This is a genomic window from Candidatus Bathyarchaeota archaeon (assembly GCA_018396705.1).
Taxonomy (GTDB): domain Archaea; phylum Thermoproteota; class Bathyarchaeia; order Bathyarchaeales; family Bathycorpusculaceae; genus DRVP01.
The window spans coordinates 115,143-230,485 of sequence record JAGTQZ010000002.1 but is presented as its reverse complement, the minus strand read 5'-3'; the positions used below and the strand labels follow the sequence as shown (position 1 = coordinate 230,485).

Here is a 115,343-nt window from a genome sequence, read left to right as displayed (position 1 = left end):
CAGTACCAAGAGGAGTTAAATCTTTTTCCGGACCTCTGAAGTTTGTAGTTATAAATTCTAGACTTTCTAGGTCACTTACAAGTTTTCCTTGTGGACGAAATCCGTATTTGCCTTTTCCAATTGCTACGTTCGGATTTTGTTCCATATATGAAGCTTGTTTTTTCACGAAATCTCTAGTTAGAATCATGTCACCATCGACCCAGATGATATACTTGCCTTTAGCATTTTTTACAACCAGGTTTCTACTATATCCCAAACCTTTCCAGTCATGGTGAAAAATTTTAATTTCAAATCCTTGAGCTTGAGCTTTTAATGCAAGATCTTTAATAATGTTTAGTGTCTCGTCAACGCTTCCATCGTCAACAAAAATTATTTCCATAAGTTTATGAGGGTAGGTTTGCTCCAAGATACTGGTTATAGCTTCATGTAATGTTTCTGCGCAATTTCTCACGCAGACGCCAACCGTAACCTTTGGGTATGAATGTTGCATATTGGACAAACCGATGCGATCATAAAACGTCAAGTACACATAGAAAAACTATGTAGTAAATAGCCACTCCACCACGCACTCATTTTAAATAAATACAGAAAAGGCAGTAAAAAGCACTTTTTCTTATTTGCCACTTTGTAGATTTTTATTGCGTCCAAAAGGCCTGCAATTACGGCTATCATGGGTATTGTCTTGTATAGCTTAACTGCACTTCTATGCTTTTGGAGGAATAAGCGTGAATAATAGCCTCGAAGCCTATATCTTTTCCACAACTCCCTCCAAGTTAAATTAGATCTTTCATAATCAGAAAAGTAAGCATCAACAACCGCTAAAGTCCAACCTGCATCTTTTACCCTCAACTCGACGTCAAAATCTTCCCCATATCCTCTCAACCGTTCATCAAAACCTCCAACTTTTTTAATCGCTTCAATTCGATAAATTGCGCCTCCAGTACCAAGGGATTTGAATTTTGATTTTTCAGATTGATAATTCACCATCCTACTAGCCGCTCGCGAATATGTTTCAAGCGTGCCTACAAATGATGATTCAGTTTGAATAGATTGTTTTCCTTTTGCTATCCCAACTTTTGGATGATTTTCCATAAATTCAACAAGCTTTCTTACATAATTTGGTGGAATTGTCATGTCACCATCAACCCAAACGATATACTCACCGGTCGCATTTTTTACGACAACATTTCGCGAATAACCTATCCCCCTCCATTTATGATGAAAAACCTTCACACTCAGGTCGATCTTGGAAACGTAATCCATAATTATTGAAAGAGTATCATCGCTGCTTCCATCGTCAACAAAAATTATTTCCATAAAATCGTGGGGATAATCTTGATTTATAATGCTTTCAATAGCCTTTCCGATAGTATTTTCGCAATTTCTCACGCAGACGCCAACCGTAACCTTGGGTCTATGCAATTTTTACCAACGCACTTAAGCTTGATTTTCATAGCGCGTCGTTTAAATTAATAACACCTCTATTTGAGACTTGCCTTTTCCAGGCAATGTAGCGCCGCCCAAATAGATAGGACAACAAGCCACATGCCAAAATAACATTATCAACGAGAAATTCAACAAAAACACGCCTAGCCAAAACCAGCAAACCCAAAACCGAAAAAACAATAGCCAAACTAAACGGGGACAACGAATTCATGATTACTAGGGCTATGCCGCTTGCCGTCAATATCAAGAAAACGACAGGGTTGAAAATGAACAAGAAAGTTTCCGGCAACGCTATCCTTTTCGGAAGAGAGAGTTTTCCCTTGACCATGAGTCTTAGACATTTAATCCATAAACCAATCAACTGGTTGGCCCGTCGAAGCTTAATCTTAAACTTCACGGATAAGCTTGACGGAAAACTAGTATAGAAAACTGCCTCGGGGACCAATATGCTCCGATAACCGTTCAAAACAACTTTCAAAGCAGTCCCAGAATCATCAGAACCCGTCTCACAGTCAAAAGCGTCAAAGGCATCCCGCTTGTAGGCGCAAAAACCACCCTCAAATCTAATCGTTGAATGAATTTTCGATTCGCCAAGTCTAACGAAGTTGGCAAGCTTCAAATAAGATTCCTCAGCTTTAGTCACCCAAGACTCCCCAACATTCACGTTTGCCCCCCTACCAGTAACAGCGCCAACCTTAGGATCAGCCAGAAAGGGCAGGGCCTTCCGCAAAATGTCCGGAGGCCACCGAGTGTCAGCATCAGAAACCACAACAATAGGTTTTGTGGACACCTGCAACGCTTTATTCAAAGCCGCCGACTTCCCAGCACGCGGATTTTGCCTCACCAACTTAATATGCATGTCAGGGCGTTTCTCAATAAAACCTTCAACCTTATCCACGGTGCTATCCTCTGAAGCATCGTCAGCAACGATTATCTCCATTTTCTTCTTTGGATACGAGACGTTTCCAAGGTTTTCTAATTTAGCTTCAATATTCGCCTCTTCATTGTGAACTGGAACCAAAATAGATATTTCAGGCTCAAAACCCTCATCCACTCGAATATTCCAAGGCTTCCCAACATATTTCCTAATATAAAAGCAGTAGACTAGATAGGTTCCCAAGAAAATCAATAAAGAACATAAGAATACGAACTGTAACATTCAAATCGCTCTTTTAAAATCAGATTTCACGACTCATGCGAACCGATGCATAATTGAACATTGGAAACAAACCTAATTTTCTAAATAATCCTTTCTTCTAAAGGTGTGAGAAACGTTCTTTTATATCCCGCTTTACCGCTTGTAGGTTTAGGGTTCAATTCTCTTAAATCTTTCAATTTTATCAAAATCAGGGTCATAGCTTACAACTTCTGTTACATTATTTTCTAAGGCTACTGCAACGTGAATTGCATCCCTAGGCTTGATTGAATATTTTTCCATAATTTCCTGCGCTTTGAAAACTGTGCTTTTTTAACTCCTAAAAGTTTCAAATTAGGAAAAGCAAGGAACTTCTTACCTTCCTCCACGGAAAGTTCAAAACCAAAAATTTTGCGGACAACCCAGACAATTTCATCCCAAGTGACTGTTGCTGTGCAAGCTTCAACGCTTCCTTGAGCGATTTTCAAAGGAAAATCCTTAGACTTTTTGCCTCTACTATAATTTCAGAATCGTAAACACTAGGATACAGAAATACATTGGAGTCAACGTAAAGCAAACCTTTCCTCAGCCTCCCGTTCCGACAACCCTTTCAAGTCAATTTTTTTAGTTAATTTTTTCCCGGGAACCAAACAGAAACTTTCAATAAATTCTTTAGGATCTACGCCTGACCGAATTATTACTTCCCCCTCTCTAACCTCCATTATAACCTCATCGCCAGCCTTAATGCCCGCATACTCCCTTATAACTTTAGGAATCACGATTTGCCCCTTCTGCCCAATCTTCCTAATCCTCATATAAACCACAAAGAAAGAAAAGTTAAACATATACTAAACTTTTCCTACATCCAATCCCAACTTTAACATTCTAAATAAGCGCATAAACCTTCAAAGAAGTCTCATTCTACACAACTTAAAAGTTTCTGTTGCATGCTTCTCTTTCGATACGCCCACAGCGACACCTTTAATGTTTGGCAAACCCGCAATGTAGTCTACAGCTTCTTCAGGCTTCAAATAACCGGCAGCCAAAATACTTATAGCCACAACACTAGGTTTAGTCAGGCTCTCCAAGGCCTTTTCACATTCTTCCCTCGACGGAACCATTTGAAAACCAACTTTGTTAAACGGTGCTGCAATCACGACGTCTTCTAGGCTTATGTTCCATTCTCTAAACTTTTCCACTAAAAAGGCGAAGTTTCCAGTGTTAAAGCCTGGAATTATGCCAGCTTTCGACAAAAACTCTGTGTAAAGCCTAAAAACCCAGTCTAGGCCTAAACTGAGACATAAATCGGTTATAAGCTGATGCAGCAACACGGATTCAAGCTTGGCCTTTCCGCCGGCTGAACGCTTAACCCTAGAAATTTCGTAGAGCAGATAAGTTTTGACAAGTGAAGCTGGATCCGACCTAAAAACTCCATTTAGGCCAGAGGTGGCGGCGCGCAGGTTTCCGGAAAAAACAATTTCTTTAATCAGTTTTTTGGCTAAGCCCGGGATTCCTCCGGCTGCGCACGCCAGCCTAACATATTCATAGGCGTATGGCACAATGACATAAAGGCGTAACCCGTTGTTTTCACCGTTTTTTCGCAAAAAATCCAAAATCGTTAGAGTTTTCTCGCTTACAGAAAACATGAAACCATTGGCGCCGTTCTCAACAGCCAGCCCTATAAGCCTAGCCGCATACGTAGGGTTTGTTGGCGTTTCCCCTCTGGTGCGGCTTCTTTCCTGCGAAAGATGGCTAATGCCATGGAACGGGTTATCGCCAACAAGCAAAACCTTATCTTGGCTATTCAATTCGATCAGCCTTAGCTAGAACCTCATCTATTAAGCGGTCAACCTTAGCCGCAGTCTCAAAACAGGGCTCTGCAGTTTTGCCTTGCAAAATAGCATTCACGAAGCTTTCATTTTCACGGTAGTATTCAGGGCTTCCAAGCCAGAAACCAACCTGTTCGCCAAGATCATGCCTAAACCATCTTTGCCTTCTTCCGTTTTTCAAAGTTATCGCCAACTCATCATCGTTCACGCTTAAACAGCCATTAGAACCCTCAACTAAAAAGCCAACTTCAGGCATGCGATAGCCGTCAACACACCATGAAACATCAAATTCGCCGAGAATATCGTCAGAAGCCTTAACCTCAAAGTGGGCTGAATCCACAGAACCATCATTTACAACCGACTTAACCTCTGCATTTTCAACCTGTAAATCTCCAAAAAACCATAAGGCCAAATCCAACGCATGGCATCCTAAATCCCTGACAACTCCAACCTTCGGCGTTCGAACCTTAGCGGTTCCGTCAATCCCGAAAAAATCGGAGGAGTAGGCATAAGCCCTGAAAGACACAGGTTTGCCGATAACACCCTCATCTAACAAACCCTTAGCCTTCCTAAAAGTAACGGAAAAACGCCTCAAATATCCAACCATGTTGGCTCCGCCAAATTTCCCAGCTAAACTGCAAAGCTCTTGGGCTTCTTTGAAATTTGAAGCAAGAGTCTTCTCAACAAAAAGATTGCAGTAGATGCCGTGTTCATAGAGGCTTTTAACAACTTGGAAATGCGACTCTATCGGCGTAGTCACATAAACAGCATCCAAACCAAGCTCTGAAAATGCCTCAACACAGTCAGCAACCCTAACATCCCTAACAGCCTTTCTCAAAAACTTCCGAATCAACCCACTTTTCTCACATATGGCGACAAGCTTCACCCTTGGCAAAACGTTCAAAATTCCAGCATGTAGCATGCCCATCTTGCCGAAGCCGACAACAGCGACCCTCAATTCCCGTTCCGTCATATGATCACCGGTGGAATTGTGGTTGCAAAAGGAGCAAAGTATTTTAAGAGAGATTTACACTTTTCTATTGGTGGAAAAGTGTCTGTAACAATAAAGATGGAACAGGAGAAAAAAGAAAAACTGGACAGGTTCGTTGCATCTCTACTGCTTAGGGAAGGTCTAAAAGTAACTCTTCAAGAAGCTTTAAGCCTAATGATCGATTACGCTTTGGAAAATGAAGAAGAAATTATCAAACGGTTAAAGGCGCTTCCACCTCTTGAAGACGACCCTGCTTGGAAAGCTCTTGAAAACCCAACTCATTGGGGAGTGAGGGATTCCTCAAAGCGTATAGACGAGGTTTTGTATGGCGGTGGGCATTCATGACTATATTCATTGACACCGGAGTTTTTGTGGCTTTAAGAAACGCAGATGATGAGCAGCACCAAAGAAGCAAAGAACTAATGAGGAAGGCTTTAAAAGCGGAGTTCGGAGCCATATACACATCTGACTACATAATAGGCGAAGCCATAACCACAGCCCTAATAAGAACGAGAAGGCATGACTTAGCCATTGACATAGGAAAGTACATTATTGAATCGCCTAGAATAATCAAGCTCTGGACAACGAAGGAAATCTTCGAACTGGCATGGCAAAAATTCAAAACCCTTAAGGATAAGCCCTTAAGCTTCACAGACTGCATAACACTTGCCCACATAGAAAGAAACAAAATCAAACAAATATTAAGCTTTGATTCAGGTTTCGACGGCCTAATCCAAAGAATTTATTGAACTGTCATATTAAACCATAATCCAACAAAACGCCCATGATACTGGAAACTGCCAGCTGAATTATTATATAGCCACAGCTCAAAGAACAGAAACCCCCGAAACCCTTGCTTTTCTGTATTCCAAGATATCGTATAGTCACTCATGTTCAGCCACATACCATTAAACATCAAACTTGAAAGTTCAACTTTTGAAGGCGGTTGATCCCAAGTATAATTGAAGGAGAATGTTACTGGAGTTTCATAAACTTGCTCGTCAGCTACAAAGGCTGTGAAATTGAAAAGTGATGGTAAACTGCTTGGAAGACGTTTTTCGATAGGACCAAAACGAGTCGGCATCAGCTCTAGCTGCGACCAGTTTAAAAATTTTACCTGAACCATATAATAGGCGCAGTAGCCTAAATGGTTTCCAATGCTCAGGTAAATGGTGTAGTTTTGGCCGCGTGTAATGTTGGACGGATAATTTTCAGCCTTGTGGTCTGCGTCTAAGATCCAGAGTTCTGTGAAAAATTCTGTCCGCGGATATATGAGGACTCTGCTTAGGAATGGAGAAGCCGCAAGAAGAGCTAAAACGCCTACAACCGTCCAGTAAAAGAGGCCATACTCGACAATTTTCAATCTGAAGCCCGCCTATTACAAGTTAAGGATTTTCACGCCGCTTTAAGAGGATCCAAACTGCATAGCCGCCGACAGCAACCGCCAAGGAGCCAACGGCAGAGCCAACATAGTTGATTAAAAAGTCCATTCGGCCAGCATGTTCCGCCTCTAGCCTTAGGTTATCGGCTTGGCTTGCTATTCCCTCAAGCTTTTGACTGCAGTTTAAGGCATATTCATAAGCCAGGTTCAGATCGCCGTTGCTGTAGGCAAGTTTAGCCCTAGACAAAAGCCAGCCAGCCTCATTTAAAACCTTAAGCAAACCACTCACGTTGGCGCCAGCCTTTTCAGCCTCATAAACCACTCTATAACAGTCTAAAAGCTTGCTTTCAGCAAATTGAACTGCCACCTCAGCGTCTTTTTGACTAAGGCAAAGGGCATGTGATGCCCAAAAAATTGAAATAAGCATGGAAAATGTTAGTATGCAGATGACATTGCTTAAGGTTTTATGCAGAGCAAAGTCCCTCCAAAATCTTTCGTTTCGCGTTCACCGTTTCCAGTTGGCGTTCAACATGCTTGTTTCGCCTAGAATATTCGCGATAGTATTGCAGAAACTTTTTGCCTTTCTCAGTAAGCACATAATGGCGTTTGTTGCTTTCAAATTTTAAGAGACAAGCGTTTAAAAGTTCATCCAAATACTTGGATAGAACGGTATAGCTTAAATTCGCCCCATACATGATTTGGGTTTTCTTTGCACTGCCATTTCCCTTAACAACTGAAAGAATGTCAGCTATAATGTCTAGTCGACTTCTATAGCTGCCCAAAAAATCACCCTTGAAGTGGCATAACCCGGAAAAACACAGCGGAAGGAAGTCAAAAATGCAGAAAAATGCAAAGTAGGGAAGGTTAGCCTTTTAGACTATGTGAAGCCAGCCTCTTCCACCCTTTTTCAGCTGTTGCTGCCTTTCCCTTTTATCTTCAACATATTGCTGCGCTCTTTTGCTACGCCTTAAATTTTGTTGATTAGCTATGAATGTTTTAACAAATTTTCTCCATCCGCCGACTGCGGGATCAGGAGAATAAACAAGCCCTTGGGAAGCCCAGAACTCTTTAATTTCCGAGAAGCTTGGTGTTTTAGCGTCTCTGCTTGCAAAAATTACGAAGCCTCTATCCATAAACAGCAGTGGATAGTCTCGGGCTGCGACACCTTCAGCTCTAAGCTTGTCGTCGTAGCGTTCCATCCACATGAGTTTCCATTCTTCTTTGAGTTTGCGGAGAAACTCTTCGCGTTCTTCCCTACCTTTGACAGTTAACAATATACATGTCCCTCCCACTGGAGCGGACTTGAACGACAATAGTCCATATTAGCCTTCAATGTTTAACCGCTTCTCCCTCCCCCTAAGCTGAGGGTATTTGCCACATTTCTCCTTATAAATTAGTATGAATGAATAATCTAGGATAATTGTCTAGACGAATCTTCTATTTTTTCTACAAAATTTGCAGGCTTAAATAGACGAAAAATTCCTAAACACTTAATAAAGGTTGCGGAAAAATTACAAGTATGCTAACAATTGTGGATCTTCTAACACTTATCGAGGAACAGAAAACAAAAAACGTCCAAAGTTTAGCCAAAGAAACAGATATTCCAAAAGAAAAGCTCCACACAATTTTAACAGACTTAAGCCAGCATAACCTCATAAAATACAACGAGAAAACCGGAGAGGTAAAGCTGTCTAAATGGCTTTTAAGCATAAGTCAAAAGATTGAGGAGGGCAGGCCGCCCACTGGAGAGATAGTTCTTCCAAGGTTTGGGGAGATAAAGATTCAGGATATGGTTATTGGAAATTACACTTCTAAAGACTTGGAGTTGAAAGTTCGGCTGAGGGCTAAACAGAAAGAAATAGCCATATGCGAGTTAACTTAACCTTCCGTTTTAAGGTTGCAGGACGTACCTGACATCTTTAAGTTTTTCTAAAAGCAGTTTGCCCTTTTCCGTGATGCAATAAACAACGGAGCCGTCATCTTTGCAAACCTTACTAATCAAGTCCTGTTTTAATGCAAAGTTGAGATATCTGTGAAGAGTCGAGTAACTTAAATTAGCCTTATACATCAAATGGGTCATCTTCACCCCCACCCCCTTCGAGCACAATGTTAGAATATCTATCAGAATTTGAACCTCTCCTCTTCGTCCCCTTCCCATATGAACTTCAATCCTTGCAGACTAAGAAGTTATGTGAACTTAGTCGATAAGCATTATTAAAAATTTAATTGAAATTAGCCTCAGTCAAGGTTTGTCAGCTTATGCTATTTTAGATTTAAAAGTGAAAGCCAGCGATTGCCATATTAATGGGCCTTATATGTAATATGCCTAAAATGATTGAAAGCTTGGCTGGAGTTGAGTTGTACGCTGTAGGCCACTTCGCATTAGGGTATCTGACTGCAAAATTGACAGGACGCTTCACGAAGACGCAAATTAGTATACCGATTGTTTTAACCCTTTCCGTAATTCCAGACATTGACCTTTTGGTTCCGTTTCTCGATCACCGCGGTCCATCACACTCACTTTTAGTGGCCATCGTCATTTTTATTCCTGTCATTGTTTTGTTCGGGAAAAATGGATTTCCATACTTAGTGGCTTTAGTTCAGCATTCATTGTTGGGAGATTTCTTTACAGGAAACGTGCAGCTTTTTTGGCCCATAACCAGCTATACATATGGAATTGCTTTGGACATCAGAAGTCCAGTCAACGTAGCCCTTGAGTGGACGGCTTTTCTGGTAATGTTTGCTGAAATGCTGCGAAGCAAAGATTTACAGTTGCTAATTAAACCCGGACGCTTGAATATAGTTTTAGCCATTCCAACATTTACTGTTCTCCTGCCGACGTTTCTAGCTTTTCCGTTAAGAGTGCCAGCCGCGCTTATGGCTCCGCACATAGTAATGCTGATTTTATTTTCAATTTCAATGCTGGCGGATGTAAAGAAAGCGTTCCAAAACCTTAAGCGGGCTAAATCCGCTGTCCCGCATTAAGTCTCATCTAAACCTTATTGTAGCTAGAATCGACAGCGTTTATGTGTAGGCTGCGCGTACGCCAAAACGTATTGACCCCTACCTTTTTATGGTAATGTAGAGCAAGTATGAGAATTATGCGACAAAAGATAAGGTTCGGCTTTGGTGGCCTTAAACACGCTTGGGGGACGTGGAGGAGAATGAGGCTGAAGGTTTTGATGCTTATGCGCGGGCGCTGCTCAACTGGTATAGAAGCGGCATGAAATGGGTTTACGTTACTGACGAAAATGAGACGCCCATGGGATACTTGCTCTTAGAAACCTTGAAAAAGGTTAGGGATGAGACGCTTTGCAAAAATCGAAGAAGCCTTGAAAGCCGGAAATGAAATGGAACAAGGAAATTGTGAAGAAAAAGAGAGGTAGAGTTATTACCAAAAAATGGGTGGAAGTAGGGTGGAGTATATGATGGTGGTCGTTTAGCCTAAGTCTACGAAAGATTTTGATGCTAGGCCGCCGGGGGCTGTGCGAACCACTGTAAGGGCAGCGCCTTTCGCCGTTCTAACCTCAATCTTTATGGTCTGATATTCTCCAAGCATATAATTGGTATCTGTTGCGTTTAGGCGGATTAATAGGAAGGCCTTTTCATTTGATTCCAGTAGAGTGTCACCGTCATCGTTGTATATCGCAAATTTAGCTTGATTATTTTCAAGCTTCAAAGTGCCATTTAGTTTGTCCCATGTAACATCTGTCGTTCCCGGATTTGCGCCTTGATATATATTCATCAATGTGGCGTTTGGCAAATATACTGAAACTACCACTGAGCTACTACTGAGATCCACTGCTCCTCTGCCCGCAGATAGTTTAACCGGTACCAGTATGTAGAGGATGTGATTTGACGAATCGTTAGTTCTTGCCGTAACTACGCCGTCCAGTTGCAGAGCGGTCAATGATTCTTCCAATCCTGTTTGCATGGTTTCCTTCGTTTTCTGGGTTGTGTAGAAGCCCATGTTTATGACAACATAGCTGAGAGCCGCCGCGATTATCAGGAAGGCTATGAGCACGATAGCAGCCTCAACACCCACAATGCCCTTTTTATTCCTAAACAGTTTTTTGCCGAACATTTAGCCCGCCACCGTCACCCAGCTTGTTGTTTGACCTTCTGGAATTGGCAAAGATTCTGGAACATAGAAGTCAATTGTAAGCGGCGCAGCTTTTTCAGGTTTGATTTCGACAACTATGTGGGCTCTTGCAGATGCGGTGTTGCTTAATGATAAAACTAAGAAGCCTTTTTCGTTTGAATCCAAGGATTCGTCGCCATTACTGTTTTGGATAAACAATGCAGCATGACCCGAAGTTACGTTTTGAACTAGGTCGTCAAAGTTGTCACTTGTGGTGAATGTTCCATTTATCCCTTCATATACATTGGGCCAAGCACTGCCGGCTACTTGAAGGGTTACAGAGGTTTCTTCTTTTCCAAGTGCTACGTACTTGACACCATAAGCCCTCAGTGGGATTACTATAGCGTCTATTGTTGTTGGAGAGCTGGCTCTTAGACATATGCTTCCGTCCACTATCAATGGTGTGCTTGATTGTCTTAGGCTGTCCTGGACTACTGTTTTGCCTCTTTCTGTTGCGAATAGGCCTTGGTTTATGACCATGAAGCTGAAGGCTCCGGCTATGATGACGAAGGCTATGAGGATTATGGCGGCTTCTAAGCCTATCATGGCGCGTTTCTGTTTTGCTATTTTCACCAGCACTTTTTTCCAATTCATTTTTCATTCACCGTTTTGCGTTTTCAGTTTTTATTGGAACTTATATTAAGGATTATGAAATGGCGATATGAATTTGTAGAATTTACAATTTCGATTCTAAATATTGAATAAATTACAAAATCCGATTCAAAATCAGACTAGAAAGAAGGTTATGTGCTAACGTAAATCCACATACGAGTTTTCAAGCAATCCGCCGGGGATTGTGCGCACAACTGTCAAAACTGCGCCTCTAGCGCCTCTAACTTCTATGGTTACGGTTTCATAAGCGACTAGGGTGTGGCGTATTCTCGGAAAGCCGGCCACTGTGCTGTTCAAGTGGATTATTATGAAGGCTTTCTCCGTGGATTCAAGAACAGTATTGCCGTTGCCGTTGTAAATTATGGACATAGCCATGTCTGTTTCGTTCATTTTATAGAGTCTGCTGAGGTTTGCTATTAGCACGTCGCAGTCTGTTTCAGTCTGTGTTCCGTTCATGTAAACCCCATTATAAATGTTCAACAATGTTGCGTTTGGCAAGTACACCGAAATCACAATGGCTTCTTTCTTGAAGTCGAGAGCAGCTTTGCCAACAGACAACTTAACTGGCAAAATCAGCCACTCCACTTGACGCTCGTTATTTGTCTTTCCAACTATTATGCCGTCCAGCTGTAGTGCACTCTGGGATTCGTCCACACCCTCCTGCATTGTATCTTTAGTTTTCTGCGTTATGAAGAGGCCCATGTTAACGACGACATAGCTCAATGCAGCTGCGACGATAATGAAGGCGATAAGAACTATGGCGGCCTCAATGCCCACAACGCCTTTTCTATCTTTCCGCATTTTAGTCATGCTTTTGTTTCCTCCTAGATTATTGGTACGTAGGTGTTGGCTGGCATGGACTCTGGAATGGTAATTTCAATTGAAAGAGTGGCGCTTTTGTCCAGCCTTATCTCAATATTTATTGCAGTTCTGGCTGAGGCAACGTCCTCCCTTGCAAGGGTTATCAGCAGATATCCCTTCTCACCAGTATCTAAGGCCTCGTCACCATTGCTGTTTGCAATGGCGAGCACAGCTCCAGTAATTAGGTCTTCATTATATGTTCCATTTACATAAACTCCTGCAGTGGTGTTATATCGAAAACCAACAAAATCGTCAAATTTCACGGAGTGTGTGCCATTTCCATATCGCAGTGAAGGATCATAAGTCTTGCTTGTGTCGGTGCTATTATAGAGCACTCCGCAGTATACGTTAGCCCACGCTTTTTCACCTACTCTTAGGGTTATAACTGTTTGATTTCTTCCAAAAGCAACAAACTTCACCCCAAAGGCCTTCACTGGGACTATGATTACATTTACAGTTCTGCCGTCGGGCGTTGTTCTCACAAAGGTTGTTCCATCTATGGTTAACGGTGTGCTAGCCTGTTTTAGGCCTTCTTGTATGACTACTTTGCCTCTTTCAGTGGCATATAAGCCTTGGTTGACCACCATGAAGCTGAAGGCTGCTGCTATAATGACAAATGCGATTAGCACTATGGCTGCTTCTAGGCCGATGATTGCTTGTCTGCTTTGTGCAAGAGCCTTGATTACCCGTCGGCGAGGATGTAACGTGATGTTTGGAGTTTTCTGGTTGCATGATGGGCATGTCACCATTTTAAGCCTAGACTTGGTGTGCCATTCGTGTCCGCATTTTTGGCATTTAATGTTTGGTTTTTCTCTCATATTTTCTACCACCTACTCTACTTACTCCACCACTACCTCCACCAAGTGAATAGCGTATATTAAGATATAATAAACATTATTTAAAATCACGAATCAGAATACGAACTCAGAATATGAACTCATAATACATATCTCGCGTCAAAAAGAAAACCACTATAATCTGTTTAAAAGCGATGGCGGCAAAACCTTGCCTAACAAGACTTTTACTTACACGGGCAGTTCTAGGCTTGGCATGGAACCCAAGGCAAATTCTATAAACATGTGGGCTGCCATCCAAGTTAAACCGCTGACTGTCAAAAGTATGCCCAAGTTTAATAGAAAAGTGCCCCAGTGGCCACCTGAAACCTCTTTTATTGTTAATGCGTTTACTATTGCCATTATGAAAATTAGGGCTATGTTGCCCACTTCGATCACTGGAATTGGAATGGCGTTGAAACCAAAGTATGGCAGATTCACTAAATACTTTGACATAAAGTCTGCAAGCACCTGCATAACAATTAACAGCATAACAGTTAAAGGCTGCATAACCATCACTATCATTTGAAAACCCTTAGCCGCAACGTCTCTTGACTTCCGAAACTCAATAAACCTCACAACACGATTTCCAAGAGCGTTGCCAATCTCAAGCGGATTAGCACCCCGGCTTAAGGCATCCAAAAAAATTCTGTTACTGATGTGAACCTGATAGGACGCCGCCTCAGAAGCAAGCGTCTCTAAAGTCTGTTCATGGCCTATTCCAAGCCTCAACCTAGCCAAGGCTTCTCTGACAAGCTTTTTGAAAGGACCAAGCTCCATCTGAATAATATATGAGAAGGCGGCCTTCAAATCTGAAGTTGAGGCCAAGTTCTCGCCGAGAGCCTTAAGAAAAGTTGGGTAATGCCTATCAATCTTGCTTACCTGTTTTTCCAGCATGTACCCAAAAATTCCAGGGACAATTATGCCTAAGCCTAATGTCGTAAAAGCCAAAGGCGGGCCCTTTGAAAAATACAGTAAAATGGCAAGAGTTGTCGAGGACGCTCCAGTTGCAATTAAGCCCCACTTCATGGCAAGATAAAGTTTTGGAGGATACCTTCCTATATATACAAGTCGCTCTCTCGGCGAAGAGGCCCTAAAAAGAACATACATCATTATGACGGAAAATGCGGCAATTATATAGCCAAATACTATAGCGCTTGGGTCAATCATGAAAATTGCCATAATCACAATAGTCATTATTAGGAAGACGGTCACGCTTTGGAAAGAAGTGAATATTCCTCCAAGAGTTTTTAATGTTTCAATTGCCCGCGTGTAATATCCAGAATACTCTTCAATCAACATTGAAGATTCCATTTCCAAATAGCCGCGGGGTTCGACGCTTGAAAACACGTTGGTAAGCCTTACAAGTATATCCTTTAGGGGAGGCTTCACAGCCTCAGCTACATGCGCCGTGGCCTTTGTAATACCGTATCCAAAATCTTTTGCGAGACTGCGGATTTTTCTAAACACTTGGCTGTAAAAGCCATATTCCTTGTTTTCAGCTATTGTGCCAACCAAGTCATCTGGAGAGGTTTCTCCCAGAGACAAACTATACATGTGAAAAATAGTAGTGGTTAAGCTAAAATCCACTCTTCTTGGAAGGCGCCGCCTGCCCATATGTTTTAAGATTAGTAAAATGCCTAAACCCATTGGCAAAACGAGGACGGCCTCTAAAATTTTTCCAGTAAACATGTAATAAATCGCAAATAGTAAGGACGGGAACAGCAGTAAAATGGATAAAAGAATTTCCCTTGACGTTTTTGCCGCTTTTTTAGTTATTCCCAAGGAACCTTCATCTCTTTAACTCTTCGATAAACTTCCCAGACGCCTTTTTCCCGAACAGCAATACATGTTTTCCAAACGTCTGTGTACCGCGGAAAGTTCTCTGCCAGAAAGCTTAAGATTTCAGCTCTAGCCCTTAACTCGTCGTAAAGTTCCCTCAGCCTCTCTTTACCCCAGCCTCTGAAAGCCAAAACCTTGGTTTCAAGGTGATAGCTTGAACCCATAAACCTTATTTTGTCCAAGTCTGGGTCATAGAGGAATGTTGGCAAATAGTTTAACCGTCCTTCGTCGGGCTCGTATCCTATTATCTCGTTTACAGATGTAACCCTCCGTATGAACCGTTTACCCCGCTCCATCCTTGCCTGAAAAATTGCTAGGTTCAACCCATCAATGTGAGTTTTAGGGACGTCTATTGGATGGGATGTAAGCCTCTGGAAGAGTTGGCCTAAGGTTCCAGCATGCATGGTGGAAATAACTGGGTGGCCTGTTTCAATGGCTTGAAATGCCACTCGGCCTTCCTCGCCTCGAATTTCGCCTACGATAATGTAGTCTGGCCTCTGGCGGAGGGCTGCCTTCAAAAGGTCGAACATTGTTACCGGTGCACCTGTATGAAGCCTTGTAACCTCTCTAATCCAGTTTTTATGGAAAAGATTGACTTCCGGGGTTTCTTCTATACTTATGATTTTGGAGTCCGAGTTTATAAAACCCATTAAAGCGTTCAATGTTGTTGTTTTACCGGACGCTGTTTCTCCGCAAACCATTGCGGATATTCCAATCTCAAAAAGCATCCAAAGGTAGGCGCCTAACTCGGGGGACATTGTTTTCCATCGTATAAGCTGGGCAACTGAAATCGGTTCTTTTGGGAACTTTCTTATGGTAAAGTTGCTTCCTCTTAGGCTTATGTCCTCGCCGTAGACAATGTTGAACCTTGAGCCATCAGGCAGGTGTATGTCGATTATTGGATGCGTGTAGCTTAGGACTTTTCCATACCTTTCAGATATGTTTTTTAAAAGGCGGTTAATCTCATCCTTTGAGACATCAACATTAGTCTCAAGATGCCCAAACATTTTATGGTAAACGAAAACTTTACCTTCTCCGGGTATGCTGACATCCTCTAACCATGGATCTGCTAAAAAACCGTCAATGAAACCATGTCCAATTTTTTCTCTCAAAAAATGGTAGAGAATCGCATTTTCATCTTTTTCTTTTGGAATTTTAACCATTTTCTTTTTAATAGCTTGTTTAAAAAGCGAGGCTAGTACGTGTTCTTTTTGCCCTTTATACTCTTTGTCGCCAATGAGCACGGCGACGGCTTCTTCAATTTCATCGAGAAGTTTGCGGTCTGGTTTTTCAGGCTCCACCATATTGTATTTTCCGATTTCCCCGCCGATGTCTATGTGGGCGTATATGCCTAAACCTAAAGGATAGACTATGTTGTCGTCTTTTCCGTACTCTTCTAGCTCGAGGTTTAAAACGTACTTGGGTTTTTCTGGTAAACTTTCTAAGTATTTCTTTAAATATGGATGTTCAGTCATGGCTTCCTCTAATGTTTCACAGACGGTTCTTTTGAACGGCCAAGCATCCTCCTCTGTCATCTCCTTTTTTGAGGAGAGCGACAGTTTGAAACCGGAGAATTTTGGTAGGCTTAGTTTAAGTTTTTTCGACATGATCCCACTTCCTAAACTTTTACGCCGCTGAGGGGCATAACTCTCAAACCTATTTGAGGGTTGATTTCGAGGGTTATGGCGCTTTTTCTTTCACCGCTAACCCCCCAAAGTTTTACAACTCGGAGTACTTTCACGTCGAGTCCTGAAATGCTGGCGTTTTTTAACATTAGGTATACGTCTGAGCTTGCCCTCAACTTCATAATGTTTTCTTCCGAAAGAAAATCCGGATGGAATGTTGTAACCACCGTTTTATCGTCTGAAACAAGGTTTTTCATTCTTGTGATGAAAGTTAGAAATTCTGAAGGCGGCGTGTTCACAGTTAAAACGCTAAGGCTGTCGATGATTACAGCATCATACAAAGCTTTTTTCAGTTCAAGGAAATTCGCCGTCACTTTGAGAAAGAAAGAGCTTAAGAAATCGTTCCATCTTCCCCCCTCGATATGTAATGGATATATGTTGAGTTGACCAGAAAGGTAATGGTCATCAGCGTCAAGCCTTACCGACCTCATCATGGATAAGTATTCTTTGACTGTCGCCTCGCTTGATATAATGTATACTCGAAGCCCAACGTTCAGCATTGCTTTTGCTATTTGCTGGACGAAAATAGTTTTGCCTGAGCCATATTCTCCTTCAATGGATATAAGACTTGGATGAGGAAGCCCGCCGCCAAGATCTCGGTCAAGCTCGGCTATTCCCAAACTTATAACCTTCATTGTTTTCTTACCGCCTCTGCTTTGGCTATAGCTCCATAATGGGAGACAAAAACCACAGAAACTAAACCGTTAATTGGGATTTCCGGAGCACCTTCTGGAATGTTAAACACAATGTAGGCTTCCTCTCCAGCTTCTATATAGGGATGACTTCTCGGCGTAAAACTGTAGTCCGTTCCAGAAACCCTAACCTCAGATATGACGTAATCTTCAATCTGATAAGTTGTCCAGAATGAACTGTTTCCATAGGAGACAATTATAGTGTTCCATTTGAAGCCTGATTGATCTTCAAAGAACACTGTTTGAGAGCCTATGTTTCTTACCGTTACGTTACACGCTGTAGCGTTTATGGGGTAGACTTCCAATTGTAAGGCAACATTGAGTTTTTCCTTTTCTCGGCTTATGTATTCTTCAGCAACATGCGACATGTCTCTTAGTCCTTGGAATGTTGTTATTAAAAGAGACACTGCCAATGCGAAGATAGCTATTAGGACGATTGAGGAAGTTATGGTCACGGAAAAACCCATGTAGGCTTCCGCCTCCTCATGATGGCGGTGCAGGGAAGAGGTAGCTGCTACCTATACCTTTTGACGGCACAATTTTAGCCTCAAAGATCACGCCTTCAATATCGCTTGTGGGATAAGCTATTATAACTGCGGTTTCCCGTGGCTCCCAATAGTTGTCTCCATCAGCGGTTAACAGCTTGAACTGTCCACTTCCAGGTCCTGCTGTAGCGTTGTATTTGAAGAACTGGGCTTTTCCATACCCTCCTACATAGACATCTAGAAAAGTGAAGTCGCTCATGGGCAGATTTCCAGTGTTTTTTGCGTATATAACAAAGTGTGATGGTGTCGTAGTGGTGTTTACGGTGGCGTAGACTATTTCCAGTTTAATGTTGACCATGGCTTTATAGTTGTTAACGTTCTGTGCCAACTCGTTTTGAACAAGGTTTCCAGTATAGAACGCGTAGGCAGAAAAAACACTTGCCAAACATACAGAAGCAATAACCATTATGATATGGGAAAGCGTCAGAGAGAAACCCATCACTCAACCCTTTTATCCATTTTTGCTTTGATTTTTCTTCCTTCAGCCATAGCTATGAGCCGTTTTATGTCTTCCACATCTATGCTTAGTCCAGAAAGTATGGACGCTTTATACATGTTGAGAAGTAATTCCTTTTTGGTTAGACCTTTAGACTTGGCTTTTTCAGCGGCAATGGCTAAAGAATAAATTTGTTCACTTCGGCCTTCTGGCAGAAAGCCTAAATGTTCATAAGACTGCGAGAGCTGCCTTACATCTTCTGGCGTGAACCCAACATCCAAAAGGGACCAAACCCAACTTAGATAGGCTGTTCCACGCGGGAAACGCTCCGCTTTTAAGCGACGCTCTTCTACTTCCGTCTCTCTTTCGGCTTTAGGTTCTTCCTTTACCTCTTCAACTTTTGACATTTCAGTTTTGGGAGTAGGGATGGCTGTCGATAGAGAAACTTTTTCTTCTTCCCCTTTCTCCTCAAGCTTCTCTTTTGGTTTCCCGATTACCAGCGACTTAACGCCTGGAGGGAGTCTCTCATGGTTTAGTTTTTTCAAATCTTTCTCGCTTGTGACTACCCGCAGAAGGTTGAAGGGATTCTCGATTTCACTCACAGCCGACCTTATGTCAATTATTGACCTTTTAAGCTCAGCCACAGCGGTATTAAGCTCTTCAGAAAGCTTTTCAACGTTAAGTTTTAACTTTTCGATCTCTTCCTTCTCTTTGCTCTCTTCTATTTTCTCTTCTTCCCATTCCGGTTTTGCTATTTCAGATGTTTCTTTTCTGTTATTGTCTGTCTTAGCCATAATGAACATCCTAACGTGCTGATTCACTATTCAAATCTGTGATTTACATTTAAACTCTATGAATTCAGAATAAATATTTGTAAAATTTTTAGTTTAAAGTCAAAATTTTATAAAAATTATGAATTAGAATCGGAATCAAAATCAACACCATAAGATTTGAGCCCGCAACTTCCTGGTGCATGATGGATGTTCTGGTTATGTTGATTGAGATTGTTTTGAAAAGTGGTTGTTGCAGAGATAAGCGGTAGCTATGCGCGGATTTGTTTAGAAAAAGGTAAATGAATAGACGCGGTAAACGTTGAAATGGAAACATCATCTTCAAATCTATCTCAAAATTTTTGGCATTCAATGAACATATATAATGATAAGAAATAAATCCTAAGAGTAACGCAATAAACGATGCGCTCATTATACCGTAATAGCCTGCTTTTTGAATGGAAACCTCGAGAAAAAGAATTAAGAGATTTGTTAGATATCCAACTAGGAATATTATTGCAATTTTTGTTTTATGAGTAGACTTTGAAGTCATCAAACAATGCGCCCTCATAGGTTATGCTAAAGTCACTTGTGAATCTAAAGCGAAATTCCACTATTTTACCGTTTAGGGACATGGCAAGTAAACTGTGTATTTTGTCCAATCGATATGTCCGCTTCTGCTTCTGTAAATCAGAAAATAGCTTTAAATCAAACCGGAAAAGAGAAAGGGGGAAGCGCGGAAACCCCCTCGGGGTTTTCGCAGTGGACCGGGCGGGATTTGAACCCGCGACCTCCCGAGTGCGAGTCGGGCGTTCATGCCAGCTGAACTACCGGCCCATCCGCCTTTAATAGGGAATTCTGCTTTGGATTTAGGCTTTCTGGTGTCATGTTGGCTCGGGAGTATGCCCCTTATCATCTTTGTCGGCGAAGAGGAGGGTTCCTTTATCACCGTCCATTTTTGGATGGACTATTTTTAAGCCTTTACTGTGTTAAGTGCTTAAAGAACATGCGAAAAGCTTTTATAGAAGTGAAATTCAATGCTGTGATGCTTAATGCTATTATAAAATCATAATCTAGTTATTGGGGGTTTTTGGATGAGTGACCGTGTTGATGTTGGGATTCCCGGAATGAACGAGATATTGAATGGAGGCTTGCCTAGGAGAAACGTTGTCCTTTTGTCTGGCGGTCCAGGCACTGGCAAATCCATTTTTGGCCAGCAGTTTCTATACGCTGGGTTTAGGCTTGGGGAGCCCGGCGTATTGGTGACTTTGGAGGAGCATCCTGTCCAAGTTAGGATTAACATGGACCGTTTCGGATGGGATCCTAGGAAGTACGAGCAGGAGGGCAAGTTTGCCATTGTAGACGCTTTCACTTCGGGCATTGGTGAAGCGGCAAAAAGAGAACGTTATGTTGCTAAGGATCCCGATGATGTTCCAAGTTTTTTGGATATTATTCGACAGGCGATCACCGACTTGAACGCCCAACGGGTTGTCATAGACTCTGTCTCAACGCTTTACATGACTAAACCGGCGCTGGCAAGATCCACTATCATGCTGATAAAGAAGGTTTTGGCTGGTTTAGGCTGCACAAGCTTCCTTATCTCTCAAGTTAGCGTTACAGATCGAGGTTTTGGCGGTCCGGGTGTTGAGCATGCCGCCGATGGCATTATCCGACTTGACTTAGACGAGTTTCAAGGGGAACTCAAACGCTCGATAATTATTTGGAAGATGCGCGGCACAAGCCATTCTATGAGGAGGCATCCCTTCGACATAACAAGCAAGGGCATAACAGTTTACCCGGATAGAGTTATCAGGATAACCCCAAGAGGTTTTTTCGAGGGAGGATGTGAAAGCTCATGAGTGAAGTTGAGATTCCCCTAAAACCCTTGGGCAGAGAGGACATTCAAAAACTCGAGGCAGTCCTTCTGCTTGGAACGGTTTCTAGGCAGGATGTTATCGAGAAAATGCGTAGCGCAGACTCTAAAGACAGAATAACATGGATAGATTCGCTGGCTGTGGCGGCTGGAGCCATTGCTAGAGAGAAGGCTGGCATGACGGTTCCAAGGATAGCTGACGAACTTGGAAGAGGCGAACAGACAATACGCTCTCATTTAATCGGGAAAACCGAGGCTGGAAAACTTGTAAGGGAAACCTATGAAATGCTGGTGCGCGGCGAGAAAGTTTTATCTTTCATTGCTGAGGAAGCTGAAGCCCCTCTAAAAGGGGAAGTGGAGAAGCTTAAACTTGAACTGGAAAAAGAACGGAAAGAGAAGGCTGAACTTCAAGAAAAACTCGCAAGGCTTCAAAGCAAGATTGAGAATGTGGCAAAAGCCTTGGAGACGGTCATAAAACAGTTAAAAGCATAAATGCATCTAAGCATTTTCTACTTTTAGTTTTTCGCCTTCTTCCACTTTTTCAAGGATTTTCGGATCTTCAAGGATCTTGCCTATCACGTTCACCGGGCTATAAGGCTTTATTATGTTTGGATTTGGACTCGACAGAGTTGGTCCGAAGAAAAGGCATAGGGCCGGTCCTTCAGGCCAGTAGGCTACGTCACCATAGTCCACAATTTCCTTAGCCTTTTCTAAGCCAACTTTGAATGGCGCAGCGAAGTAGATTTCTTTGCCCCAGAACTCGGCTCTTGCCTCGAAAGGTAAAGCTCTTATTAAGGCTTCAGCTGTTTTCGGGTTTTCATTGAAGCGTATTTCACATGTTATGGTTATACCAGATTTAAATGTGATTTTAATTTTTTCTTTTCGCTCCAACGTGCTTACCTCCAGATATTCTTTATTATTTTCAGAGCTTAAGATATGGCAATGTAAACTTTCTTGTCATCTAAGGGATATTCATGCCATTTGGCTTCGACATTGTTTTGGTTTGTATAAAGTTGAACTTTTTTGGCGCGGACGAGTTCTCTCATTTCGTTAACGTAAGGCTTCAGAAGCCTTATGCTTTCTTCGTCTAATCCAGCTACGTGGACGGTTTCAAGGATGTCTGTTGGCACATAGCCTAACTCCTTTCTTAGGGATTGGACTCTTCTGGCTATGTCGCGCATGAGGCCTTCACCTAGAAGCATCTCGTCCCTGTAAACGTCCAAGTACACGTTTATACCTTTTTCAGAGGCTTCAATAAATCTTCCCGCGTCAACTTCAGCTTTAACGCTTTCCGGGAGTTCCTGCGCGCATTCTGCTTCTTTCACGTTGGTAAGCTCCAGCAAGATATCGTTTAGGCTTTTGAGGGCTTTAAAGACTTTTTCACTGGCGACGATCAACATTTTCCTCAAGGGCCATCTCCGCTTGATTTTAGCTGATTGACGTGCGGAATAGACCAGTGAAACACATTCCAACATTATCTCGAACTCTTCTTCTAAGGCCTTGTTGCGGAGGCTTTTGCTGGGCTCCGGCCAGCTTTCGAAGTTTACGGATTCTGGCAATGTTGGGTCGAGGCGCCTGTAGATTTTCTGGTATAGCGCCTCGCATAGGAATGGTGTCACCGGGTTGAACATTAGTATTGTTGTTTTTAGCACGTGCCATAAAGTTGCGTATATGGCCAATCTGCGGTTTAGAGTTTCAGGATCATCTGTCCAAAGCTCCTTTCTTATCATTGGCACGTATAGGCGGCTCACAGTTTCCACAACAAATTCTTCGAGTTTCGCAAGCGCTGTATTAAATTCGCATTTCTCCAAATTCGCCGTGTAGTCACTTATAATTTCCTGAAGTTTCGAGAGCAGCCAGAAATCTGGTTTTTTAAGTAAGTCATTGGTTTTCGCCCAGTCCAACGTGTGATTTTGCGGGTTGAAGTTGTCATATTCAGCGTTTTGCACAAAGAACCTGTTCAAGTGGTATAGGGTTGCAAGCACTTGGTAGGGGCGGCGGTTCATCTCATTTAGGTCGAAGTTCATGAAGTCTATAGGCGAGCATTTCCTTAGCATGTAGAACCTGCAGACATCAGCTGAAGCCTTCTCCAGAAGCTTGTTCACCTCTATTATGTTACCTAAGCTTTTGCTCATCTTCCTACCCCTAGCGTCTTGAGTTAACCCTTGGAAAAGGAAAGCCTTGTAGGGAGCTTCCGCCCTTCCAGTCAATATAACATGCTCCAGCAGCAGCGAGTTTGCCCACCCTCGAGTTTGATCTATACCCTCTGTGAGGAAGGCCACTGGCACGTATTTGGCGAACTCTTCATCCGTGAACCTTGCATAGGGTGATGCGCCGCTATTGTGCCACGTGTCTAGGACGAAGGGCTCACGGTGCATGATGCCTCCACATTTTTCGCACTTTATCTTTATACGGTCTATCCATGGTTTGTGGAGCTCAAAGTTTGGCGGAGGCTTTTCCAAGGCCTTTTCAACAAGCTCCTTTTTGCTTGCTACGAACGTTTTTGCTCCACATTTTTCGCAAACCCATATGGGCAATGGGGCGCCCCAAACACGTTCTCTCGAAATGCACCATGGTTTTCCTTCCTTTAGGAAGGAGAGGAAGCGGTTTTTCGGGGCTTCGAAGAAGTATTCGACTTTCTCCGCTGCGGCCACAACCTTGTCGTTTATGCGGTCTGTTCTTAAGAAGTATTCACGTCTGGCAAGCCAAACCAGCTTGTGGTGGGATCGCCAGCAGGTTGGATATTCATGCCTTATCTTGTCGGCTTTAACGAGCAGTCCTCTTTTGCGCAGTTCCTCAATAACCATGCCATCAGCGTCTCTTGCAAAAACGCCTTGGAAGAAGCCTGCTTCGCTGGTGAACTTTACCTCGTCATCAAAGGGGGCGAAAACTGGAACACCCCGCTTTTGAGCGGCGACGAAATCCTCTTCACCGTTGCCAGGCGAAAGGTGCACAACGCCAGTAGCGGTGTTTATATCCACGAATTCTTCGCAGACAATCCGATGCACTAGCGGATGCCTATCCAGCTCCGCTTGCTTCGGAATCAAATCCTTAAATGGATAATCATATTTTACACCTTCAAGGCTTTTACCCGGAACTATTTCGACTATGCTGTAGTCTTTTATGCCAAGCTCCTGCATCACAGGTTCAACGCGCTGCCTCGCCATTATCCATTTCTCGCTGTCAACCTGAACTTTGGCGTATTCAGCTTCAGGATGCACCGCCAACATTAAGTCCGTTACAACTGTGAAGGGCATCGTTGTCCAAGCTAGGAAATACTCGTCTGGTTTGTCGGCTACTCTAAATTTGAAGTATAGAGATGGATCTTCCACCTCCACATATGAGCCTTCATACCCAACTTCGGCGCTGCTTAGGCTTGTCTGGCAGCCGGGACAATAAGCCACCACGTAGTAGCCTTCTTCTAGGAGGCCTTGCTCCCAGGCGCGTTTGAGGTACTGCCATTCTCGCTCTATATAATTGTCTAAATAGGTCCAGTAAGCTTTTTTCTGGTCTATAAACATGCCGAGTTTGCGGTCGGCTTCCACCCACTCTTTATGGTAACGCATAATGGTTTTCTTGCATTCTTCTACGAAGCGTTCTTCGCCAACCCGCTCTAGCAGTTCCTTTTTTGTGCGTACGCCCAGCAGCTTTTCTACTTCAAGCTCCACCGGTAAGCCTTGACAGTCCCAGCCCGCCCAGAAAGGCACGAAGAAGCCCTGCATAGTCTTCCATCGGAACCATAAGTCTTTCATTACACGGCCTCTAGCGTGACCCACGTGGGGTATGCCGTTCAACGTTGGCGGGCCCTCAACCCATCCTAAGACACCCACGTTGCTTTTTTCACGATGTTCAGTTAGCTTCTCCTGTATGCGATTTTTCTCCCAGAACTCACGGATTTCTTTTTCAATTTCAAGCGGGCGGTAATCCATGCCTAGCAGCGTATTAAGATTAGCTTCTAATTTGGCGGTCACCTTTCATCACAACACACCCGCAAACACAACAAAATAACCCAAGCAAAATATAACCTTTTTGAAATTAACACAGCCCATAAACAGTAAAAATCTACGGGTTTTGCGACGGTTAAAATCGGATGCCCCTCTCTAGTTTTTTAGCCAACACCTCAACGAGTATAAAGAAAGCACTACTACTGCAACTTCTACAATTATGGATGCTTGCCACAAGTAGAATGGGTTTCCATTGGCGAAGGGGTATAACACCCAAAGCATTTCCGGATGTGTGAACATGTCTAGAAATATGTGGCTGAAACCGCCGAAAAGACTTAACAAGTATATGGTTCCTAGCGGGTACCGTGCTTTAACCGGTTTAAGCCTTAACCAAGTATATATGCCCCATAACTTTTTCTCGAAAAGTCTCTCAACCATGTAGACTACGATGGTGACAAGGATTGGGTATAGAGTTAAGGCGAGGGTGAACCCGTGCAAAATTCTATGATCTAAGGGTTCGCCTAAAATAGCATAGTAGAGTGGTTCAAGGTCTACGAAGGTTGTTGAAACCGCTAGAGCCAAAGGATCTATTCGTTGTTTATCCTTAAAGTATAGGAAAATGAAAGCCGACGCATGAAGAGGTGTTATAGGCACCCAGCTAATGCTCCTTTTATATTTAATGCCTTAAACTGGTGTCCTTTTTCCGTTGAAGTCTCGTTTCCAGACGCCGAATTCGCTTTTAACAGTTTTCAACTGGTTTATGTTGAAAACCGGGCCATCTCTGCAGACGCGGAAACTACCTATGACACAGCTTCCGCAAATGCCAATGGCGCACCGTATAAGCCTTTCAAGGCTTGCCTCAGCATAAACGCCAAACCTTTCAGCAAGGTCTAAAACTGCCCGCGTCATCAGCTCCGGACCACAAGCATAAACCACATTAAACTTTTCTCTTTCCATCATCGACTTCGCAAGATCTGAAGCCAAGCCTTTCACACCATAGCTTCCATCCTCAGTGGCTGCTAGAACGTTTTCTTCTCCGCAAAGCTCCCTCAACCTATCTAGGAAAATAAGCTCTTCTTTTGTCTTGGCGCCTACAATCGCCACAGTTTTTGAAGTTTTTTGGTTAATTAACTCTTTGGCTAGAAAAGTTAGCGGAGCTATGCCGACACCGCCTCCAACCAGTAGGGTTTCACCCTTTTTATGCGTGAAACTGTTCCCAAAGGGTCCACGCACCCCTATCCAGCCGCCTACTTTCATACTGTGCAACGCTTGAGTTGCCTCGCCAACCCGTTTAACAGCAACTGAAACTATCGCCTTTTCACGGTCTGCATCAAAAATGCTTAGTGGAATTTCATCCACTCCAGGAACCCATAGCATTAAAAATTGTCCGGGTTTTGCTTTGGCGCACAATCTATCCATGAAAGTAAAGGTTTTCACTGTTGGGCTGACGTTTTCCACGTTTAGTATGCGGGTTATCCTGTGCTTGTTAATTGCGGTGAGCCAAGCCGACAATTTCTTTCACGCTCTGTAAACTTTTCCTTTTTAGGTAGGCGTTTATCCCCGAGGCTATGGACTTGAAAATTTTTGGTCCTTTTAGAGCTATGGCTGTTCCAATTTGGACGGCTGAGGCTCCGGCAAGTATGAACTCCACAGCGTCCCGCCAGCTGGTTATGCCGCCGCATCCAATTATGGGAACTTTCACTCTTTCATAGATGTCGTAGACGCATCGAACTGCGATGGGTTTTATAGCTGGACCCGACAAGCCGCCCCTCTTGTTTCCAAGCATAGGTTTTGCTGTTTCAGCGTCTATAGCCATAGCCTTAACCGTGTTTATGGCAGTTATCGCGTCCGCCCCGGCTTTAACAGCGGCTTCAGCTATTTCTGCTATGTCCGTAACGTTGGGTGAAAGTTTAGCAATAACAGGCTTATTCACAGCGCTCTTAACTTTTCTCACAACTTCAGCTAAAACTCCGGGATTTTGTCCAATTTCTGCACCGGTCTCCCTGACATGAGGGCATGAAACGTTAAGCTCTATGGCGTCTGCTCCGGCTTTCACCGCTTTTTCAGCTACAACCGCATATTCTTCAGCCGTGAATCCATAAACGCTCACTATTAGGGGGACTTTTAAGACAGCTTTGGCTTCCCTAATGTCTTGTGTAAACTCATCTATCCCGGGGTTTGGAAGCCCCATGGCATTTATCAAGCCGTATGTAACTTGAACCACTGTTGGATTCGCGTAGCCACTTCTAGGCTTTAAGCCAACAGACTTTGTTACCACGGCTCCTGCACCGCCTTCAACAATGCCTTTAAGAGTTTCAGCTGAATACCCTAAAATTCCAGAAGCCAGCATGATGGGGTTTTTAAGGCTTAAACCCGCCAATTCAACTCTCAAACGTCCGCTTTTCAAAGGCTTTTCCACACCATAACTTTCTGTTATGGTTATCTTTTTCAAAAGATAAACTTTCGTTTAAGTTTCATGGGTAGCCGAGAAAGTTCTATAAACGTTTAGTCACCTATAGGAAGTGGGGCGTGTTTAATGTCTGTTGTAGAGGTTACTGTAAAAAGTCAAACTGGGAAATGTGCTTTTGGGCACAAAGTGGGCGACAAAATAATCTTTGACGGGAGATCCGTTAAAGGTGACGTGTGTTATGGTGCGCTTCTAATTTTGTTTCCAAGAGTTTACGCCATGCGCTATGGTGCAGAGTTTCCATGGATAAAAGACAGAGATATACTTTACACTGCATGTCCAGACCCTGAAAACCCTGTGGTCTTCGAGATCCGCCGGATAAGGAAATAGGTTACGTCTGCAATATTAATATGTTCAGAATTCTTTATTTATGCAAGCCTAGTAGATACTATCACAAGAAATTGAGGAGAATGTGATGAAAGCAACGGTAATTCCAACCTTGTTCGGAGTTTTGGCTTTCAATGAGGAAAACAAGCTTGTAGCCCATTCTGTTTTTCCTAAAAAACCTGAAGAAGCGGCTAAAGTCCTCTTGGAGATCGAATCTGGAAAAGTTGTTAAAGAGATTGCAGATTTGATAACCCACTTGAAAAGCGGTGGGTATGACGCCTTTGTTTTTGAAAACTCTGCTTTGGCAGCTGAAGTTAAGGAGAAATTTGCGGTTTCAACAGAGTTTTCAAAAGTTTCGGATGCTGGCCAGCTTTTACGTTCAAACATTGAAGGCTTCGCGATTGAAATAGGCTTCGTTAAGGATTATGATGAGTTTCAGCGTTGGATGCACAGTGTCTCTATGGAACTTGCAAAACTAAAAGTTAAAGGAGCTGTTGAAAAAAGGGATTTGCTGATCGCTCAAGCCATTCAAACATTAGATGACTTGGATAAGACTATAAACCTTTTCATGAGTCGTGTCCGAGAATGGTATGGCATCCATTTCCCAGAGCTTGACCGTCTTCTAGAGAAACACGAAACATACGCCCGTCTAGTCGTAAACATTGGAAAACGCGAGGGCTTCACCATAGAAAAACTTGAAAAAGAGGGTTTGCCAAAGCAGAAAGTTGAACAAATAGCTAATGTAGCCAAATCTTCAATGGGCGCAGACCTTTCAGAAGAGGATCTGGCCCAAGTACAAGCTTTAAGCCGGACAGTGCTAGGCTTATATAATTTAAGAGAGGCTATGGAAAAATACATCGACACCGCCATGGAGGAGGTTGCTCCAAACATAAAAGCTTTGACGGGAGCGCTTCTAGGTGCACGGCTCATAGCTTTGGCTGGTGGCCTGATAAATCTGGCTAAAATGCCGGCCAGCACACTTCAAGTGCTTGGCGCGGAAAAAGCCCTGTTCCGCTCGCTTAAAACTGGAACAAAGCCGCCTAAGCATGGGATAATCTTTCAGCATCCATATTTGCATGAGGCGAAAAAGTGGCAGAGGGGCAAAATTGCAAGGGCTCTGGCTGGAAAACTTGCTATAGCCGCTCGGACAGACGTTTTCGGAGGAAGATACATTGGAGAAGAGTTGAAAGCTGACCTTGAAAAGCGAGTTGAGGAGATTCGCCAAAAGTACGCTGAGCCGCCGCCAAAGGCCCCAGAGAAGCCTAAACCTAAACATGAGAAGAAACGGTGGAAGCGGAGACATGCAGGTTAAACCTCACCCTAGTTTCTCGCAAATATATGTTGTCGCTTTGGACGATGGAACCGAAAGACTTGCTACTCGAAATCTTGCACCCGGCCGAACAGTTTACGGCGAAAAGCTTGTACGCTTTGAAGGCGTTGAATATCGTCTCTGGGATCCGTTTAGAAGCAAGTTGGCAGCCGCCATTCTAAAAGGCGTTAAAGCAGTTCCCATAAAGCCAGACCATCAAGTGCTTTATTTAGGTGCGGCTTCAGGCACAACAGCCAGCCATATCTCTGATATAGTGGGCGAAAAGGGCCACGTTTACTGTGTAGAGTTTGCAGCTAGAGCCCTAAGAGAGCTCATCAACAATGTTTGCCCATATCGACCAAATATGACGCCCATACTGGAGGATGCCCGTTTCCCAGAGAGATATGCCCTTTTTATTCGCGGCAAAGTGGATGACATTTACTGTGACATAGCCCAGCCTGAACAAGCGAAAATTCTAGCGGACAACGCTGATATACATCTCAAGAGCGGCGGCTGGATAATGTTGGCTGTGAAAGCCCAAAGCATAGACGTGACAAAGGAGCCGTCTGAAGTTTACAAGAGGGAGCTGAAGATTTTGGAAACTAGGGGCTTCACGATAGAAGACATCGTTCACCTAGAACCCTTCGACAAGGCCCACGCCATGATAGTGGCAAAATATAGAAACTAAGCCTTAAATGTATATGCTTATATCCAAGGCTGCCTTTGAATATTTTTGTGAAATTTCCGATGACTTATAGGGAGACGGAGGAAATAAAGGCGGCGGAAGCCATACTGAAGGATGGCGGTTTCACCGTCTCTCAGAGATGTTGCTCTAGGCCAAGCTGTTTTGACATAGCTGCCAGAAAAAGGGAATCCCTAGTTTTCGTGAAAGTGCAGCAGGACATTGGATGTATTTCGCTGTATGATTCTTTGGAGTTGCGGATGATAGCAGAACATGTTTCGGCGACGTCGCTTTTTATAAGCGAGAAAACTCGTGACAAACCGTTAGAAGATGACACTGTTTATTCACGATACAATGTTTTGGCTGTGACGCCTAAAACCTTTGAAAATATTGTTTTACGGGGCATATACCCACTAATTCAAGCTGGGCCGGGTGGATACTATGTAGAAATAGACGGTGAAGCCATTAAAAGGCGGAGGCAGGAGTTAGGCTTGTCCGTCGGCGAGATAGCTGAAAAAATAGGAATTTCAAGAAGGACACTTTATGGTTACGAGAGAGGCATGGCAAAGGCCTCTGTGACGGCAGCCTACAATCTGCTCCGCACTTTAGGGGTTCCCATAGCGAAACCAGTCAACATTTTTGAGGCTCCTAAAAACCACCAGAAGCCTTTTAAAACGAGGGCTAAGCAAATATTCACGCGGAACAAACTCGTCCAAAGAATTTTCAAGAAACTTGCTGGCTGCAATATTGTGGCCGTCAAGAGGGCACCCTTTGACTTTGTGGTTACGGTTCCGGAGGAAAATGTGAAAATAATCGGCGGAGTAGCGGACTGCCAAGACACAAAGTTAACCCGTAGGGTTGAAGAAATTTTAAGCCTGAGCAAGGTTGTTCAAGCTCATCCCGTTCTTGTAACCAACGGACAGAAACCACAGCTAGACAAGGATATTCCATGTGTCGACAGCAAGGAAATATCAAAAATAAAAAGCCCAGAAGAATTGTGTAACCTTTAAAAAAGTCTTGCCTGCTTTGAGTTGCTTTCGCTTTTTACCTTTTTAGCCGGTTTCCAGCTTTTTCTAACAAAATCCGGATACTCTTTAAAGGTTTTGAGGCAGCGGTGTAGAAACTCGATTGTCTTGGGGTCTGTGGGATAGCCGCATCCAAAATCGCCATATTTAGCTTTCAACTCAACTATTTCGCGGTCACGTTCCACCTTGGCTATTATAGAGGCAGCTGAAACCACCGGGTATTTGCGGTCCGCCTTATGCTCTGAAATAATTTCAATCTTAAAGGGCAGAAACTCCATGATTTGCTGTTTAAAGCGTTCCTCCAAAACGTCTGAAGCATCCACGTAGGCTACGTCCGGTTGGAGAAGCTCTATTACTTTAGCCATGGCCTGCGCTTCCAACCAGTTAAGCCTATGAAGCTTTCTGCCTCTTTCAACAACTTTGTCAATTTCCGCCGGGGAAAGCTTTACAATAACGTGTTTTTTGGCTATACGCTTTATCTCGACGGCTAGAGTTTCCCTTCTGCCCGGCGAAAGAAGCTTCGAGTCTTTCACACCTAATTGGACAAGTTTGGGCATGTCTCCGTTGTCTATTAGGATTCCAGCAATAACTAGCGACCCTATAACAGAGCCACGTCCAGCATCATCAACACCAGCAACCATCATCTACGAAACCTTCGTCTACCTATATAACCATGGGCTAAGACATGCTGTTAAACGTTGCTAAACGGTAGAAAACCAACTTTAAGTATGTTGTTATTCTTCTAGGGGCTTATATGGATATTTTTCTATTGGAACAGGCTCAGTATAAAGTTTCATCGCTTCTCCTTCTTTTTTGATGACTATCCATTTTAGCCAGTTCTTATTATCTGATTTTGGATAGTCTTCCCGATAATGAAATCCTCTGCTTTCTGTTCTCATTAATGAAGCTCTGTAGAACATTTCTGCGCATAAAACCATACTTTCAGCAAACATACAATTACAAAGTTCATGGTAATCTTCGGCTTTCATTCGGTCTAACTCTTCGCGTATGACAATGACCTTGTCTAATGCCTCCTTTAACCTATCCCCGCTTTTTATAATACTGTAGTCAAGCGGATAGATAACCTCCTGAACCTTATATATAACCTCAAACGGTGGTATTCCATTTTCTCTGCTCAATGGTGTGAGAATTCTATCCTTAAGTTCCTTAACTTGTGAATAATTGACTTCAGGCTCAATTTTAGCAGCTTTTAAGGCTGCAGCGTAAACTGCTGCTGATGATCCCCCCTTCACCCCTGAAAAAACTGCATTCATTAGGCCGCTACCCTTAATTCGACCTGGTGGTGACGGAACGGCCCCGTATAACGCCGAACCTCCAAAACTTATATCGCCAACCGCGAAAAGCCCCGGGAGGTTCGTACTGTAGTAAGTATTCACTTTAAGGCAAGAAATCTCCCCTTGAAATGCGTGCACCACTCTGACAAGTTTCGCCTGAGGATCCTTTCTTACAACCATGGTTTTCATGATCAGGTTTTTCCAGAATGCATCTGCCAAGGGACGTGCCCCAGGTAACGCGAAGAAAAATTTTCTTTGATTATCTGATATAGAGGTTAATACGTCTACATATATTGGACCATTTCCAGCTGTTGTTTCTCTATACCAAGCAAGATATGCTTCTGGATCGGAGTCTGGACGTGGGCCAGGTCGATATTTTGGTGTTAAATATTCCCCTTTAGCATTATATAGGAAATCCTGCCCCGTGACGAGCCAATCACCTGATTGAGGCATATCAGCGTTTAGAAACCCTCCACCATAATTTCCAAACTCAGCATTTCTCATCTCCACGCCAACTTTATACGCCGCAAGTATGCCGATTCCCTTACCATTCCACAGAGGCATCAATCCATAATTTTGATTTCCGCAAGCTAGAACCGTCGCTCTTGCCCTAAAAACATAGAATGTTCCGTCAAGTAAGCTAAAGCCTACAGCGCCTGTAACATGCCCATCACTGCTGATAAGATCTGCAACAAAAACTTTGTCAAGGAACTTAATACCTAACCTCTTTGCATAAGCAGCCATTCGGGCGCACATGTCGAGGTCTGCTAGAGTTGTTCCCCATGGAAATGGGCCTATCTTATTATACTGAACTTTACCGTCAGGTCTTCTAATGATTGTTACACCCCATAAATCAAGTTGCTCTATAAGCTTTCTAGTGGCGTACGCGTACTCTCGGAGCAATATCTGGTCGTTTAGAAAGCAACCTATGTTACATACTATGTATTTAATGAAATCCTCAGGATCGTCTTCAGGTGTTACAAATGTGAAGTGACCTGCCGTGCGTGGAGCTTTACCAGCCCATCCCGCACTTCCAGTTGCTCTATCTACTACAAGCACATCGAGTTCAGGTGCTGTCTCTTTAGCTGCAATGGCAGCAGTTAGCCCAGCTATTCCACCTCCTACGACAAGGACGTCTGTGGAAATAGTCTTCTCAAAAGGTTCGGTGAAACTCAATTTCACTCACCATTGACTATAGTTAGGATGTTACACCACTGGATAATTCTTTAGGCCACTTTTTACTTTGCCAATCGGGGACAACTTCTATACATTTTGATGGGCAAAGAACTTCGCATAAACCGCATACGAGGCAGTCTTCTGGATACATAACAACAGGAACCTTTCTTAGTTCATCCCATCTAATAACATCTTCCCAACATGCCTTCACACATATTTGACAAGATATACATTTATCAAGATCAATTTTTATTATGTGTGACATTGAAATTACCGATGGGAAATTTATTATCTTTCCCCTAATAAATTTTTGGCAATATTGTTATTTTGTAAAGTTCATATGGGAATAGCCACAACAACGGTTGTTATAGCAATTTTTATAAAATAAGATTTTTGGTTATGTCCTCTTGTTAATGTTATAGGGGGTGAGTGTATGATAGTATGGACAGATGATGAATGCCGTGTTCATGTGGACTGGAGTCTAGATGGAGTAACATCAAAAATGTTGAATTGGTGGTGGTGTAATATGGAAAAAGGTTTCGCTCTTTGGCACCCTGAAGAGCATAAGGAGTTTTACTGGGTTAAGAAACCTAAGCATAACGCGGCAATTGGTGCTATACATGTGGCACCACAGGTTTGGTCGGATGGAACGCTGATTAGACCCTGCATTAGATGGGAGGATGTGAAAAATCTCCCAGAACACATAAAATCAATAATAGTATTTGATCATGTTGTAGTCGCCGCTGCAATAAGTATTACAGGAGAGAAAGTTGAGGAGGATGCTCCACCTGTGGGTTATAGGGTTCACCAATGGGAAAAAACAGACTTTGGTGTAAGAGGAAGGTCTACAGCGTTTCCTACAGAGGCAGAATCGAAAGAAAGACTACTTAACGTATGGGCTCCTCACTGTCAAAAGGAGATCATGAACTTCCAGATATTCCTTCCACAGCTTTACAGGTTATGGAGTGTTGTCAAAGATCCAGAGGTTAACCCATACTTCTCTTTTAAGATAGTGAGAGAGGACGGTAAGATAAGATATGAATTCAAGACAAATGAAACTAGCTCAAAATAGGTAATAGGTGACTTATGCTTACACTGTGTACATAAAGCGAAGTTAGATCCTGATCTACAATTTTTGCAACTTTACGTGAACTCTTTTAAATTTTTCGAAAATTTTTTAAAAAATGGGGAAATTACAACAAATCTAGGTATTACCATGAGTGGTAAAAGCTTTTCTTACAAGCGGCTTGCAGTGGTTGGCGGATTGGGTAGTTGGTCGGATGCTATGGACGAGATGGTCATTGCTATAACAATGCCTTTACTGATCGCTTTCTGGAAAATCTCCATGCCTGAAGTCGGCTTTCTTATAAGCGGTATCTACCTTGGAATGTTCGTTTCTGCCTTCATTTCAGGGCCTCTTATAGATTACATAGGTCGAAAAAAGGGGTTCGTTCTTGGAAACTTTCTCGCTGCACTTGCATATTTATTATATCTTGTCGCGCCTAACTTTCAATGGTTTTACGCGGCTAGAATTCTCTCAGGCTTCTTTGCGTGTCTATCCACAGTAGCATTTTATACATGGTTACCAGAAGAGGTGCCTCCGGAGAGGAGACAAACAATAGTGGGTCGAGCGTCGGCGATGTCGGTGATCGGTACTTTAAACATAAGTATAATGCTTATACTAGCCGGAATCTACGGATTTACTTGGCATGTTTTCTTTGCTTACGTGTGCATCTTCGATCTAGTAGTCGCAATTTTGGGCGTCCTTCTTCTAAGGGAATCGTCTCTTTGGCAAGAGCGACAAAAACTTATTGCGGAAGGAAAAGTAAAAAGGGAGGAGAGAGTTCCTCTTAAAAAGTTTTTAAGTCCTGAAGTTCGCGCAAAGTTTGTACTGGCGCTTTTGCTCTCGATTAGTGGATGGTTTGGGCTAATGTTTATAGTGCTTCCATTTCTTGCGACTTTTCAAAGTACAGTGCTAGCATTTAGTACAGCCTTAATCGGGATTGTAGAAGTAACATGCACTATCAACGGCGTAATAGCACGTGCGGTCTTAGGAATGGTGTCCGACCGTGTTGGTAGGTTAAACACTTTAATCCTATGTGCTGTGTTATGCATTATTGGCGGATCGCTAAGTTGGCGAACACCATCGATTCTAGGAGTTGGAGAAAAATTACCCATAATAGTATTTTTTGCGGTAACTTTCTGGATATACCTGTGGGGACTGAACGGAATATGTGACACTTCACGTACGTGGTATGCTGAACTTATTCCAACAAGCATAAGAGGATCAATGGAAAGTTTCATGCAAATTTTAGCGAGTCTCATAGCCTTCTTTGGTACAATAATCGTTGGGGTTATAGCAGGCTATGTAGGCCTAGGCGAAGCTCTAGCCATAATGCCTCTGATAGCTGGGATAATCATAATCATAGTTTCTGTAATTGCCAAAAAACTTAACCTTGAAACCAAAGGAAAACGCCTGGACATTTAACTTCTCCTTTTTTACAACCTAAGAAGATATTAGGTAGCTTTAAGCCTATTGTATAAATTAACTGTTAGCATACAAAAAGCAAAGAGGCAAGCAAACAAAAAGATGCAAGTTCTTAAGTATAACTAACTGCCAAAAACTGTAAAGCCTTGTCTACAACCTTTTGATGCAGTTTATCGCGATTCTCGAAAGTAACTGTGAATATCTCTGTATCTTGACGTGCTTTTATAGTTTCAACGAGTTTGTCTCGGGCTTTCCAGTGAATCACTCCGGCCACAAGTTTGCCGCTTTCAACAGCTTCTTGAACTGCTTTTCTAAATTTTTCTGAGAAAAGCTCCATAGGCCCGATTTCATCTATGGCGATGATGTTACATTCCCTTACAGCCTTTAAAATAGCCTCAACGCCCACACTGTCCAGATCGGCAATGTTTACGCGGTACCTGCTCACTTGAGGGCCTGTTTTCTGGTTTACATGAGCAAGCCATCCCCGTCTGCTACTAGCCAAATCTAGGATTTCAAAGCCTATGCGGGTTCCAGCTTTTCGAACTTCACGACTTATCATTCCGCCGACACTGTAGCCTCTGGATTTCAATATGTCGATAACTTTCAGCATTAGTGTTGTTTTTCCAACACCTGGCCTGCCTGTTAATAGAAGCACACGTTTCTGCAAATTTTTCGCCTCTTTTGCTCGTATTATGGCCAAAGAGACTTAAAGCTTAAGAATCTTTTAGGGCACCTCTCGTTGTAAATGCACTCTTTAAGAATTTTTTAACGATGCTAGAATTTTGTAATGGTGCAGCTGAACCAGAAGTCTAATATCTACACTTTCGGAAACATTTAACAGCTGAGCTATGCTGGTGGTTGGGTTTAAAGCATAATGAGTGGCGAAAGGGAACATGAGGGTTTGGTTTCATCCTTTGAAAGACAGCTGAGCGAGTGGATAGCCCGCAAGCATGGCAAAGTCTTTAGGCTAGCCTTGATGCTTATTTTAGTTTTGCTTGTTTTTCTAACTTCTTTCCGCCTTACCGTTGGCGGATTGAAGGAATGGATTCAAATAGACCCGGCTGGAATCTTAAATGTGTCTATTCAACTTTTTACAATAATGAACCCGATAAGTGCAGTTCCAACATTTCTCATTTATACAGGCAGACTTAGGCATGATGAAAGGCTCAAAATAATAGGCACAACAACAATGATTGTCATAGCATTGCTGTTAACCTTCACATTATTTGGGCCTCTCATATTGAACGCCCTCGAAATTTCCGTTACAAACTTCCGGTTCGGCGGCGGGATACTGTTGCTTATTCTCGCTATAGACATGCTTGGCGGAATGTCAAGGTCAAAAGCCATAGACATAAGGCAGGTGGCGGTTGTACCGTTGGCTACACCGCTTCTCGTCGGACCAGGAACAATGACTACTTTAATTGTTTTGTCAAGCACTTATGCCATAATCAACGTTCTGATAGGCGGCCTAATTGCAGCTGTTGGTGTTTACTTGACGCTGCGTTTTGCGCCTCTGCTTGTTTCAGCAATAGGTAACAATGGCGTTCAAGCTGCAAGTCGCATAATGTCAGTTATATTGGCGGCTATAGCCTCCCAGATGATTCACTCCGCCCTAATGGAATGGGGCATAGCAAAGACATGAAAAACCGGAAAAACGAAATAGACTTTCCAACTGAAATCGTAAAAGAAGGCCAGGTTCAAGTGCGTGTTCCAAAACTTTCTGCTTTCGTGGAAGAACCCGGTGAATATGCTCCCTCAAAGGCTCCGGTCTTCTACAATCCGGTTATGGAGTTGAACCGTGACATCGCAGTTCTAGCCCTACAAGCATACCAGCAAACTGTTGGCAGGAAAATCTTTGTATGTGAGCCTTTGGCAGGCTGCGGCGTGAGGGGCATACGCTTCGCCCTGGAAGTTGAAGGAGTAAGGAAAGTTTTGATAAATGATATAAACAAAAAGGCTTACTTGCTGGCAAAATACAATGTGGAACTGAATAGGCTTGGCGAACGTGTAACCGTCACAAACATGGATGCAAACCTTCTTCTAGCTAAGCACAGCGCACCATATAAAAGGTTTGACGTCGTAGACGTGGACCCCTTCGGCTCTCCGACACCTTTCATGGATTCCGCTGTCAGAGCAACCCGCAACGGCGGGATGTTGGCCTTAACAGCAACGGACATGGCACCTCTATGCGGTGTACATCCTAAAGCATGCATACGCAAGTATGACGGTAAACCTCTCCGTACAGAATACTGTCACGAAATAGCTTTAAGACTTGTCTTGGGAAATGCTGCAATCATAGCGGCGAAACATGAAATTGGCGTGACACCGCTTTTCAGCTACAGTACAGACCATTATGTACGCGTTTACGTCGCCTTAACGCATGGAGCGCAAAAGGCAGATGAAAGCCTAAAAAAGCTGGGTTACATTCTCCATTGTTTCAACTGTTTCCATAGAGAAACCATATACAAAAACACTTTGTTAGGATGTAATGATGAATGCCCAAACTGCGGTTCAGAAATGGACTATGCTGGGCCTATGTGGCTTGGAGAAATAGCTGACGAAAACTTTTGTAGTTTGATGGAATTAGAGGTTGATAAAAGATTTTTCAAGTCGAAAAAGCGAATCAAAAAAATTCTGGCGCTCGTGAAAGGTGAATGCTATGCCCCGCCAACTTATTACGTCTTAGATCGAATATGTGACAAAATGCGCTTACCAGTGCCCTCGGTTAAAGCTGTTGTTGAAGCTTTGAGAAAGGAAGGCTTTGAATCTCTGTTAACCCATTTTACTCCAAAAGGCTTTAGAACCAGCGCTTCAATAGAAGCTGTAACAAGGATTTTGCGTGAAATTATACTGTCTGATCTTAGACGCAACAACTCTTAAATAAAATGGTGTTGAAACATTATGGGTTAGTGATCATAATGAAGAATGCAATTTTGCTTGCGGCAGCCTTAACGATGATGTTGATGATCTTCTCCTCCGCATCAACCTACGCGCAGCCGACAACAGTCAACATTTACGCTTGGACAGACAAGTCATTCTATGATCCAGGAGAAAACGGTAAACTTACAATCGTCGTTCGAAACGACAGGGCTGATGTGGACCTAATCTTGTACAATATAACCGTTGAATACCCATGGTTCGCCTATACCGGCGAAAAATGGGAAGGCAATGACACCATCATTATTGGTGAAACTCTCCTCAAAAATGGCGGAGTTAAAATCTACAGCAGGCCGTTCAACGTGCCTAGCGATGGCAGAGCTGCAATTTCCATGTATGGAGCACAAATTTATATAACCGTCAATGTGGATAAGCCGCCTTACCACTACTCGCGTCAAGTGCCAATCTATATTAGAAGTGTTGCCCAACCCATGGCCATCAGCGATTGGGATAAGATGCTGACTCTTCTAACGATTCAAGTGGTGCTTGTGATTGTTTGTACAATAATTCTGGCGGCAACCATATTCCTTTCTGTGCGGAGACCAAGGGTGGTTTTTGAAGAGGCGTTAGAGAAAACAGGGTAAATAATCCTTAATTTTCCCCATTTAATTTTTAAGCATGTTCTGCAAATTCTTCCTATTGGGTTTATCAGCCTCTTAAAGCTGGGGGTGTGTGGCGCTCGGAAAAGTTTTAGTTACGTCTGCCTGGCCATACATAAACGTGACCCCACATATCGGTAACCTAGTTGGTTCTGTACTATCAGCGGATGCTGTCGCCCGCTACTATCGATTGAAGGGCGAAGATGTTGTAATGGTAAGCGGTTCTGATGAGCATGGAACACCCATCGAAGTTGAAGCCATAAGGCTTGGTGTGAAACCAAAAGACTTAACGGACAAAAACCACGCGCGAGTAGTGGAGCTTTTTAAGAAGTGGGGTATATCCTTCGACAACTACACGCGCACCGAAAGCCCGGTGCACAAGGAATTTGTTCAGCAGCATTTGATGAAGATTTACAATAACGGTTACATCTTTACCCAGGAAACTGAGATGCTTTACTGCGAGAAATGCAAGCGTTTTCTACCTGACCGATTTGTCGAAGGCAAATGTCCCTACTGTGGACATACACCGGCACGTGGAGACCAATGTGATGCTTGTGGAAGACTGCTTGAACCTACAATTCTTGTAGAGCCTTATTGCGTGATCTGCAAGGGCAAACCTGTTGTCAAAAAAACGAAACACTGGTATTTTGACCTTGCCAAGTTCACGGACAAACTAGCGCGATATTTAAGCGAGAACAAGCAATTGCCAGCCAACGCCAAAAACTTTAGCCTAAACGTTATAAAGGAAGGCTTAAAGCCGAGGGCTGTCACTCGTGATGTCAACTGGGGAATTCCAGCCCCGTTTCCCGGTGCCGAGGGCAAGACAATTTATGTCTGGGTTGAAGCGGTTTTGGGCTATATTTCCGCCACTATAGAATACTTCAGAAAACGCGGAGATCCAGAGGGTTGGAAAGCTTACTGGTTTGACAAGAACGCGAAAACCCTCTACTTCATTGGGAAAGACAATATACCCTTTCACACCATAATTTTGCCAGCCTTGCTAATGGCTTCCCATGAAGACTATAATTTACCATGGAACATTTCTGCCACTGAGTTTCTTCAGTTCAAAGGCGAAAAAGCATCAAAAAGCCTAAGGATTGGCATATGGATAGATGAAGCCTTGGAACTTTTCCCGCCAGATTACTGGCGCTACTTCTTGATTGCTACACGTCCAGAAACAAAAGACTCAAATTTTTCATGGGAAATTTTCGCGGAAAAAATCAATGCAGATCTAAACGACACTCTCGGAAACTTTGTCCACCGCACGCTATCATTCATAAACAAGCACTTCAACAGTCAAATCCCGGAACACGGTGCGTTGGGTGCGGAGGACGAGCAAGCGCTCAAAAGCCTTAAAGAACTTGTAAACGAGATCGCAGGCGATTTTGAAGCTTGTAAGCTTCAGTCCGCGGCAAACGGAGTTATCAGCATAGGAAGGCTTGGAAATCAATACCTCAACGAAAAGGAGCCTTGGAACCTAATAAAACGCGATAAAGCCAAGGCCGCGACAACCATGTACGTGGCTGCCCAGTTTGTTAAAGCTTTAGCAATAGTTTCATCTCCAATAATTCCATTTACAGCTGACAAGCTTTGGAAAACCCTAAACTTGCCGGGCAGTGTCCACCAACAAAAGTGGGAGGAAGCTCTTAAACCTTTGCCAATAGGCCACAAAATAGCCGAAGCTAAACCACTGTTCCGCAAGATCGAGTCTGACGAGAAAAAGCTTAATGAAATGCTTGAAAAAGTTAGAAAAGCCATGGCGAAGTGAAACTTAGAGACTTTGTTTAGTTTTTAGTTTTTTAAATGTGATGGCCGTCAGAGTTAAACCTAATGCGAGTGCAAGTATTCCCGCTACTGGATATGCTAACCACAGTCCGTTTAGGCCAAACGTGTAGGGCAGTATGATAAGGCATGGTGTCAGAAAGATGAATTGGCGAGCTGACGCTACAATTAGAGCTGAAGTTGCCTTGCCTATTCCCTGGAAAAAGGCGCTTATTATTATTTCTGACATTGTTAGAAAGGATATTCCGAAAATTTGTAGCGCTGATACCCCTATACCGAGGAATTTGATGTCCGTGGTGAAGAGCAACAACGTTTGAACCGGGAAAAGCGTGACTACAACATACCATATTATCCCCCATACAACGCCGGATAATACAGCTTTAACCACGATTTCGCGAACACGCTCCAGCTTTTGTGCTCCATAATTGTAACCCACAAGCGGCACGACAGCTTGACTTAAACCTATGCAAAATGCAAAGTTTAGTCTGTTAATTCTGAAAAGGACGCCAAGAACAGCCAACGGAACGGTTCCGAAAGAGGACGCTGCAATATTCGCCAACATTTGAGATATAGAAATGGCGATCATTCTTAAAATGCTGGATACCCCAACACTGTAAATATCTGCAACAGTCCTGTAATGGAGCCTGAAATAGGCGAGCTTAAACTTGTATATAGATTTAAACGCCAAATAAGGAGTTAGAAGGGCCAATCCTATTGCACGTCCTATAAGTGTTCCAAGCGCCGCGCCTGCAATTCCCAAAGCTGGGAAAGGCCTAACCCCAAAAACTAGGATCGGGCTCCAAATGAGGTCAGCTATGTTTGCCAAAATCAACCCTCCACTTGCAATGGTTGGGCTTCCCTGTGCCCTCACAAGTTCCGCAACAACAACCAAAAAGAAGTCCACAGGCATGGAACATGTTTCAATAAACATGTAACTGTAAGCGTAGGGGAAAACAGCTTCTGTCGCACCGAAAAGCCTTATCAAGAACCCTAAACTCGCTAAACAGATGATGGTTGCCAAACCGCTTACAATAAAAAAGAGGGTTATGCTGTTACATACAGCCTCGTCAACTTCGTTCTTTTTTCCAGCTCCAAGACGTCGAGCAACTAAGGAAGCGCTTCCAATGGCTATTCCAGTGCCTATTGCCCTATATATCATCATCAATGGCCCAGCAACCGTCAAAGCGGCAAGCGCTTCCGTGCCGATACGCCCACACCAGACTGCATCAAACAACTCATAAAAGGCTTCGCCCTCGCTGGCAATTATGGCAGGCACTGAGAAACGCATTAAAAGCCTCGAGATTTTCTCCCTCCCCATAGCCTCAGCTCTCTGATAATTCAAAGAAGTGCTTTTGTAGCCCACAACACTCACCAACCCAAGCCGCATTTAGGGAAAGAAAACAAATCCCGCAGCCTTGCATTAAAGACTTTTGCCCTAACACGGGTTGGTTCTCGACACACATATACAAAAATACGAAATATGCGGGCTACTTTCCCGCAAACGTAAATAGGATCAATAACCAACCGAAAATTGAGGTTATCCGAAACAATGAGAGTAAAAGTGGACCTTCATGTACACACATGTTACTCCTACGACGGGTTAATCAGATTAGACGAGCTTGTTTTATATGCGAAAAAGGCGGGTTTAAATGGTGTCGCCATAACAGACCACGATAAAATCGACGGCGCACTAAAAGTGGCTAAGGAAACAAAAGATTTCCTCATAATACCTGGCATAGAAGTTTCAAGCCTAAATGGCCACATAATTGGGCTTAACCTTCAAGAACCAGTGCCAAAAAACCTGAGCATAGAAGAAACCGTCGACAAAATCCATGAACTCGGCGGCTTAGCTATAGCATGTCACCCAGGAGCCTCTCTGAAGGCGAGTTTAGGACAGAGGATCAGCCAAAAATTTGACGCAGTTGAAGTGGTAAATGCTTCAGCTTTTCCCTTCAAACGTTCCATTAAAAAAGCTTTGGAAATCGCCTCCAAACTTGGACTACCTAGGGTGGCGGGTAGCGACGCCCACTATGCCCCTGAAGTGGGCGCAGCGTACACGGTTATAGAGGCAGAGCCCAGCTTGGAGGATGTGGCTAAAGCCATAAGCAAGGGGCTTTGCGAGCCCTTAGGCAATGCTATACCTCTTAAACTGAGGCTTAAAAGGAAAGTTTTATCGCTAAAATTAAATCGTTTTAAGCGAAATTGCAGTTCATGTTCCAATAACAATGGGTTCCGTGATCCTCTTTAATGTTGCGATGGCTGAAAGAGCTGCCAAATAACTTGTCTTGGGATTTTCGGCTGTCGGAACATTTTCCACATGAATCCTTAACTCGCCAAATTCGCCCTTGACTTCAATTTCATGAACATTTCTTTTCAGTGTTGGGTCCGCTACCACTTTTACTGTTGTTTTTTCTACGCCTACGCCTGCCAAACTCAAAGTTGCCGCTACGTTAACATTTACGGGAAAAAGCTTGCATGCCTCCATCGCTGGCCCCTCGTATATGATGGTTGGCTCTTTGATTTTTCCGCCAAACCTATCTTTGAAGTAGGTGTTATCCTTCAACGCTTCCACAGGTTTTCTTGTGGTTAAGACAACTTTTTCTATTTTACCCATGGCTGATGCTTTCACGCCGTCTAGCCCTGCAATGGCGCCCGACGGGACGTAAACCTTTCTACCTCTTTCTTTGGCGGCAAAGCTGATTTTGCTTGTCAACTCTGGATCTACTAAGGCGCCGACGCTCATAACCATCAAGTCCTTCCCGGCCTCTAACACTTTAAAGGCATAAGTTCTCACGGCCTCTTGGGAAGCAGCCTCCACGACAAGCTCCACGTCCCCACATTCAAGCAGCTCTTCAAATTTTCCAGCGACATTGGGTTTGTTTCTCAGCTTATGCGCTAAGGCTTTGGCTTTTTCAACATTTTTATCAAAAACCATGATTAGACAAGTGTTCCCAGCTTGTCCTTTGTCTATTGCTTGTGCCAGCATTGTCCCTATGGCACCACATCCAATAAGGCCTATACCCAATGGAAATTTTCCTTTCTCTTTCATTTTGTTGGCCTAGTTAAAATGCGTGCAATTTTTCGCCTATAAACTATTCCGTTAGAAACAGCGAATCTAGCGACGATATTTATTCATTAAGTAAAAAAGAGTTTAGATGGTGTCTTTCTCTAATTGGTAGAGGTTTAGGTCTATGTTTAACGGTTTTTCCGGTTCAGCGTATGGTTCAAGGTTAAACAATTGCGGTGCTATGGTTCCAAAACCGCTTAAAATGTACGGCGAATTTACACCGGTCAAGACTAAAGTTACTTTTATTTTTCCGTCCAACTCTGGGCTAACTCTGGCTCCCCAAATGACTAGCGAATCCTCATCCATCAATTCTGTGACTATTTCGCCTACGCGGTTTGCTTCTTCAATAGTCATGTGAGCATCGCCGGAAACATGTATCAATGCGCCTTTTGCGCCCATATAGTCCACGTCTAGAAGCGGGTTTCTCAAAGCTTTTCTTACAGCGTCCTCAGCTCGATTTGGTGCGTCTGACTCACCTATGCCTATTACGGCTAGTCCGCCGCGTTTAACGATAGTTTTGAAGTCTGCAAAGTCGAGGTTAATGAGGCTTGGCGCTGAAATGGTTTCAACTATCCCTTTAATCATGTTCGCCAAAACTTGATCTGCAAGTTTAAAAGCTTCATTTATGGGCAGATTAGGCGCAATCTGAAGGAGTTTGTTGTTATCAATAACAACCACAGTATCGCAGTGTCTTCGCATCTCGTTCAAGGCGTAGGCCGCGTACTCTATACGGCCTTTCTCGATTTTGAAAGGTGTTGTTACAACTCCAACCGTTAATGCGCCCTTTCTTTTGGCGATTTCAGCGATAACCGGTGCTGCGCCAGTACCTGTCCCCCCTCCCAGTCCAGCTGTTACGAAGACTATATCCGCATTTGTAAGCAGATCTTCTATGCGCTTTCTAGACTCCTCTATAGCTGCTCTTCCAAGTTTTGGATCTCCACCAACTCCCAAGCCCTTGGTTAGTTTTTCGCCTATCAGGATTTTCTTATGCGCCTTTGAAATGTTTAGGTGAAGGGCATCAGTGTTTACTGCTATGCATTCTGCTCCAACAACACCCATTTCCATAAGCCTTGTCACGGTGTTGTTTCCAGCACCGCCCACGCCAAACACGAGCATGCGACAAAAGCTGGGCGGACGGATTTCTTCTGTAACCATGCCGTGCCATGAATAGCGGAAGGTCTGTCCAATCGTTGACTGCATTTAGCCAACCCTCTTTCTACGCCAAATCTCATTGTTTATCAAGTCACGGATAGCCACACGAATAGCTTCAGCCCTGTTTGGATACAACCTTTCGTTTACTAATTGATCCAACGCCTCAATATATGGTTCAGGAAGATAAAGCGTAATCAACTTCATTTTCAACTTCCCCCTACCGGTAAGCGAGAAACTGCAATCTAAAGCTATACTTGTATATAATATGCTTTAAATATGATTCAAACATGTTGGTTCTTTATTTTTTAAAGCTTATTATTGAATGCTTTCAAAAATTTGTAAAAGTGATTGTAAGAGCACCTCTAGGTTTTTATTTCTTTTTGGAGCATTTAATGTACAAGTCATGAACATTCCACGAGTGTTCCTTAAAAGCTTTGGGTGTTCGACAAATTTGGCTGACGGGGAGGTTATGGCAGGATGCCTAGCGGCAGCTGGGTTCCAACTTGCGCATGGCTTGAAAGATGCTGACATAATTGTTTACAATACTTGCGCTGTTAAGGGGCCTACGGAAAATCGCATGATAAACCTTTTGAAGAATGTTCCTAAAGGCAAAAAGCTTATTGTTGTTGGATGCTTGCCTCTCATAAACTTTGAAAGGTTGCAGCGAGAGGTAACCTTTGACGGGGCAGCTGGCCCAGCTTTAGGCGAAAAAATCGTTGACATTGTTGGGGCAGTGTTTCAGGGCGAAAAGATTTTAGCGTTGGAAGACGCGGAGAAGGCTAAGCCGAGTCTTAATCTTCCGCGAAGACGTGTGAACCCTGTTATTGGAATTATACCAATAAGTTATGGGTGTCTAGGTTCATGCGCTTATTGTTGTGTTGTTTTTGCCAGAGGACGCTTAAGAAGCTACACGATAAGTGAGATAATAGAGAGAGTTAAGACGGACTTGGCTGAAGGGGTGCGGGAGTTTTGGCTTACCTCTCAGGATACGGCGTGTTATGGATTGGATATTGGTGCAAGCCTTCCAGAACTTTTGAGGGCTGTTTGCAGCCTTGAAGGTGATTTCAGAATTCGGGTTGGAATGATGACCCCAAACATGGCGCTGAAAATTTTGGACAAACTTGTTGAAGCTTACAGAGACGAGAAAATCTTCAAGTTCCTTCACCTCCCAGTTCAAAGCGGAGACAACCAGATACTGGAGCGAATGCGGAGATTCTATACTGTTGAAGATTTCAAGCAAATAGTAAACATCTTCCGCGAAGCTTTTCCTAAGATAACTATAGCCACCGACGTTATCTGTGGTTTTCCTGGCGAAACATGGGAAGCATTTGAAAAAACCATGCGCTTGCTAGAAGAGGTTAAGCCGGACATAGTTAATACGTCAAAATTTTTCGCAAGACCTAGAACCCCAGCCGCTAAGATGGATGGCTTTGTACCATTTCCTGAGATTAAAAAAAGAAGCTCTGTTTTAAGTCGCTTGGCGTCAAGAATAGCCCTTGAAAGAAACAAGACGTGGGTCGGTTGGGAAGGCGAAGCTTTGATTGATGAACAAGGTGCTGTCCAAGGTTCATGGATTGGCCGAAACCAAGCCTACAAGCCGATAGTTGTGAAAAATGGGGAAAACGTGCTTGGCAAAGTTGTACATGTTAGAATTTATAACGCTTCAGCGACATATCTTGAAGGCATATTTTCTAATTAAAACAAGATTTATTGTAATTTTTATAATAAAAATTCGGAAAGGTTGGCTGATTCTGTTTTTCTTACAGTTAAAGCTTCTGAAAGCTTATATGGGACTCTGTTTAATCCGCTAGGGAATTAGAAATGCTGCAAACCAACGAGATAAGTTGCTGTCTTCAAGCGATAAGGCATAAGCTGGACAGAGAGGATTATGATAAGCTCCACCTCATAAAAATTCCAAGAGTTCACCAGTTCATTGTTGAGTGTGCAATGCTTTGCAATCCTGAAGGAATTTTTGTCTCTGACGATTCGCCTGACGATATAGCTTACATCAGGCGGATGGCAATAAAGACAGGGGAAGAGAAACCCCTTGCGACACCCGGGCACACGGTCCATTTTGACGGTCCCTATGATCAAGGCAGGGACCGTGAAGCCACAAAATATCTTGTGCCAAAGGGAGACTACCTAAGTAAGGCGCTGAATCAAATTGACAGAGATGAAGGGCTGGCAGAAGTGAAAAGCCTACTCAGGGATTCGATGAAAGGACGTACGATGATTGTCCGTTTCGTATGTCTAGGCCCCCTCAATTCCGTCTTTTCAATTCTAGGCGTACAATGTACAGATTCGTGGTATGTTGCCCATTCAGAGTACTTGCTTTTCAGACCGGGATACGAAGCATTTGTTAAGGCACCTTCTGACACAAATTTCCTAAAGGTGCTGCACTCTAGCGGAAGAGTTAATGAAAACATGGTTAGCATAGACCATGACAAGAAAAGAATCTACATAGACTATACTGGGGGTACAATCTATAGTGTCAACACGCAGTATGCCGGCAACTCTGTGGGATTTAAAAAGCTCGCATTTAGGCTTGCCATAAGAAAGGCAAATCAAGAGGGTTGGCTCGCGGAGCACATGATGATTATGGGAGTGCACGGACCTGGCGGCAGAAAAACATATTTTGCCGGAGCCTTTCCAAGCGCTTGCGGCAAAACTTCAACCGCCATGCTTCCTGGAGAAACTATACTTGGCGATGATATTGCCTATATTCGCAACATTAACTCTGTAGCAAGGGCTGCAAACGCCGAATGCGGTATTTTCGGCATCCTTCAAGGCATAAACCCTAAAGATGATCCAATACTTTACAAGGTGCTTACAAGCCCTGGTGAAGTAATTTTTTCAAATGTTCTGGTGAAAGATGGAAAACCCTACTGGCTTGGAATGGGTTGCGAGTTGCCTAAAGAAGGAGTCAACTACACTGGACATTGGTGGAATGGCAAAACAGACGAAAATGGTGAACCTATACCACCCGCCCACAAAAACGCCCGCTACACAGTATCATTGAAAGCGCTGGAAAACTGTGATCCAGAGTTGGACAACCCTATGGGCGTTGAACTTGGCGGAATAATGTATGGAGGACGTGACTCCAAGGCGTATGTACCCGTTCAGCAAAGCTTCAACTGGGAACACGGCGTGATCTGTTACGGGGCAGCCCTTGAAACCGAAACAACCTTCGCTACAGTTGGGAAAGAAGGTATACCGGAAATAAACATGATGAGCATACAAGACTTTATTTCCATACCAATGGGGCAAAATATACGAAACAACCTAGACTTTGGAAGAAAACTCAAAAAGCCGCCTATAATATTCGGGGTAAACTACTTCCTAAGAGACTTGCAAACCGGAGAATATCTGAACTCGCCGAGAGATAAGCACGTGTGGGTCAAGTGGATGGAACTGCGAGTACACAACGACGTTGGGGCGAGAATCACCCCCACTGGACTGATTCCGAAATACGGGGATTTACACACGCTTTTTAGACAAGTTTTGAGTAAGGAATACCGCAAAGAAGACTATACAAAACAATTTACCATACGTATACCAGAAAACCTCGCCAAAATTGAGCGAGTTGAAAAGTTTTACAGGGAAAAAGTTGCTGACACACCGGAGGAACTCTTCATAATCTTAAATCAGCAACGTGAACGCCTTCTAAAGGCGAGAGAAACGTTTGGAATGGATTATATTCCGCCGGAGCTTTTCGAGGAAGAGTAACTTTTGAAAACAGAGCCTTTCAACCTTAAAAACCACTTTTGGTTGTGAGCAGAGCGTCTAGAACCCGCAGACGCCTCGGGCAGAAGCTACTTTTAAGACAAATTATTTATGGAAAGCTAAAACATCTATAGTTTCGGAGATGAAATATTTGAGGGAAGAGAACCTTGTTGAAGTGGGACGTGTAACTCACTACTTTACCAAGATTGGTGTGGCTGTTGTTGAACTTAAGGCTCCGTTAGCTGTTGGAGACCGCATAGTTATCAAGGGCCCAGCAACTGACTTCGAACAGGTTGTGGAATCCATGCAGATTGAACATAAAAATGTGCAGAAAGCCGAGGCTGGACAAAGCGTAGGTCTGAAGGTGGCGCAACGTGCAAGAGAAAAAGATATAGTGTACAAAAGGCTTTAGCTCATCCTTTTCCTCAGCCCTCATTTCCAGTCTTTTTGTTTATCTTTTGTTGAGGGCATGTGCACTACTTTAGCTTGTAACCCCACTTTTTGTTTATTGCCTCGAGTTTTTCTGAAAGTCTCTTCGCTCTGTCCTCGGCTTCCTCAAACAGAACAGCCCACTCTCGCCTTTTTACAAGGTTGGTTAGCTTATCGATGTTTGTCGGTATTTTCTCCATGGCTGTAACCCACTTCTTTGTCACTATATCATCTCCAGTCACTAGTTCCAAGGCTTCTTCTGGACAGAATCGAACACACTGGGGTCCTTCTGGATCGTTTTTGCATAGGTCGCAAACCAAAACCGAGGATTTGTCCGGGTGAAGCGAAATCCCACCGTATGGACAGGCTTGAATGCACCAGCCGCATCGATCGCATTTAGTCTCATCTATAACGATGAAGCCTTCTTCAGACTGAATTAGGGCGTTTCTAGGGCAGGCTCTGACGCAAGGCGCGTTCTCACAGAGTCGGCATGTTAATGCAAGGTTGAAGGCCGGAGTAAGCCGTATGACCCTAATTCTAGACCTTAAGGGGTTCCAAATCGGCTCGTTTTTCTCTAAAACGCAAACATACTCACAGAGGCTGCAGCCCGTGCATTTAGCCGGATCAACAGCCACAAACTTTCTTGAAGCAGCCTTAGCCATGAATCGCATCTCCACCAAGCTTAAGTTAAATGTTCTCATGCAAAACTTGTTTTTATTAATTTCCCTTTTCAACAGCTGAAAACAAACATATTTCAAAGCATGATCTTAACTTTTCCATTCAAAATTATCTTGTTTCCGGCGAATCTTGTCGAATAAGCATAAACTTCTAACCCATGTTTAACCGCTCTCAGGAGGGCTTCTCCAAACTTCGGATCGGTCCCGTCATTCACGGTAAAGAATTTGGCGTCGCTTCTTTGAATTATAAAGAGTACAGTGGCTCTAAAACCTTCATCTAAGGCTTTGGCAAGCTCTAAAACATGTCTAGCGCCTCTTTCGGTAGGCGCGTCTGGAAACATGGCAACACCGTCTCGGACAAGAGTGCAGGACTTAACTTCCAAAAGGCAAGGCTTAATTGCCGACCCGCCGCGAAGGAGAAAATCAAACCTTGCATGTCCATAGCGGTACTCGGGTTTAACAACTTTATAACCGCTAAATTCTGGTAAATCCCTGTTTTTTAACACCTCAAAAACAAGCTTATTTGGTAGACGAGAATCGACAGAAACAATTGCACCGTTTTTATATACGCCTACAATGTCATAAGAAGTCTCTCTTTTGCTTTTTGCGGTGTTGCTTTTTCTCAAAATCACTTGTGCGCCAGAAGTCAAAAGTTCATCGAGTCTTCCAGGATTTGGTAAGAAACATTGCTGGCTTTTCCCTTTAACCTTTACCAAAGCGGAAAATCTAGTCACGCGCCTTTCGAAAACACCCTCTGAGAGTTTACCCTCGATTTCAATGAAATTGGCCAAGCTCAAGACTATTAAAATGGACTTTTAATTTTAATTTTGTCGTTAACGCAAGGGCAAGGATTATGGAATTATTTCACAGCCAACATATTGCATGAAATCAAAATCTTGCATTTTTATTCTGCCAGTTTCAATTAGTGCTTTGATTCTTGGTAGTTCATATTTTATGACGTTGATCATGTTTTCAACAGTTTTACAGACAAGCTTGTAGGCTTCGGGTTTCCAGCGTTTCGTTATATTTGCGTATAGGCATCTGCCTCCGCAAATATTGAATATCCCGCAGTTTATGCAAGGCTCGTTGACAAAGATTTTCCTGAGCCTAAGCGGGTGCGTCGTGCTTATATGCCCCAAATAAAAGTCTCTTATACCCCACATGCTTGGACAAGGCGCTATATGTCCGTCCGTTTGGATGGCATAGTTTATCCAGCCGGCGCCACATCGCAGAAGAGTTTTCTCCTCGCCCTTCAGAAGGGATTGAGCAACGCCGAGAAATGGGTACAAACGTAAAACAACACCGTATTTCTCCATGTGGTCAACCCAGAACTTGACTAGGCGGCGGATTCCGGGATTATAGCTTTTCTCACTCCACTCCTTGAATTTTCGTTTTTCAAAATCGTTCCAGAAGCCAGCGTTAAGCTGCCAATGCACAGATGAAAATGGAAACTCGCTATTGCTTAGCAGCCATAAAACCTGCTTGTAGATGTCAGTTTCCTCCATGACTGTCATTCGTGCAATAATCTCGCCGTTAAAGCCGTTGTGCTTGATCAACTTTAAATTCTCTATGACTTTGCTGTAAACACCCTTTCCACGGTAAAAATCGGTTAGGACTTCGTCTCCATCAACCGACACCAAAACAACACTAAACCGGTTCACGTATTCCGGCCCTAAGCAGTCTAAATGCAGGCCATTCGTTTGAACAGCAAAATATTTAGCATTAACCCGATCCATAATGCGTCTGATATCTTCTAGGCATAGTAGCGGCTCCCCACCATAAAAAATCAAAACACAGTCTGGATCCAAACTGCAAAAATGTTCCAACGACTCCAAATCATAGCTTAAACGCTTGGGCAAACAATAATCAACATTTAAACCGCCAAAGTCATCCCCGAAATCTTCTACTGCTTCGCCGAAACAATAGCGACACTGCAAATCACACTCAGACGTCAACATCAAATGAAAGAACACACAGCCCCACCACCAGAGAAAAAGCATCTAACTCAGCCTCTTGTAAACTTTTCCCTAACCCGCTTAGCCCGCTCAATGTAACTCCTAAGCTCCCGCTCACGAAGCGTCTTCTCAGGCAAAGTCTCAGGAGCAAACATTAGAGGAATAACTGCAAGAAACAGAAAGAATGCAGCAAAAGAAAAAATTGCATATTCTGATATGGCATTTATTATAAATGGACCTATTGTTACGCGCAGGAAGCCTGAAAATATGTACGGTATTATTCCGATGACATAATATTTCTCGCTCGGCTGTTCATGAGCTAAATCCCCCCATATTGTAAACCAAAAGACTACGTAAAAGATCCCCCATGCAACTCCATCGGCAATTGTATAAAAATACCACACATAAAAATTGTATGGGTTAATCCCAAGCATTGCATATGCAATTCCGAATATTATAAAACCCGTGATGAGTACTTTTCTTCGTCCGACATTGTCCGCAAAAAAACCAGATATTAGAGCGAAAAATATCGTTATTATGCTACTCACAAGAGCTGAGTGGTGGACGAACTCCTCACCGTAAATTTTGCTGCATATAGGCCAACCTAGATAGTTAACAATTGAAAATGCACTCCATGGGGCAAGATAAAGTAAAACCGCTCTCTCTTTTACAAGTAAAAATACGAAAGAAACCTCTCTTTTCTGCTTATAATTTAGAAAATAATCATTAAGAAAACGAAAACTTATTAAACCTAATGATCGAAAAGCGGTTAGAACTAATACGTTCCAAAATGAGTTCATAGAAGTTATAAATCCAGAAACAAATAATCCCATGAACATAAAAAGGATTAGTATGCTCCCGAACCATGCTCTATTTCTTTCCTCAGTTATATCTGCGAAGATACGCATGCAAGAAGGAAAACCTAGACCAAATGAAATACCTACCAGAGATAAAAGGAATAAGATGTTAAAGGTCGTTACAGGTATCATTTCTAGCATTGCAAGCGCTAATGAGGAAAAAACACCAAATAAATTCCATAGTAAAATAAAACGTTTCAGGTGAACTAACTTACCTGAAATATAAGCACCCCCAGTCATAGAGACGATTATAACTGAAAAAAAGACAACATTCAAAATTAACTTCTCCACTTGATTAAGAAGTATTCTGTCTATAACCCCTCTAAGAACCGTGGAAGCGTGATAGTACCAAACAAATAAATTGGCGATTGTTATAATGGTTCCTAACTTAACCTTCATGCACTTATCTATCTTCATAGAAAATTTTCGTACTTGCATTATTTACTCGTTAAATTTGTTTGCCATTGTTTCTAGATAAAGATTTGTTATTTTGAATATGAAGTCTCAATAAACATGCGCAACATTTTTAAGTTTTGTTGAACAACAATACAAGTGGGAGTGGGATGAAGGCTCGAAGGAAATCTACTAGATTCACATGGCCGCCATTGTGGTGGTAAATTTAGAGATCACTTAGAGCTAATTTCGTTAATTTTTGTAGTAGTGCTACCTCCTTACATTTTTTCTTATATTTGTTAATTAACTTATTTATGTCTTCTATTGATCTATGCACTTTATTCTTAAATTTTTGAACTTCGTCTGTTTCTAATACGATTTCCGCTAAATTCGCTGTATCGTCGTCGGTTAGTTCTTTCTTTTTGAGCAAATGAATTATTTTTTCTTTTGATTTTTCATTACTTATAGCATATAAGACCGGTAATGGCAGACACTCGTTGTCCCTTCTATTTCTAATCTCTTCTACTTCGAAAATGTCTACAAATTCATTCCTGATATTCATTAATAAACCCAATAATCTTCCAATCCTGCCCCATTCTTCAACTTCCTTTGATGTTGCACCACCTATCAATGCGCCGACGCGTGCAGCAACCTCCGCAATGGTTGCTTTTCTTGTAAGAATACGTAAATATTTTTCTGGATCTATGTTCCAATTACCTTTAAAACTAACCTCCTCTGATTCTGCGTCTCCCAATTCAAAAAAACCCTGTTTTATAAGCCTTTGCACATCTTCTCGCTGCTTCTTATTAAGATTTCCGCAAGCCATGCTTAGAATTGTCAGACCTTGAATAAAGAGAACGTCTCCTGCAACAATGGAAAGATCTTTTCCAAACTTACCGTATACCGTTGCCTTTGAATTTTTCACTTTTGATTCATCTATTACATCGTCGTGGATATCTGCGGCTCCTGTGAGAAGGACTAATGCAGCGCCTATTAAGGTTGTCTTTTCAGGCTTCCCTCCTACAGCTTTGCAAGCTATGGCGAGTAGCGCTGGATGGTGAAAGTTTCGCCACCCTTGCATAAAATAGTTTAGTGCCTCGTTAAGTGGAGTATATTCAAACTTTTCTTTGGTTATAACTTCTTTTGCGATTTCATAAGATTCTCTTCCAAGTCGTTCTATTTCAGCTAATATTTTTCTAACAGCTTTTTCGCTCATCTTATATCTATTCTCTATCCTTTATTTGCTCCTTTATTAGATCGTGGTATGTTTTTAGGTATGTTTTTCCTTTTTCTGTTGTTGTGTATATTTTTTTTGTGCGTTTTCCTTGTTGTTGTTTTTGGCTTGTGATTAGACCTTTGTTTTCTAGTTTTCGTAGTAGTGGGTATAGGGTGCTGTGGCGTATTTTTAGTCCTGAGAAGTTTTCTATTTGTTTTTTTATTTTGTATCCCCATGTTGGTTGTTTGTTTATTATGAGTAGTATTTGGATGTCGAGTAGGTTTTTGGTTATGTGTTGAACAATTTCTTTTTTGAGGTTTTCTTCCATTGGCTGTTGTCCTTTTTATGTTCTGATTTTGACCTGTTTTCGTTGCGGTTTATATGTTTTACGGGTTTTTGATTGATGGTATGATGCGTTTTATTTATGCTTTTTTATGCTGTTGGTATGTGTTAAGTTTTATATCCATCTTTAGTCTGTATAGAGTCTTGCGATACATATTACAAGAAACTGTTGAACAAAACCCGGTGGAGCGGAAAAATAAAAATGAATACCACAAAGGAAGTTCAAATTAAACTCATGAAGGGCCTCCTAGACCTAATAGTGCTTCAGTTCCTCAGCGGCCAACCCATGCACGGCTACCAGATAATAACCAAAATCCGCAAAACCTTCGGCGTTTATTTCGGTCCAAGCACCATTTATCCGCTTTTGAACGCGTTAGAAAAAAGCGGATACGTGAAAAGCGAATGGGACATGAGCAACGACAGGCCCAGAAAAGTTTACAAGCTTACACCTGAAGGACGAAACCTATTAACATTCACAGAAGACTCGTTAAACTTCATATGCAAGAAAATTGGAACAGTAGGGGTCCAGAGAGACATTGCCCTAAACAGTGAGACGACACAATCAGCACTGCATTCTCTCATCAAAAACGGTGAAGGCATAAAAACACGAACCCCATTTCTAAGATAGCCTAAAGACCCAAAAACTGTGGGAAAGGAGGTTCCCTTTTTAAAAGCCTAAGGCTTAACGCTCTTCTTATAAATTACGCTTCCTCTTTTAGGTTTTAGGTGAAGTTTTGGAGAAAGCAGACCTCATAATCCAAGGATGCCTAATCCTACCAATAAATAACAAAAGCGCAATCCAGAATGGAGCTATAGCTGTAAAGGATGGAAAAATAACCTTTGTTGGAAAAGCCTCCTCTATCCAAGGGATTACGGCAGAAAAGACAATAAACGGCAGAGGCAAAGTTGCAATTCCCGGCCTCGTAAACTGTCACACTCATGTGGCAATGACGCTTTTCCGCGGTTTAGCCGAAGACAAGCCTTTAGACGTTTGGCTGCAGGAAACAGTTTGGCCTTTAGAGGCAAAACTGACAAGCGACGATGTTTACGCTGGAGCGCTTCTAGGCTGCTTAGAAATGCTGAAAAACGGCGTAACCTGTTTTGCAGACATGTACTTCCATGAAAAGGCTGTTGCAGAGGCTGTGCGCCAAAGCGGCATAAGAGGAGTCTTAGCAGAAGGGATAATCGAAGCTGGAAACAAAGAAACTGGCGAAAAAATGTTCAACAACAGCGTGGATTTTGCGAAAAACTTCAACGGCTTTGCAGAAGGCCGAGTAACCACAATGCTAGGCCCTCACGCCGCCTACAGTTGCAGTCCAGAACTGCTTATAAAAGTTAGAGAAAAAGCCTCAGAACTTAATTTAGGCGTTCATATTCACCTCGCAGAATCCGCTGAAATGTTTAAGAAGTTTGAAAAGCTTCATGGCTGCTGCGAAGTTGAATTCCTCCATAAGCTGGGATTTTTTGAAGGCCATGTACTGGCAGCTCACTGCATAAACTTGTCGGAAAAAGATAGACGCGTCTTAGCTAAACACGGTGTTAACGTTGTCCACGTACCAGTAGCCAACATGAAACTAGGCCTAAACGTTGCAGACGTCAAAGCGCTTCTTGATCATGGCGTTAAGGTAGCGTTAGGCACTGATGGACCGGCAAGCAACAACACGCTTGACATGTTTGAAACCATGAAGTTTGCCGCTCTACTGCAGAAACATATTCACCACGACCCCACAGTTTTGCCAGCATATCAAGTTTTGAGAATGGCAACTTTGGACGGTGCCAAAGCCTTGGGTCTTGGCAGAATAACGGGCTCCTTGGAGGTAGGAAAGAGGGCGGACATTGTGCTTGTGGACGTTTCTAAACCTCATCTAAAGCCTTTAAACGACGTTTACGCCGCCCTAGTCTATTCAGCCCGTGGAAGCGATGTGGACACTGTTATCGTGGACGGAAGAATTCTTATGGAAAACAGGAAAGTTCAAACATTAGATGAATCGGCTGTTATGGAAAGAGCTGAAAAGTGTACTGCTGATTTATTGGCGCGCAAGCTTTAAGTATTAAACGTCTCAACGTGTCTATTTCCAGTCTGGAATGCAGAATGCCCCCAATAATTCGCATTGAGAACTTAACAAAAAAATTTGGGAATTTCACGGCTGTTGATCACCTCAATTTAGAAGTTGAAGAAGGAGAAATTCTTGGATTATTAGGTCCAAACGGTGCTGGAAAAACAACAACAATTCTCATGCTTGCAACCGTTATAAGACCTACAGAAGGCACAGCATATGTGAACGGCTATGACATCCGGAAAAACCCGGACAAAGTTCGAGAACTATTAGGAGTTGCCTTCCAAGAGCCTAAAATGCTATGGGTTAGCACTCCATGGGACATTGTTAACTGGCACGCCAAGGTTTGTGGATTACCAACACAGGAGCGCAAACGGAGAGTCCACGAGGTTCTAGAAGCCTTGGACATGTGGGAGCACCGTCACAGAAATGTTCACGCGCTTTCCGGCGGTATGCGGAAAAGAGTTGAAATAGCCAAGGTGCTTGTTCAGAGGCCTAAAATAGCCATTGTAGATGAACCTGCAGCACAGATTGATGTGGTTGGCAAACATAAAATTTGGAGGATGCTTCGTGAACTATGCAACGAGGGAACAACAATAATCCTTGCAACTAACGAGCTTTACGAGGCTGACGTGCTCTCTAACCGAGTGGGCATAATGCATAAAGGCAGACTGCTTGTTTGCGATACACCTCAAAAGCTCAAAGACAGCATCGTAGGCGGAGACATTGTCGAAATTCAATTTGAAAAGGAGCCTCCCCAGGAAATTGTCGAAGAACTCAGCCAATTCAAAGAAGTTGTCAAAATCATTAAGACAAAGGCTTCCATACTTCGCCTATACTTGAACAAAGTTGAGGAAGTTGCGCCAAAAATTATGAGCAAACTGATGGAGGAAGGTGCCACTATCTCCTCTATCCGCATGAGCGAGCCAAGCCTCGACGATGTGTTCGCCCATTACACTGGCTTGACGCTGGAGGAGGCGCAAAAGGGAGGAAACTAGAAACGCGGAAACTCTTCTACGTCGTTGAGCGGGATATCCGCTTATTCTTCCAGTATAAAGTCATGGTTATTATGAGGGCTATCTGGTTTATTTCACAAATAGCCTTTTTTGGACTTATAGCCTCCCGCATGGTCGCTGTTGAGAATTATTTCCGCTATTATGTTGGCGGCTTATCCATTATGACGCTTTACTCCGCGGCCATATTCATCGGCTTCGACATTTATGAGGAAGCTGAACACGGTGTTTTTGAATACCTTCTTAGTCTGCCAGTCACAAGGAGACAACTTGTTCTTGGGCGTTCTATAGGTGGAGGGCTCCGCGCCTTCATATATGTCAGTCCATTGATTTGTATATCTCTCTACGTTATTGGTATAGGGAACCCAGTCAACTTTTTGTTGGCTTTGTTTTCGCTTTTCCTTTTCGCCTTCGGAGTTTCTGGAATGAGCATAACTCTGGCTGTTGTCATAAAATCCAGCGACCGCTACGACATTCTAATGGGCGTTTTGGATGCGCTGATAGTGCGTTTAAGCACAGCCATGTATCCCCTAAGCTTTGTTAAGGAAGCAACTCCAGTTTACGGGTGGATCGCCAACTTTAACCCTGTTACTTTTGCGGCTGACCTTTTCCGCTGGGGCGCTGGAATCGAGGCAGCCTTATCCTTTGAAAATCCTTTGTTGCCATTTCTCGGAATAGTCCTGTTTTTCGTCTTTTTTACGTTTGTAGGCATAGTTCTTTATGATAAAGCCATTGAAGGCGGCGGGTGGCAGTAAATGAGGCATATTGTGCACATACTTGAAAATGATTTTAGAAATTTTCTCCGCTATAAATGGTGGCTTGTAGGCTTAATAAGCATGAACCTAACTGACTTGTTTATTATGGCCATAGTTTACAACCGCATGCTGAACCCGGAATTATCTAGGCAGATAAAAAGCTACTTTGACTTTTTTGCGCCTGGGTTGACTGTTACGGGATTATTTGCTTCCGCCTTCATGATTGGACGAGAGGTAAACATGGAAAGAAGGCGAGAAGTTCATCAGTACATGCTCAGCTTGCCGATGACAAGGTTTGAGCTTGCCCTTGGCCGAGTACTTTCAGGAGGACTGCGAGGAATGGTGTACATGGCACCTTTGTTAGCTATATGCTTTGCCTTTGTCGGCCTTCCAACACCGGCTCAGTTTCTTGTGATTTTGCTTGTGCTGTTTTTCCTCGCCATGGGAATTTCAGGCTTAAGCATAGCTATAGCTGTTTCCACAACAAGTCTCGACAAGTTTGTGACCGCGAGGGGTTTGGTTTATTATCTATTATTCTTCTGTAGTAGCGTATTCTATCCGTTCTCGCTGATTGAGCAACTTGGGCGAGAGGGCAGGTTTCCAATGTTTCTTGTAACTTTTGCGAGGGTTAACCCATTAAGCAACGCTTCAGATCTTATTCGCTCCTTTATTCTGGGAACACCATCCTTTTCGGCTGAGATGATCGCTAGCGTTTTGATTTTTTCAGTTGTCTTTACTTTTCTCGCAGCTTTTGCCTACATCAAGTTGATGGAACGCGTCTAACAATAAAGTTAGATTTATGTGTATGGTTGCCTCCTAATTTTTTTAAGCCTTTAACTTTGAAGGTCAATCAGATGTCTAGCATGAAGACTCTCTTTGAGCCTGAAACCGTCATACTGGTGGGTTCCAGCAGGGTTGAGGAGGATGCTGGCTTGGCGTTGCCATTGGGTTGCCGTTACGGCAAAATAATAGGTAGACGCTAAGCTATATCTCATGGAAATGTCACACCTACATTGGAGCAATTACTGGTGAAAAAGTGACGACGGGACATAAGCAGCTTAACCGGAGACTAGAAAGGCAAATTTACGAGTTTTGTAGACAGATTTCCAACTTGCGTCCTATAACAAGCATTTGCATCTGCGGTGGTTCAGCGTTAAATCTTTCGAAAGCGTTGCTTGAGGTTTTAGTGGTTATTGATGGGGTTAAACCCGGATTAATGAATTATGTAAAATTCTTTAATGGTAAACCCGCCATTTTCTATACGGTGGACGAATGGATTTTTGAGAAAGACGTGGAATCTGGCTTTTTAGGCGAGGCTTTCGCCATTCACCTTATTTTTCCATACGTGCCGCTGGTTAATGCTAGCTACTTGAAAACAAACGAGATTAAGCTTAAAAAACGTTTTATTCTTGAACTCTTAGAAAACTTAGTGCTTACATTTCCAGAACTTTCATACGAAATCCGGATAAAACCTGAGTATTTCATGTATGAGGCTATGCTGAGTAGGGCGCGACTGTTTCCACCAATCTATCCTATGCTTCTCTATATCTTTAGGGAAGAGCAGAGAGAACAAGCTGTTAAACAAGTTATGGAAGGATATATACTTGCCCTGAATGAGTTGGAAAAGGAAGGGGTAATTGAGCGTGTAGACACAGAATTTTTTAAGGTTTCAAAAAGTTTTATCGAAGCCTTAAAGCACAGAAAAGTTTTGTTCACAAACCTATTTAGGTCTGCACAGAAAGCCTTGTTTACATCGCTTCTGGGAACTTTTCCAAAAGTTTTAGGTGTTTTGTCGGAAAATGTTGATGCATTTTTAAAGTTTCAGTTCTTCGAGAGCGGGGAAGGCGGGTTTAAAATGAAGTATACCCTCATGGATCCTAGGATGTATTTGTTTGTGCCTACTGCAAACGGGCTTGTCCCCTTGACTGCTGGAATGAACATAGAAGGATTCGCGAGAAAAATCCTTAAGGTCGGCGAAAAAGCAAAGGTGACTGTAGAGGATTTAGGCGGGATTCTAAATGATGTTTACTTGGTTAGGGTTTCCACGGATAGTGAAGAGCACAAGGTTGTTGTAAAAAGTTTCAAAGATTGGTCCAGCTTTAAATGGTTCCCATTAACCTTGTGGACTGTTGGAACAAGAACTTTCGCCCTTCTTGGGCGTTCAAGACTTGAGAGGGAGTGCTCCATAAACCAGTTTCTATACTCAAGGGGCTTCGCAGTTCCAAGGCTTTTGGGCATAGATCACAATGAAAGACTTGTTTTCATGGAATATTTAGAAGGCGAAACATTAGAAAAAATCGTTAAAAGAATCCTCGATGGGAAGGATGCAGACGCTGTTGAGAGAGGACTGAGGCTAGTCCGCAAGGTGGGTGAGGTTTTTGCGAGAGTTCACGCTCTTGGTGTAGCATTAGGCGACACAAAACCAGAGAATATTCTCGTTGGAAGGAATGGTGAAATTTATTTGATGGATTTTGAGCAAGCCTCGCGGAAGGGTGACAAAGCATGGGATGTTGCCGAATTCCTCTATTACATTGGGCACTATGTGCTGCCTTTTGTTGGAATGAAGCATGTTGAAGCTGTTGTGAAGGCTTTTCTTGAGGGTTATCTAGAGGCTGGCGGGGACCTAGGGGCCGTTAGGGCTGCTGGAAAACCAAAATACACGAAAGTTTTCAGCGTGTTCGTTCTTCCTCACGTAATTCTGGCTATCTCAAACATTTGTAGAAAGGCGGGTTAAAAGAATGGTGCAAAACAAAACAGCCTTAATTTTTTATGGTGGTGTGAACGAAATCGGTGGAAACAAAATTCTTCTTAAAGACAGGGATACTGTGGTCTTCTTTGACTTTGGAATGTCTTTCGCTCTGCGAAAACAGTATTACTCGCCTCCGTTTCTTTCACCTAAGAGCGAGAGAAGCCTTCAAGAGTTAGGTATCCTTCCAAAACTTGAGGGTGTTTACCGTTTTGACGAAAAATCGCCAGCTGTAGACGCTGTCTTTCTTTCCCATGGGCACATGGACCATTCGGCTTACTTATCTTTTGTGAAGAGGGAAATTCTAGTCTACTGTGGTGAAACAACTAAGACAATTTTGCAAGCTTTTGGCGAAATCCGCAAGGCGGACTTGGAGTTTAATGTGGAAGGCATAGAGTTCCACACATTTAGGACTGGTGACACTGTTAGAGTTGGCAGTTTGGAAATTGAGCCTATACACGTTGATCATTCGGTGCCTGGTGCTTATGGCTTTGTCATTCACACTTCAAATGGAGCTGTTGTCTACACGGGTGATTTCCGGGATCACGGTGCAAAGGGTGAGATGACGCAGGAGTTTGTGGAGCAGGCTAAGGCTGCTGAGCCAGTGGCTGTTATTTGCGAGGCCACTAACATGACTAGTGTTTCGGTTTCCTCTGAAAGAGAGGTTGAAGCCAAACTGAATCATATTGTCAGCCAGACAGAGGGTTTAGTGCTTGCAGAGTTTGCCTACACGGATGTGGATAGGCTTAACTCTTTCCATAGGGCAGCCTTGAAGAACAATCGATGTTTAGCTGTTTCACTACGTCAAGCCTACTTAATTGAGGCGCTAAGCGGCGACCGGAAGCTTCGCATTCCAAGGCTTGGTGACGAGGGAATCCTTGTTTTTCGAAAGTCGAAGGAGCGCATGTACGCTTGGGAAAAGCAGATTCTTGAACGTTACCCAGAAAAGGTTGTTGATGTCGAACAAGTTTCGAAGCGTCAACAGAACATAGTTCTAACAATGTCCCTATATGACTTGGAGCAGCTGGTGGAGATCCAGCCTAAACCTGGCAGTTGCTATGTGTTTTCCTCTTCTGAGCCTTTCAACGAGGAGATGGAAATAGACTTTGAAAGGCTTGCTAATTGGCTTAGGCATTATGGTTTGCCCCAGTACCATGTGCATGTATCGGGACACATTACCCCCTTAAGGCTGAAGGCTTGCCTAAAAGAAATGAACCCTGAGAAAATTTTTCCAGTGCATACAGAGAACGCTGAGCTTTTCGCCAAGTTCATGCAAAACCTTAAAAGCCATGTTACGATAACGGAAAAAGGCAGAGAATACAAGCTTTAAGACTAATGTGGAAAATTAATCTTAATGCTTCGTTGTGGTTTAGGATTCACAACCTATAAGTTAAGACGGTATTTCTTAATATTTGCGATGACAATGAAAACAGCAACCACGGCCAAACTAAACCGCCTCCAAATTCTCATCCACAGCTTAGGCCTAAGCTGCCTAGGCGGAGCCATATTCCTCCAAATACTAGTTTTCACGGACATACTTCAGCAAGGCTATTTTTTGGCTATGGAAAGTAACCCAGCTATTTTAGCCTTCGAAATAGCCCTCACATTTTTTGCGCTCATTTATTTTATGTACATGTATTTAAGGTTCATCCGCTCAATAAGATAGCCGAACATAAACATAATTCTTAAAAAAGAAACGTCTAGAAAACAGCAAATAACAAAAGAAGAATTTAAAAACATTAAATAAAACTTGCAAAATTATTTCGACAATCAAAGTTAGGGATGGGGATGATGTGAACAAGAGGATGATAATAGCACTTTTCGCATGCCTAAGCCTACTACTTGCCTCAACATACACAGTCAAAACACAAACCCAACTTGATGATACAGAAACGTTCTTTGACTCCAAAATTTCATGTGTGAGACTTCAAGTGAACGCCACATCAAGAGCTAAACCACCCGATAATATCTCGGTTATATTAAGTTTAACGTCTCTGGTCACTAAGGTTTATGTAAAAACCATTAACCTAACCATTTACGGGTTTGTGAACGGAACTGAAAAGATTGAAATTTACAGTAATGCATCAGGAAAACTCGTACTCAGTAAGGACAGCACAGTTGCTTTCCCACACCAAATTTTCGTGCAGGAGAATGTCTACGGCGTTATTTATGGAGAAATTTACCTTGAATATGATGCCACAGTCAAGGATGAGCTTGGACGGGAACTGCCGTATCCCTTTCAAGGAACCATAGGTTTTGTTTTGACGCGTGTTGAGAATGTTTATCTTGAATCGCTTGAAGAAGAGCTTGAATCTCTTAAAGAACAACTTCAATCGCTTGGAGACCAGCTTAATAGTACGCAGACCATGTTAGAGGAGTTGCAAAACGAATTGTCTGAGCTAAATCGGACTTTCACGGAATGTTTTGGAAAGAACCTTACCCGCGAGGAGCTGTTGAACATAAATCAAACTCTATGGCAGTTGCAGAATGACTACGAGTCTCTTAAGGGAGTTAAAGGTGAACTCGACGGCACACGGACTGCCATAATTTTCTTGGCGGTTGTCGCAGTTTTCTTTGTTGCCACGACGCTTTACTTGGTGTTACGGAAACCTAAAAGCTATTTGTAGCGTCTCCTATCTTTTTCCTTTGCGTTAAGACCGTAAACTGCGATGGAAGTGGGTCTCTCATTTTCAAAGGCTTAAATTGTTTAACATTTATGGTATCTCATGAGCAGTGAAGTCTCTTGTCGAGCAGGACGATAATGGAAGGCGAATATGTACTTCTCTACTTGGATCAGCGGAGAACATATCTCGTTAAAGTTGAAGCTGGAAAAACTTTCCACACTCATAAAGGTTTCATAAAACTTGATGACTTAATTGGCAGGGAGTACGGCTCCACGGTTTCAAGTAGCCTCGGCGTTCCGTTCACAGTTCTTAAGCCATTGCTTCGCGACTATATAATGAAGAGTGTTAGGCGAACTCAAATAATGTATCCGAAGGATATCGCTCTCATTATAGTTTTCAGCGGTATAGGTCCTGGCAGCCGCGTTGTGGAGGCTGGGACAGGTACAGGTGCGTTAACAACAGCCTTAGCCCACTTTGTTAGGCCTGACGGCCGCGTCCACAGCTATGAAGTCAGAAGCGAATTCCTTGAAACAGCCAAGAAAAACATAAAACGGGCTGGCTTGGCGGATCTTGTAGAGCTTAAAAATAAGGATATTACTGCTGGCATAGACGAAGAGGATGTAGACTCCGTTATACTGGATATGGCGACGCCTTGGCTTGTTGTTTCCCACGCGTATCAGGCATTAAAACCATGTGGAACAATTGTTTCTTTTAGTCCAACCATAGACCAGGTGGTTAAAACTGTTGAAGCCCTAAGGGAAAATGGCTTCATAGACATAGAAACCATAGAATGCCTAATGCGGGGAATGCAAACAGAACGTGGCAAAACAAGACCCCAAACGCTTATGACTGCGCACACGGGCTATATAACCTTTGCAAGAAAAGCCTTAAAACAACCGCCTAAGAAAGAGAAACAGAACTGTTAATGCAAGAACTTAGCCCTAACAACGAAGTAGACGGCCAAAGCGACTGCAAGGCTTAACGCCAAAATCCACAGTTCAGCGAAGTAACTCTGCACCGGGGTCTCGCATGTTACACAAGGTATTAGGGTTCCGCGGTCTCCGTAAAGCTCGAGATTTTTCATTCTCTCTGGAAGAGATTGAGGGACAGCTTTTTCAAAATGTCCTAAGTCGGCAGCTGGTACGATGAAAAGCGGAATGATCACCAGCAGTGTTCCAAGCACTGCTGCAGTCAAGGTGTAAACAAGGCTTTTATTCAAGGAGTTTTCACCTCTGCAAATTTTATGTTTCTTAGCTTTTTAAATCTAGGTTTTAGAACAGCTTTAAGGCGCTTTTTCAAATGGGTTTCGCCCTCCAAACTCGGATTGTTTCAGTCCAGAAGGCCACAGTGGCGATAAGCCCAAACATGACGGCGTAAAGGTTCGGCCATATATTGCCCAAAAGGCATAGCACAACATAAGTGGCTAGCATTGTTGTAAAAAGAACTGAATAGAAAATGTATCGAGGAACCATAAAACGGCCCATGCGAGTGAAAAACTGTAAAATTCCAATTTTCACTTCTTCCTTAAGTATATACTCGCCTGTTGGCTTCTTACTAATGAGGCCTAAGTCCTCCAGTTTTTCGAGATGGTGAACCGCTATACTTGGGCTTGAAAACTTTAAGGCTTTCTGGACTTCGCGGACGCCTACAGTGCGGCTTGGCTGCTGGAGTATATACCAGTAAACGAGTAACGTTTTTCCTTTCAGTGTGGATTCCAAAACTGTTTGGTCAAGCTTATTTTGAGTTTTGGGGTTTTTCGCCAAACTTAACCGCCAAACTAATCATTTGTAGGATTGGCATTAAAAAGGCTAACCCAGCATTTTAGGAGATGATCTTGCCAAATAATTCAAATGTTTGCAGCCGCATGGGAAGCTTTTTAAACGTTGTCTAACATCATTTAAACGGTTATGTCAACGGTAGAAGATTTTAAAGAAGCATGGAAAGAATTGGAAATTGAAGAGGCCAAATAGAAGTTTCCTTACACACCTCGTGGCATACATTATAGTCAACGCTTTCCTCATAATTGTCAATCTCTATGCATCACGTGATATTCTCTGGTTTCCATGGGTACTCGTCGGATGGGGTTTAGGCTTAGCCTTCCACTTTGCGTTTTCAAGGAAACGCTTTGTACTTTATGAATGGGAAGAAAAAGTAGCCAAGATAGAGTTGCGAGCAAGGAAAAAATCCCAAAAAACATAAACAGAATTCACTGTGCTCCTATAACATGAAACTTGGCGACGGAAGTTTCTAACAATAATATTCTAGACAACTGGTTTTAGCTTAATTTTCCTTACATTATTTTCAACCTTGGTTTCTATGTAGTGTATTTGTGTTCTTGGCTTTATTCCATACACTAGGGTGGCGCCATTGATCTGGCATATTTTTAGGTGCACGTTGGCTAAAGCTCTTAAATGGCTGGTTATTCCTGTTGTTGATCTTGCAATGTTAATCCTCAAATCTTCAAGGTTCCTAGTTCTTGCTATATCCTCACTTAGAATTTTTAAAATCTCTCTTTCCCCATAAGTATACTCCAAAGCATCGTATCCCACGATGGTTAACACTGGTTTTTGTGTTTTTCTCGGAGTTTGGTTACGGCATCCCAAAATCTGTTCATATCCTCTGCTATGAATGCACCCCTAAGAGGCAAGACATAGGTAGGAACTTTCAAGGTTTCGCCGGCTACTCTGAAATCAACTATCCTAAGGTTTTCGTTTATGATATTTTCATCTACGTGTGGTTCCAAAATTTTTTTGCAGGCTTGAGCGCTTAATCCTTGTGGTGGAAGAAGGGCTGCTCCATGTTCTTGGTTAAGGAAGTTACACACCGTAGGAGCTATGAGACGCTCTAGTGGGAAAGCCACATCAGCATCCACTTCAATAAGATTAAATCCCCCTTTGACGAAGCTTTCACCAACAAGCTTGTCCAAATCACGTATCCCTGTTGAGTAGTTTTTATCATGAGGGACAACTTCATACTTTCCTAAATCAGAAGTAAAAATGGTTTGAGGTGGGAATACATGAAAGCCGCCATCCAACGTGAATGTAAGCGTTGGATAGTTGATTCTGGTTCCTCTAAGCTTTACAATCTCCATTTCTCTTAGCAGTCTTTCATTGTAAAGTTTTCTTTTAAGCAGGATTACGCCGTCGGAGACAAATTCTTCAATTCCCTGGCCTATAGAATTGTTTCCCGCGGGAACTTCTGAAACCATTAAAGTTGTGCATTCTAATTCTTTAACAACTTTCCCGAGGGCTGTGTGTATGAGCGCTCTCGCGTCAATAATTCCTTCATATGCCTGCGAAATGGCTGTAATAGGGTCGATAACAAGCCTTTCAGCGTTTAAATCGCTGACTTTTTCCAAAATCATTTTGGTCAAGTCAGAATGTATCTCTTTCTTGCCTGTAATCATTTCCAAAAACGCAAATTTCCTTTCAGCTTCCAACTTTTCAAAGTCAAATCCAAAAGTCTTCATAAAACTCATGAAGGTTTCGCGACTCTCTCCAAAACTGACGTAAACGCCATTCTCGCCATGAATTATTGCACCCTTATAGAGGAATTGAGCTGAAAAAACCGTCTTACCAGTGCCAGCACCGCCGCAAACAAGGATTGTGCTACCCTTCGGAAAGCCTCCGCTAATTAAGTCATCCAGACTGTCAACTCCCGATGGGGCTCTCTTAGTCATAAATCACGCCTCCACATTACCTTTTTTAGAAACTTCATGATATGCGATAACCAACTCTTTCAACATATGGCGAACCTTCTCAACCGACTCTGGGTCACCTCGCCGGAGAAGTTGCAAAAACTTCTCTGGATCCACGTTGGCTTCGGCCTTCCGCCTAAAGGCCTTAACCCATAAACTAATGAGAACATCTGTTCCATCACCAAAAATCCTCCTCAACTCTTCATAAACTGCTTTAGGACGCTCCCAAAAAACCTCAAAAGGATCACCCCAAGCCTACTCCTCAAAACAAAAACAATGCTTTCCCCAGCTGACTCGCAAAGAGAGTGTGAAACAACATCAATAAACATACGCCTAAAAGCGCCAAGCACGAAATCCTTATCAATAGCTGCCATACCACTCAGACTGCAATTTTATGTATAATTGTATTTATAAACTTTAGGAAAAACAAAACGTGAGTCACGCTAGTTTCTTACTTAGATCACGTTTATAGGATTTGACCAGAACGATTCATGCATCATTTAATTCGCCGTCCGAGTAACTCTGAAATTTCATCCACTCTTGTCAACCTAATGCCTTCTCATCATCCGGCAATAAGGATAGGGAAAGTTGAAAAATAAAAAGTTTCATTTAATCCTTCTGGAAATGAGCCGCAACCTTGAGCCAGCTTTAGTTAGAAGACTTTTAGAGTTTCCATATCTTCCAAGCCCGCTCAGTGTGGTTGACGCAGCCTTGAACATGGTTGAAGTTAAACCAGGAGAAGTTTTCGCCGACCTTGGTTGTGGAGACGGAACGGTGCTTCTGCGTGCAGCTGAAAAATTTAAGACTTATTGCGTAGGCTTTGAAATCAATCCGAAACTAGCTATGCTTGCCCACTGGAAAGCAAAAAATTCCGGAGTAAACCATTTAATAGATATTGTTTGCGCGGACATTTTTGCCGTTGACATTTCAAGGTTAAACGTAATATACTTGTATCCTTTTCCCACAATTATCAGCAGATTATCCGAAAAAATCGCCACAGAATGCCAAAAAGGCACAAGAATACTAGTTCATGACTATCGGTTAGAAGGGCTAAACCCGGTTAAAAGCATCAAAATCTATGAAAAAAGCATTCACACCCACTTGATATACCTATACATCAAGTAACACAACAGTGGTCCCTCTTTTCCCAAAAACAGAGAAAATCATCCTTAACGGTCAACAGCAGACACAAAATTGTCTCTTTCTGGGTGTTTAGTAGATTACGGCAAATGTGGATTCTAAATCTATATTTTGGGTTCACAAGCTAGTTAAGTATGCTCGGCTTATTTTGTTCATGCTTGGAGGAAAATCCTTGAGGCATGAGTTTACACCCCAACAGAGAAAACATATAAAAGCTAAAATGGCTGAGGTTTTCAAAGAAAACCTTGCAGACCTATCGACAGAATTTCAAAAAATATTGCTAGATGATCTTGTCACAGCATTCCAAAATAGAATAAACGTGTTAAAACGTGTACAAGCGAAAAGGAGCTACTAATGGAAACTAAAGAGAAAAAAGACGTAGTTTCAATCCATAAAAGCTTTATATAAAATTTAGGAAAATATGGCAAAGAGGTTTGGATGATGAGACGGTCCAAGCTTGAAATGTACATTGACATCCTTAAGGTGTTGGCTCACCGGGGCCCGTTGAAGCTGACTCACATTATGTATAAAGCGAATGTAAACTGCAGTGTTTTAAAAGAGTACCTGGACTTTTTAATCAAACAAAACCTTGTTGAGGAGAGAACCGTCGGCAAAAGACGCGTTGTTTACGCCATAACCCCAAGAGGCGTAACAGTTCTTAAACATTTCAGAGAACTAAAACAGGTTTTGCCAATAATTGAAGAAGCCAGAAACAAGGCCCCTGTGCCCTACTAGCTGACACCTAACCGAAATTTTTCCTTATTGTGATAAATATTATTATCGTGCATCTTATTCGAATCCTTCTATTCTCGATATTTCTACGTTAGCTTTTGCGGTAGTTGTTAGTGTCGTTTGGAACGTTTCCAGCTAAAACTAATGTTCCATCTGGATTTTGGGTTTTAATTGGGTTTGAAGCTGTTCACATCAGTATAGATATTTCGTAAGACTTAATAAACACTTTTTCCCAATACAACGTGTACATCCGTAAAACAGAGGAAACAGCATTGTCCAGCTCAGACAAAGACGCATTTGGAGGAAAAAAGCCCCTTCAAATATTGGAAAAGATCAAAGAAAACCTTGAACGACTAAACGAAAAAATGGAAATTATGATCGAGCTTCAAAAACATGGAAAAAGAGAATTCGAACCGATAAGTCCAGAAGCCCCACTTGATGTCATGACGCTTCTTTCCATGCCTGATCATTTAAGGAAAACTGCCATGACTGTTTGCAGGCTTGGCCGCGCCACAGCCGACGAGGTTGCCCAGCAAACCCGTAGAGCAAGGGCTGTGGAAAGCGCCTACCTAAACCAGCTTGTTATTATGGGCTACCTGAAAAAGGAGCGAAAAGGGCGGAAGGCCTATTTCTACATAGACAGGGAAGGGCAGGGATGAGATATGGGCAAAATAGTGGCAGTTCACTCTTATAAGGGTGGAACTGGAAAAACTCTCCTTTCAATTAATTTGGCGGTATCCCTAGCCAAGCTTGGCAGAAAAGTCTGCCTCATGGATTTAGATTTTAGAGCACCGAGCCTCTCGACACTGCTAAATATAAAGGGAGCAGACTATTGGCTTAACGACTATCTCAACGGCCTATGCGAAATAGATAAGGTTTTGATAAATCTAAGTGAAAGGATCAACAATCAAGGCGAATTCTTCACGGGACTGGCTAACCCTTCCATCGAAGCCATTAGAGACATGTCATCAAAAGATAGGAAATGGGAAATGCGCGCCTTGGGAAGATTGCTCTCACTTAGAAACTCCGTTTTAAACGCTAAGGGTTTCGACTACATAGTTTTCGACACAAGTCCTGGACTACAATATTCATCAATAAATGCTATAGTTGCTGCAGACCTCGTAGTTGTGGCCACCACACTTGACAACTCCGATGTTGAAGGAACAAAACGCATGTTAAAGAACCTTTACGACCTTTTTGAAAAGAAAACAGAGCTCGTTTTGAACAAAGTCATGTATAACGATGCTCTAACCACTCGAAAAGATAAGCTTCAAGTAATGGTGAAAGAAACCTACGGGGTTCCTCTGTTGGGAGTTATACCCTGCTTCTGTGACATTTCGAGGGCTGAAGGCAAAATAATCTTTGTTCATGAAAAGCCAGAACATCCATTTACAAAGATTTTAGGAGACATGGCGGCCAAAATAGACAAATTTTAATCGCTTATCGGCAATTTGATATCGACGGCGTTTTGAGTCCTCTCCTGTGAATTTCAATATTTTTGGTTTTTAATCCAAAAACTAAACCATTTTATTTACAATGCCTAGAAACGGTTAGGAAGCTAGATGAGGAACTCCATGTTAAACTTATTGAGGGAAAAAGCGTCGAAAAATCTTGGAAAACCTTGCAAGACAGTTCATTGAAGCTGGAATAGTTAAAGTTTTCCAGATAGAAAAACTTGATAAAAACAAATACAAGTGTGTTATTGATGGATGTCTCTTTGCTCAGCCCACTCATAGCCTGCTAAAACCTGAGGATGTAACGTGTCCCTTAGCTATGGTAGCTATGGCTGCCTACGAGAAAACTTCTGGCAAAAAGTAAAATTTAACCACTCAAAATATTATCACCGAACAGAAACGATTATAGAGTCCCTTTAAATTTTTAACTTTTGTAGACCATTAAATTCCTTAAAAATCTCTTACATCCATTTTTAACTCATGTATACGGTATAGAAATGTGGCCTTGACGGCCCTTGCCTGGGTTTATCCTTTGTCTGGATCGGTCTAAGCTGGATTGCAGTTGAAACTATGGCTTTCCAATAGAGCTTATATCGCCCTTGGAGTGGGGATAATCCTAATAGGATTAAACATTGCCAAAGTTGGACTTAAACTGAAGCTAAGTAAAATCGGCTTGTTAATTTAAGTAGCTGCCCTTATTTTCGGCGGAATGGCCATAGTTGGTTTCTAGCTTCCCCTTTGGCAATCAATCCTTCTGCTGATTGGCCTGTTCATAATTGTAGAGGTAGCGTCAGCCATGGCAAAATCCCGATAAAGGCGGTAAGCTTATAGAAGCGTTAGCTGTCAGTATACCTCAATAAATTACGAGGATAGTTTCAAGTTTGGATAAGTCGGCGGTAATATTGGCTGGAGGATTTTCCAAATGGTTAGGCTCTGACAAGGGACTGATAATGTTGGCCGGAAAACCCCTTGTTGATTACGTACTGAATGCGGTTGACGATGTTGTAGATGAAAAGATTGTTGTTGTAAGTTCTAAGGCTCAAGCGAAAAAATTCTCTGAAGCTCTGAAATCAGATGCAAAAATTATTGTCGACAAAAGTGAAATACAAAGTCCCTTGACAGGAGCATCAGCGGGGTTCAGTGAAACTTGCGGAAGGTATGCGCTTCTGCTTCCATGTGACATCCCACTGGTTTTAAAAGAAACTTTGACATTACTCCTTGAAATATGCATAAATAAAAGCGCGGTTGTTCCACGATGGCCTGATGGCCATATCGAACCGCTACATGCAGCATATCACATTAAACTAGCATTGGATGCAGCGGAAAAAACCTTAAACGCTGGGAAACTTGACATGCACTCTATGATTGAAAACCTTAATGGAATACGCTATATTTCAACTCTTGTTCTTCAGCAATTTGACCCTGAACTTAAAACATTTTTCAACGTTAACACTTTGGTAGACCTAAAAAGGGCCGAACAGTTCTTGAAAAGTAGAGAAATCATTGAGCGACAGCGACGAAAATCACTTTAAAGCTTTGGCAAAACTTTCCGTTTCGGAAAAGAGCTTTTCAATGTCTTCTTTCATATGTGCTGTGCATAACGCGCCATAATGGCCTGGAAGGAAGAATACGCCGTTTACCAGCAGTCTTGAATGATACTCTAGAAGCTTTTTCATGTCAGCTCTTAGGACAGCATTAGGATTCTTGACTTCATCTTTGGTGAAATAGACAGAAAACAAAGAGCCTGTTCCGGTGACTTGCACGTCTATGTTATTAGCTTTGAAAATGTCTGCTGTTTGCTGTCTTATTTTGTCTCCGAGACGATTTAACTCGTTTATTAGATGTCCATCTTCGAGAATTTTGAGAGTTGTTAAACCCGCCGTCATGGTTATGGGGTTTGCTGTGAAAGTTCCGCCGTGAAACGAGTAATGGGGTCTCTGATAACGGGTATGGTCAATCCTTTCCATAATTTCAACCGGGCCGCAAAAGGCGCCTACTGGAAAGCCCCCGCCTAAAATTTTTTCCAAGAACTGTTAGGTCTGGTCTGACGCCAAAATATTGTTGGACACCTCCGGGAGCCAAACGAAAGCCTGTAATCACTTCATCAACAATTAACAGTATCCCATGTTGGTCGCAGAATTCTCTCAACTCCCTCAAGAATTCCTTTTCCACTGGAATTGCTCCTCCAGCTCCTAAAACAGGCTCTATGATTACGGCGGCAACTTTATCCTCTACGCCTTTTAGTCGCTCTTTAACTCCTTCGATATCGTTAAAGGGCAGGACTAGCGTGTCATCTAAGGCTCCTAGTGTTAAACCAGCGGATTCAGGCAAATCGTATGGGGGCTTTACCGCCTTGTGGAGTGCATCGTAGCCCCCGTGCCATCCACCTTCAAATTTGGCAATCTTCACGCGCCCAGTATATGCTCTGGCAAGGCGAACCGCATACATGTTCGCTTCTGTTCCAGAGTTTGTGAAACGCACCATTTCAGCGCTGGGCATCATTTTGGTGACCTGCTCTGCAAGGGCTATTTCCAGCTCATGAGCAGTGCCATAATGAATTCCTTTCTCAAGCTGCTCCCTAACCGCCTTAATAACGGCCGGCGGACTGTGCCCTAAGATGTGAGTTGTATGTCCAAGCCAAAAATCAACGTATTCATTTCCGTCGACATCGTAAAGTTTACCCCCCTTAGCTCTAGCCACGTAAAATGGATAGGGGTCAAAATGCCTTATCGCATAGGAGACACCTGCCGGCAGAACCTTCCTGGCCCGTTCGTATAGAATTCTAGATTTTGGAGTTTTCAAGATATAATCTTCAAACGTGCCCCTGCCCTCCAAACTCTAGCTTAATGCTTGCAACCATTTATTAAAGTAGTTTCCTTTACAACCTAAGCGGCGATAGCATGATAAGACTTTAATGTAAAGCTATTTTCGCATTTTTGGTAACAGCTTTTAAGGAAAACAGCTTATAAAACAAAACTTTTTAATCATTTTTTAATATTTCCATTTTAATTCTTCAAAAATTGAATCAATAAAATCAAATTTGGAGTGGAAATCTTCCATGTCCTGCCATTTTTACATAAAAACTGTTTATTTTAAATTTTTTTCAAAAATCTAATTACATCAAAGTGTTCACGGGAAAGGCATAGTTAACGTAAAAGATTTTATGCATATAAAAACGGGAAGTGTCAGACGGTTTAGCCAGCCTTTTAAAATTCAGTTTTACCCAACCAGTTCAACGGTTGTTCCTAAGGCTTGCCCGGGCAAACCTTTTCTGAATCTAGCTCTTACAAGCCCTTTTTTGCCGTGTAGTCCTATGATTTTGCCTACTATTTTGTTCTTGTCGTTTTTCCATGCTATTTTGCGTCCGATTAGTCTGCTGGCTTCGGAAACTGAATTAATGTGTGGAAATTGGATGATGCATTCTTTTGACCTTTGTGTTTTTGGTCCTACTCTGTAGTTGATGATTATACCTTGAACCTGCGACATAGGTACTCGCCTCTCTATTTTATTTTGAAAATTCAAGGAAAGGGAATTTTATCTGTTTCGTTTGTTCGAACGCCTCAATTATCCTATTTTAAAGTTTCCCCTATCTCTTTTTAGGATTCTAACTTTTTCTGGAAGCTTTCCGTTATTCCAGTCTTTCCAGCTTATCTCCTTAAAAATCCATTTTTTACCGAGATGGGCGGCGACCACAGCATGCTTAAATTGATTATCCAACGGAATGAGCTCTTCAAGAAACCTAAAGAGCTTCTCTATTTGCTGCCTTGGGAAATACGCGTAGTAGCCAGCGTTTTTAACTTCGAAGGCGTAGACATGGTTGCCTTTTCTTGCAACCACGTCTGGCAGCGGACTTAAACTCGGGTTGCTCACCGGTATTCGTACTGCGTTATAGCCGTTTTTCTGTAACAATTTTACGAGGACATTTTCGCTGTAAAACCCTCTTTTTCGCCATTTTCGAATGGCATCTTTATCTATTTCCTTAGCCATCTATAGTGCACTGACTTTAAGATTTTAGGTGCAAAGTTAAAGCTGTTTCGTGTTTTAAATCTTTTAAATTTTTGGTTTTCGATGTGTTTGAATCGGAACCTTGATTGTGGCTTCTTCCACGAGGCATTCCTTCAAATAATCGTCCAGCGTGGCTGCCGGCGTAACCTCAATTTTGTAGTCTCTAGGATCTATAGAGTGCTCGTAATTCTTTCTCGGAATAACTACCTTCTTGAATCCCCATGCCTCCGCGGCTCTAATTTTCTCGTGTACCCCACCAACCGCTGTCACAAGTATGGAATCACCTACACCTAGGTTTATTTCGCCAGTAACAGCCACATCTTGCCTTATGGGTTTACCCTCAATAAGTGAGCATAGCAGTATTGCCATTGTTACGCCAGCTGATGGACCGTCTACACCGTAGGATTGGGCAAAGTCTATATGTGTCAGATAGTCTTGAGCTATGTCTATACCGTATTTTTGGAGGATTACGCTGCGGACTTTGGCTATACTGTCCGCTATGAAGCTTTGTCCTTTGGCTACACCGGTTACCTTGTAATAACCCTTAATGGGATAGTCTCTTGGAAGTTCACTTCGCTTAACCATAGTGGCCTTTACGCAAAGGACACTACCTGTCATCTCGCCGCTGTATGGATCTCGAACAACAGCCAAACCATATATTTGCCCAAGCTTGACGCCCTCAGGTTTTATTTCAAGAAGCTTTCCTCTCTCATTAATTTCATGTTCCAAGATCTGCCTCTGAATGGTTTTACAGTGATTTTCTATGGCTTCACGAACATGCCGCCGCTCAACAATCTTGCAGCCTTCGTTCATGGCCAGAGTTGCAGCAGTTTTAATTATGGAAATTAACGGTCTAAAACGAGTGGTCAAGGCATCTTTCTTGTTGCTGCGCCTTCGCCCCTCCTCAATTATTTCTTCACAAGCCTCGCGGCTGAAGTGTATCAAGTTGAAGCGCTTAACTTCTTGGGCGATGAACTGCACGTATTTACGTCTGTTCTCCACAGTGTTGGGCATATCATTGTTCATTCTCACAACTTTGCCGTAACCATAAATCCTATCCATCAAAGCTGGATGGATCTGGTGTATGCTGTCAAAGTTTCCAGCGCCAACAAGAAATGTTATGGCCGGGACAGGTTCCGTGGAAACTGCCATGGCCGCCGTGTCTCCCCCGTGCCACCGTCCCCTAAGGGTTATTGGCAACTGTCCGTCCTCAAGTACCGTGAGAAGCGTTATGGCTTCTTCGGGGTCAAGGTTCTTTATCTCATCAATATACAATATGCCAAGCGATGCTCTGTGAACGTCTCCAGCTGTAACTCGCTGATGCTCCGGTGTGCCTAGCCCGCCGGTTTGATAGGGGTCCCAAGCTATTGAACCAAAGAGTTGCGCGCTCCTGTGGCCTGTTGCGTCAACGAAAGGTGCACGTCCAGAACTGTTGTCCACTATAAGTTTTGGTATGTCGCTTTGTTGTGCTCCTCCGATACCTTTTAATGTTCCCACGCCGCCAATCCTGGAGAACCACCAAATAAAAACTCCGAAGAAAATTAGGCTACCGCCTGGAATGAATGTTAGAGGAACAAAGCTGATGAGTCTTTCTATGAAATAGCTTGTAAAGTTATGATCATAATATTCTTGAAGAGGCTCATTTGCGTATATGGGATTTGCGTTCCAGGTCTGCCAAGCCTGATACATGAAGTAGAAGCCTAAACACATCAAAAACAAACCCATAAGAATGAGGAATATTTGTAACGCTTTCAATCCCACTTTTGTAACAAATTTCCTTTTAAGCTCCTTAAGTTGCTCCCTTTGAAGAATTTTCTTTCCTTCTCCAGCTCCATGAATTGAAATTCTAGGCTGACTTGGCAGTAGAGGGTTTTTCCAACATAGAACGTCAAAAAGCTTTATGCCTTTTTCCCGATAAATCTGAGTCAGTTTTTCAGCTAATGCTCTTCCAATAAGCGACTTGCCGGTTCCAGGGTCTCCCAAAAGTAGAAGGTATGGTCCGGGGCTTATGATGGTTTTAGCTGAAGGTTTAGGCTTGTCTGGGCTACTCCAACTTTCATACCATTTTGTTTTCTCTAACCATTTAAGCTTATGAACCCACTCGTCTAGGCAGAGAAAACATTCTTTGAGAGCTTGATCCTGTCCAATAACCCAATTTATTAAGTTGTCATCCACTGGGAAGCCTTCAGTGCTTTTGAAGGTTCCCCAATTCCATTTCACTTTAACTTTTTTGCCGTTAACTGTACGTTCTAGGACTTCTACTCCATTTCCGAAATAGTCAACAGACAAGCATTAACACCCTTTATACTCTTTCTCCTTCAGTTCTTCCTTCGTCCCTCACGTGCCAATGCTCTTGCGACTAATTATAGGGTTATTTCAGAAACCGCAATATAGAAGAAACGGAAAAACAATAAGTCTAGTTTCGATGACCGAAAAACCCATTTTTTAATAAAAAGTTTGAAAAAAGGTTCATTCAACTAGAAAAATCAAAAAATGCGTCGAAGGCTTATGGAAGAAGTTGACAACGTTTACAGGCTGTTTGCAATAGAAAAGCGTAAGATGGAAAACCTCTTAAAAAGGCTGAAACGCCAAAAGAAGCCCTTAAAATGACTTTCGGTTCAGCCTTCAGAGGTGAGGCATGGACTTGATTGGTGCTTCCTAAAGAAACCGACAAAAATCTCCATACCAAACCGAAAGGGTGCATATTCGAAGAAACTTCGAGTCATTAGGAAGCATTTGTCCACTAAAAACGAGTGGCTTCAAGAATGCCAGAATGTAAGTCACCACCAACAGTCTGGAATAGCTAGAGACAATTAGATGAGAGAACATACGAGAGAAAGTGTATAGAACACTGGTTGATGCTTTTGTATACACGCCAAAATCATTTTGTTGTCTGTCAAGGCTTCACCACCTTTTTAGCAGTCAAAAATGAATGCATAAAAAGGCTTTTTTCATACCTATCTTCCGTGAATGTTGCAAGTTATCTTCTCTAGTGTAGGCTAAACAGTTAATATTTTTAAGTTCTCTGGATTTTTATTTTACTTTTTGGTGATCTTGGTTATTTTGGTATTACTTTAAAGTTAAACGTGTCACCAGCTTTCAGAGAGCAGAGGTTGTATACAAAAGCATCAACAAAACTCACAGTTTTTGTCTTCAGAGAGAAAATTTATGCAGTTTTAACGTTTATTCAAGCTTATGAAAACTAGAGAGGTTATTCGGGAGTTTGTTGCATGGATATAATCAAAGAGTGATTCTTAGAACCCTTTAAGTGGGAGGGTTCGGACGATTGCTGAACTTTATTAACTGGCTTTCAAACGTTTTTAAATGTATAGAAAAGGGCGAAATCTTCTGCGTGGCTGCTGAAGTGGCTGGGCCATTCGATAGCCACTCAGAAATAATAAGAGGAATAGCCGTCAAGAAGGGCTTTAGAAACATTGATATTGGCACTGAAATGATGAAAATGCTAGAACAGCATGCGAGAAAAATAGCTTAAAATTTTTAGTGCTATCTGTTTTCGCCAACAACATGCTTGCCATAAAACTTTACAAGAAAATGGGTTTGTGGAAACTGGAAGGGTTAATTCCAAAAGATTTTTCAAAGATGACGCCTACATAGACGAAATCATAATGGCAAAAGTGCTTGAAAATGGTGGTGAAAAATTTGGCTGGCTTTAAGGTTTACAATACCGCTTACACTTTTTCCACAAAAGGCGAAATAGAATTTGTAGACCTAACCGATAAGGTTCAAGAAGTGGTTTCACGCTCAGGCATAAAAAACGGCATAGTCCACGTTTTCGCTCCTCATGCAACTGGAATTCTCATTCTAACTGAAAGCGAGTATGGCCTACTAAATGATATCAAAGCGTTACTTGAAAAAGTAGTCCCAAAAAATGTCAGTTATATGCACCCTTCAAATGCTCATTCTCACTTAAGGTCTGTTCTATTACCCCCAGACAAGACCTTACCGGTCATAAACGGTAGAATAGAGTTTGGGACTTGGCAGTCTCTCTTGTTTGTGGAAACAGACGTGCACCCAAGAAGAAGAACAGTGATAATTCAAGTGATAGGTGAAGCCGATGAATAAACGTAGATGACAACCATATAGCGCATAACCCTACGTTTACTGGCAAGGATTCCCTTTTTCGTATCCAAGCAAAGTTGCGGTATACAAAAGCATCATCAAGATAACATGTTATTTGAATAAAATCAAAACGTGAAGCTGAATTTTCAGTGATTAGCGGAAATGGAAGATCGTGAAACACCATCGAAATACGGAGAACTCTCTGCTCCGACTTAAGCTTCGTGACAAATTTATGTTCTAAAACGAGCCATTTTTCAAGAATTTAATAAATTTTCCGTGCAGCTTTTTAATTTATATTTTATCTTTTCAATGTTTTTGTATAAATTCTAATATTTCGTTATTTTTACGCACATGGAGCGCGGGACTTTCTTCTGAGGACCTTTAAGAGTTTCCATAAATGATCTCGTTTTGGCTCGAGGAACATTTTAGGCGAATATCGGAACATGTTAAAAAGTCCCGCAATTTTGGCGCGACAATGTGTATTGGGAATATTTTCGGTGCATTTATCTCATGTATATTTAAGTTTCGTTTATTTTCGATTTTCCGAAAGGTTTATAGGAGATTGATTGCAAATTACGAGTGCTCGTAAATTATTAGAAGGTTGCGCATACTTGACAACGCAAGAATTGTCCCATGAAGCTGAAGAGTATATAGAAGCCATCTATAAACTTCAAAAAAGAAGAGGGGTTGCCAGAACAAAGGAGTTGGCATATGAACTAAACGTTGTTCCGGGATCCATTACCAACACTATCGCGCATCTTGAGAGGCATGGCTTGGTGGAACACAAGCCCTATAAAGGTGTGAGATTGACTGTTGAAGGCGAGAAGTTGGCATTAAGCATTATTAGGCGGCATAGGCTTGCAGAAAGACTATTAACCGATATTTTGGAGGCTGATTGGAGTTATGTGCATGAAACTGCTTGTATGCTTGAACATGTCTTGACGGAAGATGTGCTAAACCTTCTAGAGAAACGTCTCGGTTATCCAAAGTTTTGCCCTCATGGAAATCCTATACCAGCAGAGAATGGCGAAATAAACGATGTGGAATGTTATCCACTGACTTCGATGGCGGTGGACAAGACATGCATTGTTGTAAAGCTTGTTGATGAAAGGAAGGAAACTCTCCTTTCGTTGTCAAGTAAAGGGATTAAACCAAACGTTCCAGTCCACATTGTCAAATTTGAAGATGACAATCTTGTACTATGTGTAGCTGGAAAAGAGCATGTTGTAAATCGCAGAGAAGCTGATGGCATATGGGTCAAAGCCGTGGAGATGAAAGAAGCTGATGTTTAGGAAGAAATTCCATGGTCCTGAAGCTTCTGGAGACGAAGGAGAGCTTTGTGTTCTATCCGATTTAGCTGAGGGTGAAAGAGGTGTTGTGGTTAAAGCCTTAGGAGGCTTCGGTCTAGTTAGAAGACTTGCTGAGATGGGGCTCACCCCGGGCGTTGAAGTTAAGCTAGTTAAGAAGGGGCTGTTCGGCGGGCCTGTCGAAGTTGAAGTTAGAGGTGTAATGCTTGCCCTTGGACATGGTGTAGCTGCAAAGGTGCTGGTTAAACCGGTTAAGGATGAACCACATGACTAGGCAGTTGCGTGTAGCGCTTGCTGGGAATGCCAACGTAGGCAAAAGCGTCATCTTTAACCAGCTTACAGGCTTAAACCAGATTGTAGGAAACTGGCCCGGCAAAACCGTGGAAAGAGCTGAGGGAACCCTACACTTTAAAGGGTACACCATACGCGTCATTGATTTGCCAGGCACATATTCATTATCCGCCTTTTCTATCGAAGAGATTGTTTCACGTGAATACATTGCTGTTGAACGGCCGGATGTTATAATAAATGTTGTTGACGCTTCAGCTTTGGAGCGCAACCTCTATTTGACACTCCAGCTTCTGGAGCTTGAGGCCCCTGTTGTCATGGCATTAAATCAAGTGGACTTTGCGGCCAAAAAAGGCATTCGCATAGACACGGAAAAACTTTCAGGTATGCTTGGAATCCCTGTAGTTCCTACAGTAGCGATAACTGGAAGCGGTATAAACGAGCTTTTAACAACGGTCGTTGCGGTGGCAAGTGGAGATAAAAGGCTTAAACCATTGAAACTTCAGTTTGGAGCGGAAATCGAGGAAAAAGTACAAAAAATCCAAAAATTTGTCGAAAAGAACCTTTCGCAACTTTGCACAGTTTATCCTGCAAGGTGGATTTCTATAAAACTCTTAGAGAGAGATGAGGATATAACGGGAAAACTTAAAAATTATGAAGGCGGAGCGGAAGTTCTAGAGTATGCAGAAAAACTAGCTGCAGAACTGGAAAAAATGCATGGCGAACCCTCGCCGGTGGTGTTAGCTTCTGAGAGATACTCCATCGCAAGCAAAATAGCCAGAGAAGTAACTATCACAGAAACGCCGCCCAGAGTGAAGCTTGAGCAAAGGCTTGACGCTATCACAACTCACAAAATACTAGGATACCCGATTTTGATAGGCGTTGTTTTGGCCATGCTCTCGCTCATTTTTGTTGGCGGAAGCCTTTTTTCAAGCTTCTTAGAATCTCTGCTTAACAACATTGTTACATGTATTGGGGATGCCCTAATCTTTCTACCTCAAGCCATGGTAAAACTGATTGCCGATGGAATTCTTGGCGGAATAATAGCTGGAATTACAGTGGCTTTACCGTACATTATACCCTTCTACATAATTCTTGCCCTACTAGAGGACAGCGGTTACCTGCCAAGAGCCGCCTTTCTCATGGACAACTTGATGCACAAGATGGGTTTACATGGAAAAGCCTTCATACCACTTATTCTCGGATATGGCTGCAGCGTTCCAGCCTGCATAGGCTGCAGAATCATGGAAACAGAACGAGAGCGTCTATTAGCCGCCTTTACCGTCACGTTGGTTCCATGCGCTGCTAGAACAGTAGTTATTTTGGGACTTGTCGGGAGGTATGTGGGCTTACATGCGGCTCTAGCACTTTATATCTTTGATCTACTGCTTGTTTTTATTCTAGGAAGAATGGCCTTCAAAATTTTACCGGGAGAGCCTGTAGGTTTAATAATGGAAATGCCACCTTACAAGAGACCAACCCTAAAAGTTGTTTTAACCAAAACTTGGAGTAGAGCGAAGGACTTTGTATACATAGCCTTCCCAATAATAATTGTTGGAAGCTTAGCTATAACCGCTTTAAACCTCATAGGCATCGTAGGCTACTTTACAACTGTAGTTAAGCCTATTATAAACGGTTGGCTCGGCCTTCCAGACGTTGCAAGCGTCCCGCTGATCTTTGGTATCCTACGGAAGGAGTTGACTTTAATCCTGCTTTCAGAGCTTATCCCCCTTGAAACACTTTCAGCAACACAAATGATTGTCTTCGCTATTATTACAACGATTTACATCCCATGCATAGCAACGATCGCTGCGCTTCTAAAAGAGTTTGGCTGGAAAAAAGCCATAGCAATAACCATCGCAGATGTGATTGCCGCCCTTTTAATTGGCGGGCTTACTTACCGAATTCTCTCACTGTTCATGACCTAAAATATTCTTTGAAAATTTTGATTAAACAAACGAATTCTAAGTTCAAATTATCAATCAATAAAGTTTTTGACAAGCGAATAAAAAGTTCAACATAAAACATGCCAGAAATCCCACGGAGGGATGTTATAATCAAACATGGTGAGATCTTTGGAAGAATTTGATGAAGTCTTGGTGAGGGTCATTGATGAGGTGCTGCGGTACTCGCTTGGAGATAGAACTGTGGAAATTTTTTATGATTATTTGAGAAAGAGGGGTTTTACCTTGCTAAATGTTCCACGAGATCCAGACTTCTTTTTTAGAGAATTAAGGAAAATTTTAGAGTTTGAAGGTCCTAGAATGCGTTTTGGCCAAGTTTCTGGCACCGGAGTTGTCTCAATATTGGAGAGAGCAATTATAGAGGTATTATGCAAAAGGTTTGGTTTAGAATTTAACGAGAAAGGGCCAATAGTATTCTCTGAATGGGTTGAAAAAATTAGAGAGGTGTATGTTATGCGGTTTTCAAAGTTAAGATTAAATGCTCATGAAGGACGGAGGTGAAATAGTTATGGAAGAGGCAAACATCCTAATAGTGGACGACGACGAAGACATACGAAGAACTATGCGGCTAATCCTTGAAAGTGAGGGCTACAATGTTGACGAGGCAGTGTCTGGAAGAGAGGCTATTGTGAAGACAAAAGCAAAAGTCTATGATGTCGCCCTTTTAGACATAGTTCTTCCAGATATGCTTGGGACGCAACTACTAAGAGAGCTAAATGATATAACGCCGAAGACGATAAAGATAATGGTGACGGGATATCCCAATCTCGAAAACGCTGTGGATGCCCTGAATTATGGTGCAGACGCATATCTAATAAAACCAGTAAATTTTGAGAAGTTGATCACTGTCGTGAAGGAGAAACTTGAAAAACAAAGAGAAGAGGAAGCGCTTACAATGGAGAGAATAGCCAATTTTGTAGAAGCTAGGACTAGAAAGCTGCTTGAACAGGAGATAGAATAGCCGATTGAGGTAACCCCCCAATTTATTTTACAGTATTCCTTGTCATCAGCTTTTTCTCTATAGCGAAAAATATATCAAAATTTAAGTGTTTTAAATTTCAATAACACTTGCCTGTGGCGTTTGGAGAAGGTGCACCACATGGCTGAGGTATTGTTGACCGCTGACCGTACTTTAATGAGCGATTACCATCATAACGAGTTTATAGGCTTTGGAACATGTGCCCCTCCAAATGTCATACCAGATTGGCTTTACAGCTTCCTTTTTTTCCCACCGATAAAAACTATGAAGGGTATTCCCGTTGCTGCTCCCTATGGGTTAAGAAAGATTGAGGCCCAACTATTAAGCGATGGTTTCAATGTCTTAACCGTCGATCCAGACCATGTCAAGAGATACTTGGATGACGCAAAAGTTTTAGGTATACATGTTATGGACCCCTTCGGACTGGGCCCAGCATCCAGCACCTTTGCCTCGATTCTAAAAAAAGAACCTTTCCTTGCCCAATATTTTAGACGTTTGTTAGAAAAGCAGGAAATTAAGAGGGCTAAAAGACGCGGTTTAAAAATTATCGTTGGCGGTTCCGGTGTTTGGCAGTTCCGCTACAGGGAAAAATTCGTTGAGGAGCATGGTATCGACTGTGTAATTGAGGGCGAAGCTGAAAAAGTCATAGGAAAAATTGTTCGAGCAGCCATCAATGGCGAAAAACTGCCGAGATATTATGAGGTAAGCGTTGAAGAAACACCAAAGCTTGAGGAAATTCCAAACATTTTGAATCCATCCATTAACGGCTTAGTGGAAATTGGACGAGGTTGCTGTAGAGGATGCAGATTCTGTAGCGTAACTCTCCGCCCACTGAGGTGGTACCCCATCGAAAAAATACTAAAAGAAATAGACGTAAATATGAGGAACGGATATACGTACACGGTTTGCCTCCATGCTGAAGACGTTATGCTTTACGGTTCAAAAAACACCACACCTGACGATGACAAACTAATCGAGCTTCACAAAGCTGTTGTAAAAAAATGTGAGGGTTTGAGTTGGAGCCACTGCTCCCTCGCTACAGTAACCCTAAAACCACAACTTTTCCAAAAAGTTGCAGAAATCATACTGCAAAAACAACCATGGTGGGGCGTCGAAATAGGCATTGAAACAGGCTCACCGGAGCTTGCCAAAAAAATCATGCCTGCAAAAGCACATCCCTTCAAACCCGAAGAATGGCCTGACGTTGTCCGCACTGGAATGGGTTTAATGCACGACAACAACCTAATACCCGCGTGCACCTTAATAGTGGGAGTGCCTGAAGAAACCGAAAATGACTTAATAAAAACCATAGAGCTTGTGGAAGACCTTAAACACATTAGAAGCTTAATTGTTCCCCTATTCTTTGTTCCAATGGGCAAACTAAAAAACGAACAATGGTTTAAAGAAACTAAGATGACGAAACTCCACCAAGAACTGCTAATAAAGTGCTTAAAACACGATTTCCGCTGGATAGATGACCTTATAAGCCGATCCTTCGCCGGAAAATGGTACGCAAAACCTCTCAGAGCTCTATACACAATGTTCGTAAAAATAATCGAACACAAAGCCAGAAAAGCCGGAATCACATAACATATAGAATAAACTTAAATACAACGTTAAAACTCAAACCTCTAGAAGATAGTAACGTGAGCCGCCGTAGCTCAGACTGGTAGAGCGGCTGGCTGTTAACCAGTCGGTCGTCGGTTCAAGTCCGACCGGCGGCGCTTTTACTGAACCTACGAACCGCCCAGAACCCACGGTTCCGAGACCTCCCTTACTCTTCAATTTTGCACTCGCCACCAACTGCCAAAATTGATAGCTCCTCTAGATTTTCCGCGCAGAAAATGGACGCTGCTGGAAAGCCATTTTCGCCCCCCCTCTAGATCTCCATCAGAGCCTATGCGGGTTCGTAATATTTAATCTTGAAAAGAAGAGAGAAAAAGAAGAAGAGTAAAGCATATACACCTGCACACATAAAAGCTACTGCTCCCCGCCATTAGCTTGTAATCAGAGAGATGCTTAGGTCAACCTTGTTCCATGACATTTGGCTTGTTATAGAAAAACTCAGAAAACTGAAAGTAAAAGACGTAATACAGTCGTTAATTGACAGGCATTGCGATGAGTTTATAGCGCAGAGTGTTAAATTTTGGTCAAGGTCGTGTAGGTGTCATGCGGACGGTTAATCACATTTTTGAGTTGGTCGGCAATACTCCGATGGTTAGGATTAATCGAATGAATCCTAATCCGAACGTGGAGATTTACGCGAAGTTGGAGTGGTTTAACCCGACTGGTTCTTTGAAAGATAGAATTGCCCTTAAGATGATCGAGAGGGCGGAGAAGGATGGAAAACTAACTCATGACAAGACAATCTTGGAGGCTACTTCGGGAAATACTGGAATAAGCATTGCATGGGCAGCTGCTCTTAAGGGCTACAAGTGTACGATTGTAATGCCTAAATCGGTTTCCGTAGAACGAAGAAAAATTCTAAGGGCGCTTGGAGCAAAACTTGTTTTTGCTTCAACAGAGGCTGAAGCTGTTGCAAAAGCGAAGGAGATGGCTAAAAACCCGAAATATTTTATGACAAACCAATTCGCCAACGATGGAAACTGGATGGCACATTATGAAAATACAGGCGAAGAGATCTGGAAGCAGAGTGAAGGTAGAATAACCCATTTCGTTGCAGGTATAGGAACTTCCGGGACAATTATGGGAGTGACTAGAAAACTTAAAGAATACAATAAAGCAATAAAAATAATCGGCGTTCAGCCTTCACAACCCAACAGTAAACAACAAGGTCTGTTGAACCCTCAAGAACTTCGGCCTGAAATTTTTAACCCTGAAGAAATCGACGAGGTTATTCTGGTAGACGATGCAGACGCTTTAAAAACAGCTAAAGATCTTCTCACTAAAGAGGGGCTTCTAGCTGGGATATCATCAGGGGCGGTTATGTATGGCGCCATGAAAAAGGCAAGAGAGATAAACAAGGGGTTTATAGTAGCGTTGTTTGCAGATCATTGCTTCAAATACTTAAGCACAGAGCTATTCCGCTAGAATTACGATGGGCTTTTAAGAATTATATTCCTCCATTTTATTTTCGCTTTATTCATACTTTTTAGCTGATGTGACAAAGCTTTTAAAGAAAAAGCTTCATAGCAATTTTATCGGAGGAATGTTTGTTGGGGAGAAAGGTAAGCAAAACTACAGTTATTGCTCTCTTTGTCATAGTTTCCGTGGCGCTATTTGCGACAGCCTTCTATCATAGCGGTTTCGCTGCAACACTTGATATCAAACACTATGAGAGACGTGTGCGAATTCGATGGCTTGGCCTTGGAGTAGTTGAGCTTTCCACTCCAGATTATAAGAAAATTGTCTACATTGATGCGCTTATAATCAACAATTGGGGGTTTGCTGGTTTTAATATTCCAGTTCCTACGGAATATTCTAGCATGGAGAATTGGGTTAATTATATCAAGGGTAAGAGTCCATCGGTTGTGATATTTACGATAACCCACAATCACGGCGATCATGTTGGCAATTTATTGGACTGTGTTGGTAACTTAACAAAGGATAATAATAACATAAAGGTGGCGGTTGTTGCGCAGTATGAGCTTGCCACATTATACTTGGGACCGAAGCTTGAGGAGAGAGGCGTAAACCCTTCAGAGGTTATTGTTACTGGAGGAATGGGTATAAATATTGGCGGCACCACCGTGGTGGATGGAGTAAGTATAACAGCTACACGGGCAGTTCATTCTTCAGCGGAAATAGGTGCAGCAGGAACACCTATGGGTTATGTAATTCAAATAAATGATGTGACCATCTATGCATCTGGAGATACGGACATTTTCGAGGAAATGAAATTTATAGGCGACTTTTATAAGCCCGATCTAGCTTTTGTGTGCATTGGAGATACATTTACTATGGGTCCAAAAGTTGCAGCAGTTGCCACCAAATACATAAATCCGGATAGTGTTATTCCCTACCATTATGGATTATCACCGCCACTTCTAGGTCCAGAAGCGGCTGAAACGTTTAAGAATGAACTTTGGAAATTATCCCATAAAATCAAAGTTGTCATCATCAGGCCGGGAGATACCTTCAATTATACTGTAAAAAACGTTAGTGCTACATAAAAACCCCATATTTTTTAACATTCAATTTCAACATAAGTTTTCCTTAACATGCTTATGTAATCCGAAAAACCTACCGTCTTCTTTAAGTTCTATTTCCACCTCAAGATATGTCCGCACGGGAAAAGAGGCATTCTGAGAAGATGGATCTCAAAATATAATCCACAATTCTTGCTAAAAGTCCAAAATGTAGATTTTAGGGTCCATGAAGCTTTTTGTATATAGCTGTGATTTTCGTTTGGGCATCAGCGGGCGCAGGTGTGCCTTTAACTATTGGACGTTTTTGTATATGCCTATACCCGCAGTCACATTCAAAGCCAACTATTTTTCCACCCTTCGTTATTTTCTTCCATTTTAATGAAGGGCAGCCAGCACTCTGTTTATGGATTTTCCATAGTACCTGTACTTCTTCTAGGGTTAAAGGCGCATAATGTTTTGCCAGTGCAAAGTACCACACGGTATATCCTAGAAAGGCAGCCCAAACGGTGGCGGTTAATACTTCTATCATGTTATTTCACCTCTTTTTCACGTGTACACTTGTTCTACACATATTCAATATGTCCTTTTTCAGACATATTCATCTTGAAAAATATTACGTATTACGATATAAGCATTACCTAAGAAACCGAATACTTTCCTCATTAAAACTGTTTAAGAATGTCGCTTTTGTCCATTATGTAGCCGCAGTAATGACACTTCAGAACCAGCGGCTCCTCGTTTTTAACATAAAACTTGGATTTGACTGGCTCATTGCTGTTGCTGACACATGCGGGATTTGCACACTTCACTATGCCCTCGATTATGTTGGGCAACTTAACCCTCTGTTTTTCAACGACCTTATAATCACGGATAATGTTAATGGTGGCATGAGGAGCCAAGAGGGCAATCTTGTGAACTTCGTTTGGGTTAAGCTCTCTTCCCTCAATTTTCACTATATCTTTAATTTTGAACCGTTTACTTGGCACGTTAATGGCAACTGTGATTATGCGTTTTTCCTTACCAGTTATCCCCAAAATCTTAATCACATCCAACGCATGTCCACCAGTAATATGATCGATAACTGTTCCATCTTTAATTTTTGAAACGTAAAGCATTGTCTCACTCATTATTGTCGCCTTCACAAGGCTATAATTGGCTCTAAAATAAAAGGTTTTAACTTCACGTTCCTTGACTTTTTCAGCTACAAACTTAAAATGAAAAGCTATTTAAGCTTAGCCAAGAGCTTCTGTTTAGGGTGTAAAATTGGACTTTGTAGGAAGAGACATAATATCCATCCGCGACTTTTCAAGAGAGGAAATCGACTACATACTGGATACAGCTAAAACTATGGAGCCAATAGCTCAAAAAGGTTCAGACATGCTTAAGGGGAAAATCCTTGCCACGTTGTTTTTTGAGCCCAGCACCCGCACACGTTTAAGCTTTGAAGCAGCCATGCATAAGCTTGGAGGGTCAACCATAGGCTTCGCAGAAGCCGAAATCGCCTCAGTCAGGAAAGGCGAAAACTTGGCTGACACCGTTCGCACTGTGGAGAATTATGTTGACGTAATAGCAATAAGACATCCACTTGAAGGCGCGGCAAGGCTAGCCGCAGAGTTCGCAAAAGTGCCGATAATTAACGGTGGAAGCGGCGCCGAAGAGCATCCAACCCAAGCCTTACTTGACTTGTACACTATTTTAAAGGAGAAAGGCACCATAGACGGTTTAAAAATAGCTTTGGTAGGTGACTTAAGGTATGGTAGAACAGCGCATTCTTTGGCTTACGCTCTCTCCAATTACAAGATTGAATTATATCTCATATCGCCTGAAGCCCTAAAAATGCGACGGGAAGTCCTTGAAGAGATAAGCGGCCGAATTTCAGTAACTGAGGAAACGGACATATCAAAGGTTATTCCAGATCTGGATGTCTTATATGTGACAAGAATACAGAAGGAACGTTTCCCGGACCCGGCAGAATATGTCAAAGTCAAAGGCTCCTACCGAATTGACTTAGAACTTCTTAAAAAAGCTAAGAAAAACCTGATAATTTTGCATCCGTTACCGCGTGTTGATGAAATAGCTCCGGAAGTTGACAACACACCCCACGCTTGTTATTTCCGGCAAGTCTGGAACGGCATAGTGACACGAATGGCGCTGCTTGCATTAATCCTTGGAGCAGTAAAATAGACTACCTAACACATGTAACGGGTTAGATGAGCTAGTGTGCTAACCGAGCCGCAAGTTGGGCATTTGTGAAGTAGACCGAACATGGTTTCACAACATTTATTGCAATAAGTTAAGTTGCGACTATAAGTGAAGAACGCCATTTGGTAATTTTCAACAAACTTTTGAGTTAAGGCTAAAAGCGTTTCAGCCGTTTGTTCAGTTTCACCAAGATCTATAACAGTGAGGTTTCCGCCAACCAACGGTGAATAAAGCTCTTTTCCAGCGGCTAAAGTTTTTAACATATCACTCGGGTTTTGTATATTTACTTTTGTGAAAGCTGAGTAATGGGGTTTTTCCCGTGAACCGTGAAAGCGAACTTTTGCAGCGCCAAAACGTTCGATATCCAGCCTTGCCAGTCTAATGTGAGCTTCCTCGAAAGGCACAAAGGAAGCCATTAGACGCTTGTTCCGCTCATATTCCCTTTTTTGGAGAAACTCTGAAATGTGTTGCACGGTTTGAACGGCAAATTTCAAGGAATCTTCATCTTCGTAAACATTCTTCCCACTAAAAACTTCAGCCGTCTCTTCTAAACCAACAAGGTTCACTACGTGTGCAGAGTTTTCAAGCCTAAAATACTCGTCACCATCAACAGCTTTTAACAGAAAAGATAGGAAACCTTTACCATTTCGCTTCAGAGCTTTAAGTTTTATTTCTAGTGCTCGTGCAGCCATTTCCAACCGAGAATCTAAAAGTTCGAAAAACCTGCTTTCATTTTCACCACATTCATAGACTATGCGCGGTAAATTAACCGTTACAACTCCTAAAATTCCAGTGCGGACGGTGTCAATTTCCCAGTCATCTTTTGGGTTTGCTCTAAGCCTGAAGCCGGAAGGAGAAAAAACAGAATGCTTTCCTTCCTCCCCTGAATTATTTGCAAAATAGGGCAAACCTCTAGCTGCAGCTAAGTTGTGGGCGGCAAACAGTATTTTGGACGCACTGTAGTCCTTAAAGTTTTCAGGACGCAGTTTCACCACAACCCTTGGATTCAAGAGAGGCCTCTTCACACTTTCTTCAGTCAAAACCTCAAGTGTAAGAAGCGCTAAAAGTCTGCACTCGTCCATGAAATCTCCATAATTACCAGTCCATGCAGAGTTACTAATGACAGGATTTTCTGCCAGAAAGTCTGGAACAGTAAGCTCTAAATTCAAAGAAGCATCGATGTGCTGGCTTAAATTGAGCATGAAAAGCTTCAAAGCTTCCTTAGCTTGGTCTGGTTTTAAATTCCTCAAGAAAGGTGCAAGGAACACGTTGAAATACTCGAGAGTCTGCGTCCCACCAACCTCTTTTGCCACGTGCAAAAGCATGTTGAATGTTAAGTTTAGAGCAGATTCCAGAGTTTTAGGCGTAGTTTTAGTGAAAAATATTGCACCGGCATTTTCAAGGAAGAACCTTAAGTCGTGGATTACCTCGCTTGGCTTCAGGATCCAGTGGCTTAAATAGTTGATATGTATTTCTCCCGAAAGATGGGCGTCTGCAACGTCCCTTGGCAGCACGTTCAAAAGCGTGTATTCCTCAAAAACGTTTTCTCCAAATTTTTCGCATAAAGAAGAGGCATTTTGAAAATTTTTGCCTTTAGACAACATGTGAGCTACGTCATGCACTGGAAGCCCCAAACGAGTGAGCTTGTGACGGTAGTCTTCTAAGCCTTTTTCTACAAGGATTCCGTTAACAACCTCCCTTATCAACGGTGTCGTCAAATACCTTGTTTTGGCTTTCAAAAGTCGTTTTTCAGCTTCTTTTGCAACTTTTTTAGCTTGCTCCACCGGCATGTTTGCTTCTTTCACAAGAGCCTCGACAATCCTGTTAATATCAAACTCTTCAAGAGTGTACCGCGAAGTTCGAACCAAAAGCTTTTGAGGCTTTAGACCTTTCTTCTCAATTTCATCAGCAACCTCAAGCACCATCTTACCCAAATCAGTTAGGCGATACTTTTTAGACTCCACATCAACCTCAACTAAATCAGCCTTAAGCAAGAACTTCAAGTGATAAGCAAAACGCCCAGCATCCCGACTTGGACTCATCTTCAAAAGACCCATCAACTCTGTATAAGAAAGCTCACCCTTGTCAAAGAGAGAATTTAAAATTTGAAGACGAACAGCTGAAGAAACAGCTTTCAAAACACGAATTCCCCGCAAACGCTGATGCTGACTAGACACTACTCACCAACTCCTTTCCTACAAACAAATAACTACTAGCCAGACAAGAGTTTAAAAGTTATAAAACACCTTTATTAAACCTAACTACAAACAAACCACAAAGGCATAACACAAAAAGGGGGGCTGTCGGCTAGCTTGGTCCAGGCTCTGAGCCTCGGGCGCTCGGGACCCCGGTTCAAATCCGGGCAGCCCCACTATGCTAGCCTTTCACCTAAGGTTGTTCTTTCAAAGATTTTTCAAGGAATTGTTATCTTTCAACTCAAGAAATTGTGTGGAAATGGGAAAAAGCCTCAGCTTAAATATGTGAGTTCTTGTTGTTCTCGCTAGACACAATATTTGTCGAGCTCGCTGAAGGCGTAATCGAGTGCTCGGACAGCTTTATCAATCTCTTCTTCTGTGACAGTTAATGCTGGTCCTAATCTTAGACAGTTGGGGGCGAAGCCTCCAACTAACACTCCTTTTTCCAGCGCCTTCTTTTGTACAATGTTCACGGCCCAAAGGTTCACGTCACCTGTACCCTTAGTGAACCTATCTTCTAAAAAGAAGGGCTCCTTTGTCTCTTTGTTTTTAACTAACTCCACACCCCAGAAGAGGCCCATGCCTGAAACTTCTCCGACACATTTATGCTGACTCTCCAGCTCTTTTAACTGTTTTCCAAGATACTCACCCATTTTGGCCGCTCTCTCCACAAGGTTTTCTTCAATCATGAATTTTATATTTGCAACTACGGCGGCCATAACAACTGGATGGGCAGCATAGGTGTTAGCATGCCACCACCGGTATTTTTCGAAGAATTCCGCCAACTTTTTGCTTACCACAACACCTGCTGCTGGAAGTTGACTACTCACTATGCCTTTACCCATTGTCATAATGTCAGGTGTTACACCATAATGTTGATAGCAGAACCATTTACCTGTTCTTCCAAAACCTGTCATAACTTCGTCGTCAATCCATAGAATCCCATTTTTTTGGGTTAAATCTCTAAGTTCTTTTACCCATTCGAGTGGTGATACAACTAACCCTCCCCCACTAATAATTTCAGTTATGATTGCTGCTACATTTTGAGGACCTAAACTGAGTATTTGATGCCACAAGGCGTTCAAGCAGGCACGCATACCATCTACGGTGCAATATTTAGGACCTTTATAACCGAAAGGGCATCTATAACAGTGGGGGGCTGGCGCAACCACATAGAAACTTCCATGTTGGAAATTGGGGACCTCCCGATATTCATCACTTGTTGGTGACGCAATTGACCCCCGCCACCACCTCAATCCACAGCAAGATCCAGCCCCTGTTGTCCATCCATGATAAGCGAACTCTCTAGCTATTATATATGGTTTGTTAGTGTAAAGTCTAGCCAGTATAAAAGCTTCTTCATTTGCTTCACTTCCGGAATTGACGAACCTCACTCTTCCAGCCCAGTTATCGGGACCTAGAAGATCTTCAATGATCAGTTTTGCGGCCTCTGACTTGTATGGTGTCTGCATAAACTCCCATACGTATCCATAATTATCTAAGGCTTTCTTAATAGACTCTATAATTTTTGGTTGCCTTTGACCCGCATTTACAGATACTAAGCCCGAAAGAAAATCTAATATTCTGTTTCCGTCGGACGTTATTAAGTAGTTGTCCTCTACTTTTGCGATCGGTATAGGTGCCCACTCGCTTAACGCTTGTTTTATTCCAAGGTAATATTTGCGATCCCATTCAATTATGTCTTCCCAACTAACCAATCATCAAAACCTCCATTAAATGAACTGATAATAGGTATTACAACAGTGGGCGTATATAAAACTTATATATATACATAACAAAACCTACTCTCTGTTGGACTACGTGTCCATCATTGTAAGTGCTAGTACTTTAAACTAAGATGTCGCAATTTTTATATCGATAGCAATCTCTACTATATCAGTCAACTGAAAATTGTGGTTTGTTACATGGAGTTTATATGTCTGCCAGAAGAGCAATTTATAAGAGAATCAATTAAAATAGTCGAAGAGGCATCTAACAAAAAAGTTGTCTTGAGGATACTGGGAGCGCTTGCAGCGTATTTGCATTCCAATCATGAAAATGCGATAAATCTTTATAATAGAGTCAAACGTTTTGGTGAAAATAAGCCCATATTCACCGATTTAGATTTAATGGCTTATGGAAAGCAAAGAAAGCAAGTAATCCAATTTTTTGAGAAAACTTTAAATTTCAAACCCAATCTGATTATAAATGCGTTATTTGGAAGTAATAGGCTTATATATCATCATCCAGTGGGCTATTTTAAAGTTGATGTTTTTTTTGATAAACTTGAATTTAGCCATGACGTCTGTTTTGGAAAGGGTCCAGGCGAAGGGCGTCTTGAACTTGACTATCCAACAATATCGTTAGCGGATTTGGTTCTTGAAAAAATTCAGATACATCAAATAAACTTGAAAGATATAGTTGATTTGATGGTAATTTTCATAAACCATGATGTTGACGTCTCTCAAAATAAGGAAGTTATTGACGGAAATTACATCGCAGACGTACTGGCAGATGATTGGGGGTTTTGGTATGATGCCACATGCAACTTGAAAGCTGTAAAATCCTTTGCAAACAAGTTTTATTTAGAAAAAAAGCTAACTGATGAAGAACAAAATATCATAACAAACCGAGTTGACAAACTACTAGAAATAATAGACAAAAAACCGAAAACAAAGAATTGGCTAAAAAGAGCAAAGATAGGGACATCCAAGCCTTGGTACCGCGAAGTTGAAGAGATAACATAATTCCCATTATCCTATGGAAATACACTTTTGGGAGCTGCTTGAAATTAGATATAAAGTAATAAACGATGTCAACCTCTACCCCTCTAAATGAAGAATGAATAAAATAATATAAAAAAGGGAGTTAGCTTATTATGCCGGCGGTATTTCTTTTGAGGCCAGTGTTATATCTATACCTTCAGTTTTAAGGTGATACCAACGACTCGCGTAGTAGATTATTGCTGCGAGGGCCATTAAACCAACGACCCATGCGATAGTCCATTCGGTTACAGGTCCATATATGGCAGGTAGTGCAAGAATTGTGTATGCCATGAAAATGAATATCCCCAGAGTTATAGCCCCCATTATAGAGATAAGTTTGCCCTTCTTCACATACGATGGAGCTAGCTCAAATAAGTTCTTTTTTAATGGAAACACTATCCCTGCGATCGCCGCTATACATGTCATAAGCGTTGCCACGAAAAGCCAATTAAAGTGAACTAGTGCAGGGCCCATAAAGCAAGCAACCACAACTCCCAGTTCTATAATAACAAAGCCAACGATCATTGAGATCAGAGGAGTGCGGGTCCTTGCGGTGACATAAGCTGCTTTTGATGGAAGTATTCTGTCGAAACTCCATGCGAACATGGTTCTGCTGAATGTAAGCATTGCCGTCATCCAAAATGCCACGATTGTTAGAACAGTTGTCCCAGAAACAAGTATAACCCATACAGGATTAGGAAACAGAAGGAACGAAGCAAAGTCCACGCCAGTAAAGCCTATTGGTAATGCACCGCGCTCAACATAAAACAGCCACCCTGCGGCCCGCAGAAAATCGTCTGTTACAACAGGGACGGCGAAAAAGTACACAATTTCATGTGCGAATAAGGCGAGAATAAGCGAGCCGATGACTGCTATCGGTATACTTTTTGTAGCCTCTTTAATTTCTCCAGCAAAATTTACAGCATATTGATAGCCTAAATATATCCAAAATGCCAAAACAGCGCCGGAAATTGTGGCCGCTATATCACTTGGAACCCCTATAGGGCATCCAAGATTCTCAGCAGTTGAGATGAAGGTACTGTATGCCACATTCGGCAGTAAGCGATTCCAAGCGGCTACAAAATCTACATGAGAATTTAAGGCAAAAATAATCCCCATGGCTATCGCAGTTATTATTGAAAGTATTAAAGCAACTTCGTAAATTCGCAGCCAAACTTTTGTTGGCGCCACCATTATTAATAGGGCTATAACCATGGCAATTGTGCCTATAATAAACCACCATGTTGGTGAATTGGAAATCTCTATCCCCCAAGAAACTAAGCCGGGATTATTTGTCACAACTCCTAATGACCATGCACCGAAGCCTATGCCTCTAAAAACAACATCAGGTACAACAGCTCCTCCAATAGTGAAGGCCATAGTCACCATAAACGTGAAGCTCATCATAAACCCTATGACTGGATGGATAACCCTATTTACGAAGACATAATCACCACCGGATCTAGGCATAGCTCCTCCTATTTGTGCATATAGCATTGCATGGAAAAAGCACATAACAGCGCCTATGAGCAGCCATAGAGGAACAATTAGACCAGGCCAAGATATGGCGCCTATCAGAGCTAAAAACCGTCCACTCCCGGGACTTACTGCACCTATGCAAACAGCCAGTGCTCCAAAGGCTCCTATCGCCCTCACAAGACCAGAAGCTTTTCTGACGTAGACACGTTTTTCCTCAGTCATAAATAAGCCCTCGAATCCTCGGATATTTTTGGAATGGATATTTAAGCTTTATTCTCTGCGTTTCACCCGGAAGTCAAAATATAACCTTTTATTCCTTTTTTATCTAAGTTCACAACGGTTCCTTTTAAAATTCCTTCAGTGTATTCGCTTCCAGGGTTTATGCATAGAGTTCTACCGATTTTTACGGCTCCAGGGGATTCATGAATGTGCCCATGCAACCCCAAAAGAGGCTGATAATGTTTAATAGCGTTCATAACGGCGGTACTGCCACACGGAATAAAGTTATATTTTCCACCGATGATGACTGGTTTAAGATTTTTATCTAGCTCCGGTGCTAAATCGAGACCGGACCCGTAAGGAGGACAATGCATATTGAAAATACAGTTTTCCATGTTTTCAACTTTTGACACTACTTCCTCAATCTTTTTTGCAAGAACTTCCTCAGGTACATCTCTTGGGCATTCAAAAGGTGTGAGATTACTATATCCGGTGCTAATCATTTCGTGAGAGTCGTCAACCCATACAACTTTTCCCTCGCAGTAAACAATATTATCATCTTCTGTTTTTTTGAGGAGGTCCTCCACCATGGGTTCATCGTCATTTCCTCCCGTAACAAACACTTTTACATTTGTACCTCGCAGATGTTCCTTGCAGAGCGCGATCCATCTTTCAAGAGTTTCAATAATTAAACGCTTAAACAAGGTCCCCAACACTGATTTATCACTAGCTATCCTCTCTGATTCTTCTGGTGTTAGAACACAAGGATAATAACCAGCTCCGCGAACTCTATCTTCAAAATCATTGAGCTCTTTGGGATTTTTTAATACATATTTTGTACCAATAAAATGCGAAACGTAAGTTCCATCAGGCTGATGAACAATTGGAATAATTGCCTTCCCAGTTAGGTCACCACCAAGTATAAGAACATCTGCTTTATAGAAGCGTCCAGCGTTAATGAACTTCCGGAAACACCTTTCTGATCCATGAATGTCCGTAGCAAAAAATAGTCTTGACATATCCACCAATCCTAAGAGTCTTTTAGATCAATTTCATATAAAAGTTTCTATAAGCAAAGTTTAGGCACCGGTAGCCATAGACTCATAACGACATTGAATTATTTCATCGTCAGCTATCGTATCAATTTGAAAGTTTTAAATATTAAAATAATTCAAAATCTTGAACGTCGATAAAGTTGGTTGAGGGTCGTGTTATGGAAACTCTTGTGTTAACGGACGAGGAAGTTAAGGCGCTGATTTCTGTTAGAGAAGTTATGGAAATGGTTGAGGTTGCCTTTAGAGAGAAGGGTCTAAAGAGGGTTCAAATGCCAACTAAAACATACCTTTTTTACACTAGGTATGAGGGTGACTTGAGAGCTATGCCCTCGTACCTTGAAGAATTAGACATTTCAGCGGTCAAAGTGGTTAACGTTCATCCTAACAACAAGGATAGGTATGGCCTTCCAACTGTGATGGCTGTTGTGATACTAGTTGATCCTAAAAATGGTTTTCCACTTGCTATCATGGGCGGCAAAGCCATAACAGACTTGAGAACTGGTGCTGCAGGCGGAATAGCTGCCAAATATCTTGCAAGAAAGGATTCCAAGGTTTTGGCATTAATTGGGGCTGGTGCCCAAGCACGAACTCAACTGGCAGCGCTTCTTGAAGTTTTCAAAAACATTGAGGAGGTTAGGATTTGGAGTAGAAGTAAGGAGACAGTGGAGAGATTTCTAACTGAAATTAATGAATTATGCGTGCATTTACCCAAACTTATCCCGGTAGCTGGCGTAAAGGAGGCTGTAGAAGGCTCCGACATTGTTGTAACGACGACGCCCTCTAGGCAGCCTATAGTCATGAACAATATGGTTTCTCCGGGAACCCACTTTAACTGCATAGGTGCAGATGCTCCTGGAAAACAAGAGTTGGATCCCTCAATTCTTAAAAGGTCCAAGATAGTTGTGGATGATTGGGAGCAAGCCTCTCACAGTGGAGAAATAAACGTTCCGCTAAGCCGAGGACTAATTACAAAAGATGATGTTTGGGCTGAAATAGGTGAGGTTGTCGCCGGTTTAAAACCTGGAAGAGAAAACCCCAACGAGATCACGGTTTTCACTTCAACAGGTTTGGCAGTGCAGGATGCTGTTACTGCAAAGATTGCCTACGAAAAAGCGTTAAAGAAAGGTGTCGGGAGGTTTATCAAAATAACATAAATATTCTTTATAGCATTTTCGATTATTTTAGGATTCTCTGGTCAGTTTCGCTTTTGAAATTTTAACTTTTGTTGAATTGAAGGTGGGTCCTCCGGCTAGCTTTTGGGTTTCGTCAGTTATTATGAGGTTTCTGGGTTTGCCGTCTACATCGTCTCCCTCCCTTGGCATCCACAATACGTTTTTAGGCATTAACATTGAGATTATTGCCTTCAATTTGATGCTGCCAAATTCGTTGTATAATTCAATGATATCGTTGTCTTTTATGTTGTAAGCTTCTGCGTCTGCCGGGTTCATGAGCACTATTGGTGGTTTAGGTCCGTAAACGTCTTGGAACTGAGAGTTTGTATATTTACTGATGGCGGTGTTTAGCAAGGTTAACTCTCCCGTTGCATCGGGTTGAAGCCGTGGTAATGGTGTCAAATTTAATTCTTTTGCCTTTGTAGCGTAAAATTCTATTTTACCCGTTGGGGTTTGATATAGGTTCATAGGCTTAAACTTAAGCTTTAAAGTCTCCCCATTTTTTAAGTCATCGAAGCTTCCATTCTCAAAGGCATCCTTTAGGGCTTTTTCAGCCGCCTTCCAAGGATCCTCATATAACCATTTATCATTGAGATTTAACATTTTAGCCAGTTTGCTTGTAACCCAGAGCTCACTTCGGCTTTCTCCGAGCGGTTGAATGATCGCGTTAGATTTTCGGACATACCTATGGCTATATGAGAGAACTATATCTTCTTTTTCTAAAAATGTGGGTGCGGGTAAAACCAGATCTGCATATTTAGCTGTGGCTGTCCAATGCGTATCATGGACAACTACAAATACATCGTCTCTTGAAAGGCCCCTTCGCACCGTCTGCTGGTTTGGCAAGGTTTCAGCTGGATTCATGTTATAAATGTAGACAAGTTTGAATTCGCCTCTCTCTAAATGCTTGCCAAGAGCTACTTGACTTACTACCCTGATTTTCTTGGTGGTTAAGCCTTTGCCGGTTAGGTAGGGGAGATCTATGTTCCACCCCTTGCTGTTCGTGTAGTAGAAACCTCTATGTATTCCTACCAATGCGGGTATAAGCGAAATCGCCCTAACAGCCTCAGCACCGTTGATGCTTTTCTGAAGGCCTATACCAATCATGGTTACGTTAGGCTTACAACTAGCGTACAACTCGGCCAACTGGATTATCTGGCTCCATTTAACTCCGGTGTACTCCTCAATGGAGTTAACACTCAACTTTGAAACTTCGCGCTTCAAGTCGGAGAAGCCATAGGTGTACTTTTGAATGAAATCAAAGTCTACAAGGTCTTTATCAATTAAATGTTTGATAACTCCGTAAGCCAGCGCAACGTCGCTTGCAGGCTTTGGCTGGATCCAGAAATCAGCTGTTTTAGCCGTTTCAGTTTTCCTTGGATCTATCACAATAATATTCGCACCATTTTTCCTAGCTTTTAAAGAAAGTGAATGGAGATGTGGGGCGCTTACCGCGGCGTTAAAGCCCCAATAAACAATCAATTTCATTCTTGGAAGTTCTTCCGGGTCAACACCATAGGAAAGCCCGTAATGAAGCGCCAACGCTTCATGCCCCGCCTCACTGCAAATGCTGAGGTCGGTCATGCTTGAACCCAGCGCATAAAACAACCGCTGAGGCAAATACAGCGTAAATAAACCCATGTTTCCACAGTAATGCAAGAGCAGAATTTGGTCAGGCCCAAATTGATTCGAGATATATCTTATTTTTTCGACTAGAATCTGGAGCGCCTCACTCCATGAAATTCTTTTGAAGGTGCCTTCAGGTTTACCATTTAACCGTCTGTAAGGGTAGAGTACCCGTTGGCTGCTATAAGTTCTTTTTATATCCATGACTCCGCGTGGGCATAGAAAACCTTGGGTAATAGGATTGTCTTTGTCTCCGATAACCTTCATAGGCTTACCGCTATCATCCACGGCAACTTGCATAAAGCAGCTATCATAACAGTCTCGGGGACAAACGGTTGCTAAATGCTTCATCGTTTATCAGGATGCAGAAACGTCCTCTCAGTATTTCTGTGTTTCCTCCGACATTTCAATGTGGTTAAAGATGGATAAAAATAGAAATGCCCCCAACTGCAGTTTCACCACTTAAACAATTTTGCTTAATTCTATGGTTTGTCAACATTCGACAAGCAGCGGTCTCCGCTGCGAATAAACCATGAACGTGTTTAGCACTAGGCTTTAATATTTTAACTTTTAACTAAGGTTTTTGGTGAAGGCGTTGATTACGTCCTATGAGTTTGGAGCGATGGTTGTTGATGGTAAACGTTACACGAGTGACCTCATAATTTTTCCTGAAAGGGTTTTTAGCGGATGGTGGAGGAGAGAAGGCCACGAAATCTGTGTGGAAGACTTGAAAGAGATTTTAAGTCAAACACCTCCTCCAGAAGTGTTGGTGGTTGGCACTGGTTATTCTGGACTTGTAAAAATTTTGCCAGAAGTTGAAAAGGTTTTAAAAGAGCATGGAATAAAACTCATAGCTCAACCTACACGGGAAGCTTGCAAGACCTTCAATGAGCTTTTAAAGACTGGTAAACGGGTTGTCGGTGCCTTTCACCTGACATGTTGAATGTGCAAGGCAAAGCATTAACCCCGAAAGAACAGTTTTATTCCTCGCTCACGCTTATCCATGGAGGTGGTTAACAACGTCCATAGACTATCATATTCACACATTTTTATCTGGCGATGCTAAAGGTGAAATTTCAGATTGTGTAAAAATTGCAGCCGGCAAAAAACTGGAAGAAATTGGAATTTCTGATCATTTTGCTCCCCAGAAACTCAGAGATAAGCTGGATCCTCCACCAAATTACGAGAAAATATCGGATTATATGAAAAAGGTAGATGATGCCAAGGGGAAAGTTATGGGCCTAATTAAGCTAAAGATTGGAGTTGAGGTAGACTTCATTCCTGAACTTGAGGATGAAATTAGAGAAGCATTAAAAGGCCTTCCCTTCGACTACGTCATAGGATCTGTGCATTTTATGGGGAATTGGGCATTTGACAATCCTAAATATATTATGGAATATCAAAAATGGGATCTTGCAACGCTCTATGAGAAGTATTTTGTGGCGGTTCAGGCTTGCGCAGAATCTAAAATCTTCGACGTTATAGGGCATCCAGATTTAATAAAGAAGTTTGGATATAAACCGAAAAAAGACATCACTGACTTGTATATTGCGACGGCGAAAGTTTTCAAAGAGAATGATGTATGCATTGAAGTGAATACAAGTGGGTTGCGCTATCCTTGTAAAGAAATATATCCCAACAAGCAATTTCTAAAAATATGCTATGATGAGGGTGTTCAAATAACCTTTGGCTCAGATGCCCACACACCAGAGAACATAGGAAGGGACTTTGACAAAGCCTTAAGCCTAGTGAAGGAAGTAGGATATAATTTTGTCACCATCTTTACCAGAAGAAGGAAACAGTTGAAAGAAATATAGAGAGTTGCGCGAAGGAATCACTAGTGCCTTCCGCTCACCCCGTTGATTGTAAAGTATTAAATTGCCTAGGGTTCTTCATAGATTAGGCTTAAAACAGGTGAAAAATATGGGCGTGAGGCTTTTGAAAGAAATTGAAGAAGAGGTTACAACTCTCTTGAGCGATTTGATAAAGATTAACACCACAAACCCGCCAGGAAATGAAACTAAAGCAGCCAAGTTTTTGGCTGAAACTCTTGAAAGGGATGGTTTCAAATGCGAAATTTTGGAATCCGCCCCCGGTAGAGGAAACGTGATCACTCGGTTAAAGGGCACTGGCGAAAAGCCGAGCTTACTTTTACTTTCCCATTTAGACGTGGTGGCTGCAAACCCGAAAGAGTGGAGCGTCGACCCCTTCTCTGGACTAGTTAAGGACGGCTTTGTCTGGGGCAGAGGCGCCATGGATATGAAGTCCATGACAGCCATGGAAGTCATGGTTATGAAGCTTCTGAAACGTAACGGCGTCAGACTTAAGGGTGACGTTATACTGGCAGCGACAGCTGATGAAGAAAAAGGTGGAGAATATGGTGCAGGCTGGCTTGTCCAAAAATATCCGGAAAAAGTTAGGGCAGACTATGTAATAAACGAGGGGGGTGGACAAGCAATCCCGGTGGATGGCAAAAACATTTTCACAATTCAAACGGCTGAAAAAGGCATTTTATGGTTTAAAGTCAAGGCTAAGGGCAGACCTGGGCATGGTTCGGTGCCGGGAGCTGCTGACAACGCGATATTGCGAATGAGTAAAGTTGTGGACAAGCTTGGCAATTATTGTGCAGAGATGGTGCTTACACCAACCGTTAAGGAGTTTTTGGCGGTCATGGCTGAGGAAAACAAAGAGATGGGGAAAAAGCTTAGACTTTTGGTTCAAAATCCGACGAAGGCTGATGAAGTCTTAGATAAGTTAGCCAAGAAAGATAAGGCTATGGCTGAAGAGCTCCGCGCTATGTTAAGGATGACTATAGCCCCCACAATCATTCATGGGGGTGTTAAAGAAAACATAATTCCATCTGAATGCGAAGCAGTCTTCGATTGTAGAATTCTACCGGGACAGACCACGGTTGAAGCATTAAAATGTATAAAAGGGCTTCTGGCAGACATGGACTTGGACAAACTTGAATTTGAGGATATTCAGGCTAATGAGCCTTCAGAGTCGCCTACAAACACACCTCTATATAGGTGTATAGTGGAAACCTTGAAGGAATTCGATTCTAAGTGTGCGGTAGCTCCGATATTGCTGACCGGTGGAACAGACTCCAAGTTCTTCAGAAAGATGGGGACAGTATGCTACGGTTTTCAGCCAACTTTATCAGATTTGCCGTACGGCGAAATCCTCAGAATGGTGCACGGCATAGATGAACGTATATCTATAAATAATCTTGTGTTCGGAACCAGCACCCTCTACAATGTTGTGGAAAAGTTCTTGACGTGAACCATTTTGTTAAGCTAAAATTTCAATGATATTTAATGTTTATGGAAGCTGAAATTATAAATATTAGCGTTATGTTTATGCCTAGAAAAGGGAGGGACTGCTTTGCCAGCAATTGAGGTTGGCAGAATATGTGTTAAAGTGTCTGGTAGGGAAGCAGGCAGAAAATGCGTAATAGTCGACATTATAGATAAAAACTTCGTGCTTGTTACTGGCCCGAAAAACGTTACTGGTGTTAGGAGACGGAGGGCAAACATAAATCATCTGGAGCCTTTAGCTGATAAAATTGACATCAAACGCGGTGCTTCTGACGAGGAAGTTGTTGAAGCGTTGAAGACGAAAGGTTTATTGGAGACGATGGCTAAACCAGTAAAACCCGCTTTAGTCCAAGCTTAACAACTGTTATTAAGTTCGTCCACCGCTTTTTAAATTTAGAGGTGCCCTACTTAACATGCCTAGAAGTGTTGCTCCATGGATGATTGAACGCAAACTCTTAGTTAAAGCCGAAGGCGAAACAGATCCAAAATATGGCTGCAAACCCGAAGAACGTCCGGCAAAGGACTACATAAAATTTGGCGTTATAAACTTGGACAAGCCTGCAGGCCCAACAAGCCATGAGGTAGCCGCATGGGTTAAACGCATCCTCGATGTAGAAAACATCGGCCACGGTGGGACCCTAGAGGCCCATCCTAGGTAAAAGGCTTAGGGAAATCCCAACGTGACCGGTGTTCTCCCAATAACCTTAGAAGAGTCAAGAAAGATAGTGCAAGCGCTACTCCTAAGCGGTAAAGAATACGTCTGCGTAATGAAAATTCATGGCGATGTGCCTGAAAACCGTGTAAAAGCCGTCCTAGAAGAGTTTGAAGACACCATTTATCAACGTCCACCGTTAAGGGCCTCTGTAAAGCGTCAATTGCGGACAAGAAAAATTTATTATATAGACTTCCTTGAAATGGAAGGTCGTAACGTACTTTTCAAGGTTGGCTGTGAAGGAGGCACGTATATTCGCAAATTGTGCCATGACATAGGTGAAGTTTTAGGTTGCGGAGCCCACATGCAAGAACTCCGCAGGACAAGGGCAGGTCCTTTCGTCGAAGAGGAGGGGCTTGTAACGCTACATGAGGTAGCGTACTGGTTTATGCAGTGGCGGGAAAACAGAGACGACGCTATTCTAAAAAAGTTTATTCAACCTATGGAAAAAGCCTTAGCATTTATTCCAAAAATATATATTCGGGATTCCGCTGTGGATGCTATCTGCCATGGGGCAAACCTAACTGCTCCCGGAGTTTTATCTATAGAATCGGGTATTGCTGCAGGTTCTACGGTGGCAATTTTCACATTAAAAGACGAGGCGGTCGCCCTTGCAGAAGCCCAAGCTTCCACCGAGGAAATTCTAAGCATGGAACACGGTGTTGTCGCAAAGGTTAAACGTGTTTTAATGCCAAGAGGCACATATCCAAGATGCTGGAAAAGCGGCGAAATCTGATGTTTAACAAAAAAGGCACAGTAGACCATTATTTTTCAGCAAGCCCCAAAGTGAAACCACGATATGGACTTATACAAGCCTATTTAAGGGGAAAAACTTTCAAGTTTCTAACAGCTTCCGGAGTATTCTCTAAAAAACGCGTGGATTTAGGTACAAAACTATTGATAGAAACCATGATTCTCCCTGAAAAGGGCTACGTGTTGGATGTGGGATGCGGCTATGGTGTCATCGGAATCGCAGCTGCAGCATTCAACCCAAAACTGCATGTGATTATGGTGGACGTTAACGAACGAGCTGTGAAACTTGCGAGACGAAACATTGAACTAAACAATGTTCACAACGTTGAAGTTAAAAAAGGACGCCTCTATGAGCCAGTTAAAGACACAATGTTCAACTGCATCCTCTCAAACCCTCCGGTAAGCGCCGGACTAACCACAGTAAAAGCCATAATAACAGAAGCGCCGAAACATATGGTTGAAAAGGGAACATTACAACTTGTTGTGAAGTCCAAGATAGGTGGAAAAAGACTTCAACAAATATTCCATGAAACCTTCGGGAACTGCACGGTTTTGGCAAGGGGAAGCGGCTACCGCGTATTAATGGCGGAGAAAAATAAGAGTGGCTATTATTCTTCAATTTCTTAGAATACTGCTAACATTAGACGTCAACTTTCACTTCCACCCTCTTAACGCGTAATATTCGTCAAGCATTTTTTCAAACTCACTCAAATGAACTATTTCGCCTTTTGAGTTACCTGTTTTGAGTTTCTCTTCAAAGAATCTCTTTGGCAGTGTATCCTGATTCACTTCTAGACCAGCTCTTACATTAAACTGTCTTATCATGTTGTTTATGTGCGAGGAAATATTCACAAATTCTCCTTTTTTGATTTCTATCCCGGTTAATATCGAGTAAAGTTTTGTCAACTCATCCCATAGTATCGGCCCAATGGTTGGTAGACACACAAATCTGCATAGTACCATACAGTCAGTTATCGTGTAAAAGTCTTCAAGCTCTTTCACAATTTCTGCTTGTCCCTGATATGACATTCTATCAACCTTTCCCCGTTCAAACGGCTTCTCTCCAGTTAGGTTCGGTCTATATACCATGTGACGGAGATGACAAGCTCCTCTACAGGATATGGCATAAGCAAGGGCGACACCTTTTAAACCCCTTGGATCATATCCTGGCGGTTCTAAACCTTTAACATGTATAGCAACTTCTTCAGAATTTTTACCAATAATTTTCGCAGCTTTTCTAACACCTTCTGCAAGCACGTTGCCGAATCCTTCCCTATATGCTATTTTTTTCAGAATGTTGACGAGTGCCTCACTGTTTCCAAAAGTTAGGTTTATTCCATCAGTGTCTTGTGATGTTATAATGCCCTCTTCGTAACATTTCATGGCAAACGCCACCACGTTTCCAGCTGAAATTGTATCCATTCCAAGTCTATCGCATACTTCATTGCATTCTAAAATGGACTCTAAATTGTCATTTCCACAAAGCGACCCGAAAGCAAAAAGCGTCTCATACTCTGGGCCTTCAACTTCTGAAATTGTGGAACCTTTTGAGAAAACAGATACTTTGCCACATGCAACGGCACATGCAAAACACGTTTTGCTCTGTTTATAAAAAAGCTTTTTCAATGTTTCAGCACCAATTTTTTCAGCTCCCTCAAATTCTCCTTCCGTCCAATATCTTGTCGGTAAAGTTCCAGTGGTGTTTGTCAACATCATCATGGCAGGCGTTCCATAATTTCTCAATAATTTCAAGCGTTCGCTAATCTTCTCGTTTAATTCACTTCTGAACTCGTCAAGTTTTTCCGGTTTCGCTATCTCTACAGTTCCACCACCTTTAACAGCGATTGCTTTAAGCTTTTTGGAGCCCATTATAGCCCCAGCACCACATCTCCCAAACTGTCTGCCTTTGCCATGGGTAATGCAAGCATATCTTACTAAATTTTCGCCAGCCGGCCCTATTGAAAGTACTTGGAATTTTGAGTCATGGTCTTTTCTTATTATTTCCTCCGTTTCGAATGTATCCTTTCCCCATAGATGTGCCGCATCATGTAAACTAACTTGTTCATCCTCGATTTTCAAATACACTGGTTTGTCTGATACACCCTGGATTATGATCATGTCATAACCAGCGTGTTTGAGTTCTGGAGCGAAGTAACCGCCACATTGCGATTCTCCCCAAATTCCAGTCAAAGGCGACTTAAAAATTGCGCATAGTCTTGAGGCCCCAGATAAAATTGCACCATTTGCAGGTCCAGTTGCAAAAATAAGCATGTTAGCTGGATCATATGCGTCAATTTCCGGTTTCAGCCCTTCACATAGAATCTTTGCTCCAAAGCCCTTACCACCTATGTAGCGGGTTATTAGTTCATTTCTCAGAATTTCAATCACTATCTTTTTGTTGGTTAAGTCCACCCTGAGAACTTTTCCGGCATATCCGTATATTTTTGTCATGATAACGAAATTTATCAGCCTTGTTTTTAAAACATTTCGCTTAACATAGAAGTTAAAATAATAGAAAGAAAGAGGGATATTTTACTTTGGAGGTATTGGGAATATTATTTCGCCGTTTGTTTTAATCTCCGGGACTGTTGAATAGACTATGCGCATTTCCCATTTCCAAGGCTTATCTACTTTTTGCCATTGACCAACGACAACTGGCCGTGGTGAGTCATGTGACAGCTTTGAAAATTTGACGCGCCCAACGATCGTGTACATGTCAGTTTCAGCTATTGCATCATTAATAGCGTCCTTATCTAATTTTCCAGCCCTTGAAATTGCGTCAAATAAAATTTGCATTGCCGCGTATCCAAAGCCCGTAGTATAACAGTATTGGGTAACCTCCACAGGAGTGCCCTTAGCCTGAGACCATCTTTCATGTAAGGACCAAGCAGTTGTTTCGCCTATACCACGATGCGTTGCTGGGTCATAAGTTGGGTCCCACTTGATTTCGGATAACCAACCCAACGGCAAGTCTCCTCCCCAAGCGGCCACCTCTTCATAGAACATAGCACCTCTGGCTATCCATCCCAATTTCGGAGTATAACCCAACTGTGCCATCTGCTTTACAACTGTTCCGAAGTCTATTCCCGGAAGGTTCGCCCAAAGTATCTCACAATTGGCTCTTTTCCATTCCTCTATTATACCTGTAAAATCTGTTGTCCCAGGCGGGTATAAACCAAGGGTTTCCCCTGTATCTACAGGTGTTCTCCAAGGGATGTAACCTAACTCCTCCTTTACAACTTTCGGGAATGTTTCGTACCAGCCTCGCCCATCAGCATCATCACATGCTAATATCGCAACTCTCGGGGGGTTCATCGTATACTTGTCTTCAAACAGTTTAGTTATACCCACAGCGGCATCTGCAAGTCTATATCCCTTTTTACCTTCAAGCCACGGATGCCCGGTTTGTGTACCTGGAGCCGCTGCTATTCTAAAGAGGATGCTCCACGCATAGTTGTAGCCACCGGCTACAGGGAAACCTGGAACCGTTTTATTGGCAGGTCCACCTGCCCACCATGGTTCCCATGGACTGCCCGCCACTATTGGAGTTTTATATTTATCACATTGGACACAAATTGGATTCCAGGTAACTGGCGGCCCATCTCCACCGACTAAGGCGATTACTCCATCCTTCAGTATAAGGTCAGCTGCTTGGGTTGCAGCTTTTGAAGGATCTCCTTCATTGTTATAGACTATGTATTTAACCATTACCCGCCTGTCACCCACTAAAATACCGCCTTGAGCATTGATATCCTCAACGGCTGCTTGATGGCCAAAGGTTAAACCGGCATTAAAGGCAGCCATTGGACCTGTAAGATCTAGGGTAGCACCTATTAGAATTTCTTCTGCAGTAGGTCTTGTTAGAATGTACACAACGGATGCTATCACTATTATGGCGATAATGACAACGATTGCAACAAGAACTTTTTTACTTACCATCTGATCACACTCAATCTAACCTTTATTAAGTTAGACTGTTTTTATTTAAAGATGAAATGTACTTTTAAAACTTTCGAAAGGCCAAGCATGGGCAATGGTTAATCATCTCATTGATGACGTTTAAAACTGTTTAAAGCCGTGTAACATTTCAATTCACTTCTAGAAATCCGTTAGCCTTATATTTCAAATGAACACCCTAATTAGGGGTAGTCAAAATACCTAGCCTAAGTGCACTGAAGAAGAGGCTTGACTAATCATGACCACCGGCGACGTGATTCTGGATGTTCAGAGGCTTAGGAAAAGTTTCGGAGGATTAATTGCTGTTAAAGACCTATCCTTTCACTTGAATGAAGGTGAAGTATTAGGTTTAATGGGTCCAAATGGGGCGGGTAAAACAACAGTTTTTAATTTGATATCTGGTGTTTACAAGCCGGATTCTGGGGTAATAAAATATAAAGGGATAAATATTGCGGGGTTTCCACCATATAAAATACGTAGGCTGGGAATAGCAAGAACCTATCAGATTCCACAACCTTTTTCACGTCTAACAGTTTTTCAAAATGTTTTAATTGCAGCTATGTATGGAGGGGGATTTAATAGAGCTGAGTCTGAGAAAAAAACATGGGAAGTGCTTAATCTCATCGGCCTCTCAGACAAAGGAGACCTCCCCGCCGGAAGTTTAAAGCTTCTAGACCTTAAAAGCCTAGAGCTAGCTAGAGCTCTCGTATCTAATCCATCGGTGCTATTAGTCGACGAAGTTGGAGCAGGCTTAACGGATGCAGAAATTCCTCAACTACTCAAGATTCTAAAAACGATAAACGAGATGGGTGTTTCCATTATACTAATTGAGCATATTCCGAAACTTGTATTAGAAGCCGTTGACAGACTTATAGTAATGAGTTCAGGCGAAAAAATAGCTGACGGTAGTCCCAGGGAAGTAATCAAAGATATACGTGTAATCGAATCTTATTTTGGCAAAGAACTTGAAGAGGAATGACATCATGAATGAGGAGCTACTAAAGCTTGAAGATGTTTCAGTTTTCTATGGTGATTTTTGTGCCGTCAGAAACATAAACCTAAGCGTTCAGAATGGTGAAATTGTATCACTCATCGGTGCCAATGGAGCGGGCAAAACTACCATACTGAATGCGATAATGGGCTTAGTTCATCCGGCTAAAGGAGCTATTATTTTTGATAATAAACGAATAGATAAACTGGATGCGTCCCAAATAGTTTCGCTCGGAATCTCATTAGTCCCGGAGGGACGAAGAATCTTTCCAATGTTGACTGTGTATGAAAACCTTATTGCAGGGGCATATATTTCAAGGGCAAGAAATCAAAAAGAACAAATGTTAAAAAAAGTATATGATCTATTTCCAATACTCAAGGAGAGAAATAAACAGCTTGCTGGTACACTAAGCGGTGGGGAGCAACAAATGCTTGCAATAGGACGTGCATTAATGTCTAATCCAAAGCTCCTACTCCTCGATGAAATTTCTCTCGGCCTGTCACCCATCGTCACGCTCAAACTATACGATGCCATTAAAAAAATAAATTCAGAGGGCACTACTGTGCTGGTAGTTGAACAGAACATAAGGCAAAGTCTAAAAGTCTCCCATAGAGCATACATCCTAAAAAGTGGCGAGATAGTCTTAAGTGGAAAGTCAAAAGATCTAAAGGATGAAGAGGAGATAAAATCAGCTTACTTCGGTGTTTAAGCATGATCTCTGAAAGCTTAATTCCACCAATAATTAACGGTATTCTTCTAGGAGGGCTATACGCCGTAATCGGGTTAGGTCTTTCGTTGGTATTTGGCGTCATGAAAATGGTCAACTTAGCCCATGGCGCCTTTGTTATATTTGGCAGTTATATGGGACTGGTGTTACTAACCGTTTTGGGACTGGATCCCATTATTGCCATAGTCTTAATAGCCCCTACATTATTTGTTGTTGGTTATATCGCTCAAAAGTTCTTGATAAATAGGGCCTACCGATTAGGAGCTGAGCCTTCACTCTTAATAACTTACGGGATATCAATAATTCTTGCAAATCTATTTCAACAAATTTTTTCTCCATACTTCAAATCGTTGGTAACTCCTTACGCCATTGAAGGCCTAAAAATAGGTCCATACAGCATTCCACTTATATATGTGCTAGACTTCATAGCATCTTTCATAGCGATGTTAGTGCTTCATTGGCTACTAAATAGAACCTATGTAGGCTTATCAATCCGTTGTGCATCACAGGACCCAGTAGCTGCCAAGCTAATGGGAATGCGTATCGATCACGTGTACGCGTTAACCCTCGGTATTTCGTTGTTTTTCGCCTCTATTGCCGGCGTGTTTCTTGGGTTAACATTTCCATTTAATCCCGCCTCATCATTTACATACCTCTTCATCGCCTTCGGTGTCGTGGTAATAGGCGGATTGGGAAGCATGGCAGGAACTTTTATTGGCGGCATTGTTCTTGGATTATCTCAAACTTTGGGCTCCTATTTTCTCGGCGTGGGCCTCCAAACTTTTGCAGGTTTTATCGTGATATTCATAATGTTAGCGATTAGACCGCAAGGAATATTTGGTGTCAAAGAATGAAGGCCAAGCAATTTAAATTAAATGTTGGATATTCGCTGTTAGCTGTCGTAGTTATAATAATGGCTCTCTTACCAGTGATAGGCGTCAGATGGTATGTTCTTCACGTTCTTTTTGTGTTCTTTGTTTATCTGGCTCTTGCAAACATGTGGAATCTGTTAGCCGGTTATTCCGGACTTGTTTCTTTAGGTCAACCTGCATTTATGGGCATTGCAGGGTACACCGTGGCAATGTTATTGTGGTTCTATAATATACCTTTATACCTCGCCACATTAGCGGCATGTGTAGTCGCCACCTTGTTTGCAGCAATTCTTTCCATTCCCCTCTTTAGAATGAGGGGCCTCTATTTCTCCATAGGAACTCTTCTGCTGAATGAAATATGCAGAGTTTGGTTCAACTGGTGGAGGCCTATCCCCGTTCCAGGGGCTCCTGTGGGTGGAGGCGCAGGTTTTGGAATCGTAAGCGGACTTTCTCCAACGAGTCTTTATTACCTGGCCCTTGCAGTTGGAATAGTGTCTATACTACTTATGCGATTTATCTTAAAATCAAAACTAGGGGCAGGTCTCATGGCGATCCGCGATAACGAAAAGGCAGCCGCAACATGCGGCATAAACGTGTTTAGATGCAAGTTATATTCGTTTTTAATAGCCACATTTTTCACGGGTTTAGCTTCATGTGTCTTCTATTTCTTTCAAGGCCACATTGAACCAAAAGGCGCATTTAGCATTACATGGTTAAATGTAATGCTCATGGCAGTCATTATAGGAGGTATCAGCACGGAGGAAGGTCCGATTGTGGGGACAGCAATAGTCGTTTTGCTGGAACAGATACTGCCCGGATACGCCCAATACAGTCCCCTCATTTTAGGTATATTGCTTGTCATAGTAATCACGGTAACACCGCCGGGCATAATAGGGTTGTTACGCAAAACTCGAACATACGATACCTTATTAAGATACCTATCAAGCACCCGGACAAAATCCGGTGACAAATAAACATTAAGTAGGACTTGATGGAAACAAAATTTTATATACCTTAAATCTCTTACATGGCCTTTCTCAGAGAAGGTGGTAGAGCATGTCCACGGTATCTAAACCATACCCGCCACCAGGCTTAGAATGGTGGACAAAAAAGGAGCCGGTAGTAGTCAAAGTGTCCGAAGTTAAACCCATAGAGCCGCCAAAACATACGAACTCTTCGTCGTTTCCCCTTATAAGAACTGAGAACATGGAAGTCTTCATAACTGAGATGAGACCCGGCGCTGTCGCTGAACTTGACGTTCATCCAGTTTCAGAACATGCCTTCTTTGTACTTTCAGGAAGAGGTAAATGGGTGATAGAGGGAAAGGAGTACACGTTAGAACCTGGAATGTTTATATGGATGCCTGCTGGTGCGAAACATGAGAACTTAACAGTAGGCGGTGAAACGCTGCGAATGGTCGTGTTGTTTGCACCCAGCAGATTAAAAGAGAAGAAATAGGCATTAATTGACACCGCTTCTCTGTTAATCCTTCCCCCTTTTTATGATAGTTCAATACTTTAAGAGGATAATACCAAAAATCTTTTAAGCGGTAAGCGTTCTGATTTTTCTCAAACTTGAAGATATTGAGAGGGGAGAGAGAAATGAGTTTTGGAGTGATGGGAGTGGATTTTGAAGAAAGAGTTAACTACGACCGCCTACGGAAAGAACGGTTAGAAAGAGCAAAAGAGCAACTTAAAGCCCATAACCTCGGAGCGTTGCTCTGCTTCGACTTCGATAATATACGCTACATTACCAGTACACACGTGGGGGAATGGGCTAGAAATAAAATGCAAAGATATGTAATACTACCATTAGATTCTGATCCAATACTCTTTGATCCTGCTGCACCAGCGAAAAGAAAAACTTGTCCATGGATCGCTGATAGAGTTTTCCCAGCAGTAGGGTCCATGAGAGGATCCATTCCTCCGGAAGTAGGCATGATAGAAAAAGTCGCAGATAGCATAGTGGATGTTTTAAAGAAATATAAGATTGCAGATTTGCCATTGGGTGTGGACATAATAGAGATCCCTTTGATAGAAGCTTTAACTAAACGGGGAATTAAGGTCGTTGACGGCCAGCAGGCAATGCTTGATGCCAGAATTATTAAGACAAAGGATGAAATTGAATTGCTGGGCATAGCAGCATCTATGGTGGATGCAGCTTATGCTGAAGTAGCAAGGAATCTCGTACCAGGAGTTAGAGAGAATGAGTTAGTCGCCTTGGTCAACAATGTTCTTTATACCCTTGGATCAGACTTAGTGGAATGCGTAAACGTTGTCTCGGGCCCGAGGGGGGCGCCTCACCCTCATGTGTTCGCTGATAGAATAATTAGGCCAGGCGACATGGTATACCTTGACATAATGCATTCATACAATGGCTACCGCACCTGCTACTATAGAACTTTTGTTGTAGGTGAGCCAACAAAGGCGCAGATTGAAGCTTATGAGAAGGCTTGGGCGTGGCTAAAAGCTTCTATAGATGCGGTTAAGCCTGGAGCGACTACAGCGGATATTGCACGATGTTGGCCTTCTGCCGAGGAACTCGGGTTTAAAAACGAGGAAGAGGCCTTCCTGCTTCAATTTGGCCATGGGGTTGGATTAAGCATTTGGGAAAAACCAGTTATTTCAAGGCTATTCTCATTAGAACGTCCATTTAAAATTCAGAAAGGTATGGTTTTCGCTCTTGAGACTTGGTGTCCTTCCAAGGATGGAAGAGGCGCTGCAAGAATCGAAGAGGAAGTTGTCGTGACAGATACTGGTTGCGAAAGACTATTTAAATTCCCAGCTGAAGAATTAATATCCTGCCCCATAACTTAGAGGTGAAAGAAATGAGTGAAAAACCGGTAGTCGGCTTTGCTGGAATAGGATTAATGGGCGGCCCGATGGCGAAAAACATTCTAAAAAATGGATATCCCCTCATTGTATGGAATAGAACCCCGAAAAAAATTGAAGAACATGTCAAGCTTGGAGCCAAACCGGCAAAAAATCCAAAGGAATTAGCGGAAAAATCAGACATTGTAATATGTATGCTGGCGACACCCTCCGCTACAGAAGATGTAATGTTGGGTAGGGGAGACCTTCAAAACTTAGGGATTATTGACGGGCTTAAAAAGGGAAGCATTGTAATAGACATGAGTACAAACCTGCCAAGCGTTGTTAAAAACCTAGCTGAAGTTGTAAGAGCGAAAGGTGGAGAATTCGTAGACGCCCCCGTCATAGGTAGCGTTAAACCGGCAACAGAGGGAACTTTAACGATACTTGCTGCTGGCAAAAAAGAAGTTGTCGACAAAGTTAAGCCAATACTAGAAACCATGGGCAAAAAAATATGGTATATAGGTGATACTGGAAGCGGATGCGCCATGAAACTAACCATGAATTTACACCTGCATATAATAACAGGTGCTTTCGCTGAGAGCATCACATTTGGAGCAAAGGCAG

General features: G+C 42.4%; 125 protein-coding genes, 3 tRNA genes and 1 pseudogene (2 of these 129 cut by a window edge). 67 read left to right on the top strand and 62 right to left on the bottom strand.

Features of this window, described 5'->3' with window-relative positions:
* The 8 genes from KEJ24_02035 to KEJ24_02000 form a co-directional block, all read right to left on the bottom strand.
* Positions 1-490, bottom strand: the 5' portion of a protein-coding gene (locus KEJ24_02035) for a glycosyltransferase (protein ID MBS7646606.1). The gene continues 407 nt to the left of window position 1, outside the view; 490 of the gene's 897 nt are visible here — the first part of the coding sequence; its start codon is at positions 488-490; its stop codon lies beyond the left edge, outside the window.
* A gap of 29 nt (positions 491-519) precedes the next feature.
* Positions 520-1,389 carry a glycosyltransferase gene (locus KEJ24_02030; protein MBS7646605.1) on the bottom strand — a complete coding sequence of 290 codons (870 nt, stop codon included), beginning with the start codon at positions 1,387-1,389 and terminating at the stop codon, positions 520-522.
* Between the two features lie 61 nt (positions 1,390-1,450).
* Positions 1,451-2,566 (bottom strand): glycosyltransferase, encoded by a 1,116-nt coding sequence (locus KEJ24_02025; protein ID MBS7646604.1) that lies wholly within the window; start codon positions 2,564-2,566, stop codon positions 1,451-1,453.
* A gap of 186 nt (positions 2,567-2,752) precedes the next feature.
* Positions 2,753-2,884, bottom strand: a complete 132-nt coding sequence (locus KEJ24_02020; GenBank protein MBS7646603.1) for a type II toxin-antitoxin system VapC family toxin — start codon at positions 2,882-2,884, stop codon at positions 2,753-2,755.
* Positions 2,836-3,069 carry a hypothetical protein gene (locus tag KEJ24_02015; protein ID MBS7646602.1) on the bottom strand — a complete coding sequence of 78 codons (234 nt, stop codon included), beginning with the start codon at positions 3,067-3,069 and terminating at the stop codon, positions 2,836-2,838. The genes KEJ24_02020 and KEJ24_02015 overlap by 49 nt, the downstream gene beginning before the upstream one ends.
* Before the next feature lie 75 nt (positions 3,070-3,144).
* Entirely contained in the window at positions 3,145-3,360 is a 216-nt protein-coding gene (locus tag KEJ24_02010) for an AbrB/MazE/SpoVT family DNA-binding domain-containing protein (protein MBS7646601.1), read from the bottom strand.
* A 126-nt stretch (positions 3,361-3,486) separates the two neighbouring features.
* Positions 3,487-4,389, bottom strand: coding sequence for a hypothetical protein (locus tag KEJ24_02005; protein ID MBS7646600.1), 903 nt, complete (start codon positions 4,387-4,389; stop codon positions 3,487-3,489).
* Positions 4,382-5,383, bottom strand: coding sequence for a Gfo/Idh/MocA family oxidoreductase (locus KEJ24_02000; GenBank protein MBS7646599.1), 1,002 nt, complete (start codon positions 5,381-5,383; stop codon positions 4,382-4,384). The genes KEJ24_02005 and KEJ24_02000 overlap by 8 nt, the downstream gene beginning before the upstream one ends.
* Positions 5,384-5,461: 78 nt before the next feature.
* Between KEJ24_02000 and KEJ24_01995 the strand changes: the two genes are divergently transcribed.
* A complete protein-coding gene (locus KEJ24_01995) occupies positions 5,462-5,746 on the top strand; it encodes a hypothetical protein (GenBank protein ID MBS7646598.1) in 285 nt (94 codons plus the stop codon).
* Entirely contained in the window at positions 5,743-6,150 is a 408-nt protein-coding gene (locus KEJ24_01990) for a type II toxin-antitoxin system VapC family toxin (GenBank protein MBS7646597.1), read from the top strand. The genes KEJ24_01995 and KEJ24_01990 overlap by 4 nt, the downstream gene beginning before the upstream one ends.
* On the opposite strand, the gene KEJ24_01985 is transcribed toward KEJ24_01990, so the two are convergent.
* The 4 genes from KEJ24_01985 to KEJ24_01970 form a co-directional block, all read right to left on the bottom strand.
* Positions 6,144-6,764 (bottom strand): DUF1616 domain-containing protein, encoded by a 621-nt coding sequence (locus KEJ24_01985; GenBank protein MBS7646596.1) that lies wholly within the window; start codon positions 6,762-6,764, stop codon positions 6,144-6,146. The genes KEJ24_01990 and KEJ24_01985 overlap by 7 nt on opposite strands.
* Before the next feature lie 22 nt (positions 6,765-6,786).
* Complete coding sequence (locus KEJ24_01980; GenBank protein ID MBS7646595.1) at positions 6,787-7,149, bottom strand: hypothetical protein; 363 nt, start codon at positions 7,147-7,149, stop codon at positions 6,787-6,789.
* 97 nt (positions 7,150-7,246) lie between these two features.
* Complete coding sequence (locus KEJ24_01975) at positions 7,247-7,564, bottom strand: winged helix-turn-helix domain-containing protein (GenBank protein ID MBS7646594.1); 318 nt, start codon at positions 7,562-7,564, stop codon at positions 7,247-7,249.
* Between the two features lie 90 nt (positions 7,565-7,654).
* Positions 7,655-8,056 (bottom strand): hypothetical protein, encoded by a 402-nt coding sequence (locus KEJ24_01970; protein MBS7646593.1) that lies wholly within the window; start codon positions 8,054-8,056, stop codon positions 7,655-7,657.
* A gap of 245 nt (positions 8,057-8,301) precedes the next feature.
* On the opposite strand from KEJ24_01970, the gene KEJ24_01965 reads away from it, so the two are divergent.
* Positions 8,302-8,664, top strand: coding sequence for a hypothetical protein (locus KEJ24_01965; GenBank protein MBS7646592.1), 363 nt, complete (start codon positions 8,302-8,304; stop codon positions 8,662-8,664).
* Positions 8,665-8,673: 9 nt separating this feature from the next.
* Here KEJ24_01965 and KEJ24_01960 read toward each other — a convergent pair whose 3' ends face one another.
* Positions 8,674-8,940, bottom strand: a complete 267-nt coding sequence (locus KEJ24_01960) for a hypothetical protein (GenBank protein ID MBS7646591.1) — start codon at positions 8,938-8,940, stop codon at positions 8,674-8,676.
* Between the two features lie 164 nt (positions 8,941-9,104).
* On the opposite strand from KEJ24_01960, the gene KEJ24_01955 reads away from it, so the two are divergent.
* On the top strand, positions 9,105-9,767 hold the full coding sequence (locus KEJ24_01955) for a metal-dependent hydrolase (protein MBS7646590.1): 663 nt from the start codon (positions 9,105-9,107) through the stop codon (positions 9,765-9,767).
* Between the two features lie 169 nt (positions 9,768-9,936).
* Entirely contained in the window at positions 9,937-10,131 is a 195-nt protein-coding gene (locus KEJ24_01950) for a hypothetical protein (GenBank protein ID MBS7646589.1), read from the top strand.
* A 90-nt stretch (positions 10,132-10,221) separates the two neighbouring features.
* Here KEJ24_01950 and KEJ24_01945 read toward each other — a convergent pair whose 3' ends face one another.
* From KEJ24_01945 to KEJ24_01895, 11 genes are all read right to left on the bottom strand, one after another.
* Complete coding sequence (locus KEJ24_01945; GenBank protein MBS7646588.1) at positions 10,222-10,866, bottom strand: flagellin; 645 nt, start codon at positions 10,864-10,866, stop codon at positions 10,222-10,224.
* Positions 10,867-11,517: a hypothetical protein gene (locus KEJ24_01940; protein ID MBS7646587.1), complete on the bottom strand. Its 651-nt coding sequence runs from the start codon at positions 11,515-11,517 to the stop codon at positions 10,867-10,869. It lies immediately after the preceding gene.
* Between the two features lie 156 nt (positions 11,518-11,673).
* Positions 11,674-12,345 carry a hypothetical protein gene (locus tag KEJ24_01935; GenBank protein ID MBS7646586.1) on the bottom strand — a complete coding sequence of 224 codons (672 nt, stop codon included), beginning with the start codon at positions 12,343-12,345 and terminating at the stop codon, positions 11,674-11,676.
* A gap of 14 nt (positions 12,346-12,359) precedes the next feature.
* Complete coding sequence (locus KEJ24_01930) at positions 12,360-13,214, bottom strand: hypothetical protein (GenBank protein ID MBS7646585.1); 855 nt, start codon at positions 13,212-13,214, stop codon at positions 12,360-12,362.
* 207 nt (positions 13,215-13,421) lie between these two features.
* On the bottom strand, positions 13,422-15,014 hold the full coding sequence (locus KEJ24_01925; GenBank protein ID MBS7646584.1) for a hypothetical protein: 1,593 nt from the start codon (positions 15,012-15,014) through the stop codon (positions 13,422-13,424).
* Positions 15,005-16,678 carry a type II/IV secretion system ATPase subunit gene (locus KEJ24_01920; protein MBS7646583.1) on the bottom strand — a complete coding sequence of 558 codons (1,674 nt, stop codon included), beginning with the start codon at positions 16,676-16,678 and terminating at the stop codon, positions 15,005-15,007. The genes KEJ24_01925 and KEJ24_01920 overlap by 10 nt, the downstream gene beginning before the upstream one ends.
* Positions 16,679-16,689: 11 nt before the next feature.
* On the bottom strand, positions 16,690-17,391 hold the full coding sequence (locus tag KEJ24_01915; protein MBS7646582.1) for a hypothetical protein: 702 nt from the start codon (positions 17,389-17,391) through the stop codon (positions 16,690-16,692).
* The gene (locus KEJ24_01910; protein MBS7646581.1) at positions 17,388-17,915 is read right to left on the bottom strand and encodes a hypothetical protein; all 528 of its coding nucleotides are present in this window, start codon (positions 17,913-17,915) and stop codon (positions 17,388-17,390) included. Before KEJ24_01910 ends, KEJ24_01915 begins: the two co-directional genes overlap by 4 nt.
* 16 nt (positions 17,916-17,931) lie before the next feature.
* Positions 17,932-18,432, bottom strand: coding sequence for a hypothetical protein (locus KEJ24_01905; GenBank protein MBS7646580.1), 501 nt, complete (start codon positions 18,430-18,432; stop codon positions 17,932-17,934).
* Positions 18,432-19,223, bottom strand: coding sequence for a hypothetical protein (locus KEJ24_01900; protein MBS7646579.1), 792 nt, complete (start codon positions 19,221-19,223; stop codon positions 18,432-18,434). The genes KEJ24_01905 and KEJ24_01900 overlap by 1 nt, the downstream gene beginning before the upstream one ends.
* A 739-nt stretch (positions 19,224-19,962) precedes the next feature.
* Positions 19,963-20,036: transfer RNA gene (locus tag KEJ24_01895), tRNA-Ala, on the bottom strand.
* A gap of 257 nt (positions 20,037-20,293) precedes the next feature.
* Between KEJ24_01895 and KEJ24_01890 the strand changes: the two genes are divergently transcribed.
* Together KEJ24_01890 and KEJ24_01885 are read left to right on the top strand one after the other, a co-directional pair.
* Positions 20,294-21,058, top strand: coding sequence for a KaiC domain-containing protein (locus tag KEJ24_01890; protein ID MBS7646578.1), 765 nt, complete (start codon positions 20,294-20,296; stop codon positions 21,056-21,058).
* Positions 21,055-21,564 (top strand): transcriptional regulator, encoded by a 510-nt coding sequence (locus KEJ24_01885; GenBank protein MBS7646577.1) that lies wholly within the window; start codon positions 21,055-21,057, stop codon positions 21,562-21,564. Before KEJ24_01890 ends, KEJ24_01885 begins: the two co-directional genes overlap by 4 nt.
* Positions 21,565-21,570: 6 nt before the next feature.
* Here the strand turns inward: KEJ24_01885 and KEJ24_01880 are convergent, their stop codons facing one another.
* The 5 genes from KEJ24_01880 to KEJ24_01860 form a co-directional block, all read right to left on the bottom strand.
* Positions 21,571-21,945 (bottom strand): hypothetical protein, encoded by a 375-nt coding sequence (locus KEJ24_01880; protein MBS7646576.1) that lies wholly within the window; start codon positions 21,943-21,945, stop codon positions 21,571-21,573.
* Between the two features lie 56 nt (positions 21,946-22,001).
* Positions 22,002-25,043: an isoleucine--tRNA ligase gene (locus KEJ24_01875; protein MBS7646575.1), complete on the bottom strand. Its 3,042-nt coding sequence runs from the start codon at positions 25,041-25,043 to the stop codon at positions 22,002-22,004.
* Between the two features lie 129 nt (positions 25,044-25,172).
* Entirely contained in the window at positions 25,173-25,670 is a 498-nt protein-coding gene (locus KEJ24_01870; GenBank protein ID MBS7646574.1) for a DUF4184 family protein, read from the bottom strand.
* 30 nt (positions 25,671-25,700) lie between these two features.
* Positions 25,701-26,528, bottom strand: a complete 828-nt coding sequence (locus KEJ24_01865) for a dihydroorotate dehydrogenase electron transfer subunit (GenBank protein ID MBS7646573.1) — start codon at positions 26,526-26,528, stop codon at positions 25,701-25,703.
* Complete coding sequence (locus KEJ24_01860) at positions 26,503-27,423, bottom strand: dihydroorotate dehydrogenase (GenBank protein MBS7646572.1); 921 nt, start codon at positions 27,421-27,423, stop codon at positions 26,503-26,505. The genes KEJ24_01865 and KEJ24_01860 overlap by 26 nt, the downstream gene beginning before the upstream one ends.
* Positions 27,424-27,552: 129 nt before the next feature.
* Here KEJ24_01860 and KEJ24_01855 point away from each other — a divergent pair, with 129 nt between their 5' ends.
* The 4 genes from KEJ24_01855 (at position 27,553) to KEJ24_01840 (ending at position 30,811) form a co-directional block, all read left to right on the top strand.
* Complete coding sequence (locus KEJ24_01855) at positions 27,553-27,813, top strand: TIGR04076 family protein (GenBank protein MBS7646571.1); 261 nt, start codon at positions 27,553-27,555, stop codon at positions 27,811-27,813.
* 82 nt (positions 27,814-27,895) lie between these two features.
* Positions 27,896-29,122, top strand: coding sequence for a C/D box methylation guide ribonucleoprotein complex aNOP56 subunit (locus KEJ24_01850; protein MBS7646570.1), 1,227 nt, complete (start codon positions 27,896-27,898; stop codon positions 29,120-29,122).
* Positions 29,112-29,807 carry a fibrillarin-like rRNA/tRNA 2'-O-methyltransferase gene (locus KEJ24_01845; protein ID MBS7646569.1) on the top strand — a complete coding sequence of 232 codons (696 nt, stop codon included), beginning with the start codon at positions 29,112-29,114 and terminating at the stop codon, positions 29,805-29,807. The genes KEJ24_01850 and KEJ24_01845 overlap by 11 nt, the downstream gene beginning before the upstream one ends.
* A 35-nt stretch (positions 29,808-29,842) precedes the next feature.
* A complete protein-coding gene (locus tag KEJ24_01840; GenBank protein MBS7646568.1) occupies positions 29,843-30,811 on the top strand; it encodes a helix-turn-helix domain-containing protein in 969 nt (322 codons plus the stop codon).
* Here the strand turns inward: KEJ24_01840 and rnhB are convergent.
* The 3 genes from rnhB to KEJ24_01825 form a co-directional block, all read right to left on the bottom strand.
* Positions 30,808-31,467 carry a ribonuclease HII gene (gene rnhB, locus KEJ24_01835; GenBank protein MBS7646567.1) on the bottom strand — a complete coding sequence of 220 codons (660 nt, stop codon included), beginning with the start codon at positions 31,465-31,467 and terminating at the stop codon, positions 30,808-30,810. The genes KEJ24_01840 and rnhB overlap by 4 nt on opposite strands.
* Positions 31,468-31,560: 93 nt before the next feature.
* A complete protein-coding gene (locus tag KEJ24_01830; GenBank protein MBS7646566.1) occupies positions 31,561-33,297 on the bottom strand; it encodes an FAD-binding protein in 1,737 nt (578 codons plus the stop codon).
* 22 nt (positions 33,298-33,319) lie between these two features.
* A complete protein-coding gene (locus KEJ24_01825) occupies positions 33,320-33,562 on the bottom strand; it encodes a ferredoxin family protein (GenBank protein ID MBS7646565.1) in 243 nt (80 codons plus the stop codon).
* 168 nt (positions 33,563-33,730) lie between these two features.
* On the opposite strand from KEJ24_01825, the gene KEJ24_01820 reads away from it, so the two are divergent.
* Both KEJ24_01820 and KEJ24_01815 read left to right on the top strand, forming a co-directional pair.
* Complete coding sequence (locus KEJ24_01820) at positions 33,731-34,369, top strand: hypothetical protein (protein MBS7646564.1); 639 nt, start codon at positions 33,731-33,733, stop codon at positions 34,367-34,369.
* Between the two features lie 144 nt (positions 34,370-34,513).
* Entirely contained in the window at positions 34,514-35,785 is a 1,272-nt protein-coding gene (locus tag KEJ24_01815) for an MFS transporter (GenBank protein MBS7646563.1), read from the top strand.
* Between the two features lie 112 nt (positions 35,786-35,897).
* On the opposite strand, the gene KEJ24_01810 is transcribed toward KEJ24_01815, so the two are convergent.
* Positions 35,898-36,452 (bottom strand): NTPase, encoded by a 555-nt coding sequence (locus tag KEJ24_01810; GenBank protein ID MBS7646562.1) that lies wholly within the window; start codon positions 36,450-36,452, stop codon positions 35,898-35,900.
* Between the two features lie 207 nt (positions 36,453-36,659).
* Between KEJ24_01810 and KEJ24_01805 the strand changes: the two genes are divergently transcribed.
* The 4 genes from KEJ24_01805 to KEJ24_01790 all read left to right on the top strand — a co-directional run bounded on the left by KEJ24_01805 (position 36,660) and on the right by KEJ24_01790 (position 41,089).
* Positions 36,660-37,427 carry a MarC family protein gene (locus tag KEJ24_01805; protein MBS7646561.1) on the top strand — a complete coding sequence of 256 codons (768 nt, stop codon included), beginning with the start codon at positions 36,660-36,662 and terminating at the stop codon, positions 37,425-37,427.
* Positions 37,424-38,665, top strand: coding sequence for a tRNA (guanine(10)-N(2))-dimethyltransferase (locus KEJ24_01800; protein MBS7646560.1), 1,242 nt, complete (start codon positions 37,424-37,426; stop codon positions 38,663-38,665). The genes KEJ24_01805 and KEJ24_01800 overlap by 4 nt, the downstream gene beginning before the upstream one ends.
* A 38-nt stretch (positions 38,666-38,703) precedes the next feature.
* Positions 38,704-39,306: a hypothetical protein gene (locus KEJ24_01795; protein ID MBS7646559.1), complete on the top strand. Its 603-nt coding sequence runs from the start codon at positions 38,704-38,706 to the stop codon at positions 39,304-39,306.
* Positions 39,307-39,394: 88 nt separating this feature from the next.
* On the top strand, positions 39,395-41,089 hold the full coding sequence (locus KEJ24_01790; GenBank protein ID MBS7646558.1) for a methionine--tRNA ligase: 1,695 nt from the start codon (positions 39,395-39,397) through the stop codon (positions 41,087-41,089).
* A gap of 3 nt (positions 41,090-41,092) precedes the next feature.
* Here KEJ24_01790 and KEJ24_01785 read toward each other — a convergent pair whose 3' ends face one another.
* Positions 41,093-42,475 carry an MATE family efflux transporter gene (locus KEJ24_01785; GenBank protein MBS7646557.1) on the bottom strand — a complete coding sequence of 461 codons (1,383 nt, stop codon included), beginning with the start codon at positions 42,473-42,475 and terminating at the stop codon, positions 41,093-41,095.
* 177 nt (positions 42,476-42,652) lie between these two features.
* Here KEJ24_01785 and KEJ24_01780 point away from each other — a divergent pair, with 177 nt between their 5' ends.
* Positions 42,653-43,351, top strand: coding sequence for a PHP domain-containing protein (locus KEJ24_01780; protein ID MBS7646556.1), 699 nt, complete (start codon positions 42,653-42,655; stop codon positions 43,349-43,351).
* Here the strand turns inward: KEJ24_01780 and KEJ24_01775 are convergent.
* The 3 genes from KEJ24_01775 to KEJ24_01765 form a co-directional block, all read right to left on the bottom strand.
* Positions 43,313-44,152 (bottom strand): aspartate dehydrogenase, encoded by an 840-nt coding sequence (locus KEJ24_01775; GenBank protein ID MBS7646555.1) that lies wholly within the window; start codon positions 44,150-44,152, stop codon positions 43,313-43,315. The genes KEJ24_01780 and KEJ24_01775 overlap by 39 nt on opposite strands.
* Before the next feature lie 102 nt (positions 44,153-44,254).
* Positions 44,255-45,370 carry a cell division protein FtsZ gene (ftsZ, locus tag KEJ24_01770; protein ID MBS7646554.1) on the bottom strand — a complete coding sequence of 372 codons (1,116 nt, stop codon included), beginning with the start codon at positions 45,368-45,370 and terminating at the stop codon, positions 44,255-44,257.
* Positions 45,371-45,526 carry a ribbon-helix-helix protein, CopG family gene (locus KEJ24_01765; protein MBS7646553.1) on the bottom strand — a complete coding sequence of 52 codons (156 nt, stop codon included), beginning with the start codon at positions 45,524-45,526 and terminating at the stop codon, positions 45,371-45,373.
* Between the two features lie 247 nt (positions 45,527-45,773).
* Between KEJ24_01765 and KEJ24_01760 the strand changes: the two genes are divergently transcribed.
* The 3 genes from KEJ24_01760 (at position 45,774) to KEJ24_01750 (ending at position 49,457) form a co-directional block, all read left to right on the top strand.
* A complete protein-coding gene (locus tag KEJ24_01760) occupies positions 45,774-47,021 on the top strand; it encodes a tRNA (N(6)-L-threonylcarbamoyladenosine(37)-C(2))-methylthiotransferase (GenBank protein ID MBS7646552.1) in 1,248 nt (415 codons plus the stop codon).
* Positions 47,022-47,143: 122 nt separating this feature from the next.
* Positions 47,144-49,048 (top strand): phosphoenolpyruvate carboxykinase (GTP), encoded by a 1,905-nt coding sequence (locus tag KEJ24_01755; protein MBS7646551.1) that lies wholly within the window; start codon positions 47,144-47,146, stop codon positions 49,046-49,048.
* Between the two features lie 139 nt (positions 49,049-49,187).
* Positions 49,188-49,457 carry a translation elongation factor-like protein gene (locus tag KEJ24_01750; GenBank protein ID MBS7646550.1) on the top strand — a complete coding sequence of 90 codons (270 nt, stop codon included), beginning with the start codon at positions 49,188-49,190 and terminating at the stop codon, positions 49,455-49,457.
* A gap of 64 nt (positions 49,458-49,521) precedes the next feature.
* Here the strand turns inward: KEJ24_01750 and KEJ24_01745 are convergent, their stop codons facing one another.
* The 6 genes from KEJ24_01745 to KEJ24_01720 form a co-directional block, all read right to left on the bottom strand.
* Positions 49,522-50,136 carry a 4Fe-4S dicluster domain-containing protein gene (locus KEJ24_01745; protein MBS7646549.1) on the bottom strand — a complete coding sequence of 205 codons (615 nt, stop codon included), beginning with the start codon at positions 50,134-50,136 and terminating at the stop codon, positions 49,522-49,524.
* Positions 50,137-50,228: 92 nt separating this feature from the next.
* Positions 50,229-50,942, bottom strand: a complete 714-nt coding sequence (gene sfsA / locus KEJ24_01740) for a DNA/RNA nuclease SfsA (protein MBS7646548.1) — start codon at positions 50,940-50,942, stop codon at positions 50,229-50,231.
* Between the two features lie 60 nt (positions 50,943-51,002).
* Positions 51,003-52,124, bottom strand: coding sequence for a TIGR04084 family radical SAM/SPASM domain-containing protein (locus KEJ24_01735; GenBank protein ID MBS7646547.1), 1,122 nt, complete (start codon positions 52,122-52,124; stop codon positions 51,003-51,005).
* A gap of 32 nt (positions 52,125-52,156) precedes the next feature.
* Positions 52,157-53,362, bottom strand: a complete 1,206-nt coding sequence (locus tag KEJ24_01730) for a hypothetical protein (protein ID MBS7646546.1) — start codon at positions 53,360-53,362, stop codon at positions 52,157-52,159.
* 220 nt (positions 53,363-53,582) lie between these two features.
* Positions 53,583-54,572 (bottom strand): polyprenyl synthetase family protein, encoded by a 990-nt coding sequence (locus KEJ24_01725; protein MBS7646545.1) that lies wholly within the window; start codon positions 54,570-54,572, stop codon positions 53,583-53,585.
* Between the two features lie 7 nt (positions 54,573-54,579).
* On the bottom strand, positions 54,580-54,900 hold the full coding sequence (locus KEJ24_01720) for a helix-turn-helix transcriptional regulator (protein ID MBS7646544.1): 321 nt from the start codon (positions 54,898-54,900) through the stop codon (positions 54,580-54,582).
* 216 nt (positions 54,901-55,116) lie between these two features.
* Here KEJ24_01720 and KEJ24_01715 point away from each other — a divergent pair, with 216 nt between their 5' ends.
* The 10 genes from KEJ24_01715 (at position 55,117) to KEJ24_01670 (ending at position 65,035) form a co-directional block, all read left to right on the top strand.
* A complete protein-coding gene (locus tag KEJ24_01715; GenBank protein ID MBS7646543.1) occupies positions 55,117-55,542 on the top strand; it encodes a PadR family transcriptional regulator in 426 nt (141 codons plus the stop codon).
* A 124-nt stretch (positions 55,543-55,666) separates the two neighbouring features.
* Positions 55,667-56,962: an amidohydrolase gene (locus KEJ24_01710; GenBank protein ID MBS7646542.1), complete on the top strand. Its 1,296-nt coding sequence runs from the start codon at positions 55,667-55,669 to the stop codon at positions 56,960-56,962.
* 44 nt (positions 56,963-57,006) lie between these two features.
* Positions 57,007-57,969, top strand: coding sequence for an ATP-binding cassette domain-containing protein (locus tag KEJ24_01705; protein ID MBS7646541.1), 963 nt, complete (start codon positions 57,007-57,009; stop codon positions 57,967-57,969).
* Positions 57,970-58,004: 35 nt separating this feature from the next.
* Positions 58,005-58,739 (top strand): ABC transporter permease, encoded by a 735-nt coding sequence (locus tag KEJ24_01700; GenBank protein ID MBS7646540.1) that lies wholly within the window; start codon positions 58,005-58,007, stop codon positions 58,737-58,739.
* The gene (locus KEJ24_01695) at positions 58,740-59,522 is read left to right on the top strand and encodes an ABC transporter permease (protein ID MBS7646539.1); all 783 of its coding nucleotides are present in this window, start codon (positions 58,740-58,742) and stop codon (positions 59,520-59,522) included.
* A gap of 253 nt (positions 59,523-59,775) precedes the next feature.
* Positions 59,776-61,473: a hypothetical protein gene (locus tag KEJ24_01690; GenBank protein MBS7646538.1), complete on the top strand. Its 1,698-nt coding sequence runs from the start codon at positions 59,776-59,778 to the stop codon at positions 61,471-61,473.
* Positions 61,474-61,477: 4 nt separating this feature from the next.
* On the top strand, positions 61,478-62,815 hold the full coding sequence (locus KEJ24_01685; protein MBS7646537.1) for an MBL fold metallo-hydrolase: 1,338 nt from the start codon (positions 61,478-61,480) through the stop codon (positions 62,813-62,815).
* Between the two features lie 93 nt (positions 62,816-62,908).
* A complete protein-coding gene (locus tag KEJ24_01680; protein ID MBS7646536.1) occupies positions 62,909-63,151 on the top strand; it encodes a hypothetical protein in 243 nt (80 codons plus the stop codon).
* A gap of 127 nt (positions 63,152-63,278) precedes the next feature.
* Positions 63,279-64,112, top strand: a complete 834-nt coding sequence (locus tag KEJ24_01675; protein MBS7646535.1) for a hypothetical protein — start codon at positions 63,279-63,281, stop codon at positions 64,110-64,112.
* A gap of 134 nt (positions 64,113-64,246) precedes the next feature.
* Positions 64,247-65,035, top strand: a complete 789-nt coding sequence (locus KEJ24_01670) for a tRNA (adenine-N1)-methyltransferase (protein MBS7646534.1) — start codon at positions 64,247-64,249, stop codon at positions 65,033-65,035.
* On the opposite strand, the gene KEJ24_01665 is transcribed toward KEJ24_01670, so the two are convergent.
* Together KEJ24_01665 and KEJ24_01660 are read right to left on the bottom strand one after the other, a co-directional pair.
* Positions 65,032-65,328 carry a hypothetical protein gene (locus KEJ24_01665; protein ID MBS7646533.1) on the bottom strand — a complete coding sequence of 99 codons (297 nt, stop codon included), beginning with the start codon at positions 65,326-65,328 and terminating at the stop codon, positions 65,032-65,034. The genes KEJ24_01670 and KEJ24_01665 overlap by 4 nt on opposite strands.
* Before the next feature lie 76 nt (positions 65,329-65,404).
* The gene (locus KEJ24_01660) at positions 65,405-65,872 is read right to left on the bottom strand and encodes a hypothetical protein (GenBank protein MBS7646532.1); all 468 of its coding nucleotides are present in this window, start codon (positions 65,870-65,872) and stop codon (positions 65,405-65,407) included.
* A gap of 190 nt (positions 65,873-66,062) precedes the next feature.
* On the opposite strand from KEJ24_01660, the gene KEJ24_01655 reads away from it, so the two are divergent.
* Positions 66,063-66,308 (top strand): 2TM domain-containing protein, encoded by a 246-nt coding sequence (locus KEJ24_01655; GenBank protein MBS7646531.1) that lies wholly within the window; start codon positions 66,063-66,065, stop codon positions 66,306-66,308.
* 62 nt (positions 66,309-66,370) lie between these two features.
* On the opposite strand, the gene KEJ24_01650 is transcribed toward KEJ24_01655, so the two are convergent.
* From KEJ24_01650 to KEJ24_01640, 3 genes are read right to left on the bottom strand one after another with little or no spacing between them, the layout of a single operon-like run.
* Entirely contained in the window at positions 66,371-66,643 is a 273-nt protein-coding gene (locus KEJ24_01650; GenBank protein MBS7646530.1) for a hypothetical protein, read from the bottom strand.
* Between the two features lie 20 nt (positions 66,644-66,663).
* Positions 66,664-67,788 (bottom strand): hypothetical protein, encoded by a 1,125-nt coding sequence (locus KEJ24_01645; GenBank protein MBS7646529.1) that lies wholly within the window; start codon positions 67,786-67,788, stop codon positions 66,664-66,666.
* 3 nt (positions 67,789-67,791) lie between these two features.
* The gene (locus tag KEJ24_01640) at positions 67,792-68,004 is read right to left on the bottom strand and encodes a hypothetical protein (GenBank protein MBS7646528.1); all 213 of its coding nucleotides are present in this window, start codon (positions 68,002-68,004) and stop codon (positions 67,792-67,794) included.
* Between the two features lie 390 nt (positions 68,005-68,394).
* Here KEJ24_01640 and KEJ24_01635 point away from each other — a divergent pair, with 390 nt between their 5' ends.
* The 7 genes from KEJ24_01635 to KEJ24_01605 all read left to right on the top strand — a co-directional run bounded on the left by KEJ24_01635 (position 68,395) and on the right by KEJ24_01605 (position 72,664).
* A complete protein-coding gene (locus KEJ24_01635; GenBank protein MBS7646527.1) occupies positions 68,395-68,931 on the top strand; it encodes a class I SAM-dependent methyltransferase in 537 nt (178 codons plus the stop codon).
* Positions 68,932-69,118: 187 nt separating this feature from the next.
* The gene (locus KEJ24_01630) at positions 69,119-69,301 is read left to right on the top strand and encodes a hypothetical protein (protein MBS7646526.1); all 183 of its coding nucleotides are present in this window, start codon (positions 69,119-69,121) and stop codon (positions 69,299-69,301) included.
* Between the two features lie 83 nt (positions 69,302-69,384).
* On the top strand, positions 69,385-69,681 hold the full coding sequence (locus tag KEJ24_01625; GenBank protein MBS7646525.1) for a transcriptional regulator: 297 nt from the start codon (positions 69,385-69,387) through the stop codon (positions 69,679-69,681).
* Positions 69,682-70,043: 362 nt separating this feature from the next.
* Positions 70,044-70,337 carry a hypothetical protein gene (locus KEJ24_01620; GenBank protein MBS7646524.1) on the top strand — a complete coding sequence of 98 codons (294 nt, stop codon included), beginning with the start codon at positions 70,044-70,046 and terminating at the stop codon, positions 70,335-70,337.
* A 3-nt stretch (positions 70,338-70,340) separates the two neighbouring features.
* Positions 70,341-71,114: a MinD/ParA family protein gene (locus KEJ24_01615; protein ID MBS7646523.1), complete on the top strand. Its 774-nt coding sequence runs from the start codon at positions 70,341-70,343 to the stop codon at positions 71,112-71,114.
* A gap of 175 nt (positions 71,115-71,289) precedes the next feature.
* A complete protein-coding gene (locus KEJ24_01610) occupies positions 71,290-71,496 on the top strand; it encodes a hypothetical protein (protein ID MBS7646522.1) in 207 nt (68 codons plus the stop codon).
* A gap of 517 nt (positions 71,497-72,013) precedes the next feature.
* Positions 72,014-72,664 carry a molybdenum cofactor guanylyltransferase gene (locus tag KEJ24_01605; GenBank protein ID MBS7646521.1) on the top strand — a complete coding sequence of 217 codons (651 nt, stop codon included), beginning with the start codon at positions 72,014-72,016 and terminating at the stop codon, positions 72,662-72,664.
* On the opposite strand, the gene KEJ24_01600 is transcribed toward KEJ24_01605, so the two are convergent.
* From KEJ24_01600 to KEJ24_01580, 5 genes are all read right to left on the bottom strand, one after another.
* Complete coding sequence (locus tag KEJ24_01600) at positions 72,656-73,159, bottom strand: aminotransferase class III-fold pyridoxal phosphate-dependent enzyme (GenBank protein MBS7646520.1); 504 nt, start codon at positions 73,157-73,159, stop codon at positions 72,656-72,658. The two genes, KEJ24_01605 and KEJ24_01600, sit on opposite strands and share 9 nt — an antisense overlap.
* Positions 73,104-73,934 (bottom strand): aminotransferase class III-fold pyridoxal phosphate-dependent enzyme, encoded by an 831-nt coding sequence (locus KEJ24_01595; protein ID MBS7646519.1) that lies wholly within the window; start codon positions 73,932-73,934, stop codon positions 73,104-73,106. Before KEJ24_01595 ends, KEJ24_01600 begins: the two co-directional genes overlap by 56 nt.
* A 417-nt stretch (positions 73,935-74,351) precedes the next feature.
* Complete coding sequence (locus KEJ24_01590) at positions 74,352-74,618, bottom strand: 50S ribosomal protein L35ae (GenBank protein ID MBS7646518.1); 267 nt, start codon at positions 74,616-74,618, stop codon at positions 74,352-74,354.
* A 78-nt stretch (positions 74,619-74,696) separates the two neighbouring features.
* Entirely contained in the window at positions 74,697-75,119 is a 423-nt protein-coding gene (locus KEJ24_01585; protein ID MBS7646517.1) for a hypothetical protein, read from the bottom strand.
* Between the two features lie 63 nt (positions 75,120-75,182).
* Positions 75,183-77,426 (bottom strand): AAA family ATPase, encoded by a 2,244-nt coding sequence (locus KEJ24_01580; GenBank protein ID MBS7646516.1) that lies wholly within the window; start codon positions 77,424-77,426, stop codon positions 75,183-75,185.
* Between the two features lie 997 nt (positions 77,427-78,423).
* Between KEJ24_01580 and KEJ24_01575 the strand changes: the two genes are divergently transcribed.
* The 11 genes from KEJ24_01575 to KEJ24_01525 all read left to right on the top strand — a co-directional run bounded on the left by KEJ24_01575 (position 78,424) and on the right by KEJ24_01525 (position 87,888).
* Positions 78,424-78,630, top strand: a complete 207-nt coding sequence (locus tag KEJ24_01575) for a hypothetical protein (protein MBS7646515.1) — start codon at positions 78,424-78,426, stop codon at positions 78,628-78,630.
* Between the two features lie 152 nt (positions 78,631-78,782).
* Positions 78,783-79,220 carry a secondary thiamine-phosphate synthase enzyme YjbQ gene (locus KEJ24_01570; protein ID MBS7646514.1) on the top strand — a complete coding sequence of 146 codons (438 nt, stop codon included), beginning with the start codon at positions 78,783-78,785 and terminating at the stop codon, positions 79,218-79,220.
* 608 nt (positions 79,221-79,828) lie between these two features.
* Positions 79,829-80,509 (top strand): metal-dependent transcriptional regulator, encoded by a 681-nt coding sequence (locus tag KEJ24_01565; protein MBS7646513.1) that lies wholly within the window; start codon positions 79,829-79,831, stop codon positions 80,507-80,509.
* Positions 80,502-80,798 carry a ferrous iron transport protein A gene (locus KEJ24_01560; GenBank protein MBS7646512.1) on the top strand — a complete coding sequence of 99 codons (297 nt, stop codon included), beginning with the start codon at positions 80,502-80,504 and terminating at the stop codon, positions 80,796-80,798. The genes KEJ24_01565 and KEJ24_01560 overlap by 8 nt, the downstream gene beginning before the upstream one ends.
* Entirely contained in the window at positions 80,791-82,740 is a 1,950-nt protein-coding gene (gene feoB / locus KEJ24_01555) for a ferrous iron transport protein B (GenBank protein ID MBS7646511.1), read from the top strand. The genes KEJ24_01560 and feoB overlap by 8 nt, the downstream gene beginning before the upstream one ends.
* 147 nt (positions 82,741-82,887) lie before the next feature.
* Positions 82,888-83,277, top strand: a complete 390-nt coding sequence (locus KEJ24_01550) for a hypothetical protein (GenBank protein MBS7646510.1) — start codon at positions 82,888-82,890, stop codon at positions 83,275-83,277.
* 7 nt (positions 83,278-83,284) lie between these two features.
* Positions 83,285-83,737 carry a response regulator gene (locus KEJ24_01545; GenBank protein MBS7646509.1) on the top strand — a complete coding sequence of 151 codons (453 nt, stop codon included), beginning with the start codon at positions 83,285-83,287 and terminating at the stop codon, positions 83,735-83,737.
* A 138-nt stretch (positions 83,738-83,875) separates the two neighbouring features.
* A complete protein-coding gene (locus KEJ24_01540; GenBank protein MBS7646508.1) occupies positions 83,876-85,345 on the top strand; it encodes a B12-binding domain-containing radical SAM protein in 1,470 nt (489 codons plus the stop codon).
* A 60-nt stretch (positions 85,346-85,405) separates the two neighbouring features.
* Positions 85,406-85,479 (top strand) — tRNA-Asn (locus KEJ24_01535).
* Positions 85,480-85,924: 445 nt separating this feature from the next.
* Positions 85,925-86,806, top strand: coding sequence for a cysteine synthase family protein (locus KEJ24_01530; protein ID MBS7646507.1), 882 nt, complete (start codon positions 85,925-85,927; stop codon positions 86,804-86,806).
* Between the two features lie 125 nt (positions 86,807-86,931).
* A complete protein-coding gene (locus KEJ24_01525) occupies positions 86,932-87,888 on the top strand; it encodes a metal-dependent hydrolase (GenBank protein ID MBS7646506.1) in 957 nt (318 codons plus the stop codon).
* 193 nt (positions 87,889-88,081) lie between these two features.
* On the opposite strand, the gene KEJ24_01520 is transcribed toward KEJ24_01525, so the two are convergent.
* Together KEJ24_01520 and KEJ24_01515 are read right to left on the bottom strand one after the other, a co-directional pair.
* Entirely contained in the window at positions 88,082-88,393 is a 312-nt protein-coding gene (locus KEJ24_01520) for a hypothetical protein (GenBank protein ID MBS7646505.1), read from the bottom strand.
* Between the two features lie 133 nt (positions 88,394-88,526).
* Positions 88,527-88,991 carry an aspartate carbamoyltransferase regulatory subunit gene (locus tag KEJ24_01515; protein MBS7646504.1) on the bottom strand — a complete coding sequence of 155 codons (465 nt, stop codon included), beginning with the start codon at positions 88,989-88,991 and terminating at the stop codon, positions 88,527-88,529.
* 136 nt (positions 88,992-89,127) lie between these two features.
* Between KEJ24_01515 and pyrB the strand changes: the two genes are divergently transcribed.
* Complete coding sequence (gene pyrB, locus KEJ24_01510; protein ID MBS7646503.1) at positions 89,128-90,048, top strand: aspartate carbamoyltransferase; 921 nt, start codon at positions 89,128-89,130, stop codon at positions 90,046-90,048.
* Positions 90,049-90,053: 5 nt separating this feature from the next.
* Here the strand turns inward: pyrB and KEJ24_01505 are convergent, their stop codons facing one another.
* The gene (locus tag KEJ24_01505; protein ID MBS7646502.1) at positions 90,054-92,243 is read right to left on the bottom strand and encodes an ArsR family transcriptional regulator; all 2,190 of its coding nucleotides are present in this window, start codon (positions 92,241-92,243) and stop codon (positions 90,054-90,056) included.
* A 119-nt stretch (positions 92,244-92,362) separates the two neighbouring features.
* Between KEJ24_01505 and KEJ24_01500 the strand changes: the two genes are divergently transcribed.
* Positions 92,363-92,437, top strand: a tRNA-Pro gene (locus KEJ24_01500).
* 129 nt (positions 92,438-92,566) lie between these two features.
* On the opposite strand, the gene KEJ24_01495 is transcribed toward KEJ24_01500, so the two are convergent.
* Positions 92,567-93,979, bottom strand: a complete 1,413-nt coding sequence (locus tag KEJ24_01495) for an aspartate aminotransferase family protein (protein ID MBS7646501.1) — start codon at positions 93,977-93,979, stop codon at positions 92,567-92,569.
* A 207-nt stretch (positions 93,980-94,186) separates the two neighbouring features.
* Here KEJ24_01495 and KEJ24_01490 point away from each other — a divergent pair, with 207 nt between their 5' ends.
* Entirely contained in the window at positions 94,187-95,008 is an 822-nt protein-coding gene (locus KEJ24_01490) for a hypothetical protein (GenBank protein MBS7646500.1), read from the top strand.
* A gap of 129 nt (positions 95,009-95,137) precedes the next feature.
* On the opposite strand, the gene KEJ24_01485 is transcribed toward KEJ24_01490, so the two are convergent.
* Complete coding sequence (locus KEJ24_01485; GenBank protein MBS7646499.1) at positions 95,138-96,727, bottom strand: APC family permease; 1,590 nt, start codon at positions 96,725-96,727, stop codon at positions 95,138-95,140.
* A gap of 62 nt (positions 96,728-96,789) precedes the next feature.
* The gene (locus KEJ24_01480; protein ID MBS7646498.1) at positions 96,790-97,743 is read right to left on the bottom strand and encodes a metallophosphoesterase; all 954 of its coding nucleotides are present in this window, start codon (positions 97,741-97,743) and stop codon (positions 96,790-96,792) included.
* Positions 97,744-97,937: 194 nt separating this feature from the next.
* Between KEJ24_01480 and KEJ24_01475 the strand changes: the two genes are divergently transcribed.
* Entirely contained in the window at positions 97,938-98,933 is a 996-nt protein-coding gene (locus KEJ24_01475) for an alanine dehydrogenase (GenBank protein MBS7646497.1), read from the top strand.
* 27 nt (positions 98,934-98,960) lie between these two features.
* Here KEJ24_01475 and KEJ24_01470 read toward each other — a convergent pair whose 3' ends face one another.
* Positions 98,961-100,928, bottom strand: coding sequence for a molybdopterin-dependent oxidoreductase (locus KEJ24_01470; GenBank protein ID MBS7646496.1), 1,968 nt, complete (start codon positions 100,926-100,928; stop codon positions 98,961-98,963).
* Positions 100,929-101,172: 244 nt separating this feature from the next.
* Here KEJ24_01470 and KEJ24_01465 point away from each other — a divergent pair, with 244 nt between their 5' ends.
* From KEJ24_01465 to KEJ24_01440, 6 genes and pseudogenes are all read left to right on the top strand, one after another.
* Complete coding sequence (locus tag KEJ24_01465) at positions 101,173-101,520, top strand: Mth938-like domain-containing protein (GenBank protein MBS7646495.1); 348 nt, start codon at positions 101,173-101,175, stop codon at positions 101,518-101,520.
* A 16-nt stretch (positions 101,521-101,536) separates the two neighbouring features.
* Entirely contained in the window at positions 101,537-102,394 is an 858-nt protein-coding gene (locus tag KEJ24_01460) for a histidinol-phosphatase HisJ family protein (GenBank protein ID MBS7646494.1), read from the top strand.
* A gap of 106 nt (positions 102,395-102,500) precedes the next feature.
* Positions 102,501-103,859, top strand: a complete 1,359-nt coding sequence (locus KEJ24_01455; protein ID MBS7646493.1) for a M20/M25/M40 family metallo-hydrolase — start codon at positions 102,501-102,503, stop codon at positions 103,857-103,859.
* A gap of 102 nt (positions 103,860-103,961) precedes the next feature.
* Positions 103,962-104,252: a 50S ribosomal protein L14e gene (locus KEJ24_01450; GenBank protein MBS7646492.1), complete on the top strand. Its 291-nt coding sequence runs from the start codon at positions 103,962-103,964 to the stop codon at positions 104,250-104,252.
* A gap of 55 nt (positions 104,253-104,307) precedes the next feature.
* Positions 104,308-105,342: pseudogene (locus KEJ24_01445) on the top strand (RNA-guided pseudouridylation complex pseudouridine synthase subunit Cbf5).
* A complete protein-coding gene (locus tag KEJ24_01440) occupies positions 105,342-105,986 on the top strand; it encodes a class I SAM-dependent methyltransferase (GenBank protein ID MBS7646491.1) in 645 nt (214 codons plus the stop codon). The pseudogene KEJ24_01445 and the gene KEJ24_01440 overlap by 1 nt, the downstream one beginning before the upstream one ends.
* A gap of 27 nt (positions 105,987-106,013) precedes the next feature.
* Here KEJ24_01440 and KEJ24_01435 read toward each other — a convergent pair whose 3' ends face one another.
* Both KEJ24_01435 and KEJ24_01430 read right to left on the bottom strand, forming a co-directional pair.
* Positions 106,014-107,810, bottom strand: coding sequence for an aldehyde ferredoxin oxidoreductase family protein (locus KEJ24_01435; GenBank protein ID MBS7646490.1), 1,797 nt, complete (start codon positions 107,808-107,810; stop codon positions 106,014-106,016).
* 81 nt (positions 107,811-107,891) lie between these two features.
* On the bottom strand, positions 107,892-109,298 hold the full coding sequence (locus tag KEJ24_01430; GenBank protein MBS7646489.1) for an ABC transporter substrate-binding protein: 1,407 nt from the start codon (positions 109,296-109,298) through the stop codon (positions 107,892-107,894).
* 256 nt (positions 109,299-109,554) lie between these two features.
* On the opposite strand from KEJ24_01430, the gene KEJ24_01425 reads away from it, so the two are divergent.
* The 7 genes from KEJ24_01425 to KEJ24_01395 all read left to right on the top strand — a co-directional run.
* Positions 109,555-110,295, top strand: coding sequence for an ABC transporter ATP-binding protein (locus KEJ24_01425; GenBank protein ID MBS7646488.1), 741 nt, complete (start codon positions 109,555-109,557; stop codon positions 110,293-110,295).
* A gap of 4 nt (positions 110,296-110,299) precedes the next feature.
* Positions 110,300-111,016 (top strand): ABC transporter ATP-binding protein, encoded by a 717-nt coding sequence (locus KEJ24_01420; protein MBS7646487.1) that lies wholly within the window; start codon positions 110,300-110,302, stop codon positions 111,014-111,016.
* A gap of 2 nt (positions 111,017-111,018) precedes the next feature.
* Positions 111,019-111,888, top strand: a complete 870-nt coding sequence (locus tag KEJ24_01415; GenBank protein MBS7646486.1) for a branched-chain amino acid ABC transporter permease — start codon at positions 111,019-111,021, stop codon at positions 111,886-111,888.
* Positions 111,885-112,880, top strand: coding sequence for a branched-chain amino acid ABC transporter permease (locus KEJ24_01410; protein ID MBS7646485.1), 996 nt, complete (start codon positions 111,885-111,887; stop codon positions 112,878-112,880). The genes KEJ24_01415 and KEJ24_01410 overlap by 4 nt, the downstream gene beginning before the upstream one ends.
* Positions 112,881-112,962: 82 nt before the next feature.
* A complete protein-coding gene (locus KEJ24_01405) occupies positions 112,963-113,364 on the top strand; it encodes a cupin domain-containing protein (GenBank protein MBS7646484.1) in 402 nt (133 codons plus the stop codon).
* Positions 113,365-113,507: 143 nt separating this feature from the next.
* Positions 113,508-114,722 carry an aminopeptidase P family protein gene (locus KEJ24_01400; protein MBS7646483.1) on the top strand — a complete coding sequence of 405 codons (1,215 nt, stop codon included), beginning with the start codon at positions 113,508-113,510 and terminating at the stop codon, positions 114,720-114,722.
* An 11-nt stretch (positions 114,723-114,733) separates the two neighbouring features.
* Positions 114,734-115,343: the 5' portion of an NAD(P)-dependent oxidoreductase gene (locus KEJ24_01395; GenBank protein ID MBS7646482.1), read on the top strand. The gene runs 314 nt beyond the window's last position; 610 of the gene's 924 nt are visible here — the first part of the coding sequence; its start codon is at positions 114,734-114,736; its stop codon lies beyond the right edge, outside the window.

Excerpts from the sequence above, each read along its gene's own strand:
- KEJ24_01940 (MBS7646587.1), bottom strand. The coding sequence starts at position 11,517 with ATGAATTGGAAAAAAGTGCTGGTGAAAATAGCAAAACAGAAACGCGCC.
- KEJ24_01560 (MBS7646512.1), top strand. The coding sequence starts at position 80,502 with ATGTTTAGGAAGAAATTCCATGGTCCTGAAGCTTCTGGAGACGAAGGA.
- KEJ24_01780 (MBS7646556.1), top strand. The coding sequence starts at position 42,653 with ATGAGAGTAAAAGTGGACCTTCATGTACACACATGTTACTCCTACGAC.
- KEJ24_01440 (MBS7646491.1), top strand. The coding sequence starts at position 105,342 with ATGTTTAACAAAAAAGGCACAGTAGACCATTATTTTTCAGCAAGCCCC.
- KEJ24_01520 (MBS7646505.1), bottom strand. The coding sequence starts at position 88,393 with ATGATAGAAGTATTAACCGCCACCGTTTGGGCTGCCTTTCTAGGATAT.
- KEJ24_01795 (MBS7646559.1), top strand. The coding sequence starts at position 38,704 with ATGAAGAATGCAATTTTGCTTGCGGCAGCCTTAACGATGATGTTGATG.
- KEJ24_01680 (MBS7646536.1), top strand. The coding sequence starts at position 62,909 with ATGAAAACAGCAACCACGGCCAAACTAAACCGCCTCCAAATTCTCATC.
- KEJ24_01900 (MBS7646579.1), bottom strand. The coding sequence starts at position 19,223 with ATGGCTAAGACAGACAATAACAGAAAAGAAACATCTGAAATAGCAAAA.
- KEJ24_01965 (MBS7646592.1), top strand. The coding sequence starts at position 8,302 with ATGCTAACAATTGTGGATCTTCTAACACTTATCGAGGAACAGAAAACA.
- KEJ24_01955 (MBS7646590.1), top strand. The coding sequence starts at position 9,105 with ATGCCTAAAATGATTGAAAGCTTGGCTGGAGTTGAGTTGTACGCTGTA.
- KEJ24_01775 (MBS7646555.1), bottom strand. The coding sequence starts at position 44,152 with ATGAAAGAGAAAGGAAAATTTCCATTGGGTATAGGCCTTATTGGATGT.
- KEJ24_01570 (MBS7646514.1), top strand. The coding sequence starts at position 78,783 with ATGGTGGTGAAAAATTTGGCTGGCTTTAAGGTTTACAATACCGCTTAC.
- KEJ24_01470 (MBS7646496.1), bottom strand. The coding sequence starts at position 100,928 with ATGAAGCATTTAGCAACCGTTTGTCCCCGAGACTGTTATGATAGCTGC.
- ftsZ (MBS7646554.1), bottom strand. The coding sequence starts at position 45,370 with ATGCAGTCAACGATTGGACAGACCTTCCGCTATTCATGGCACGGCATG.
- KEJ24_01590 (MBS7646518.1), bottom strand. The coding sequence starts at position 74,618 with ATGTCGCAGGTTCAAGGTATAATCATCAACTACAGAGTAGGACCAAAA.
- KEJ24_01990 (MBS7646597.1), top strand. The coding sequence starts at position 5,743 with ATGACTATATTCATTGACACCGGAGTTTTTGTGGCTTTAAGAAACGCA.
- KEJ24_01885 (MBS7646577.1), top strand. The coding sequence starts at position 21,055 with ATGAGTGAAGTTGAGATTCCCCTAAAACCCTTGGGCAGAGAGGACATT.
- rnhB (MBS7646567.1), bottom strand. The coding sequence starts at position 31,467 with ATGGTTGCTGGTGTTGATGATGCTGGACGTGGCTCTGTTATAGGGTCG.
- KEJ24_01730 (MBS7646546.1), bottom strand. The coding sequence starts at position 53,362 with ATGAAGGTTAAGTTAGGAACCATTATAACAATCGCCAATTTATTTGTT.
- KEJ24_01400 (MBS7646483.1), top strand. The coding sequence starts at position 113,508 with ATGAGTTTTGGAGTGATGGGAGTGGATTTTGAAGAAAGAGTTAACTAC.
- KEJ24_01715 (MBS7646543.1), top strand. The coding sequence starts at position 55,117 with ATGAATACCACAAAGGAAGTTCAAATTAAACTCATGAAGGGCCTCCTA.
- KEJ24_01425 (MBS7646488.1), top strand. The coding sequence starts at position 109,555 with ATGACCACCGGCGACGTGATTCTGGATGTTCAGAGGCTTAGGAAAAGT.
- KEJ24_01765 (MBS7646553.1), bottom strand. The coding sequence starts at position 45,526 with ATGAAGTTGATTACGCTTTATCTTCCTGAACCATATATTGAGGCGTTG.
- KEJ24_01825 (MBS7646565.1), bottom strand. The coding sequence starts at position 33,562 with ATGTCACACATAATAAAAATTGATCTTGATAAATGTATATCTTGTCAA.
- KEJ24_01855 (MBS7646571.1), top strand. The coding sequence starts at position 27,553 with ATGTCTGTTGTAGAGGTTACTGTAAAAAGTCAAACTGGGAAATGTGCT.
- KEJ24_01820 (MBS7646564.1), top strand. The coding sequence starts at position 33,731 with ATGATAGTATGGACAGATGATGAATGCCGTGTTCATGTGGACTGGAGT.
- KEJ24_01725 (MBS7646545.1), bottom strand. The coding sequence starts at position 54,572 with ATGAGCGAAAAAGCTGTTAGAAAAATATTAGCTGAAATAGAACGACTT.
- KEJ24_01800 (MBS7646560.1), top strand. The coding sequence starts at position 37,424 with ATGAAAAACCGGAAAAACGAAATAGACTTTCCAACTGAAATCGTAAAA.
- KEJ24_01720 (MBS7646544.1), bottom strand. The coding sequence starts at position 54,900 with ATGGAAGAAAACCTCAAAAAAGAAATTGTTCAACACATAACCAAAAAC.
- KEJ24_01685 (MBS7646537.1), top strand. The coding sequence starts at position 61,478 with ATGGTGCAAAACAAAACAGCCTTAATTTTTTATGGTGGTGTGAACGAA.
- KEJ24_02000 (MBS7646599.1), bottom strand. The coding sequence starts at position 5,383 with ATGACGGAACGGGAATTGAGGGTCGCTGTTGTCGGCTTCGGCAAGATG.
- KEJ24_01420 (MBS7646487.1), top strand. The coding sequence starts at position 110,300 with ATGAATGAGGAGCTACTAAAGCTTGAAGATGTTTCAGTTTTCTATGGT.
- KEJ24_01410 (MBS7646485.1), top strand. The coding sequence starts at position 111,885 with ATGAAGGCCAAGCAATTTAAATTAAATGTTGGATATTCGCTGTTAGCT.
- KEJ24_01750 (MBS7646550.1), top strand. The coding sequence starts at position 49,188 with ATGAAATATTTGAGGGAAGAGAACCTTGTTGAAGTGGGACGTGTAACT.
- KEJ24_01695 (MBS7646539.1), top strand. The coding sequence starts at position 58,740 with ATGAGGCATATTGTGCACATACTTGAAAATGATTTTAGAAATTTTCTC.
- KEJ24_01960 (MBS7646591.1), bottom strand. The coding sequence starts at position 8,940 with ATGGGAAGGGGACGAAGAGGAGAGGTTCAAATTCTGATAGATATTCTA.
- KEJ24_01930 (MBS7646585.1), bottom strand. The coding sequence starts at position 13,214 with ATGAGAGAAAAACCAAACATTAAATGCCAAAAATGCGGACACGAATGG.
- KEJ24_01530 (MBS7646507.1), top strand. The coding sequence starts at position 85,925 with ATGCGGACGGTTAATCACATTTTTGAGTTGGTCGGCAATACTCCGATG.
- KEJ24_01805 (MBS7646561.1), top strand. The coding sequence starts at position 36,660 with ATGAGTGGCGAAAGGGAACATGAGGGTTTGGTTTCATCCTTTGAAAGA.
- KEJ24_01435 (MBS7646490.1), bottom strand. The coding sequence starts at position 107,810 with ATGACAAAAATATACGGATATGCCGGAAAAGTTCTCAGGGTGGACTTA.
- KEJ24_01475 (MBS7646497.1), top strand. The coding sequence starts at position 97,938 with ATGGAAACTCTTGTGTTAACGGACGAGGAAGTTAAGGCGCTGATTTCT.
- KEJ24_01945 (MBS7646588.1), bottom strand. The coding sequence starts at position 10,866 with ATGTTCGGCAAAAAACTGTTTAGGAATAAAAAGGGCATTGTGGGTGTT.
- KEJ24_01545 (MBS7646509.1), top strand. The coding sequence starts at position 83,285 with ATGGAAGAGGCAAACATCCTAATAGTGGACGACGACGAAGACATACGA.
- KEJ24_01625 (MBS7646525.1), top strand. The coding sequence starts at position 69,385 with ATGATGAGACGGTCCAAGCTTGAAATGTACATTGACATCCTTAAGGTG.
- KEJ24_01705 (MBS7646541.1), top strand. The coding sequence starts at position 57,007 with ATGCCCCCAATAATTCGCATTGAGAACTTAACAAAAAAATTTGGGAAT.
- KEJ24_01920 (MBS7646583.1), bottom strand. The coding sequence starts at position 16,678 with ATGTCGAAAAAACTTAAACTAAGCCTACCAAAATTCTCCGGTTTCAAA.
- KEJ24_01915 (MBS7646582.1), bottom strand. The coding sequence starts at position 17,391 with ATGAAGGTTATAAGTTTGGGAATAGCCGAGCTTGACCGAGATCTTGGC.
- KEJ24_01890 (MBS7646578.1), top strand. The coding sequence starts at position 20,294 with ATGAGTGACCGTGTTGATGTTGGGATTCCCGGAATGAACGAGATATTG.
- KEJ24_01585 (MBS7646517.1), bottom strand. The coding sequence starts at position 75,119 with ATGGCTAAGGAAATAGATAAAGATGCCATTCGAAAATGGCGAAAAAGA.
- KEJ24_01480 (MBS7646498.1), bottom strand. The coding sequence starts at position 97,743 with ATGTCAAGACTATTTTTTGCTACGGACATTCATGGATCAGAAAGGTGT.
- KEJ24_01845 (MBS7646569.1), top strand. The coding sequence starts at position 29,112 with ATGCAGGTTAAACCTCACCCTAGTTTCTCGCAAATATATGTTGTCGCT.
- KEJ24_01455 (MBS7646493.1), top strand. The coding sequence starts at position 102,501 with ATGGGCGTGAGGCTTTTGAAAGAAATTGAAGAAGAGGTTACAACTCTC.
- KEJ24_01905 (MBS7646580.1), bottom strand. The coding sequence starts at position 18,432 with ATGGGTTTCTCTCTGACGCTTTCCCATATCATAATGGTTATTGCTTCT.
- KEJ24_01490 (MBS7646500.1), top strand. The coding sequence starts at position 94,187 with ATGGAGTTTATATGTCTGCCAGAAGAGCAATTTATAAGAGAATCAATT.
- KEJ24_01645 (MBS7646529.1), bottom strand. The coding sequence starts at position 67,788 with ATGACTAAGAGAGCCCCATCGGGAGTTGACAGTCTGGATGACTTAATT.
- KEJ24_01415 (MBS7646486.1), top strand. The coding sequence starts at position 111,019 with ATGATCTCTGAAAGCTTAATTCCACCAATAATTAACGGTATTCTTCTA.
- KEJ24_01515 (MBS7646504.1), bottom strand. The coding sequence starts at position 88,991 with ATGAGTGAGACAATGCTTTACGTTTCAAAAATTAAAGATGGAACAGTT.
- KEJ24_01485 (MBS7646499.1), bottom strand. The coding sequence starts at position 96,727 with ATGACTGAGGAAAAACGTGTCTACGTCAGAAAAGCTTCTGGTCTTGTG.
- KEJ24_01540 (MBS7646508.1), top strand. The coding sequence starts at position 83,876 with ATGGCTGAGGTATTGTTGACCGCTGACCGTACTTTAATGAGCGATTAC.
- KEJ24_01405 (MBS7646484.1), top strand. The coding sequence starts at position 112,963 with ATGTCCACGGTATCTAAACCATACCCGCCACCAGGCTTAGAATGGTGG.
- KEJ24_01615 (MBS7646523.1), top strand. The coding sequence starts at position 70,341 with ATGGGCAAAATAGTGGCAGTTCACTCTTATAAGGGTGGAACTGGAAAA.
- KEJ24_01620 (MBS7646524.1), top strand. The coding sequence starts at position 70,044 with ATGGAAATTATGATCGAGCTTCAAAAACATGGAAAAAGAGAATTCGAA.
- KEJ24_01910 (MBS7646581.1), bottom strand. The coding sequence starts at position 17,915 with ATGGGTTTTTCCGTGACCATAACTTCCTCAATCGTCCTAATAGCTATC.
- feoB (MBS7646511.1), top strand. The coding sequence starts at position 80,791 with ATGACTAGGCAGTTGCGTGTAGCGCTTGCTGGGAATGCCAACGTAGGC.
- KEJ24_01430 (MBS7646489.1), bottom strand. The coding sequence starts at position 109,298 with ATGGTAAGTAAAAAAGTTCTTGTTGCAATCGTTGTCATTATCGCCATA.
- KEJ24_01745 (MBS7646549.1), bottom strand. The coding sequence starts at position 50,136 with ATGGCTAAGGCTGCTTCAAGAAAGTTTGTGGCTGTTGATCCGGCTAAA.
- KEJ24_01935 (MBS7646586.1), bottom strand. The coding sequence starts at position 12,345 with ATGACTAAAATGCGGAAAGATAGAAAAGGCGTTGTGGGCATTGAGGCC.
- KEJ24_01755 (MBS7646551.1), top strand. The coding sequence starts at position 47,144 with ATGCTGCAAACCAACGAGATAAGTTGCTGTCTTCAAGCGATAAGGCAT.
- KEJ24_01670 (MBS7646534.1), top strand. The coding sequence starts at position 64,247 with ATGGAAGGCGAATATGTACTTCTCTACTTGGATCAGCGGAGAACATAT.
- KEJ24_02020 (MBS7646603.1), bottom strand. The coding sequence starts at position 2,884 with ATGGAAAAATATTCAATCAAGCCTAGGGATGCAATTCACGTTGCAGTA.
- KEJ24_01815 (MBS7646563.1), top strand. The coding sequence starts at position 34,514 with ATGAGTGGTAAAAGCTTTTCTTACAAGCGGCTTGCAGTGGTTGGCGGA.